The following is a 112,290-nucleotide window of genomic DNA, read 5'->3' on the forward strand; positions in this document are numbered from 1 at the left end:
TCGCCAAGGACAAGGACGTCAAAGCCAAGATCCGTCCCTTTCGCGGCATCGACCTCGAACTCACCTCTCCGAAGGAAGAACCGGAACCGGACAAGCAGGCGTGAGTGTCACCCACCGTGGGGACTTGACGTGCATCCGGCAAAGTCGGGAAGTATCGTCCCCGCTCATGGGGAAGCACAGCAGGCGCAAGCCGAGCTACCTGCCCAAGGTCGCGGCCGGTGCCGCGCCACTGGCGTTGCTGTTCGCCGGTCCGGCCACCTCACTCGCCGCCCAGACCGACCCTGCGATCCCACTCCCGCTCGACCACAAGCGCGAAGGCTCCCTCGACCGCGGAGTCGGCGTCACCGGCGAAGGGGACACCACCGTCCTTCGCGGCTTCCTGAACAGCACCGAACGGAACGTCTACAGCAAGGACGTCGGCGGCTCGAAGGTCGTCGCGGACGTCCGCCGGTCGGCGAGCGAGACCGTCGAGACCCGCGACGGCATCACGGTCCGCAGGGACAAAGTCGGCGCGCTCGCCGCGTCGAAGACCACCGAAGCCCTCACGCAAGGCCAGCGGAACACGGTGCGGCTCGACCCCTACGGCAGTGCCGTGGCCGGGAACGAGACCAAACTCGAGCGGAGTGGAGCGCGGCTGACCGAGGCCGCCCTCGACCCGCGCACCGGCACGCCCACCCTCGTCACCGAGGACGGGCGCGGGATCGGCGCGGCCGAGGGGACCTATCACGCCATCCGCCCGCTACCCGGGGTCGGCGTGATCAACGAGACCGACCAGCACGCCGGCGGCGAACTAGGCCGGGCACTCCGGCTCGACGGCGGCTTTTCCGGTGACCTCGGCGGGGTGCTGCAGGCAGGCCGGTCTTCCGGGCACGCCCTCGATCTCGGCGACTTCGCCGCCGTCGGGACGACGTCCGCGCAGCACGGCGACGGCCGCTTCAGGGGTGTCCTGCCCTTGGACGTCGGTTCCGGTACCGGTTTCGACCAGGAACACGTCCTCGGCGGCACCGTCGGTCCGGCGACCGGACTTGTGGCCACCGAGCAGGACGCGCGTCTGGCTCAGCACGGCGCCGCGCTCACCGGGTCCGGCGCGAACACGATCAGCGGCAACTTCGGCGTCGGAGACGTGGCGTCCGCTCACGGCACCACGACGACGTCACTGCGCGGGGTCCTGCCCACCGGCAACCCCGCACAAGCCGGGCATCTCACGCAATCCGGGACACTCGATCTGACGGTGCTCGGTCAGCCGACGCACACCGGCGTCATCGCCGGCGCGCTCCCGCTGGAACTCAAACAATCCTAAGCCTGGGGTTCGACTTCGTCGGCGTCCTCGGCCTGCCAGTGACGACCGGGGGTCGGCGCGTTGTTGTACTCCTCGTCGAACGGGTCCACGATGTCGGCGATCTCGCCGAGGTCGCGCAGCAGCCGCTCGAGCCGCGACGGCCCGGCGTTCGGGGCGACGCTCGCGAGCACCCACTCGTTCTCCAGCCACGCCACGCCGACGTCGCCGCCGAGCGAGTCGGCCGCGTCGACGAGTTCCTGCGTGATCACCTTGCGGGCGCCCTCGGAGTCGTCCGCGAAGGCGTAACGCTGGCCGATCGGGCCGAGCATCTCGGGCATGTCCTGGCGCTGGAACGGCACGCTGGACAGCCACATCTCCAGCGGCGTCTCGTGCACGCGGTTGCAGCGCACGGCGACGACGACCGCCGGGATCTGGCCCTCGGTCTCGATGTCGAAGATGAAGACGGGACGCCGCCCGTCGGAGGTGAAGGTGGATCCGGCCACGACGTTGACCGCCACCTGCGCGCCGAAGTACCCGATGGCGCCGCCGGACCACTGCCGCGGCAACCGCTCGTCCTCCTCGGCGAACTGCCAGCCGCGCAACTCGGCCCAGCGCATGCGCTCGCGATTGCGCGAGCCTTCCTTCGCCCGGTCGGCCGCGAGCAGCCCCAGCCCCGCCACCAAGGCGACGGCGGCGATGACGAACCAGATCCACGCCGGAATACCCACGACGGTCAGGGTATCCCCCCGCGCTCACCGGACGTGATCGCCGGGCGCCGTGTCGCGCCCCCTTTCGGTGCCGAACCCCCGCAAGACAAATCAAAACGTCGACAAATCGCTGTATCGCCAAGGTTTCGGTGCCGTTCAAAGAAGGCTGAAGGGGACTTTCCCCGCATCGCATGCGGGGAAAGTCCCCTTCACCGCGTCTTATGCGGCCATGGTCCCCTTCAGCTCCCGTCCACCCGGGTGACCGTCAGGGCCTCCGACGCCTCCTGGGCGGGAATGTCCACCCGCACCGTGTCGCCGTCCCGGATCTCACCGGCCAGCAACTGTTTCGCCAGCTTGTCGCCGATCGCCGACTGCACCAGCCGCCGCAGCGGCCGCGCACCGTAGATCGGGTCGAAGCCGTTCAGCGCGAGCCACTCGCGTGCCCCGGGGGTGACCTCCAGCGTCAGGCGACGCCGCGAGAGCCGCGAGGCGAGCCGCTCGATCTGGATGTCCACAATGGACGTCAGCTCGTCGGTGCCGAGCGCGTGGAAGACCACGATGTCGTCCAGCCGGTTCAGGAACTCCGGTTTGAACTGCCGCTGCACCACCGCCATCACCGCGTCGTTGCGCTGGCGCTCGTCGAGCGCCGGGTCGGCGATGGCCTGCGAGCCGAGGTTCGAGGTCAGCACCAGGATCGTGTTGCGGAAGTCCACCGTGCGGCCCTGGCCGTCGGTGAGCCGTCCGTCGTCGAGCACCTGCAAGAGCACGTCGAACACGTCCGGGTGCGCCTTCTCGACCTCGTCCAGCAGCACCACCGAATACGGCCGCCTGCGCACCGACTCGGTCAGCTGCCCGCCCTGGTCGTAGCCGACATATCCCGGCGGCGCCCCGACCAGGCGCGCCACCGAATGCTTCTCGGCGTACTCGCTCATGTCGATCCGCAGCATCGCGCGCTCGTCGTCGAACAGGAACTCGGCCAGCGCCTTCGCCAGCTCGGTCTTGCCGACGCCGGTCGGGCCGAGGAACAGGAACGAACCGGTCGGCCGGTCGGGGTCCGCGACGCCGGCCCGGGTGCGGCGCACCGCGTCCGAGACGACCTGCACGGCCTCCTTCTGCCCGACGACCCGCTTGCCGAGCTCGTCCTCCATCCGGAGGAGCTTGCCCGTCTCGCCCTCCAGCAGCCGCCCCGCCGGGATGCCGGTCCACGCGCTGACCACGTCGGCGACGTCGTCCGCGCTGACCTCTTCCTTCAGCATGACGTTCTGCTGGCTGACCTCGCTCTCCGCGGTCGCGGCCTCGAACTCCTTCTCCAGCGCGGGAATCCGGCCGTAGCGGAGTTCGGCGGCCTTGCCGAGGTCGCCGTCGCGTTCGGCGCGTTCGGACTCGCCGCGCAGCTGCTCCAGCTGCCCCTTGAGGTCGCGGACGCGTTCGATCGAGCCTTTCTCGTTCTGCCAGCGCGCGGTCAGCGCCGTCAGCGTCTCCCGCTTCTCGGCCAGCTCGGAGCGCAGCACGGCGAGCCGGTCCTTCGAGGGCGCATCGTCCTCTTTGGACAATGCCATCTCCTCGATCTCCATCCGCCGCACGGCGCGCTCGACCTCGTCGATCTCGACCGGCCGCGAGTCGATCTCCATGCGGAGCTTCGACGCGGCCTCGTCGACCAGGTCGATCGCCTTGTCCGGCAGGAACCGGGCGGTGATGTAGCGGTCGGACAACGTCGCGGCGGCGACCAGCGCGGCATCGGTGATGCGCACACCGTGGTGCACCTCGTACCGCTCCTTGAGCCCGCGCAGGATGCCGATCGTGTCCTCTGTGGACGGTTCGCCGACCAGTACCTGCTGGAAGCGCCGCTCCAGCGCGGCGTCCTTCTCGATGTGCTGGCGGTACTCGTCGAGCGTGGTCGCGCCGACCATCCGCAACTCGCCGCGGGCGAGCATCGGCTTGATCATGTTGCCCGCGTCCATCGCGCCCTCGCCGGTCGCGCCGGCGCCGACGATGGTGTGCAGCTCGTCGATGAAAGTGACGACCTCGCCCGCGGAGTCGGTGATCTCCTTGAGCACGGCCTTGAGCCGCTCTTCGAATTCGCCGCGGAACTTGGCGCCCGCGACCATCGAACCGAGGTCCAGCGCCACGACGCGCTTGCCGCGCAGCGACTCCGGCACGTCACCGGCGATGATGCGCTGGGCGAGTCCCTCGACGATGGCGGTCTTGCCGACGCCGGGTTCGCCGATCAGCACGGGGTTGTTCTTGGTACGCCGAGACAGCACCTGCACCACCCGGCGGATCTCGGTGTCACGGCCGATCACCGGGTCCAGCTCACCGGCACGGGCGCGCTCGGTCAGGTCGACGCCGTACTTCTCCAGCGCCTTGAACGTGCTCTCCGGATCCGCGCTGGTGATCCGCGCGGAGCCGCGCACCTTGGCGAACGCGTCGCGCAGCGCGTCCGGGGTGGCGCCGTGCCGCTTGAGCAGGTCGGCCACCGGGCCGCCTTCGGTGGCGAGGCCGACGAGAAGGTGCTCCGTCGAGACGTACTCGTCGCCGAGTTCGGTCGCGAGCTTCTGCGCGTGCGTCAGCGCCTTGACCGCGTGCGTGTCGAACTGCGGGCTCGACACGGTGGCGCCGGTCGCCGACGGCAGCGCCGCGATCAGCGGCTCCAGCTCCTTGTGCACCTGCGCTGGGTCGGCCCCGACCGCGGTCAGCAGCGGTGCGGTGAGCCCCTCACCCTGCGCCAGCAGGGCGCCGAGCAGATGCGCGGCCGCCACGTGCGGATTGCCGGCCATCGTGGCCGCCTGCGCCGCCGAAGAAATCGCCTGCTGGGTCTTCGTGGTCGGGTTGAAAGCGTCCATCCCTCACCTCGTACTAGGTCCTACGATGCTCTTCTCGACTGGTACAACGTCAGGAAAGTTGAGTCTGTTCCGCTCAACTCTGAATTCCTCCGCCACCACCCGGCGAGACCGCCTCCGCGGGCAGGCGCGGGCCCACCCGGCCGAGGCCGACGACGGCGGCGCAGGCGCACGCGGCCACGAGCACCCACGGGATCCAGACTGCCACGGAGAACAGCGCGACGACGGCCGGAGCGATCATCGCGGCGAGGGTGAACGCGTACTGGAAGGCCGCCAGATACCGGCCGCGCGCCTCCGGCGGTGCCGCCGCTTCGGCCAGCGCCCCGGACCGCGGGCCGAACGCGAGATCGCCCGCGGCCAGCACGAGGGTCGCTCCGAGCAGGTAGATCGGCTGAAGGACCTTCGGGATGAACACCACCGCGAGGCACGCCAGGCACCACACCGCGAACAACGCCGAGCCCGCGCGCATCGCGGCGATCCGGGTCAGCTTCCGGGTGAGCCGCAACCCGACGACACCACCCAGACTGGTGACGACGGTGAGCAGCGCGATGATCGCGCCAGGAAGCCAGCGAGGACCCTGCAGCGTGTTGAAGACGTACACCGGCATCCCGATGAGGAAGAAGTCCATCGTGAGCGCGAAGAGCCCGCTGAACACGATCAGCGCGAGGTACGGGCGGTTTCGCCAGACCCGCGCGGGCCCCGAGAGCCGTCGCACGTGCCGCGGAAGCGGCGGCATCAGCGTCGCGAGGATGGCCGCGGCGACGACGAACGTGAAGACGTCGATGATGACGGCGACGTAGAGGCCCTCCCGTCCGATCCACACCAGCAGCCCGCCCGCCGCCAGCGCGCCGAGACCGAAGCCCGCGGAGCGGACCATCGCGGCCTCGGCGAACGGCCGGTCCTTCGGACCTTCGCCCGCGACGTCGGCGATGAGCGAGAACTGCGAGCTGTAGAACAGCTGTTGCCCGGCCGCGAGCATGACCGACGCGCCGGCGACGCCGGTGAAACCGCCTGCCAGCAGGAACGCGCCCACCCCGGTGGCCTGGAGGAGGTGGGAGCAGATCATCACCGTCCGCGGGCCGAACAGATCGACGAGGCGCCCGGCGAACGCGGGGACGAGCAGACCGGCGAACGCACCGAGAGTGACCGCAAGCCCCGCCTGGGCGAGGGGAAGTCCCACCACACGGATGACGAAGACCAGGCCCAGCGGGAGGAAGAGTCCCGAGCCGAAGTTGTCGATACCCAAGGCGACCAGCAACGCGACCCGGCTCCGCACAACTTCGACGCTACCGGCGTGACAGCGCTACGAAAGGTCCGTTCAGTCAAGACCGGCGGGTAGAAACGGCTGACGTCAAACGTCGCACGTCCGCACCGACAGAACCGCGCGAACATGGTCGTTCATCTCGGCAAGGCGCGTGGTCAACTCGAGGACCTTCTCCTCGTCCCAGTCACCGAGCGCACGCTCCATGAACGCCAGATAACCGGCCCGTCGGCGGCTCAGTTCCGCGTGCCCCTGTTCCGAGATGCTGATGATCGACGCACGGCCGTCCTCGGGTGCGGGGCGGCGGTCGACCATCCCCGCGGCGGACAGCTGGGAGATTTGACGGCTCACGACCGAAAGGTCCACAAAGCGTCGTTTGGCCAGTTCCGAGGGGCGCGCTTCGCCGTGCTTCGCCAGGTCGGACAGCAGCATCGCGGCGGCCGGATGCAGACCGGGGTCGTCCTGCCAGGCCTGCATGATCCACGCGTGCTGCAACTGGGAAGCGGCCTTCAACTCACGCATCAGTTCGACCCTGGCGTCGTCGGCGGAGCTCATCGTTGCCTCCCAGCTACTTGTACAATACAACTTTATTCGGGGACACTTGCGTAAGGCAACTATTTACCTCGTGAGATCGCCCACTGCCACCCGGCTTCGAGTACACCCGTCCGGAGCAACGATGCAGGCAAAAGGCCTCTCGGCAGCTAGTCTCGCGGACGAGCCGGAACCAGCCGACCGGCGGACAGCCACTGACCGGAGAGGTGAATGATCCGTGAATTCTTCTCCAGTGGTCCCTCGTCCGTGAACCGCCGGAATCCCCTTCCGGTATGCACTTCCCGATCAGCGAATCCGAGCCCGTGACAGCCGACGCGGTCAGCCCCGTCCCGCGGTCCTCCGCGCCACGGGAAGCCCCGCCCGCGGTCACCGCGATGGTGCGGCTCATCCGCGACACCTGGGCGAAGTCGGAACCCTTCATCCCGGAGATCTCCCAGTTCTTCTACGGGATGCTGTTCACCCTCGCGCCCGCCACCCGGGACTTCTTCCCGATCAACATGGAAGTCCAGCGCGGCAGGCTGGTGCGCGCACTGGTCCACATCGTGCAGATGGTCGACCGGCCGGATGACCTCGTGCCCTTCCTGACCCAGCTCGGCCGCGACCACCGCAAGTTCGGCGTCATCCCCCGGCATTACGAGGCCGTCGGCACGGCGCTGCTCGCCTCGCTCAAGAACCACCTCGGTCCGGACTGGACACCGGAGGTCGAACGGGCATGGGCGGAGGCGTTCACCATCGTCGCCCGCGCGATGCAGGAGGCCGCCGCGGCCGACGTCAACCCGGCGTCGTGGTCGGCGACCGTCCTCGAGCACCGGCGGCTCACCTGGGATCTCGCCCTTGTCCGTGTCCAGCCCGAATACCCGGTGCCGTACCAGCCAGGTCAGTACATGAGCGTCGAGGTTCCGCAGCGGCCGAGGCTCTGGCGCTACCTGTCCCCGGCGAACGCCCCGCGCGAGGACGGCGGCATCGAGTTCCACGTGCGCGCCGTCGACGGCGGCTGGGTGTCCCGGGCCATCGTGAGCCACACGCAGGCGGGCGACGTCTGGCGGCTGGGGCCGCCGCTCGGCAGGCTTTCGGTCGATCGGGCCGACGCCCGCCCCGTCGTGATGATCGCCGGCGGAACCGGCATCGCGCCGTTGCGCGCCATTTTGGACGACCTCGCGCAGTGGGGCGAGAATCCCAAGGTCCAGCTGTTCTACGGTGGACCGTCGCGTGAGGACCTGTACGACCTCGACGAGTTGCGCGCCCTCGCGGCCACGAACCCCTGGCTCACCGTGACCCCGGTGGTCGAGCGCGGCGAAGAGGCCCCCGGTTGCGTACAGGGCACGCTCGCGGAAGCCGTTACCCAGCAAGGGTCCTGGCCGGGGCACCGCATCCTCGTGTCCGGTTCGCCCACGATGATCCGGGCGACGGTGTCCCGGATGCTGGTCGCGGGCAGCGCACTCGACCAGATCGCGTACGACCCCTTCACCATCGACTAGTCGTCGGTGAATGCGACTCCACAATGGAGATCAGCACAACGCCGCATACCGTTACGTAACCGGCTAATCGCGGAAAGAACGCCACCCGATCGGCGGATCATGTTTCACCGAGAACTGGCGAAAAACCACTGGTGGACAACGGAAAACACGCTCGCATGATCACCTTTACCTAGCGCCAGATGGGGTTGACGGCGCGTATATCGTTTGGTCCGTTCGAGCGGGAAACACCCATTCACGGATCCTTTTCCGACGTTCGGGCATACAGTCGAGAACCTTCGGGGGAACAAGAGCACCATCACTACATCGGGTCTGGAGAATATGCCCGATCAAACAGGAGAACATCGTTCACCCATGGCAGCCGAAACAGTGAAATACGAACATCCACCGAGTTCGTCGAGATCTTCACCGGTTCCCGTCCCGCCCCTGGTCGAAGCGCCCGCCGCGGACAAGACCGTCCAGATGGCGAAACTCATCCGGAAGAGTTTCGCCGCCGTCGAAACGAAGGCCGAGGAGCTGTCCCAGTACTTCTACGGGGTACTCTTCTCCGTTTCGCCGGACGCCAGGGCATTGTTCCCGATCAACATGGCAACCCAGCGAAATCGTTTGCTGCGCGCACTCGTCTATGTCGTGCAGATGGTGGACAGGCCCGACGAACTGACCACCTTCCTCGGCCAGCTCGGCCGGGATCACCGGAAGTTCGACGTCCTCGGCCGCCATTACGACGCGGTCGGTGTCGCGCTGATCGCCGCACTGAAACGTTTCTCGAAGGACGACTGGACGCCCGAGGTGGAAGACGCCTGGGTCACCGCGTACGGCGTCATTTCGAAGTGCATGCGCGAGGCCGCGGGCAAGGAGACCGGGCCCGCGTGGTGGAAGGCGACCGTGGTCGAACACCGTCGCGTGTCCCGGGACGTCGCCGTCATCAAGGTGCGCACCGACCAGCCGCTCCCGTACCGGGCAGGCGGCTACGTCAGCGTCGAAGTCCCGCAACGGCCCCGGATGTGGCGGTACTTCTCGCCGGCGACCGCGCCACACGACGACGGGACGATGGAGTTCCACGTGCACGCCGTGCGCGGCGGCTGGGTCTCGCGCGCGATCGTCCACCACACCCGGGTCGGCGACGTCTGGCGCCTCGGCCCCTCGCTCGGCGCGCTTTCGGTGCACCACACGGAAAGCCGTCCGCTGCTGATGATCGGCGGGGGCACCGGGATCGCGCCGCTGCTCGCCCTGCTCGACGACATGTCGCGCTGGAAGCACAACCCGCCGGTGCACCTGTTCTTCGGCGGCCGCAAACCGGAAGACCTCTACGCCCTCGACGACCTGCGCGGGCTGACCGTCACCTGCCCTTGGCTGACGGTGACCCCGGTGACCGAGGAAGGCACCATCACCGGCGGCGACCGCGGCACGCTGGCCATGGCGGTCACGCAGCGCGGCGAGTGGAAGGACCGCGACGTGTACGTCGCCGGGTCTCCGGCGATGATCCGCGCGACGATCGCGAAACTGCTCGCCGCGGGCACGGACCTGGCGAGGATCAAGTACGACCCCTTCACCCTGGATTGACCGGGTGATTCGTTCGTATTAGGCCATTCGGCTGTTCTACCTGGGCCCTATGCAGCAGTAGGTCTGTGAATCATTGACCGCGGTCACCGTCGGATTTATGGTCTAGACCACATTGCTCCCCTCACGGGAACACCGTCGTTCCACCCCAGGAGCCGGCATGACCGTCAAACGCAAACTCGTGGCAGCCGCCGCCGGTGCGATCCTCGCCCCGATCGCCATCGTGGCCATCCCGCAGGTGGCCAGCGCGCACGGCTACGTGCTGACCCCGCCCAGCCGCCAGGCGAACTGCGCCCAGGGCAAGGTTTCCGGCTGCGGCAGCATCGTCTACGAACCGCAGAGTGTCGAGGGCCCCAAGGGGCTCCGCAGCTGCAACGGCGGCCTCCCGGGGTTCGCGCAGCTCAACGACGAATCGAAGCCGTGGCCAGCCGCCTCGGTCGGCAACAGCGTGACCTTCAACTGGAAGTTCACCGCCTACCACCGGACCAAGAACTACGAGTACTACATCGGCGGCACCAAGATCGCCGACATCAGCGGGAACAACTCCGCGCCGAAGGATCCGACGTCCCACACGGTGAGCTTGAACGGCTTCAGCGGCCGCCAGAAGGTGCTCGCCATCTGGAACATCGCGGACACGCCGATGGCCTTCTACAGCTGCGTCGACCTGCAGATCGGCGGCGGCAACCCGCCCACCAGCACCAGCAACCCGCCGACCACCAGCAATCCGCCGACGACGTCGAACCCGCCGAGTAGCACCACCAACCCGCCCACCGGCGGCACCTGGGCGGCCGGGACGGCGTACACGGTCGGCAGCACGGTCACCTACGGCGGTGCGAGCTACCGGTGCCAGCTGGCGCATACGGCGATCCAGGGCTGGGAACCGCCGAACACACCTGCTCTCTGGACTCGCCAGTGAAGCTCGGCCTGATACTCGTCGCCGGTCTCGTGGCCCTCGCGGGCTGCGGGGCCGGTGATGGCTCACCCACCACCGCCGGCGCCCCGATCTCCCCGGTCCCCCAGTCGGCGACGGGCGCCCCGGCGTCCGCGGAGTACAACGACGCCGACGTGATGTTCCTGCAGATGATGATCGCCCACAACAGCCAGGGCCTGGAGATCGTCAAGCTGGTGCACGCCAAACAGGCGCAGAAGCAGGAGCTCAAGGATCTCGCGGCCGCCATCGAGGCGACACAGCAGACCGAGAGCTCCGACATGCGGAACTGGCTGAAGTCCTGGGGTAAACCCGAGACGGGTTCGATGGATCCGAACGCGCACCATCATCACGGTGGCGACGGGCTCACGGACAAGGGCCTGCTCGAAGCGCTGTCCAAAAAGGACGGTAAGGAGTTCACCCTCGACTTCGCCGACATCTTCGTCGCGCACCAGCACAACGGGGTCGCGCTGGCCAGGACCGAGCTGAAGGACGGCAAGAACCCGGAGGCGAAGGCGTTGGCCCAGCGGGTCATGGACTCGCGCACCGGCGAGGTCCAGCAGATCCGGACCCTGGTCCCCGCCTGACGACCGCAATTAGTCACCTACTTGCGCCGGAACACCTTCCGGCGCTAGACCCCGGTCAGGGCAAGTAGGTGACTAATTGCGATCTTTCGCAACTAGAGGTCTAAACGATGCCGCCTGCTGGCGTTGTGGGCTCGCTGTCCACCGGCGATCTCGCGTGATTGGACAGCGATCTCGCGTGATTGCGCGGAGATCACGCGTGACTGGACGGAGATCTCGCAAGTAGGTGACTAATTGCGTTTTTTGGGCTTCCAGACGACCAAGGCGGTCTGCTGCCGCAAGGGCACGAGGTCCTTGCGGTAGGAGGCGTGCACGGCCGCGGCCGTCTGTTCGGCGGAGACGTACGCGGCCGTGAGTTCCTCGGTCAGTTCGGCGATCCGCGCGCGGAGAGCGTCGACCTGGTTCTCCAGCTCGATGATCCGCTTGATGCCCGCGAGGTTGACACCGTCCTCTTGGGACAGTCGCTGCACTTCGCGCAGCAACGCGATGTCCCGCATGGAGTAACGGCGTCCACCACCGGAGGTCCGGCCCGGCGACACGAGACCCTGGCGGTCGTAGGACCGCAGGGTCTGCGCGTGCAGGCCGGAGAGCTGCGCCGCCACCGAAATGACGAACACCGGGGTGTCCTCGTCCGCACCGTCGTGCGGCAGCCCGCCGAACATCGTGCTCACCTGCCTTCGAGAAGTTCGGTGATCTCCGGTCGCGGGTCGTGCTCGGACATGGCCTCCGCGTAGGCCTCCAAGGCCTCACGGGCCTTGTCGTCCAATTTGGACGGGATAGCCGCTTGCAGGGTGACCAGCAGATCGCCCTGTGCGCCGTCCCGTTTGGCGATTCCCTTGCCGCGCACGCGAAGCACGCGACCACTGGCCGTACCCTGCGGCACCTTCAGCGAGACCTTGCCCTCGAGTGTCGGCACGGTGATCGTGCCGCCGAGGGCCAGTTCCGCGAAGGAAACCGGCACGGTGATCGTCAGGTCGAGGTTCTGCCGCCCGAACACCGGATGCGGCGCGACGTGCACGCGGACGTACAGATCGCCCGGCTGCGCGCCGCCTCGGCCCGGTTCACCCTGGCCGGCCAACCGGATCCGCTGGTCGTCGGCGACGCCCGGCGGGATCCGCACGGTCAGCGTGCGGGTGCGGGTGCTGACGCCCTCGCCCGCGCATTCCGGGCAGGGGTCGTCGATGATCGTGCCGCGGCCGCGGCAATCGCGGCACGGCTCGGAGAACGCGAACGCGCCCTGGCTCCGGCTGACCAGCCCGCTGCCCTGGCAGGTCGAACACGTCCTCGGGGAAGTCCCCGGCTTCGCGCCGTTCCCGCCGCAGGTGGAACAGGTCGCCGGGCTCGACAGCCGCAGCGGCAGGGTCGCGCCCTTGACCGCCTCGGTGAAGTCGATCCGGACGTCGGTCTCCACGTCCGCGCCGCGCTGCGGCCGGTTCGCGGTGGCACCGGCGGCGCCACGACGGCCGAAGAGACCGCCGAGGATGTCGCCGAGCCCGCCGAAACCGGCCTGCTGCTGACCACCCGACTGGCCGAAGATGTCGCCGACGTCGAACCCGCCGCCACCGGCGCCACCGCCCGGGAAGCCGAAGCCACTGGGACCGCCGGAGCCGAAGAGGCGCCGGGCCTCGTCGTACTCCTTGCGCTTGGACGTGTCGGAAAGGACGCCGTAGGCCTCGGAGACCGCTTTGAACTTCTTCTCCGCCTCCGCGTTGCCCGCGTTGGCGTCGGGGTGGTTCTCCTTGGCCAGCTTGCGATAGGCCTTTTTGATCTCGTCCGCGGTGGCGTCGGAGGAGACGCCCAGCTCACGGTAGAAGTCCTTACCGATCCATTCCCGTGCACTCACCGAACGTCTCCTCCTTTCACGCCGTATCGCCGATCAGCGGTTGTTCTCATCGAAGAGCTCGCCGTCGAGCGGCAGCTCGCCACCGACGGGCGGGTCGACCGGGGTGGCCTGCGCCTCCGGTGCGGGGGCCGCGCCGGGTTCGTGGTCGGTGACCCCGACCAGCGCCGCGCGAAGCACGCGCTCGCCGAAGCGGTAACCACGGCGCATGACCGTGGTTACCGTCGGGCCCGCGACGTCCGGAGAGGTGCTGTGCTGGACGGCCTCGTGCACGCTCGGGTCGAAGGCTTCGCCCTCGGCACCGAACGGTTCGAGACCCGACCGCTGCAAGCTCCCGACCAGCTTCTCGCCGACCGCCTTGAAGGCACCGGTCAGATCGCCGTGCTGCTCCGCGCGCTCGAGGTCGTCGAGCAGCGGGAGCAGGTCACCGACGACCGACGCCTTCGCGCCGGCGACGACCTGTTCGCGGTCGCGGTCCACGCGCTTGCGGTAGTTGGCGTACTCCGCCTGGAGACGCTGGAGGTCGGCGGTGCGTTCCGCCAGCTCCTTCTCCAGGCCGGTGGCCACCGACACCGAATCGTCCACAATGGACTCCCCGAGGCTGGGGCCCGCGTGTGTCGCGGGCTCCGGCGCTTCGGCCACTACGGGCTCTTCGACAGGGGCAGCGTGCTTCGGGCCGTCTTGGGGTTCGGCTGCCGGGGCGGCCGGACGGACCTCACCGGTCAGCGGGTCGATCCGCCGCCGATCCCGCACGACCACCGGTTCCTCCGGGCCCCGGCCCTCGGTTTCGTCGTAGCGTCCCGTCACTTCTTGTCCTTCTTGTCCTGCTCGTCCTCTTCGACGATCTCGGCGTCGACGACGTCGTCGGCCTTGGCCTGCGAACCGGTGCCCGCGCCGGCGGAACCGGTCGCGCCTTCACCGGCGGTGGCGTCATCGGCGGCGTTGCCCGCCGCGTTGGCGTAGAGCGCGGTGCCGAGCTCCTGCGAAGCGGTGTTCAGCTTCTCGATGGACTCGCGGATCTTCGCCGAGTCGGTGCCCTTGAGCGCCTCGTTGGCCTCGTCGATCGCGGACTTCACCTTGCCCTTGAGTTCCTCGGGCAGCTTGTCCTCGTTGTCCTTGACGAACTTCTCCGTCTGGTAGACGAGGGTCTCCGCCTGGTTGCGGGTCTCCGCCTCCTCGCGGCGCTGCTTGTCCTCTTCGGCGTGCGCCTCGGCGTCCTTGACCATGCGCTCGATGTCGTCCTTCGGCAGCGCGGAGCCACCGGTGATCGTCATCGACTGCTCCTTGTTCGTGCCGAGGTCCTTCGCGAGGACGTGCACGATGCCGTTGGCGTCGATGTCGAAGGTGACCTCGATCTGCGGCACGCCACGCGGCGCGGGCGGGAGACCGGTCAGCTCGAACATGCCGAGCTTCTTGTTGTGCGCGGCGATCTCGCGCTCACCCTGAAACACCTGGATCTGCACCGACGGCTGGTTGTCGTCCGCGGTGGAGAAGATCTCCGAACGCTTGGTCGGGATCGTGGTGTTGCGCTCGATGAGCTTGGTGAACACGCCGCCCTTGGTCTCGATGCCCAGCGAAAGCGGGGTCACGTCGAGCAGCAGGACGTCCTTGACCTCACCCTTGAGCACACCGGCCTGGAGCGCGGCGCCGACGGCGACGACCTCGTCCGGGTTCACGCCCTTGTTCGGCTCGCGGCCGCCGGTCAGCTCCTTGACCAGGTCCGACACGGCCGGCATGCGGGTGGAACCACCCACGAGCACGACGTGGTCGATGTCGCCGACGGCGACACCCGCGTCACGGATGACGTTGTTGAACGGCTTGCGGGTGCGCTCGAGCAGGTCCGAGGTGATCTTCTGGAACTCGGCGCGGGAAAGCTGCTCGTCGAGGAACAGCGGGTTCTTGTCCGAGTCCACGGTGATGTACGGCAGGTTGATGCCCGCGGAGTTCGAACTGGACAGCTCGATCTTCGCCTTCTCGGCAGCCTCACGGATGCGCTGGAGCGCCATCTTGTCCTTGGTGAGGTCGATGCCGTTGGAGGCCTTGAACTTGTCGACCAGCCAGGTGACGATGCGCTCGTCCCAGTCGTCACCGCCGAGGTGGTTGTCACCGGAGGTCGCGCGGACCTCGACGACGCCCTCACCGATCTCCAGGAGCGAGACGTCGAACGTGCCGCCACCGAGGTCGAAGACCAGGATGGTCTGTTCCTTCTCGCCCTTGTCGAGGCCGTACGCCAGCGCCGCCGCGGTGGGCTCGTTGACGATGCGGAGCACGTTCAGGCCGGCGATCTGCCCGGCTTCCTTGGTGGCCTGCCGCTGCGCGTCCTCGAAGTAGGCGGGGACGGTGATGACCGCGTCGGTGATGGTCTCGCCCAGGTACGCCTCCGCGTCGCGCTTGAGTTTCATCAGCACCCGGGCGCTGATCTCCTGCGAGGTGTAGGCCTTGCCGTCGATCTCGGTCTTCCAGTCGGTGCCGACGTGCCGCTTGACCGACCTGATGGTCCGGTCGACGTTCGTCACGGCCTGGTTCTTGGCAGGCTGACCGGTCAGCACTTCGCCGTTCTTGGCGAAGGCGACGATGGACGGGGTGGTGCGTGAACCTTCAGAGTTGGCGATGACCGTCGGCTCGCCGCCCTCAAGGACAGCGACGACCGAGTTGGTCGTGCCGAGGTCGATGCCGACCGCTCGCGCCATGGTGTGTTCCTCCTGCTAGTTCGTGACCTGCGGGTTCACTCCCACCTTGAGTGGGTGTCACGCAAGTTCTATCGGGATGATGCGGCTTCCGTCAAGCCGGACTTGAGTCGCCTGCACTCAACCTTGTATCCGGGTCAACGAGCGACCTGGGCGTCTTGTTCCCGGCCTAGTGGCAGATCTTGTCCGGAGCGGGTGTGACCCCGCTCACCAGGTACTTCACCTCTTCGGTACGCACGCAGGCCGAGTTGAGCAGCCCCGTGTGCCCGTACCCGGCGTTGACCAGCAACGTCGAGTTCTCGATGTTCCGCGCGAGCCCCTTCGCCCACACCAGCGGTGTCGCCGGATCGTGTTCACCGCCGACCACGAGGATCGGCGCCGCACCCCGCACCTTCTGCGGCCGCGGCGGGTACGCGGGGGTGACGGGCCAGCCCGCGCATCCGCTCGCGAGGTCCCAGAACTCCGAGTACCGCCAGCTGTGCGGGGCCACGGTCTTGATCAGCCCCTGCATCACCCTCGCCTCGGCGTAGGAGGTGAAGGCCGGTCCGAAGTCGTGGCAGCCGATCGCGCGGTATGCGCCGTAGGACGGGTCCAGCTGTGAGTAGGGCAGTAGCCCGGACGCGTCCGGCTTCTCCGCCGTCGCCTTGCTCAAGTCCGGCCAGAACGCCGGCAGGATGATCCAGCCGTAGACACCGGTCGCCAGTTCCTCGGCTGTCACGTTCCGTCCGAGTTCGGAGGACGGGACACCGCCCGGCGTCGCCATGAGCGCGTCGTAGGTGGCGAGGACGTCTTTGCCGCGAAGCGCGCACTCGTCCGACGTCGTGCACCACTGGGCGAAGTCCTTGAGCGCGCCTTCGGTCGCGATGGCCTCGTCGAGGATCGCCTGCCGCGTCGGCAGCGAATGGTTGATGGCGCCGTCGAGCACCATCGTGCGGATGCGCTTCGGATACTTCTCCGCGTACGCCGCGCCGAGTTCGGAACCGTAGGAGACACCGAGCCAGTTGACCTTCGGCTCACCAAGGGCGACCCGGATCGACTCGATGTCGTCCGCCGCGTTCCAAGTGTCCACTTTGGACAGCGCCGGACCGGTCCGGTCGAGACAGTCCTGACCCGAAGCGCGGTTGTGCTCGATGAACCGGTCGTATTCCGTGCGGTTCCGGGGGAAGCGGCCGATCGACGGGTCGTGCAGCGTCGGCCCGCAGGTCACCGCGGGCGTACTGGCCCCGACGCCGCGCGGGTCGAAGCCGATGACGTCGAACCGTTGCCGCGCTTCGGCCATTTCCGGCTTGTCCAGCGCGAAACCGCGGCCGCCGTACTTGAGCACGGTGACACCGGAGCCGCCCGGCCCGCCCGGATTCGTCAGCAGCGAACCGACGCGGCGCGCGGGATCGGTCGCGGGCAGTTTCGCCAGCGCGATCGTGAAGGGACCGCTCACCCGGAGGCTCGCGCACTCCAGGGTCGGCGCGTACTCGGTCGCGCACGGTTTCCAGTCGATCCGGGGCGCGGCGGAGGCCGGTAGCGCGGAAAGCGGGAGGAGGGCCAGTGCGGTGACGGCGGCGAGTGCCTTCGTCTTCATGCGGCCTTCACCGTGACCTTGCCGGTGCCCGCCCTGAGGTCCAGGACGTTCGGCGAAGCCTGGTCCTGCCGTACGCCACCGGTTTCGACGCCGCCGACCTCCGATTTCGCATGGACCTGGTACGCGCCGTCCGGGACGGTGACGGTGACCTTGCCGACGTCGGCGTTCACGGTGACCGCGCCGGGTTTGGCGAGCCCGACCTCGACGTCGCCGGTACCCGTGATCAACCGCACCGGGCCCGATGAACTCTGGACCTTGATGTCGCCGACTTCCCCGCGCAGGTCGACCGAGGCCGCGCGGGCGAGCGTGATCTTGCCGGTGCCGATCGCGCCGGAGATCGCCAGCTCACGCGGGACCACGACGTCGTAGTCCACACCGCACTGGCTGCAACCGCCGAGGACGAGCGTGCCGTTCTCGACGCTGTGCGTCTTGCCGGGATTCCGGCCGGTGTAAGTGACTTCGCGGCGCAGCGAGACCGGTGCGCCGTCCTCGACCCGGAGCGTGACGCCGCCGACCGGGACGTCGACCCGGACCGCGGTGATCTGCTCGGTGACGGGCGTGCCGTCGTTCAGCGTCTGGCGGCTTTCGGTAGTGCAGCCGACGATCCCGAAGGCCGTCAGCGCGCCGAGCGCGAGCGCGCCGAGGACGCGCCGCTCTTTAGTGAACAGAGCCTTGTTCCCCATGAGAAAGTGTTTCCCCCGATAAAATCCGTCAGGCCGCGTTGACCTTGACGCTTCCGCTGTCGGTGTTGAGATCGAGCTTGTACTGGGCCGAACCGGACTGGTTCACGTCGATTTCGCGGCTGCCGCTGTCGGTGGTGCCGCTGACGTCGTAGTCGCCGGAGGGCACGGTGACCTCGATCGAACCGCTGTCGCTCTTGGCCGTGATGTTCGCGGCCTTGACCAGCTCGAGTTCGATACGGCCGCTGTCGGCCTGCGCCTTCACGTTCCCGCCGAGCCGCTCGCCCTTGATCGCGCCGGAACTCGCGTTGACGTCGACGTCCTGCCCGATGTTCTTCAGCTCGACGCGACCGGAGTCTGCCCTGACCTTCACGGTGCCCGGCACGTCGCGCACCTCGACCCGGCCGGAGTCGACCGAGATGTCCACAGTGGACACACCGGCGATGTCCACCGCGCCGGAGTCGACCCGTCCGGTGACGGGGACCCCCGACGGGACCGTGACGTCGTAGTCGACCTCGCAGTTGTCGCCGCAGCCGGCGAGGACCAGGGTGTCGCCGTCCACCCGGTAGGCATCACCCGGCTTGTTCCAGCGGTACGAGAACTCCTGGTGGACCTTCGCCGGGCCGCCGCCCGTGCGGATCTTGACCGTGCCCTCGTCGTTTTCGACGCGGACGCTCTTGATCGACTGGGTCAGCTCGGAGGTCGCCTCCGCGTCGGACGGCCACCACCAGCCGAGGCCGGTGAGGACACCGACGCCGATCAAGGCGATGCCTCCGATTGCGAGGAGTGGGCGCGCCATGGTGTTGAGTCCCTCCAGAGCAGGTTTTCGTGTGTCTCGACGCTAAAGGCACCGCGCCGGGATGGACATAGGGGTAACCCCCGGATTCGTCCCTGATCCCGCGCCGGGGTTCTCGGGGTCCTAACCTGGCTTCGTCATCGGTTCCACGATCAGGAGGACGCATGCCGCAGGCACCCGATCCGTACGACTTCCTGCCCGATCTGCCTGCCTTCACCTTGAGCAGCACCGACATCGAGGAAGGCGGCTTCCTGCCGACGCCCCAGCTGTCCGGGATCTTCGGCGCGGGCGGCGAGGATCGTTCCCCGCAGCTGTCCTGGGACGGCTTCCCCGCCGAGACCAAGAGCTTCGCCGTGACCTGCTATGACCCGGACGCCCCCACCGCGAGCGGGTTCTGGCACTGGGCGGTGTTCGACATCCCCGCTTCCGTGAACGCGCTCGCGGCGAACGCGGGCGACGAGGCCGGGTCCGGTCTGCCGGAGGGCGCTGTCACCCTGAAGGGGGACGGCGGCGTGAAGCAGTTCCTCGGGGCCGCCCCGCCGCCCGGGCACGGGCCGCACCGGTACATCTTCACGGTGCACGCAGTCGACGTCGAAAAGCTGGAGGTCGGCGAAGACGCTACGCCGGCTCTGCTCGGCTTCAACCTCTTCAGCCACGCGATCGCGCGGGCTTCTCTTACCGCCCTGCACGAAAACAAGGGCTGAGGCGGCTTTCTCTCAAGTACATGATGGCCCCCTTCCTTGCGCTAGACGCAAGGAAGGGGGCCATCATGTACTTGGCTAGCTCTGCCCGTTGGCCCGCGACCGCTCCATGTACTGCCCCTCCGGCGGATCCCCGAAGCCGAACGGCCGGTACAGCTCGTGCGCGTCGGCGGTGTGCAGCATCCACCGGAACTCCGCGCCCGGCCCGTTGTCGATCATCTCCCGGACCAGTTCCTTGCCGAGTCCCGCGCCGCGCGCGTCCTCGAGGACGAAGACGTCCGCCAGGTAGGCGCTGCCGACGGTGTCCGAAAACGCCCGCGCGAAGCCGACCAAGCGGCCCGTCGTGGCCTCGTACGCACCGACGATGCGCCACGCGTTCTTGAAGACCTTCTCGATCATCTCGCGGTCTCGCCACTTACCCCAGTAGACGTCGGTGGACAGGCATTTCCACACCACGTCGAGGTCCACCCGAGCCGGGTCGTCATCCAGTTCGTAAGCGCCGACAGTCCGCATGATCCGAAGCTACCCGGCAGGTCAACGAGGTTTCAGCAGGTAGTCCACCACCGGCCGCAGCTCCTCCGCGGACGGCGGCTCGTCGTCGATGAGGCCCTGGATCAGCAGGCCGTCGATGCCGGCGAGGAACACCCGGAAGGCGACCTCGTCGTCGTGCCGGACCATCGAGGTCAACACGTCCAGCCAGCGCCGCGCGGCGGGCCGCAGTTCGGGTTTCCGCGCGGCCAGCAGGTACAGCTCGTATTCCGCCATCGTCCGGCCGCGCCGCGGTCCCAGCGCCTCGGCGAGCAGTCCGGCGACCTCTTCCGCGCCGCGGCTGCCGCGCGAACGGGCCCTGTCGATCATCCAGTAGACCTCGGTCGCCATATCCCTCGCGCATGAGATGAGGGTCGCGATCAGCAGGTCGTCGAGGCTGGAGAAGTGATACGTCGTCGACGCGGTGGGCACGCCGGCCTCGGCGGCGACCGTCCGATGGGTGACACCGGCGACGCCGTCCCGCTCGATCACCCGCAGCGCGGCCGCGATGATCTCCTCGCGCCGCTTCTCGCCCCTGGCTTTCCGGCCGTCGATCTGGATCTTCACTTAGTGCGCGCTCCCTGCCTCGATCAACACGACACCGCCGATCACCAGTACCAGCCCGGCGATCACGGAGAAGTTGACCGGCTCCTTGAAGAACACGATGCCGACGGCCGCCACCAGCGCGACACCCGCCGCGGCCCAGATCGCGTAGGCGACGCTCACCGGCACGCCCGCCTTCAGAACGTACGCGAGCGCGACGAACGCGACGGCGTAGCCGAGGACCACGACGATCGACGGGCCCACCTTGCTGAAGCCCTCGGAAAGTTTCAACGAGACCGTCGCGGATACCTCGGCGGCGATGGCCAAAGCGAGAAGAAGATATGCACCCATGTCACAAAAACTACCTGGACGATCGTCTTAAAACAAAGAGAGGTGTACACCACATCGGTGGGACTTGGGCGCGGCCAGTGGGTTACCCATCAGTAAGAAGCATTAGTCTGCCCGAACCACCACAGCTTCACTCGGACGAAAGGCACCCGACGATGGGCGCTGTACAGCTGACGCTCGGCGGGATCGCAGTCCTGCTCGGCGTCGTCGCCTGGGGAATGTTCTTCGCGACCATCGCCCGCTTCGTGCGGGTGATCCGCCTCGGTCAGCCGGACTCGACCCGCAACGGCCCATTCATGCCGCGGCTGAAGACCTTGATCAAGGAATTCGCCGCGCACACCCGCATGAACAAGGTCAAGAGCGTCGGTCCGGCGCACTGGCTGGTCATGTGGGGCTTCCTGATCGGGTCACTCGCCCTGTTCGAGGCGTACGGCGAGGTCTTCGTCCCGACCTGGGGCTGGCCCATCCTCGACGACTGGTCGCTGTTCCAGCTGCTCATGGAGCTGCTCGGCGTCGGCACCATCGTCGGCATCCTGGCGCTGATCTGGGTCCGCCAGAAGAACCACCCGCGCCGCGCCGACCGGCAGTCCCGCTTCCAGGGCTCCAACTTCAAGTGGGCGTACTTCATCGAAGCCGTCGTGCTCATCGAGGGCATCGGCATCATCGGCGTCCGCGCCGCGAAGTCCGCGCTGGACGTCCACGAGACCCCGGTCTGGGCCGCGTTCGTCTCCCACCCGATCGGTGAACTGCTGCCCGCCAGCCCGAACCTGGTCTCGGTGTTCGCCTTCGTCAAGCTGATGAGCGCCACGATCTGGCTGATCGTCATCGCGCGCACGATGACGATGGGCATCGCCTGGCACCGGTTCAGCGCCTTCTTCAACATCTACTTCAAGCGCGAGGCCGACGGCGGCGTCGCGCTCGGCGCGCTCAAGCCGATGATGAGCAACGGCAAGGTGCTCGACCTCGAAGAGGCGGACCCGGACGAGGACACGTTCGGCGTCGGCAAGGTCGAGGACTTCAGCTGGAAGGGCTGGCTGGACTTCTCCACCTGCACCGAATGCGGCCGCTGCCAGTCGCAGTGCCCCGCGTGGAACACCGGCAAGCCGCTTTCGCCGAAGCTGCTCATCACGCAGCTTCGCGACCACGCCTACGCGAAGGCGCCGTACCTGCTCGCGGGCGGCAAGCGCGACATGGCGGGCGATGAGGTCGGTCTCTCCGGTGACGACATGTACGCGGGCATCGACGTCCTCGCGATCGCGGAGTCCCAGAAGGCGCTCATCGGCGACGACGGCGGCGTGATCGACCCCGAGGTGCTGTGGTCCTGCACCTCCTGCGGCGCTTGCGTCGAGCAGTGCCCGGTGGACATCGAGCACGTCGACCACATCGTCGACATGCGCCGCTACCAGGTGATGATCGAGTCCTCGTTCCCCAGCGAGCTCAACGGGATGTTCAAGAACCTGGAGAACAAGGGCAACCCGTGGGGCCAGAACGCCAAGGACAGGCTCGCCTGGACGGAGGACCTGGAGTTCGAGGTGCCGGTGTTCGACGGCGACCTCGGCGACACCGAGTACCTCTTCTGGGTCGGCTGTGCCGGCGCGTTCGAGGACCGCGCGAAGAAGACCACGCGGGCCGTCGCGGAGCTGCTGCACATCGCGGGCGTGAAGTACACGGTGCTCGGCTCGGAGGAGTCCTGCACCGGTGACCCGGCCCGCCGCGCGGGCAACGAGTTCCTGTTCCAGATGCTGGCGCAGCAGAACGTCGAGATCCTGAACTCGGTGTTCGAGGGCCGCGAACGCAAGGCGCGCAAGGTGGTCGTCACCTGTGCCCACTGCTTCAACACCCTCGCGAACGAGTACCCGGAACTCGGTGGCCAGTTCGACGTCGTGCACCACACGCAGCTGCTCAACCGCCTGGTGCGGGAGAAGCACCTGACCCCGGTGGCCGCGGTCGCCGAGGACGTCACCTATCACGACCCGTGCTACCTGGGCCGCCACAACAAGGTCTACGACGCTCCGCGCGAGCTCGTCACCGCTTCGGGCGCGCAGCTGCGGGAGATGCCGCGGCACGGCGACCGGTCGATGTGCTGTGGCGCCGGCGGCGCGCGCATGTGGATGGAAGAGAAGATCGGCAAGCGGATCAACGTCGAACGCGTGGACGAGGCGCTCGGCACCGCGCCGTCGAAGATCGCGACCGGCTGCCCGTTCTGCAAGGTGATGCTCAACGACGGCCTCACCGCGCGCCAGAGCGACGGACAGGCGAGCGAGAAGGTCGAGATCGTCGACGTTGCACAGCTCCTGCTGACCGCCGTCAAGCGCAAGCCGGAGCCGCAACTGGTCCCGGCCGGCGCGCCGTCCTTGGACGCCGTCTCAGATGCTGAACTCGACGAGAAGGCGGACGAGCCCGCCAACGAAACTCCACTTTCGGAGGAAGACAAGTAGAACCTCAAGGTCGGAGGGGACATTCTCTCGCACATAATGCGAGAGAATGTTCCCTCGTGTTTTATCCGGTCCAGACCATTCCCTTCCCTTACCCGTTCGGCGGTACACGGCGACGATAAGCTGGCGTTTCCTCGTTGCCGTTGTCGTTCACGAGGTTGCTTTAGGCGGCACAGGCAGTAGGTCTGAAAAAGGGGCGAGGAAAATCAATGGGCAACCGTCACGAACTTCGTCCGGGCAAGGAACACCGCCTCGCGATGCCGGGATCGTCGACAGGTCGCCCGATGGCCCGCCTGCCGTCGGCCGCGGCGCTCGCCCGGATGGCTCAGGAAGCGACCATCCCCAGCATCCCGGCCGCCCGGCGGCCGCCGCGGCAGGAACGGCAGCGCACGCGCGTCCGCCCGTACGTCCGCACGGGCGGACGCACACAGTCCAAGCGGAACTTCGCCATCGAAGCGATGATTTCCGTCCGGAACGACGCGCCTTGGAGCGCGCCGGGATTCAGCGTGGAATTCCATTCGGTCCGATCACTGTGCCGACGTCCGACTTCCGTCGCCGAAGTCGCCGCTTCATTAAGCGTTCCACTCGGCGTTGCAAAGGTCCTTTTGGGTGACATGGCCGAACTCGGCCTGGTTACCGTTCATGAAACGCAGGCTGAATTCGACGGTCATCCGGCACTCGCCTTGATGGAACGCGTCCTCCAGGGTTTGCGTCGTCTGTGAGATCGGCGCACTCGCACTACGCTGCGCGAGGTGAGTGAAGAACCCGGTGGCGAAAGCACCCTGACCGTAGTGCTGGCTGGCGGGGTCAACCTCGCCATCGCGGTGCTGAAGCTGATCGCCGGGATCATCACCGGCTCCGGTGCGATGCTCTCGGAAGCCGCGCACTCGGTGGCCGACACGATCACCGAAGTCCTCCTGCTGACCGCGCTGAAACGCTCGGACCGGCCCGCCGACCGCGTCCACCCGTTCGGCTACGGCAAGGAGCGGTACTTCTGGTCGCTGCTCGCGGCGGTGTCGATCTTCGCCTCCGGCGCGATGTTCGCGCTGTACGAAGGCTTCTCGACGGTGTTCGGCGAGGCGACCGACCAGACCGATCCGATCGTCGGCTACGTCGTGCTCGCGATCGCCTTCGTCCTCGAGTCCGTCTCGTGGTTCCAGGCCGTGCGGCAGGTGCGGCGCGACGCCGCCGAAGCGGGCAAGAAGGTGTCGGTCTACCTGCGGACGATCGACGACCCGGCGCCGAAGACCGTCCTGTTCGAGGATTCGGCGGCGCTGATCGGCCTGCTGCTCGCGTTCGCCGGGATCGGGCTGCACCAGCTCACCGGCTCGCACGTCTGGGACGGTGCGGCGTCGATCGCGATCGGGGTGCTGCTGGCGCTCGTCGCCTACGTGCTCGGGCGCACCAACCGCGGTCTGCTGATCGGTAGGCAGGCGGATCCGAAGCTGGTGCGCGGGATCCGGGACCACCTGGTGGGCGCGGCCGAGATCGAGGCCGTCGTCGATCTCCAGACCATGCTGATGGGCACCGACCAGGTGCTCGTCTGCGCGCGTGTCGACTTCGACGACGCACTGGGCGCGGCGGACGTCGAACGCGCCTGTGTCCGGCTGGCGACCGAACTGACAGGGTCGTTCGGGGATGTCACCGAGGTGTTCATCGAACCGGTCCCGCGTACGGATCCCGAGCTGCGCGCGGCGGTACTGGCCCGCTACGGCGACATCGCCGAACGCTGGGACAAGGGTCAGTAGCCGAAGTTCTGCGTCCAGTACATGCCCTTGGTGTTGACGCCGACGCCGATCTTCTTCAGCTTGCAGTTGAGGATGTTCGCGCGGTGGCCCTCGGAGTTCATCCAGGCGTCCATCACCTTGGCGGCGTTCGACTGCCCCTTGGCGATGTTCTCGGCGCCGGGCTTGTCGTAGCCCGCGGCCCGGATGCGCTGGTCGAACGTGGTGCCTTCCGGCGTGGTGTGGGAGAAGTAGTTCCGGGCGGACATGTCGTCGCTGTGGCCCTGCGCCGCGGCGGCGAGGTGCGACTCGTTGCTCACCGGCGAGCAGCCCGCGTCGGCGCGCTCGGAGTTGACGAGGTCGATGACCTGACCGGCGAGTGAGCTGTCCTGCGAGCGAGGCGGGTCCGCGGCCTTGCTGGGGGTGGGCTTCGGGGCCTCGGAAGGCTGGGCGGGCGGCTCGGCCGCGGCAGAGGACGAGCTGGGCGGGGCGGAGGAGGACGTGGGGGCCGCCGAAGACGACGTCGGAGCAGGCGAGCCGGACGCGGGGTCGCCCGCCGCGGGAGCGGACGTCTGGCCGAAGAAGGCGGGCGGCTTCGCGAGTGCGTCGCCGGGCCTGCCCTTGGTGTCGGGGACGCTCAACGACAGATTGCTCAGCGCCGTCCCCTGGAACCGGTCGGTCACCATCAGGTAGCTCGCGCTGGCGATCACCCCACCCAGCAGAAAGCTGAGCGTGACAAGAAGTAACCGGTTTCTTGCTCTTTTGGGGGACACGAGGCCGAAAACTATCACGAACTGGTTACGGCAATACCCCCGAAAGTAGTAATACCGGTCAGCGGTCTGTGATGCGACCTGTGGAGTCGTGCGTAATCGCGGTGGCGTCGCCCAGGAAGCGGATCACCGTCTCAAGCTCACCGTCCGTGTACTTCTCGCAGGCCTCGCGGACCGACTTCACCAGGTGATCCCACAGTGGCGCGGCATTGGCCTTCATCCCCGCGTCGATCTCGATGAGCACCTTCCGCCGGTCTTCGGGATGCGGCTTCCGCACCACGATCCCCTTGCCCTCAAGCCTGTCGATGAGGGCCGTGATCGATGCCGGCGCGAGCCCGGACAGCTGCGAGAGCGCCTTCGGCGTCTGCGGGCCGAGGCGGGCGAGGTAGTCGGTCACCTTGCTTTCGACGGCCGAGAGGCCTCTCTGCTCGGCGATCGCCGTATGGAACATGACCGTCTCCGTCGACAGCGACCGCGACCCGTTGAGGATCCGCTCGACCAGTTCCGCCCGCTCACTTGACACGTCGGCCAGCCTAGCGGAGTCTTTAGTTCGACAGAACGAATTAGTTTCTAAGAGATTCGATGGGGTGAACGACATGGCGAAGGTACTGGTCGCCGGCGGGGGTATCGCGGGCACGATCACGGCGATCGCACTGCACGAAACGGGGCACGAGCCGGTGATCCACGAGGCGTACGACCGGACCGCCGAGGGTGTCGGCGCGTTCCTGACGCTCGCGGTGAACGGCCTCGACGCGCTGGCGCCGCTGGGCCTGAAAGACCTGGTCAAGGACCTGGGGTTCGACACGCCGAGGATCAAGATGAGCCTGGGGAACGGGCGTGAAGTGGGGGACTTCCCGCTGGGCGGCGCGCTGCCGGACGGGACGCTGAGCCAGACCGTGCTGCGCTCCGACCTGTACGTCGCGCTGCGCGACGAAGCGGTGAGACGCGGCATCGAAGTCCGCTATGGCAAACGTTTGGCTGACGCGCGGGAGACCTCCGACGGCGTGCTCGCGACGTTCGAGGACGGCTCGTCGTCCGAAGGCGACCTGCTGGTCGGCGCGGACGGCCTGCGGTCGCGGGTGCGGGAGATCATCGACCCGCGGGCGCCGTCACCGCGCTATGTCCCGCTGCTGAACACCGGCGGGCTGGCCGCGGGCCTGCGCCTGGGTGACGAACCCGGCGTCATGCACATGACCTTCGGCAAGCGGCTGTTCTTCGCGCACGTCGTCCATCCGGATGGCGGCGTCTGGTGGTTCGCGAACGTCCCCCGGAAGCATGAGCCGACTCCGGCCGACCTCGCCATGACGACCACCTGGCGCGAGGACCTGATCCGGCAACTCTCGGTGGACCGCACTCGCGCCGTCGAGATCGTGCGCGCGACGCGGGAGATCTACCGGCCGTGGGCGACGTACGACTTCCCGAGCGTGCCGACCTGGCGGACGGACCGGATGGTCATCATCGGTGACGCCGCCCACGCGACGTCACCGGCGGCGGGCCAAGGCGCCGCGATGGCCATCGAGGACGCCGTCACGCTGGCGCGATGTCTGCGCGACGTGTCCTCGATCCCGAAGGCGCTCGCCACCTACGAAGGGCTGCGACGCGAGCGTGTCGAGGCCGTCGTCGAGCGCGGTAAGCGCAACGGCGACGCGAAGGCGGTCGGAGCCGTCGGAAGGGTGATCCGGGACTTCTTCATCACACGGGCGTTCAAGAACCCGCCGAAGGAGGATCCGAACGCCTTCATGTGGCAGCACCGGATCGACTGGGAGGCGCCCGTGGGCTAGCGCGCTACCTCCAGGTGTCGACGCGGTGGAAGTTCTTGTACGCGCGGCTCGGCGTCGGTCCGCGCTGCCCCTGGTAGCGCGAGCCCGCCTCGTTCGAGCCGTACGGGAACTCCGCGGCGCTGGACAGGCGGAAGATGCAGAGCTGGCCGATCTTCATGCCCGGCCAGAGCGTGATCGGCAGGTTCGCGACATTCGACAGTTCGAGGGTGATGTGGCCGGAGAAGCCGGGGTCGATGAAGCCCGCGGTGGAGTGCGTGAGCAGACCGAGGCGGCCGAGGGAGGACTTGCCCTCCAGGCGGCCGGCGAGGTCGTCGGCGAGCGTGACGGTCTCGTAGGTGGAGCCGAGCACGAACTCGCCGGGGTGGAGGACGAAGGGGTCTTCGCCCTCCTTCTCGACCAGCGACGTCAGCTCGTCCTGCTGGAGCTGCGGGTCGATATGCGTGTACTTGCTGTTGTCGAACACGCGGAAGAAGCGGTCGAGGCGCACGTCGATGCTCGACGGCTGGACCATCGTCGGGTCGAACGGGTTAAGGCCAAGGCCACCGGATTCGAGCTCTTTACGGAGGTCACGGTCACTGAGGAGCACGCGGCCACTGTAGTCAAGCAGCTTTCATGTGCCTAGCGTAGGTGGGGTCGAGCCGGAAGACCTTGGTGACCTGCCGGAGATAATGGCGTCGCCCGGCGGCCCCGATCCGCTCCTGGAGCGCCGTCGCCCCCGGCACCAGCCGCCGGACCGTCTCGGCGGCGAAGTTGACGCCCGCCACCGCGACCACGGCCGCCTGCGCGATCGGATCGTCGGGCAGATCCAGGAAGTCGGCGTTGGTCTTGCCCAGCAGAAGCCTGCTGATCGCCCCGTGCCCCGCTACCGACACGTGCGCGAGGACCTTGCCGAGCGCGCCCCGGCCCTCGCCGATCCCGGCGTGGGACTTCATGAGCGCCGCGGCGAGCCGCTTGGAATCGTCGTCGGGAATGAACTCGGTGGTGGCGAGCAGCCACAGCAACCGCCAGGCGTCGTCCTCACCGGCGGGCAAGAGTTCCTCGTCGACACCCATCAGCCAGCCGACGTACCGCCAGAGGTGCAAGATGTCGGCGCGCTCGCGGGTGCTGTAGCGGAGCCCGAGCAGCTGCGTGCCGAAAACGTAGACGAGGGAGAAGAGCAGGAGCGTGCCCGCGGTCTGGACCTGGTTGACCGGCCGGTCCCAGGCGGCGTAATCCCAGTCCTTGCGGCGATTCATGGCCGCGCGGACATGCGCGTGCACCACCCGCACCCGCAACGCGGACTCGTACCCGCGCCCGCCGAGCACCAGCGCACCCGGCGTCGTCACGTGGATCCACCACGTCGCCGTCTCGACAAGGCGCCGCGCCGCCTTGTACTCGATCTCGCCAGTACCGACGAGCGACTTCGTAGCGCGCGACGCGAGATAGCCGCCCATCAACGAGACGTCACCAAGCGGAAAGAGGCCAAGCAACCCGGCACGCGTGATCGCCCGCGCTCCACGGTCGAGGCGATCCGGATCGACCCAGTACGGCGTCGCCTCGACGTTGCGGAAGAAGGCTTCGAGCTCCTCCGGCGGCCCCTCGACGCTGTCGATGCCTTGCCGCAGCGCCTGTTCGAACGTCTTGTGACCGCCGCTTCGGAGGTACGGCACCAACACGTCCGCGGCCGGGTCCTCCCGCTGCGCGAACTTCCGCAGCCGGGCCACCTGGCGCTCGTCGCCCCTGATGTCGCCCTCGATGAACAGCCTCGACGCGACCCGGAACCCGCCTTGGCGGAACAGCTCGGGGTCGGGCAGCCTCTCGTCCATCCGGCTCACCTCCGATGTAGACAACAAGTGTTGTCACTTTCGGCGGCGACGTCAAGGCGGGGTGGGTCTTGGCAAGGGGAGATCCGGACCATGTATGCTGGCCGAGCACTGCGGATGTAGTTCAATGGTAGAACATCAGCTTCCCAAGCTGAATACGCGGGTTCGATTCCCGTCATCCGCTCTCACACGAAAGCCCCAGGTCAGTGGATGTCCACTTAGGACCTGGGGCTTTTGCTTTGTCCGGCCGATGGTGCTCGCGTGCCATTAACGTGCCATTAGCCGACCGGGACCGGTTGGCCGTCCTGATCTTCGTCGTCGTCCGGAGTCGTGCCCTTGCGGTGGCGGTCGACGAGCTTGGACAGCCGGTCCGCGATCTGCGCGTCGGCCTCACTCGTCGCCCGCTGATAGATGAGGGCCGCCCGCATGTCGTCACGCCCCATCCGTGCCATGAGGTCCTTGGTCGACGTGCCCGCCTTCGACGCCCAGATGTTCCCGGCGTGCCACAGGTCGTGGAAGTGCAGCCCCTTGAGGCCCATCTTCTCCACGACCTCGACCCACTTCGTCCGCTGACTGAAATTCGGCCGACGTACGGCGTTCCCACCTCGCTCACCGGTGAAGAGGAGCGCGTCTTGCTCGGGCTTGACCCAGGTCTCCAAGTGCCGCAGGAGGTCACGCCGGACCGCCGCCGGAATGATCAGCGTCCGGACACCCGCCCTCGACTTCGGCGGCCCGACGATGAGCCCACGACCAGGAACCTCAACCAGCGCCCGCGACACCCGTACCCAGCCCGCATCCTCAGCGACGTCACATCGGCGCAACGCGGTCACCTCACCCCACCGCAGCGACCCGAACGCGGCGAGGAGCACCAGGGCGCGGAAACGCTCCGGCATCCGGCTAGCGAGGTCGAACACTTGGGCCACGGTGATCACCGGGCGTTCGTCCGGATTCTCGCGATCGGCCCCACGGACCCGACATGGGTTGCGAGGCAGGATCTTGTCCTCCTCCACTGCCGTATTGAGGATCGCCCGCAGCAGCCGATAGGACTTGGGCGTCACGGACTCCGAGACACCAACCGCCAGCCGGTCAGCACGCCACTGCCGAATGATCGCCGTCGACAGCTTGCCCAACTCGACCCTGCCGAGGTCCGGCGAAATGTGCTTACGCAGTAACCATTTGTACAGCTCGACCGTACGCGGACGAAGCCCCGGCCGTTGGGTGATCCACTGGTCCGCGTAGTCGCCGAGCTTGCGCTTTGCCCGCTCCGGGTCGATCCACTCGCCTTGCGTGACCTGTGTTTCCGTCAGAGACAACCAACGTTCGGCGGCCCGCTTCGTATCGAAGGTGTCCGGAGCTGGTCGCATGATTCCGTACAGGACAGGAAGAACGCTTGAGGACGTGTTTGTACGTCGCACGTCCCTGTGTGCGTTTTTTGCTCTGTTGTTCAGTTTCTAGCTGGCTTGAGACTTCTCCTTCTGGATCTGCGCGGCCACCTCGTTGGCTTTCCGTTCCTCGTAGCTGACCCAGTAGCGGAGTTCGTGGTGGTGCGCGCGGTCCACATCGGACACGGCTTGATACATGCGCGCGTTCTCCTTGTGGAACTTCAGCCACGTCGACCGGTTTGAACCGGGCTTCGGCCGACGAGCGGATGCGACCAGGTGCGCGTCCTTGAGGGTCTGCGGCTCATTCCGGCCCGGCGTCGTCATTGCGCACCGCCGCGTGCTTGCCGAGAAACACGGCCAGTTCGTCCGCGCTGTCGCGGATTTGGCGAAGGAGCCGGATGAACTCCGGCCACTCGACCGGATCGGACGGAGGAAGGATCGCCAGACTGTCCGGGTCGAGATAGATCACCAAGGCCGGGTTCGCCGAACCATTGCCCTGCATCCCCGCGACCGCCTGCCGCCCCGGCTTCCACATCGCGTTGAACGCCACGGCCCTGCTCCTCCTCGCTGTAAGCACGGATCTCCCACGACCGCGCGTTCTCCTCAAACCCCTCAGCTGCCGCCGTCACCGCCGCCAACACCCACCAGGGCAACTGGCCCTGAGTCGCCAGACCCCGCCACGCCGACGCCACCGCGAAGGAAGCGACAGCCACCTCGTGCGCCGCCAAGGGGTCGACAACCTGCGTGGTCTGCGCCCTCAGAGCGCTGTAGTGGCGGTACGCCGCCTCCCAGGTCTGGACCAGGTGCAGTGGAACCACGGCCACGCCCTGACTGCCAGGCACCCGGCCCGTCATCACGCCGCCTTGGGCGTTGACTCGGCAGCGTTGGAAGCACGGCCCGGCTTCGACGCGCCACCCGATGCAGCGGCCTTGAAGCCGGTCGCGCGGAACACGTAGGACTGGTACTTGAACTCGCCTTGACCAGCCACCTTCGGCTCGGCCGTCAAGCCCTCCAGTTCGATCGGCCGCATCCCCGGCAACACCTCCGACGTCGTCGGCACCGGCTGCACATCGGCCAGGAACGTGACGTCATAGGACGCACGCTTGGAGTTGGTCTCGCTCGGGTCGGTGACAGTGGCCTTCCACTGACGTTTGCCCGTCACTTCGTCGACCCGCTGACGAACAGGTCGGCCCGCAGACCGGTCTTCTCGCAACTGGTATTCGTTGTCCGGCGAGACCTCCCCGACCATCACCAGCCCCAGCGGGAACGCGGCATCAAAGTCGATCTCGAAACGGTGTCCCTTGGCGATCGCCATGTCGTCTGTCTCCTGTCGTCTCTGGAGCCCTACCGGGCTTGCACCTGTTAGAGGTAGTTCTATTAAGCGCTTCGCTGCGCCGGTTGTCAATAGAACTATCTCTATTGAGCTCCGTAGACCATGATGGGGCGATACCGCTAGCGTTATCGACCAACGAAGGAGGACCAGGTGGGCACTGGGTACCGCGAGCTGGCCGCGATCCTGCGAGACGCGATCCAGCGGGGTGACTATGCCCCGGACACCACGCTGCCCAAGCAAGACGAGCTTGCCGACGAGTACGACGTCAACGTCAACACCGTCCGCAAAGCCGTTGGAGTCCTCGAAGCCGAAGGGCTGGTCACGCCGATCAGGAGACGCGGGACCGTCGTTCGAGCCCGGCCACCCATGAAGCGCTTGGGCAAAGACCGGTACGCGAAGAGCAAGTGGAAGTACGGCGATACCGTCGCCTTCGTCGCAGACCGCGAAGCTTCCGGCCGCGAATGGAAGCCGACCGACCAGACGCAGACCGTCGCCAAGGTCGAAGCTGACCGAGAAGTCGCGGACGCTCTCGGTGTCATGGTCGGATCATCGGTCTACGAGCGGGCGCGACTGGTCAAGGACGCTGGCCAGCCCACTCACGTACTCACCAGCTACTACCGGCCTGCCGACGTCGAAGGCACCCCCATCGTCGACCCAACCCCCGGCCCCGCCGGACGAGGCGGCGGATTCCTGGTCCTCACCTTGCAAGATCTTGAGCCGGACACCATGACCGAGACCTTCTACGCCAGGATGCCGACGCCCGACGAGGCCGAGCAGCTCGAACTCCCCGCAGGCGAACCCGTCATGGTGCTGCAACGACGCACCTACACCGGTGACGGCCGCGTGGTCGAGTTCGCGCGTGGCGTGCACGCCGCAAGCCGGTTCTCCTGGACCTACACTTTCAAGATCCCCGACTGACCCCGGAGACCCAGATGCCCGAGCGCTCGACCACCCTGCCGGATGACCTCCGCGCCGACGTCCAGACGCTCTGGGACTACCACAACATGCACCACGAACTCCGGCCCGCCGACGTCGGCATCGGACTTGGCAGCCACGATCTCGGGGTCGCCACCTTCACCGCGGAACTGTTCCACGCCGGAATGTGCCCGCTCATCGTCTTCACCGGGGCGAACGCCCCGACCACCATCGAACGCTTCCCGCGCGGCGAGGCCGTCCACTACCGCGAACATGCGCTTGAACTGGGCGTACCCGATAACGCCATCCTGGTCGAACCCGAGGCACGGAACACCGGGGACAACATCACGCTCACTCGCGCACTGCTGGAGTCTCGCGAGATCAAGGTGAGGTCTGTCGTCCTCGTCTCTCGGCCCTACCAGCAGCGACGCGCGTACGCGACCTGCAAGAAGCTCTGGCCCGAGGTCGACGTCATCTGCGCTTCGCGGCCACTGCCGTTGGACGAGTACATCGAGAGCATTGGCGACGTGGACCGCGTCATCAACATGCTGGCCGGCGACACCCAGCGCATCACCGTCTACGCCGAACGCGGTTTCGCGATCCCACAGGCAGTACCGAATGACATAGCCAACGCCTATTCCAACTTGACCAAGGCAGGGTTTACAGAACGTCTTATCTGACAGAGTTCCTACGTGCCCAGGCGCACCTACGCGAGCGGGTTCAAGAGAGGCAGCGCCGCAGGGACGTGCCAGCAAGTGCGAAGCCGTGCCCTAGACATGTCGCACCCCTGACTCGCCGGGGGGATCGGCAGCTCATCTGAAATCACCGAACTACGTGCCTGACCTGCTGTTATACCCGTGAGGTCGCAACGTTTAGTACACTTACGACATGAGTCGACGCGAAGCGAAGCCGGGGGCCGCTCAAGGTCGCACCCCCGATAAGGCCATCCTGCGCGGACTCGCAAAGGGTGTCCGGAAGCGCAACGTAGGAATCAGTAAGCCCGCACCGACGTCTGGCCAGTACAAAGTCCCAAACAGCAAGTCAAACGTCGTAGTCAGCAAAGGGCGTCCCCTTCCACCTGCCCGCAAGGACAACCCTGCCACCCAAAAGCAAGAGAACGTTGAACGCCGATTCGACACACCAGGCATAATTGGTTTGCTAGCAAGCGGCAGAAGTGACATTTCGGAACTAACAGCAAAAACCCGTCGAGGAACCCCTAGAAAAAAGGATTCCTGAGGCGGTGCCCCCTCCGGTAATTGTTGATACCGGCGTTCTCTATGCCGCCCTGGATCGCGACGATAAACACCATAAGATTTGCGCCGACTGGATGCTGTCTCAGCGAACTAAGGCATTCATTGTCCCATCTCTGGTCATAGCTGAAGTCTGCTATTGGCTCCACGAGAGCGAGCTCAGCGACAAAGGGGAGTCAACCTTTCTCGCTCAGCTAAGCCGCGAGGAACAGTTTCAGGTATACACGCCGACCCGAACAGAACTTCTCCGAATGAGCCAGCTTGTTTTGAAGTACCACGGCCTAGGCGGGACGGACGCATCCGTAGTGGCGGCAGCCGAGAAGTTTAAAACAGCTGACATTGCAACGATTGACAGAAGGCATTTTGCGCAAATCGTGCCAGATCATACCGGCTGGTTTAATTTGCACCCCGACAGCCTAGTTCCTTGAATAAGTAGAGCTCGTGGAGTGCAACTGAAATTGTTGCACCCCACGAGCCTCTAATCAGTCACCCTTGTGCTTGGTCTTGTCAACCTGCACATAGCCCTGCCCAGGCTTCGGCGTGGGCGGCAGAGGCTTGCCTTCGATAGCAGTGATCTCCGTCTTGCTACCCGGCACCTTGTACTGTCCAGATGAAGGCGCAGGGGTACCCGGCGTGTACTTCTTAGCCATATTCGTTCATCCATGCCTGCGAACCCGAACACCTTCACAGCGGACAGCCTTGTCGCCAACCGCTGCGTCCTAGTACGGTCGCAGAGCACGCCAATGCACTGGACCCCGGCCGAGGTGTTGACCCCGGTCGGGGTCTTTCCTGTTCGCGTCAATCAAAGTGTAGCGGACGTCACCGACATTTCCGGACACCTGACACCACATATAGTCCCCCCGAGCCACGTCAACCCCTAAGTGTAGTGGCGACGTAGCTCTGAGCGAGCGCTCCTGACAAGTTTGCCCATCCAGCCAACTCAGCGCACTGAGGCAGACTCGATCCGTAGCCGGATGCAGGCCGCGCAGCCCTGCCGATCGACTGTTAGCTAATTGATCTCGCTTCCAACTGGTGCTACCTGCCGAACTTGGCTCTATGAGATCAAGGCGCCGCCGCTGGCGGCGCGCGGGTCACCACCCGTCCGGCGGGCTACGCCCAAGAGGCGACGCCGGCCTCCCGCTCCGCTCCGGCAGGCGCCGCCGGGCGAGCTCGCCGCAGGGCAGCACCCGCAGCGCGCCGCCAACGACGACGGGGACCCAGGAGCAACACGGCCAGATCACCCGACCCACCCAACCGACGCGGAGTGGTCACCAGGGGATCCCTCGCTGCTCAGCGTCTAACACCGGCCCGCCCGCATCAAGGCGGGAAAGCGTGCCTTGACACGACCGAACCGGCGCTAGAAGCAGCAGGGACGAGGGAAACGGGGATGAACAGGCACACGGGCGCAGATAGAGCGGGGGCCATGCCATTAGCGTGCCATTAAGGCCGGTCAACCAAGGTCAACGGCGGACACCGCGAGACAGGCGCATCCCCAGGTCAGGACCACTTTCCAGCATGATCACCCTGGTTCCCAAGCTGAATACGCGGGTTCGATTCCCGTCATCCGCTCAGATGCGAAATCCCCAGGTCAGTGGATGTCCACTTAGGACCTGGGGCTTTTGCTTTGACTTCAGAGTCACCAGATGACTGAGACCTTGCCGGATGATCTCCGCGCCGACGTCCAGACGCTCTGGGACTACCACGACATGCACCACGAACTCCGGCCCGCGGAACTGTTCCACGCTGGCATGTTCCCGCTCATCGTCTTCACCGGAGCCAACGCGCCGACGACCATCGAACGTTCCCGCGCGGCGAAGCCGTCCACTACCGCGAGCACGCGCTTGAGCTGGGCGTGCCGGATGACGCGATCCTGGTCGAGCCCGAGGCGCGGAACACCGGGGACAATGTTTCGTTCACACGGAGACTGCTGAAATCTCACGGCCGTATCAGCAGCCACGCGCGTATGCGACCTGCATGAAGCTCTGGCCGGAGGTCGACGCCGTCTGTGCATCGCGACCGCTTTCGCTGGACGAGTACATCGAGAGCATCGGCGATGTGGACAGGGTCATCAACATGCCTGTCGGGGATACTCAACGCATTACTGTCTATGCCGAACGCGGCTTTGCCATTCAACAAGATATCCCTGGCGATGTTACAAACTCCTATGAGAGCTTGATCCGAGCAGGCTTTATACAACGCCTACTCTGAATCACCGCACAGCTTTGCGTCAGGTTGGCAATACGCCGGAAATTCCCACGCTCTAATCATTGCCCTCCGAAATAAGATCTGGAAACGTCAAGCCCAGATCAAGGGCAACGAGTTCACGACGGGCCAACTCCTTCGAACTCCGACCGAGATCCCGCTCGCCGTCGAACACACCTACTGTACGAAAGCGACGACGCGGCGACCCGGTGTCCGGCTGGCCCTCCGGGCTTTCACAAGTCGCCATACCTTCATTCTAACCGCCAGCGCGCGCCACCTGTGCTCACAGCTCCACCGAGTGTCAGGTGGCTCCAGCGGGAGTCCCGAGCCGATCGACTTCGGGACCCCTCCCCTCAACCCGCCGTTACCGTCCGCGGCGTGCGAAGAATGTCGAGTGACAGCACCGCGGTCGCCTTGCTGACCGTTCTGGCGGGGTCGGTGATACTCCCGCTGTTGATGGTCGGCGCGATCTTCCTCATCATCGGCCTGAACACGGGCAGCGCGCCGGGGCCGTACACCGTCATTTTCGCCAAGCCGGGCAACGAATGCGGGGCGACCGGGCAATACCTCGACGCCTCCACCGGCGAGCCGCTGAGATGTATGGGGCCTGGACTGCTCCGGATGTCCTCGATCGAATTTCCCGGTTTCTCCCCTGGACAGAACAATGAGGTGCGCCGCTGGCTGACCACGTTGTTGGAGGACGGCGAGCTGAGCGTTTTCGACCATCGTGCGGTTCAGGGCAGGATCGACGGGATCGCGGCCGAATTGCCGCCGGGAACGCGCGTCGAGGGGGAGTCCGGCACGACGGAGATCTGGATCGGCGCGGGCCTGACGGGTGCCGGGCTGCTCCTGGTTTCCGGCTTCGCCTGGCGTTGGTTCCAGAACCGCCAGAGCGGTTTCTAACCGCAGATCGGCAAAGGTGTCCTTTTCACAGGTGCGCGGCAACCTTCGGGGTTGGACTCCTATTGTATGGATTTTGGGTCATCTAACGTCCCAAAATCCACGCAGCCCCGCTCCGGCCATCCGAACTCCTCGGTCGCGAAAGTTCATTGCGCTCCGAGGTCGGGCCTGGTGACGCGGTTGTTACGGTGCCGATCATGGAGATCCGGCAGATCACCGAAGACGACTGGCCGCAGGTGTGGCCGATCGTGCGCGAGGTCGTGCGGGCGGCGGACACGTATACCTACGATCCCGGCCTGAGCGAGGACGACGCACGCGAGACGTGGATCGCGAGGCCGCCGGGCCTGACGGTGGTCGCGGTCGAGGACGGCCGGGTGCTCGGCACGGCCAAGACGGGCCCGAACCGCGACGGGCCAGGGTCGCATGTGTCGACGGCCAGTTTCATGGTGGACAAGTATCTTCGCGGCAAGGGCGTCGGCAGTGCGTTGTGCGCGTATGTCCTGGATTGGGCCAGGAAACAGGATTTCGCGGGTATGCAGTTCAACGCGGTCGCCGAGTCGAACGTGGCCGGGATCCGGGTCTACGAACGGCTCGGGTTCGAGATCGTCGGGACGGTGCCGGGCGCGTTCGAGCATCCGACGCTGGGGCGCATCGGGCTGCACGTCATGTACTGCGACTTCGGCTGAGGGTCAGCCTTCGACGAGTTCCCACGGGGCGTCGGCGCTGGGGCGGTCGTACACCTGGCCGGGCGCGGCGCTCAGTACCAGCGCGACGTCCGGATACAGCGTGACGGCGTGCTCCATCTCGAGGGCTTCGACCTCGAAGTCCTCGTTCTCCGGTACCTGGAAGCCGACGAGCAGCCAGGTGCCGTCCGCCTCGCGGACGACCTGGCGCACGGCGCGGGCCGGGGCGGTGGGGTCGGTGGGGATTTCGGCGAGTTCGGTGCTCACCTGGACCTCTTCCAACGGCGAGCCGGGGTGCGTCCACGCCGCGAGGCGGGCGGCGCGCACCAGGAGGTCCTCGTCGTCGTCATCCGAATCGGCGACCGAGCTCAGCAGCCACGTGCGGCGCTCCGGGTCCCAGTCTGCGGCCATGCCGGTGGGGAGGCCGGCGAGCGCGGCGATTTCGGGGATGAGGTCCACCGCGTCCCGCAGGGGCAGCGCGCCGAACGCGTCGCGGTTGAGTTCCATGTCCTCGGAGAACTCGTTGCCGTCGCTGATGAACCAGTCACCGTCGTCGTCCAGCACGACGAACGCGAGGTTCGACGGGTCCTCCACGAGCGACCGGGAAATGATGACCGGCGACTCCGGGTCCTGGCGCAGCGGCCAGTTCTCGCTCGACATGCTGGGCTCCCAACGGGGTTGTCCGGCTGTGGGGCACCATCCCACCATCTCCGGCGTTCCCGCCGCGCACCGGCTCAGCCGAAGGTCATTCGCTGAGGTCGTACTCGTCGACGTCCAGCGCGGCGGCGGCTTCGGTGAGGAACGCGATCACGGCCGGCGAGAGATGCCAGCCGAATTCCTCGCCGCCGTCCCGGTGATGGAAGTAGCGCACCACCTGAAGCACCGCGCTCACCCCCTCGTCCGCCAGCGTCCGGATTCCCGGGCGGACCGGGGCGAGCCTGCCGATCACGCTCTCGATCTGGTCGTCGACCGGTTCCGACCCCCGATGTGTCACCTTCCAGGCGTGCATCCGCGGCAACCGGTGTTCGGCGGACCGCGAACCCAGTACCAGGACCTCGTCGGGCTGCATGCCGAGCCGCGCGGTGATCTCCGCGGCGGACACGGTTTCGCTCTTCAAAGCGAAGTAGCAGTACTGGTGGACCTTCATAGGCCCGGGACCCTAGCTTTCGGGCAAGCTGACCAGGTGAAACGTGATCAATCGCTTATCGAACGTCTCACGCGAGAGCGCAACGCCTGGTTGTGCACACTTCGCGCGGACGGTTCGCCGCACGTCACGCCGGTGTGGTTCGTGTACCTCGACGACGTCTTCTGGATCAGCAGCGGCGACCGGAACGTGAAGGTGCGCAACGTCGGCGAAGATCCGCGCGTCAGCCTCGCGCTCGAAGACGGCGACGCCCCCGTGGTCGCCGAAGGCCTTGCCCGAGTCCATCGCGAAGCTCTGCGCGAAGACGTTCTCATGGTGCTGGCGGCGAAGTACGACGGCTGGGCGGCCGGTGAGGAGGTTGAGCCGTTCGGTGCCAGAGTGCTGCTGGAAATCCCCGTAAAGCGGTGGCTGCTCCCGGGTGTCGCCCAATAGTCTGGAAAGTCCGATACCGATCTTGGGATGGACGATGCTGACCGGTGAACTGATCCGCTTACGGCCGCTGGAGCCCGAGGACGCCGACACGCTGTGGCGCTGGCACAACGACCCGGAGGTCGTACGCTGGTTGACGGCGGATCACCCGGAATCGCTCGCCCAGATCCGCGAGCGCTTCGCCAGACGGGAGCCCAACAGCTACGCGCGGGCGAGCTTCGCGATCGAGAGCCTCGCCGTCGGCACGTTGATCGGCACCTGCACCCTGCGCGACGCCACGCCGGAACAGGGACGCGCGGAACTCGACATCTACCTCGGCGAGAGGGATCACTGGGGCGGCGGCTACGGCACCGACGCCATGCGGACGCTTTGCCGCTACGGCTTCGAAATGATGCGGCTGCACATGATCGCGCTGTGGGTCGTGGTCGACAACGAGGCCGCGATCCACATCTACAAGAAGCTCGGGTTCCAGGTGGACGGCAGGCACCGGCAGTCGTTCCGCGGCCAGAACGGCGAGTGGCACGACGAGTACCTGATGAGCCTGCTCGAAGGGGAACTCCGCTAGTCGTCCAGACCTTTCGTGAGCCTGGCGGGTGCCTTCAACCGCCAGGCCTCCTCGATGAGCTCGCGCAGCTGCGCCTTCTCGACCTTTTCCAGGTCGACGAGGATCGCGCCGTAGCCGTCGTAATGCGGCGTGGTGAAGTACGCGGGGTCGCCGGAGGCCAGCAGGGCCTCCTTCTCCGCGTGCTCGCACAGCAGCATCAGCCCGCCCTCGGCCTCGGTGCGCAGCCGGGCGAAGTTCTTGCCCGCGACCTTGAGCGACGGTGTGCGGTACGAAGTGGACTCCTCGACCTCCGGCAGCCTGCCCGCCAGGTCCACGACTTCTTCCCAGGTCGTCATGGCGGACATTGTGCCCTGGGTCACTGACAAAACCAGCCCGGAGACGCCATGAACGGCCCGTTACTTGCAAATTTTGCAAGTAACGGGCCGTTCATGGCACGCGCGGGAGGGGGTTACGGGAGGACTGTGATGCGATCCGCGGCGGGCGGGGCGATGCCCGGGTCCGGCGGTCGATCTTCAGGTCGACGACCGACAGCAGACAACCGAACGAAGCACCCTGGATCACCGGGCGGGGGCTTGCCCTCGGGGTCGTTGATCACGCAGTTGTACTGCCGGTGGCTGTGCCCGGTGAAGATCGCGTCCACTTTGGACGTCACCTTCCGCGCGATCGCGGTCGCGGCACCCGGCTTGACCTTGCATTCGTGCCGAACAGGTCGAGCAGCTTCGCGGTGCGGTCGATCGCCTGGACCTCTTCGCCGAACTTCAGGCCCTTGATCGCCTCCGGGGTGACGACCTGCGGCAGATCCTTCAGCGTCGCGCCGATGACGCCGAATCGGGACACCGCCGGAGAACTCGATGCTGAACGGCAGTAACGCCGGGAGGCCGTTCTCGTAGTACACATTGGACCCCAGGAACGGGAAGTTCGGTTACCCACCACGGAAGCCTCGACACCGAGCAGGTTCAGCGGTTCGAGGTTGCCGTGCAGGTCGTTGAACGTGATGATCCGGACGACTGTAATCACATTGCGCATCAGCTATCTCATCGACAGGGTGCGTCTGTTACGTCGGCCTGGAGGGCGCCCTGCCGCTGAGATAGCTAGGCGTTCGGCTATGGCGCAACTTCAAAAGATCAAAAGACCTTGGTCGCCCTGGCCGGAGTCACCTTAACCACACGTACTGCCGTTCAGCAGCACTCTGGTCACCAGCTCGGGTTCGTCGTTCATCGGCACGTGCCCGCAGCCGGGAAGGACCAGGAGTTCCGCCTTCGGTGCGATCCGCCGCAGCTCGGCGGCCTTCGGGCGGGCGAGGATGCGGTCGTGCCGCGCCCACGCGATGGTCACCGGGATGTCCTCGACGACGCCCGCGAACCGGAAGCCGCCGCGGGCCTGCTCCAGCGTCGGCCGGAAGCCGGGGCAGCCGGCGAGCGCGCGGATGTCCTCCATGACGATCTGGGTGGTGAGGCGGTCCGGGCGGCCGACGATCATCCCGGTCAGCATCGACCGGCCCGCCGGTGTCGCGGCGAGGCGCCGCGCGGTGCGTTCGGGGATCCGTTCGGCGAGCAGGCGGTGGGTGCGCAGCATGCTCAGCGCGTACCGCTGCTGCCGCGGCGTCCACAGTCCGGCGGGGGACAACGCCGTCACGCTGCGGACGAGACCCGCTTCGCCGAGCGCGAGCGAGAGCAGGCCGCCGAGCGAGTTGCCTGCGACGTGCGGTTTGCCAAGGCCGAGCTCGCGGAAGAACCTCCCGAACATCTCGACAGCGGCCTCGACGCCGTACCCGCCGGAGTGCGGTGCGGACTCGCCGAAGCCGGGCAGGTCGACGGTGATGACGTCCCGGTGCGGCGTGAGCAGCGGGACCACGGGTGACCAGGCCTGACGCCGGTGGCCGACCCCGTGGATCAGCACCAGCGGCTCGCCCTTGCCCGCGCGGTCGAAGACGACGTTGTCCATACCGCGAGGCTAGGCTATTTACTGCTACCGGCGGTAACAGGTAAGTAAAGACGTTCGCGCCGCCGGGTGACGTCGTTCGGCATCGGCTCCAGGTCACCCGTCGCGATGAACCCCAGCCGCAGATACAGCCGCCGCGCCCGGTCGTTGTCCTCCGCGACGTGCAGCCACACCTCGCGCGCGCCGTCGGCCTCGGCGGCCGACCGCACCTCACCCATCAGCTTCGTGCCGAGCCCTCGGCCGCGGGCCTCGGGCGCGACCCACATCGAGTAGAGGATCCAGCCGTCGTCGCGCGCCCGTCCGGCGACGAGGCCGACCGGACGGCCGTCGTCGAACGCGGCGAACCAGGCGTCCCCGGCCAGCCGCGCGAGCCACTCTTCATCGGACTGTGCCCGTTCCGACGCGGCGATCGAGCCGTAGTTCTCGGGGGTGTCCATCAGGGCACGCAGGCGGATCTCACGGAAGACGTCGAGGTCTCCGGCGGCCAGCCGTCGCACGAGCAGCATCCGGGCAGAATCCCACGGCCGGCGGCATGGCGGGGAGCGAATATCGCCGATCGGCCAAGATCGGGGTCGGCCAGTCGGCCGATCCGGCCCCGTCCGCCGCGGCCCTTCGACCGAAGTGGCGGGCCCCCTTGATCCATAACGTCGGTGTCATGACGAACGCACAGGTCACCGCTTTGCAGTACGGCTTGATCGGCTTCTTCGCGCTTTGGGCGACGGTGCTGATCCCGCAGCTGATCCTCCTGCACGCGCGGCACGGCCAGGTGCGCCTTCGTCCCGTCCTGACCATGGCCGCCGTACTGCTCTACGGCACCATGACGCTCGCGGTGACCTTCCTGCCGCTGCCCGGCCCCGGCGTCAACCGGCTGAGCCAGACCGTGCAGCTGAACCCGTTCCAGTGGATCACCGACATCCACACCGAACTGTTCAAGCACGGACTCCCGATGGCCGACTGGTTCACCACCCAGACCTTCCAGCAGGCCACCATGAACGTGCTGCTGTTCGTCCCGCTCGGTTTCTTCGCCAGGACGCTCTGGAAGCGCGGCCTCATCGGCACGACGCTGATCGGTCTCGCCGCTTCGCTGCTGATCGAGTTCACGCAGCTGACCGCGAACTTCGGCACCGCGCCCTACGTCTACCGGATCTTCGACGTCGACGACCTGCTCAACAACACCGGTGGCGCGATGCTCGGCTGGATCGCCGGAGCCCTGCTGCTCAGCCTCGTGCGGAAGCCCGTTCCGTCAATGGTCGAGATGCAGCCTGTGCGCCGCGAGCGGATCGACCTCGCCCAGGCTCGCTAGTCTCGCCTGCCGTCGCTGGGCCGCGCGCCGCGCGGCCCTTCGGTCTTCCGCGACCACCAGCACGGTGGCCACCACGAAGATCAACGCGACGAGGCCGAGGATGAGCGAGAGCTGCAAAACGCCTCCTCGAATACGGCCTTGTGTGCGAGATCACAAACAGTACGCATGTCGTGGTGAGTTGGCCACCCCTTGCGACGACTGATCGTGTTCCGGGTCACGCGGGGGCGACAGGGAGACTGGCCGGGTGAGGACACGACCGACCAAGGACGAGCTGGCCGCCGCGTACGGCAAGACCATCGACGACGTCATCGCGCCGGATCTCGACGTGCTGTTCTGCGGGATCAACCCCGGCCTCTACTCCGGTGCCCTCGGCCTGCACTTCGCCAGGCCCGGGAACCGGTTCTGGCCTGCCCTGCATCGCGGCGGCTTCACCCCGCGTCTGCTCGATCCCAGCGAGCAGGACGAACTCCTCGGCTACGGGCTCGGCATCACGAACGTCGTCGCGCGGACGACGGCGCGGGCCGACGAACTGACGAAGGACGAATTCCTCGAAGGCGGGCGTCTTCTCACGGCGAGGGTCGCCGAATACCGGCCACGCTGGCTCGCCGTGGTCGGGATCACGGCCTTCCGGACCGCGTTCGGCCTGCCGAAGGCGAAGGTCGGCCCGCAGGACGGCGAGATCGGCGGCGCGCGGGTCTGGGTACTGCCGAATCCGAGTGGGTTGAACGCGCATTGGACGCCCTCGGCGCTCGGGGACGAGTTCGGCCGCCTCCGGACCGAAATCCACTCTGAGTAGTGAACGTGTCAAGAACTCCCCTCGACGCGCTCATTCGAGCAAAGGATCCACCACCAGGGGATACGCAGAGTTTGCCGCGACGACGCGATACATCTATGAGGGGGATACCGCGTCACGTCCTCCGACCTACTGACTCGTAATAGTTACGAGGTGTTATTTCCGTCCGGTCCCGCAGGGGGGACCGGTTGACGAGGGTGACCACGCCGGGGGGCGGTGGCCACCGAATGGACTTCAGGTCCTCTCGTCCGGGAATGACGGCAGGAAAACGGAGGGGTCCGTGATGCGAAGCATCGAACCGAACCGAGCGCAGGCCGGGAGGCCTGGCGGACTGTCACCAGGCGGCCGGGGCCTCGGCGTGGCCGCCGTCGATCCGATCCCGATCTTCTGCGAGGGCCTGAGTTCGCTGGTCCACCGCACGCCGGGGTTGCACTGGCTCGGGCACGCGGGCAGCCATCACGCCGCGCTCCAGCTGTGCGAGCAGCTCAAACCGGACGTCATCGTGCTGGATTCGGCGCTCGATCCGAACTGTCACCTGTCCAGGCTGCTCAGCGGCGGCGACCCGGCGCTGGTCATCATCACGCTGGTCAGGGACACCAACCGCACGCAGCAGTACCTCGCCGCGGCGATCGCGGCCGGCGTGCACGCGATCGTGCCGCGGGCGACCGACGGGCGGCATCTGACCGAGGCGATCCGGCGCGCGCACAGCGACCGCCGCTACATCGACCCGACGCTGGCGGCGCTGACGGCGCGGCCGAAGCGCCAGCCCGTGCTCCCGAAGGCGGGCGAACCGCCCAAGCCCGCGACCGCGCGCGGCCTGATGCCGCTGTCCCGGCGGGAGTACCAGGTTCTGCAACTGGTCGCCGAGGGACTGGAGAACTCCGGGATCGCGAAGATCCTGTTCCTGTCCGTGGAAACCGTGCGGACCCACGTCAAGAGCATCCTGCGCAAGCTTTCCGCCCGCGACCGGACACACGCGGTCACCATCGCGTTCCGGTCGGGCATCCTGGTGACGAACCCCGACGACGCGCACAGCCCGCCGGACGCCGCTCCGGCGCCTTCGATCGCGCCGTCACCCCGCTGAGCCCCCCGTATTGCTGATTTACACATCACAACAGTGGCCATTCACTTGCCGCCGGTTACCCACAGGTAATATCCTGAAGTTACCGGCGAGTAGGGGACGTGTGCCCGGCCGGGGAGCCGAACACATTGGAGTGACGAAATGGGCCACTACAAGAGCAACGTCCGAGACCTGGAGTTCAACCTCTTCGAGGTCCTCGGCGTGCAGGACCGCCTCGGCAAGGGCGTCCTCGCGGAATCCGACGAGGAGACCGCCCGCGGCGTGCTGACCGAGCTGAACAAGCTCGCTTCCGGTCCCCTCGCCGATTCGTACGCCGACGCGGACCGCAACCCGCCGGTGTACGACCCGAAGACCTTCTCGGTGAAGATCCCCGAGTCGTTCAAGAAGAGCTACCAGGCGCTGATGGACGGCGAATGGTGGCGGCTGGGCCTGCCGAACGAACTGGGCGGCTTCGGCCTGCCCCCGACCGTGCAGTGGGCCGCCGCCGAGCTGATCCTCGGCGCCAACGCGCCGCTGTTCATGTACATGGCGGGCCCGAGCTTCGCCGGGATCGTCGACAAGAACGGCACCGAAGAGCAGAAGCGCTGGGCGCAGGTCATGATCGACCGCGGCTGGGGCGCGACGATGGTGCTCACCGAGCCCGACGCCGGTTCCGACGTCGGCGCGGGCCGCGCCAAGGCCGTCAAGCAGGAGGACGGCTCCTGGCACATCGACGGCGTGAAGCGGTTCATCACCTCGGCCGAGAACGACATGGTCGAGAACATCATGCACCTGGTACTGGCCCGTCCCGAGGGTCCCGGCATCGAGACCAGGGCCGGCACCAAGGGCCTGTCGCTGTTCCTCGTGCCGAAGTTCCACTTCGACGGCGAGACCGGTGAGCTGGGCGAGCGCAACGGCGCCTTCGTCACAGGAGTCGAGCACAAGATGGGCATCAAGGCCTCCACCACCTGCGAGCTGACCTTCGGCCAGCACGGCACCCCTGCCAAGGGCTGGCTGCTGGGCGAGGTGCACGACGGCATCGCGCAGATGTTCCAGGTCATCGAATACGCCCGCATGATGGTCGGCACCAAGGCCATCGCGACGCTGTCGACCGGTTACCTCAACGCGCTCGAGTACGCCAAGGAGCGCGTCCAGGGCGCCGACCTGCCGAACATGCTGAACAAGGCGGCACCGCGCGTCACGATCACCCACCACCCGGACGTCCGCCGCTCGCTGATGCTGCAGAAGGCGTACGCCGAGGGCCTGCGCGCGGTGTACCTCTACACGGCGTCGTTCCAGGACCAGGTGTGGACCGGCGAGGGCGACGAGGCGTCGCAGAAGGTGGCGCACGGCGTCAACGACCTGCTGCTGCCGATCGTCAAGGGCGTCGGTTCGGAGCGTGCGACCGAGCAGCTCGTGCAGTCGCTGCAAACCCTCGGTGGTTCGGGCTTCCTTCAGGACTACCCGATCGAGCAGTACATCCGTGACGCGAAGATCGACTCGCTGTACGAAGGCACCACGGCCATCCAGTCGCTGGACTTCTTCTTCCGCAAGATCGTCCGCGACAAGGGCGCTTCGCTGGCCCACCTCGCCGGGGAGATCACGAAGACCATCGAGTCGGAGATCGGCAACGGGCGCCTCAAGAACGAGCGCGGTCTGCTCAAGCAGGCGCTCGAAGACACCCAGGGCATGCTCGGCTCGCTGATCGGCTACCTGACCTCGTCACAGGAAGACCCGCAGAACATCAACAAGGTCGGCCAGCACACGGTCCGCCTGCTGATGTCGGTCGGCGACCTGCTCATCGGCTGGCAGCTCATCAAGCACGCCGAGGTCGCCATCGGCAAGCTCGACGCGGGCGCGTCGGCGAAGGACACCCCGTTCTACGAGGGCAAGATCGCCGTGGCGTCGTTCTTCGCGAAGAGCGTGCTGCCGGAGCTGACGTCGCGCCGGGCGATCGTCGAGGCCGCGGACAACGCCCTCATGGAGATCTCCGAAGCCGCGTTCTAGGCCATTCGGAACACCGGAAAGCCCCCTCCCGAGCGGAGGGGGCTTTTCTGGTTTCGAGGGGGTTTCCCGGGGGAATTTCCGTGCTGAGTCCGCCCCTCGGCGGAGACCTCGGCAAAGGAGTCTTTTCATGCCTGTCACCGGCATCATCACCGCGATCGTGGTCGGCCTCGTCCTCGGGCTGCTCGGCAGGTTCTTCGCCCCCGGCAAGCAGTCCATCCCGATCTGGCTGACGATCCTCGTCGGTATCGCCGCCGCCTTCATCGGCACCTGGATCGCCCGCGGCCTCGGCTACGCCGACACGGACGGCTTCGACTGGCTCGAAATCATCACCCAGATCGTGGTCGCCGGCCTCGGAGTCGCGCTGGCCGCGAACCTCTACGGACGGCGGGGTGTCACCCGGTAAGGGGTCTTGAGGCGCGACGAGGCGCTTTTGGTGTCACGGTGGGCCCAACTCGATTCTCCAGCGAAGGAGGAACCATGTTGGGTGGCCTTTGGGGCATCATCACCACGATCGTGGTCGGCCTGATCCTCGGCGTCATCGGCCGGATGCTGGCGTCCGGCGATCAGAAGATCCCGATGTGGCTGACGATCGTGGTCGGCATCATCGCCGCTTTCATCGGCAACTGGCTGGCAGGCGTGTTCGGCGTCCGCGACACCGCGGGCATCGACTGGATCCGGCACGCCTTCCAGGTCGGCGCGGCCGTCATCGGCGTCATCGCCGCGGCCGCCATCTACGCGAAGGTCAAGGGCGGCGGGCACCGCGCCGTGACCTGACCGGGGCTACGGTCGGCCCCTGTGACCACTCGACTCGAACTCAGTGGCCAGGGGCTGACTTCCCTGACCGACGTCCCCCTCCCTGCCTCGCTCGAGTACCTGGACCTGTACGACAACCGGCTGACCTCGGTTCCCGAGGAGCTGTGGTCGCTTTCCGGGCTGCGGGTGCTGAATCTGGCCACCAACCGGCTGACCTCCGTCTCGCCGTCGATCGGCGCCCTGCGAAACCTGCACACCCTCGACCTGGGGCACAACGAGCTTTCGGCACTGCCGGACGAGATCGGCGAGCTCGCCGGGCTGACGGAGTACCTCTATCTGAGCGACAACCGGCTGACCGAGTTCCCCGCCGCGCTGTGCTCGCTCGGACGGCTGAAATACCTGGGGTGTACGGACAATCGCATCTCCACCTTGCCGGATGACCTCTCCGGGCTGACCTCCCTGCGCGAACTTCGCTTGTACGGCAACGGGTTGACCGCGCTGCCGGAGTCACTGGGGACACTTTCCCCGTTGCGCGAACTACATCTGCGAAGGAATCGGCTGACGTCGTTGCCGGATTCCGTCGGTGAGCTGAGCGAGCTGCGCCAGCTGGACCTGCGCGAGAACCGGCTCACCACGCTGCCGGCTTCCGTCGCCCGGTTGTCCAAATTGGACAAACTGGATCTGCGGTGGAACAAGGAATTCCGCGAGCCGTCGTGGCTCACGGACTTCGAGGCGCGCGGCTGCATGGTGCTGCGGTGAACCCTATTCGGCCCTGGCGGGCCCGTTCGGGCCGGCGATCGCGCCGAGCTGGGTGAGCCCGTCCAAGATGTCGGTGCAGGTCCAGTACTCGACGAATTTCCCGCCGGCGGCACGCAGGATGTCGTGGCCACTGAACGCGATCTCGGTGCCCACCGGCGCGGTGGCGCCGGGGAGGCCGCCCGCGTACGTGGCACGCATGGTCCACCTCGCGGAGACCAGGTCGCCGTCGACGAGGGGACCGAGATCCACGCTGACGTCGATGTCGTCGAACGCCGCCCTGGTCTGCTCGATTTCGGGAAGCAGTCGTGCGGGGCCGGTCGTCGCCTCCGAATCGGTGCCGTCGGGACGCGCCTGATGCACGACGAAGCCGGGGTCGAGGACGTCCTCGGCGTGCCGGAAATCGCCGCGCCACAGCTCGGACCAGCGGGCATACAGCTCGCGAAGGTCGACGTCGGGCAAAGTGTTCATGAATGAACTCCTGAAGAGAGAGGTATCTGCGCGACGCAGTCTCTGCGTCACGCAGATACTTTAGGAATGGATGTCTGCCCGTGTCAAACGAGAAGCACGCGGAACTGCTGACGGCCGTCACCGTGGCCGCGCGGCGGCATTACGTCGCCTACACCCTGTTCAACCAGGCTCTCGCCAACCGGCTCGGTCTGCATCCGACCGATCTGCAATGCCTCGGCCTGCTCGAACTCGAGGCGGAGCCGCTTTCCACCGGCGAGATCGCGAAGTTGATCGGACTCTCCTCCGGATCCGCGACCCGTCTCGTGGACCGGCTGGAGAAGGCGGGGTTCATCACCCGGACGCCGGATCCGCTGGATCGTCGGAAGGCCCTCGTCTCACTGGCGACCCGGCGCGGAGCCGAGACCGACGAGGCGTGGGAGGAGCCCGGCAACGCGTTCTCGGATGTTCTCGCGGACTTCAGCGTCGACGAACTCACGGTGATCGAGCGGTACCTGCGGCGGACCACCGAAGTCGGTACCGAGCAGGCCGCGCGGCTGACGGAACAGTGACGCTCAGGCGCAGATGATCGTGGTCCGCGGCGAATAGGTCGCGTTGCGGGTTTCCCGGCGGACCTCCGTGCCGGTGACGACGTCGACGAGCACGCGGGTGTCCGAGGTGCTGAACCCGGCGGCACCGGGATCCGTCACGCAGCCAGGGCCCGAGCCGACCTGCACCGGCTGGGCGACGTAGGAGTGCCGTTCGCCGCCGACGCTCTGGACCGAAAAGCGTTTCGTGCCCCAGATCCGCACGGTCACCGAACCGCCGGCGGGGATGACCTGGATCGCGATACCGGTCGGGGCGTCGTTGACGATCTGCATCTCGACCGGCGAACCGTCGTTGTTGATCGCCTTCACGTCCCGCGCGACCGGGTAGCGGTCGAGATAGTGGTCGTGCTCCAGATGCCCGCCGTCGGCCAGTCCCGCCAGGTACGCGGCGTTGTAGAGCGTCGTCGCGAGCTGCGAGACGCCGCCGCCGACCACGACCGGGCCGGTGCCGTCCTCGCTCACCGGTGCGGGCACGTAGCCCGCGTCCGCCGTCCGCGCTCCCGACCGGGCGCCGAGGCTGAAGGTCTCGTTCGGCTTCACGATGGTGCCGGAAACGCGGGTGGCCAGCGCCTGCACGTTGGTCATCGCGGGCCCATTCAAACCCGACGTGGTGAACTCGCCGATGACCTCTTTGATGCCGAGGACGTTCGCCGCGTCGGTGCTGACGGCCGGACTGCTGGCGTCGTAGACCGCTTTCAGCTCCCGGTCTTCGCTCTTCGCGAGCACCGAGGTCAGCGCGGAGAACGTGAGGTCCCAGTTGACCTTCCGCGCGTCCTTCGACGGCTGGACCGCCGGCCGGTCGCCGACGAAGACGATCTGCGCGTCCGCCCCGTCGGTCTCGGTCGGCTTGAGCTGTGGCTGCGCGGCCGCCCGCAGTTTGCCCTGGTCGATGCGGACTTCGAGGTTGCCGTCGTCGCGCGCGGCGAACTGGAAGGAGCCCGCGATCGCGTCCGGTTTCAGCGTCGCGTCCTTGCCCTCGCCGCGGATCAGGAGCGGCTTCGCCACCGCCGGCATGACGATCTTGCCCAGCGCCGCGTGCACCCCCGGCGAAGTCGCCTTCACCGGTGCGACGTTCACCTTCAGCTCGACACCGCCGTCGCTCAGCCAGCCATCGGTGACCGCGGTGACCGACTCCTTGACGTCGGTGAGCGTCTGACCGGCGCGCGGCTCCACCGCGACCGGGAGGACCCCGCCGTCACTGCCCGCGACGGGCTTGAAGGTGATGTCGCCTTCGACCGGCGGGCGGTTCAGCTTCGCGGCTGCGAGGTCGGAGACGGCCTTTTCGAGCTTCGGCGCGTCGGTCCAGGTGACGACACCGACCTCACGGCTACTGAAGAACGACATGACCCGCGTGTACGGGCTCAGCGGCTGGTGACCGGCGCGGCCCAGCGTCTGCGGCCAGTCCAGGCCGAGACCGGACGACGTGGGGTACAGCACCGTGCGGACGTCGCCGGCGCGGACCCGCACCGGCTCGATCAGCCTCGGCTCCAGCTCGCGGCGAAGCTTCGACTCGGCTTCCTTGTGCGTGAGGCCGCCGACGTCGATCCCCGCGACGGTGACGCCGCGCGGGACGTCCCCGGCGCTGACGATCAGGTCCACCGCGTACGCGAGCACGAACAGGCCTATGAGCACGCCGGCGAGCATCAAGGTCTTGCCGAGGCCCTTGCGGAACTTCGACGCGGGCGTCGGCGGCGGATGCACCACCCGGTCGCCCTCGAACAGCTCGTCCACAAGGTCGTCGTCGGTCGCTGCGGGAAGGAGATCGTCGGTGAACAGGCCGGTGCCCGGTTCGTCGTGCTCATCGCGCGCCAACTCTCACCACCCCTCCCGCGACCGGAGTTACAGGTACAACCCCGTGCCGTGTTCGGACCGTTCGGTCGCCACGGCGTGGATGTCCCGCTCCCGCATCACCAGGTGCCCCTCGCCCTGGATCTCGACCTCGTTCTGGTCGTCCGGGTTGAACAGCACGCGGTCGCCGGTCTTGACGTTCCGCACACTGTTGCCCACGCCCAGTACATCACCCCACGCGAGCCGCCGCGCGACCTGCGCGGTGGCGGGAATGACGATGCCGCCGGAACTCCGGCGCTCACCCTCCTCGGGGGACAGCTTCACGAGCACCCTGTCCTGCAACATCTGAATCTCGAGTTTCGGCCCGTCTGACACGAGTACGACTCTACTTACCCGGATCCCCGGCCATGACCAGGCTCAGCGTGCTTTCTCCACCGTTTTCGAACCGGACGGGCACCCCCCAGTCCTGCCGGGTGATACGGCAAGCGGGGTGCTCGCCACCGTCGTCACAGCTCGCAGCCTGCGCGACGACCTGCAAGACGCCTTCGGTGACTCCCTCGGCGAAGCGGAGCTTGCGGAACAGGTCCGTGCCCACTCCCGCGCCGTCGGCAAGCAGTTCCGGCGGCGACGCGCTGATCTCCAGTCGCGTCGAGGGGCCGTAGCGATCGTCGAGCTTCTCGCCGGGCGGCGGGGCGAAGACGACGGAGAACTCCAGCTCACCCGGCGCCAGCACGGTCGGCGGGCGGCGGACCGCGTGCGCGTCCCCGGCCACGGCCGTCTCGCCGAGCGGCACCGGCCCGATCCGGTTCCCCGCCGACTCGACGACGAGCAGTTCGCCGTCGTGCACCAGCAGCCCGGACGGCTCCGCGAGACCGGTCGCGAGCGTGGTCACCCGGCGGGTGAGCGGGTCGTAGCGGCGGATGGCGCCGTTGTAGGTGTCGGCGATCGCGATGGTGTCGCCGGGCAGCACGGCGAGGCCGAGCGGATGCTGGAGAAGCGCCTGATCCGCGGGCCCGTCGACGTGGCCGAAGGAGAACAGGTCGACGCCGACCGCGGTGTGCACGGTGAACGTCTCGCCCTCGGGCTGGATCCAGCGCAACGCCGACGTCTCGGGGTCCGCGAGCCACAGCCTCTGCCCGTCGGGCGTGAGACCGGACGTCTGCGCGAAGAACGCTTCGTGGACGTCGCCGTCTCGCAGGCCCTCGACGGTTGTACCGGCGAAGCGGCGGATGCTGCCCGAGACCGGCTCGAACACGCTCAACGTGTGGTTGCCCGCCATGGCGACCACGACCCCGCCCGCGGGGCCCCACCAGGCGACGTCCCAGGGACTGGTGAGGTCGACGTCGAGCGCCTTGCCGGTGTCGACGCCGTCGCGCCATTGGCGGCCGGTGCCGGCGACCGTGCTGACCTCGCCGGTGATCAGGTCGATCCCGCGCAACCGGTGACCGGCCGTGTCGGCGACGACGGCGTGATAGCCGGCGCGCTCCGCGACCTCGTACGGCAACAGTGTGATCCCGGACGGTTCGGTGAAGGTCGCCAGGTCGAACGGCCCGTCCTGCGCGCCGCGGGCGCCGCTGCCGAAGCGGCGGATGATCGTCTCGCCGTCGGACGCGAACTCGACGATGGAGTGGTTGCCGGTGTCCGCGACCAGGATCCGGCCCTCGGCCGTGGTGACGGCCTTGCTCGGGAAGCGCAGCTCGGCGCGCTCCTCCTCGGCCGGGACGTACGGGCTGCCGCCGCGGCGCAGCGTGCCCTTGGCCTCGTGGGTCGCGACGAGGTCGGCGATCACCCGGCGCAGCGCCTCGGCGTGCCCTTCACCGGCGGCGACGTGCACGACGTAGCCCTCGGGGTCGACGACGACCAGCGTCGGCCACGCCTTGACCGCGTACTGCGACCAGGTGGTCATCCGCGGGTCGTTGAGCACCGGATGGTGCACCTCGTAGCGCCGGACCGCCGCCTCGATCGCGGCCGCCTCACCCTCGTGCAGGAACTTGGGCGAATGCACGCCGATGGTCACCAGGACGTCGGCGAACTCGGCCTCCAGCGGGCGCAGCTCGTCCAGCACGTGCAGGCAGTTGACGCAGCCGCTGGTCCAGAAGTCCAGCAGGACGACACGGCCGCGCAGCCCGGCGAGGGTGATCCGCTCGCCGCCGGTGTTGAGCCAGACGTCGCCTGCCAGCTCGGGCGCCCGCACACGGGACTGCGTTCGTGGGGAAGTCACGCCATGAGTGAACTACACGCGGAGCCGCTCTGTTCCGAGCTCCAGGCGTTGAGAGGCCGAGCTCACCCCAGGGGAGGAGCCTCATGTGGGTGATGAGGGGTGGCGTCGAGGCCGCGTTAAAAGAGAAGGCGTCTCCGCGTCGCGCGATTTAGGCTCGAACACATGTCCACAGTTGAGCCCGCCTTCACCCTAGAGGAGGCACATGACCTCCAGGCGAGCTTGGCCGAACCCGTGCGTCCCGGGTTGAGCGAGGCCGAGCTCGACGACGTCGAAGCACGCTTCGGCTTCCGGTTCGCCGCCGATCACCGGACCTTCCTCTCCGCCGGGGTGCCGATCGGCGACCGCTGGCCGGACTGGCGCTGCGGCAACCCCGAACAGTTGCGCAAACGGCTGGACTGGCCGGTCGACGGGGTGCTCTACGACATCGAGCACACCGGTTTCTGGCTGCCGGACTGGGGAATGCGCCCGATCGACCTCGCCGACGCCCTTTCGCGGGCGCGCTCGCGGCTGGCGAATGTTCCGCAGCTCGTCCCTGTCTGCGGGCATCGGTATCTGCCGGGGATAGCCGGGAGCACGGGGTATCCGGTGTTGTCGGTGTACCAGACCGACATCGTTTACTACGGCTATGACCTGCGGGGATATCTGCAACACGACTTCTGCGACCAGCCGCTGGGCCCGCCGCCGCCGGGCGGGCCTCGGCACGTCGAGTTCTGGTCGCGGTTCGTGGACTAGCGTGGCGTGAAGCCCTCGGGCGGCGCGCCCTCGACGAACAACATCCGCAGTTGGGCTTTGCCCTCCCGTATCCGCCGGGCGCGCCGGTACTCGGGGGAGTCGTACCACTGCCGGACCCGATCCATGTCGGGGAACTCGATGACCACGAGGCGCTGCGAGTCCCAAGTGCCTTCCACCGGTTCAGGCGTGGGGCCCGCGACCAGGTAGCGGCCTCCGTGATCGAGGATCGACCGCTGGGCAACGGGGGCATAAGCCCAGCCCGCCTCCTCTTCGACCACTCCGACATCGACGACGACGTATGCGGGCATGCGACCTCCGGACACAGTGTGTAGTAATGACACACTGTGTCCTGTGGACGTGAGCGAGAGGGACGACGTGACCCCGCGCCGCCGGGACCGGCAGCGCGCGGAGACCAGCCGCGAGATCATGGCGATCGCGCGACGGCAGATGGCCGACGCGGGACCAGGAGCGATCACGCTGCGCGGCATCGCCCGTGAGATGGGGATGACCGCTCGCGCCATCTACAGCTACTTCCCCACCAAGGACGACTTGATCACGGCACTGATCAGCGGAATCGGCACGTCGCTCGCCGAGGCGCTGGAAGCAGCCACCGACGCCGTACCCGAGACCGACCCCGGCGGCAGGCTGGCGGCCTGGGGCCAGGGCCTGCGGGAATGGGCACTGGCTCACCCCGAGGACTTCCGGCTGTTCTACGGGCGCCCCATCCCCGGCTACCGGCCGCCCGAGGCAGGCCCGGTGGACCGGACCGACCATCGTGTGTGCCACCGGCTGACCTCACTGGTGGCCGCCGTATGGCGCGACGACCAGCCCGAGGAGGGCACCTGGTCGGACCTGAATCCGGAGTACGTCGCGAAGATCCAGGAAGACCTTCCTGACGTGTCTCCGGCCGCGGCCGCGCTCGCGCTGCGCGTGTGGGGCCGGATGCACGGCTTGGTGACGCTGGAGATCGACGGCCATGTCCAGTCCGTCGCGCGCGACCCGGCCGCGTTGCATCACGCCGAAATGCTCGACCTGGTCAGGTCGCTTCGGCGTTAAGGCTTCTCGGCAGCGGCCTTCAGCCGGGCCAGTGTCGCGGCGATGTTCGCCCGGTTGGCGTCGTCCCGCTTCCAGACACCGGTGAACAGCGACGTCGGACCGCGGAGCCAGCCCGGCCGCCGGTCCCACGTGCTCTCGACGGCGACGCAACCGTCGCCCGCGGACTCGATGTCGTACTGCCAGCGCGCCACGGGAAGCCCGGCGAAGGTGGTCACCTCGAACGCGAACCGCTTGCCCTCGTCGGCGTCGGTGATCGTCGACAGGGTGCTCCAGCGGCGGACCCCGCGACGGTTGCGGCCGCGGAACTTCGCGCCGACGGCGACAGCCTTCGCGTCGCCGACCCAGCGGTGTCCCTCGTACTCCTCGGCCATCCCCGCGAGCGCGCCCGGGTCGCTGACCAGGGCGTACACCTTCTCGGACGGGGCGGCGATCGCGATCTTGCCGGTGGCGCTGGGCTCAGTCATGACTTACCTCCGTACTGAGGGTATGTGAAATACCCTCAGTTGTCCCGGCGGAGCATCCGGCTGATACCGGCCGCGACCGTCGTCGCCAGCACCCAGCCCGACGCGGTGAACCCGGCCGCGACCCAGTTGTCCATACCGTGCATGTACCAGCGCGACTTGTTGCCGAAGTCGACGATCGGGACCAGGAGGTCGATCGTGTACAGCACCGGGTTCCATTGCAGCCCGGTGTCGTCCTGGTTGACGAGGCACCGCGGCCCGCTCACCGTCAGGTTGGGGTTGGTGATGCAGTCGTCGACGCCGAGCCCGAAATACAGGCTGCCCAGCACGAGCAACGTCAGCAACCAGCCGAGCGCGCGCACCGGGCGGAAGCCGTAGCCGACCATCGATCGCTGCAACCAGCTCCACACGTGCACGCCGGGCCCGAAGAACTTGAAGCCCTTCGCGAGCGCCACATACCGGAACTGTTGTTTCTTCAGCAGCACCGTGGAGGCGTGCTCTTCATTACCGGACGCGCGCAGCGTCGCCGCCAGCTGGTCGTAGGGCCCCGGCCGGTAGCCGTCCATCGCCTTGCGCAGCAACACGATCCGATGGTCGATCGCCCGGTCGTCGTCGAGGGCGATGTCCTCCTGCAGTGCGTCGTAACGGAAATCCTCCAGCTCGATCCCCGCCGCCGACGCCCAGAACGACTCGTTGTCGCCGAGGGTCCCGCAATGCGCGCGCCGCAGCACGATCCGGCCGTCCGGCGGCGACGCGGGCGTGAGCAGGAACTCGTCGGCGGAGACATCGCTGCCGTCGAGCGCGATCCCGTGCTGTGGCAGGGAACCGAGCCGCGCGCCGCGGAAATCGACGCGCCGCGCGACCTGAGCGCCGTCGAGGTTCACCCCGCCCTGCGCGACGAACGGGCGTTCCTTGTTCTCGGTGAGGACGAGGTCGCGGCCGATCCGCGCGGTGCGGACGTCCAGCGAGTAACTGGTGTTCGTCCGCGCGCCGGGCTCGGTCAGGCTGGTACCGAAGAGGTTCACGCTGCCGCCGACCTCGGCACCCTGGAGTCGCAGCGTTCCCTGGACGGTCGCATCGGTGAGCTGGAAGTTGCCCGCGATCTTCGCGCGCCGCGCGGAAAAGACGTCGCGGCGGGGATGCAGGAACATCGAGTTCCAGGCGAGCACGTTCCCGCCGACGGTGATGTCGGCCATGCGCAACTGCCCCGACGGCACCCGCAGGCTCGTCGCCTCGATGTCGCCGCCGATCGTCGTCCCGTCGAGATGGATCGCGCGGTCGTAGTAGGGAATGCTCTGCCCGCGCACGACCTGGATCTCGGCGCCCGCCAGCCGGAGCGAACCGCCGATCCGCGCGTTGACCATCCGCAGCGTCCCGGTGGCCTGCAAACCGTCGCTCAACTCGAGGTTCCCGTTGACCGTCAACCGATCCGCGACCAGCGCCGGACGCGGATCGATGTACGGATCGTTCGACTTCCAGGCGTCCACCACGATCGGCCCTGACTGGTTCACCGAGAGCCTGGCCTCACGCATGATGATGTCACTGTCCACAGTGGCGCTCGGCAGGAACATGATCCCACTGGCGGAGAAGCGTTTCCGCTGCGCGGCGGGCCCGTAGTTGTCCACCTCGCACAGCAGACTGCCGCCGATGTGGATCCCGTTCCCGTTGAGCGCGAAGCCGTCCCGGTTGTTCAGCGTGGCACCGGAGAAGTTGACGTTACCGCCGGCCCGCATACCCGGGATGCGGACTTCTCCGTTGGCCACCAGCCGATACGCGAGCAGCGCGCCGACGATGTTGACCCGGTCGGCCTGGATCGCCTTGCCCCGCGGATGGGAGATCACCGTGCGGGTCAGCACGACCGAGCCCTCGATGACCGCGTCGGTGAGGTTGACCGCCGCGTTCGGCATCCCGCGCTCGCGATCGTCGCCGCGCTGGACCGTGGTCTCCTCGATCTCGTGCTCGCCGTCGACCTGGACGACACTGCGGATCAGGCGGACGTCGTTGCGGGTCCGGAGATTCCGCGCCTTGAGCCCGGGCAGCCAGCACTTCCGGAACACGAGCCCGAGCAGATGCGCCTCGCGGACGTCCGGCGGATGCTCGAAACGGCACCGTTCGAACCGGAACAGATACTTGATGTCGGCGGCGCGCAGATCGAGCGTCCCGGTGATGTAAGCGTCCTCGACCTGCACGATCGGCGCGTTCGTCGCCTGACGGCGCCACCGGAGCAGACCGGTCGACCCCGGCTTCATCAACTCGGACGCCGGAACCTCGTACCGCTTGTCGGGATTCGGGTCGAACGGGTCGAGCGGCGGAAGGGCCGGATCGCCGTTCGCCTCCCCTTCCCCCGGATCGCGCGGCCCGTTGTTGCGCCGAAAGCCCGGCATCGTCTCGCTTCCCTCCCCATCGTTCCCCGGCCACCAGCGAAGCCGATCACACAGGGGATTCGCAAGTGGCCCCTGGCAGTAGACCGGAACCTGTCACGGAATTGCGACGGCAGAACGGCCACCGGGGTTCCGGGACCAGGCCGTTCGCGTCCGTCGTCGGTGATCTTCGCCGGATTTGCAGTCGAGGTAACGGCTCGCTGCTACGGTCACTCACCGGAGTCAGAGGTGACTACGGGTAGGTCGCGCCCTTCGCGGCCCGTGCGGGGGGCAGCGACTCTGTTGTCGATCATCATCATCACCGCCGCAGCCGTGCTGAGCGGCTGCGGCAGTGAATCACCAGGCCAGGCCGCGCCACCGACACTTACGACGCCGTCAGCGCGCCTGCCCTCAAGCGGCGCACCCGTCGTGTCGAAGCCAATCGAAAGAACGGCAGCGGTCGAGAAAGATCCGTGCAGCGCTGTCCCGATAGCGGCAATCTAAGAGATCGGCGGCAAGGTCGAGCGCTCACGTATTGTTGATCTATCAGGGGTTGAGCTGCAGTTGGCTGTTTCTCGAAGCCCCCAGCACAGTCAGCGCAGGACTGGTCGTCGGCAACAAGGATGGCCTAAGTGCCTTATACGCGCAGAAAGCGACCGGCGGCCTCACCACGTTCCGACCTGTGGATCCTGGCAGCGGACACCCTGCAGTCATCTACGCCAACGGCAGCGAGGGCAAGGGAACCTGCACCCTCGCCGTCGGTATCCGGGATGACCTCGTCTACACCGTCATACCCGCACCTGCCGTCCGGAAATCCCATGGTCTCCGATCCGTGTGGGATGGCGGCCAAGGTCGCGGCGGCGGCGATCAAGAACTTCAAGAGGTCGTGATCAGGCGAAACCGTCGATCAGGACAAAGTAGGCCGGTCCGACAACTTTCGGCGGTGATCTTCCGCGAAGGGGCTGATCGGCGGTTTACCTGCTGCTATCGTCACCGGTTGGAGTCAGAAGTGAACTACGGGTAGGTCGCGCCCCATCGCGGCCCGTGCGGGGAGGCACGTCATGACAGGACCGGGACAGCAGGCATCTCCGGACTACCGCAAACTGGGTACGGGACAGGCGAAGGCCGACTTCGCCGCCGCCTCGGCGAACGGCGGCTGGGAATTCGACGCCGAAGCCATGGACAAGGTCATCAAATCCCTTGAGGATTGCCTTCAAGGAGATTTCACGACGGCCCAGAACGAGGCGACGTGGCTGACTCAGATCAAGCCGCCGGGCGCCGAGGTCGGCAGTGAGGGCTACGCGGCAGCCGCTGTCAACTCCGGTCGGTCCTACCAGGATTTTCTCCGGGGAGCCCGTGCCTACACGGATGCCTACGTGAGCACTCTGCACGAGATCAAAACGGCCTATCAGAATCAAGACCAAGCGGCGATCGACGCACTTTGCCAGATCGGAAAAGTCGACTGATGCGACCTCAAGCCACCTTCCTGATCGCCGCGGCAGTCGTCGCGGTGGCCCTGTGCGGCGGTTGCAACAGCAAGAACCCGGGGAACGCCGAAACTCCGGCGCCCACCGCGCCGTCCTCCTCGACTCTGCCTTCCGACGGCGCACCGAACGTGGCCGATCCGATCACCAACACTTCCGCTGTCGAAACAGATCCTTGCCAAGCCATCCCGACAGCTCAGGTGGAAGAGGTCGGCGGCAAGGTCGAGAGGTCCCGACTGGACAAGATGGCCCTGGGAAACGGGTGCACCTGGCTGTTTTCCGGAAGCCCCAGCAACGTCAACGCCGGACTCGTGACCGGTAACAAGGACGGTCTCAGCTCTCTCTACGCGCAGCACAAGACCGGTGGCCTCACCACCTTCAAGCCGGTCGACCCCATTGAGGGCTATCCGGCGGTCGTCTACGCCAACGGCGGCGAAGACGAGGGCACCTGCACGCTGGCGGTCGGTCTCCGGAACGACCTCGTGTACACCGTGATTCCGCGCCTGTCCACGCGGCATCCCGGCTTTTCCGATGCGTGCGGGATGGCGACGAAAGTCGCCGCTGCCGCGATCAAGAACTTCAAGGGGGCGTAGGACGTGACCTACAGCGGTTGGGAGATCTTCACCAAGCTCAACACCTACCCCGAAACCACGGCGACGCTGGATAGGGCGCAGGTTGCCTCCCACACGCTGATGGACATCCATGGGCGCATCAGCACGGCGATGGAGTCCAGTCAGACGGCGCTGAGTTCCTTCTGGAAGGGCAAGGCCGCCGACAGCGGCGCGGCAGGCCTAGCCCCGCTCATCGCGACCTCCAAGATCGCGGGCGAGAACATGGATCGCGCCCGCCAGTCGATGTACGACCAGAACGCCTCCTTCCATTACACGCGCGGCAATGTCCGCCCGGTCGAGAAGGAACGCGCCGGGGACAGCGGGCCCGAAGACGTCCTGTCCATCGGCGCCAGTGACGACGAAATCGCCGCCGCGAAATTCGACGCGGACACCAAGCACAACGTCGAGATCTACGAGCCGTACTACCAGAGCACCCAGCCGCGGCAGTTGACGCTCGCGCCTGCCTATCCGGCCGCGCACGATCCGAACGTCTCCGCCGGGCCGATCACGCCGGATCCCGTCGATCCTGGGCAGACCAAGGTCAGCGGGTTCAGTGGAGGGCATGGCGAGTCCGGAAGGCAGGGTGGCCCCGGCGGGTACACCGGCGGACCGAGTTCGTACAGCGCGCCGCCGGGGGCCGAGGGCTACCAGGCGCCGAGGCCGCCGCAGATCTCGCAGCCGCCGAGAATGCCGCAGATGCCGCAACCTCCGAGGTCGATGCCGTCTCCGCGACCGAACGACCAGACCGACCTGTCCAGGACGGACCGCGGGCTGGAAGTGCGTCCAGGCGACCACCGCCCGCCCAGCTTCGGACCCGGCGGCGGTGGCCCCGGCGGCCCAGGCGGTGGCGGCGGCGGATTCGGCCCAGGTTCAGGTGGGTTCAGCGGCGGGTTCGGGCCGGGTGGCTCGACGCCGGGGAACATGGGGCCCGGTCGCGGAGTCGGGGCCGGAATGCCCGGCGAAGGCGCGATGCGCGGTCCGGCCGGAACGCCCGCGGGTGGTCCGGCGGCGGGCAGGCCCGGCTCTCCCGGAATGGGCGGTATGGGCGCCGGCGCCGGTAAAGGTGGCAAGGGCGGCGAGGACGAGGAGCACCAGCGCAAGATCATGCTGCAGGAAGAGGACGGCGACTCCATCTTCGGCGGCTACGACGGCGACAAGCCGGTTCCGCCGGTGATCGGCGCATAACCGTGCTCCGGAAACCCGTCGAACTGACGCTCCAGACCTACGAAACCCTGCTGGACCAACATAATCTCGGCGACATCCACCCGACGCTCGTCCGCGGCGCGCAGTGGTACCTGCCCGAGGAACGCCGTGAGCTGGCCGCCACCGCACAGTCCGAATTGGACAGACAGGGTCTGCTGCGGCGCGGCCGGATCGACGACGAGTTCCTCGACACGCTGCGTTTTCTGCAGCGGCCGGCGGTCGAGTACTACTCGTGGGTGAAGTCGGAGGGGCGTGAACGGACCGTTCGCGCCGCGGGTAGCGGCCGGGAAGCGGTCACCGTCGTCCTGGTCGACAAGGTCGTCTACCTGACGCCGACCCGGCCCGACACACTCGCGCAGGACTTCACCGGGCTGCTCCCCGAGGCCCCACCCGCTCGCACACCGTCCTTGAACTGCGCGGAAGCCGATCTGCAGGTCCTGATGAAGGGCGAAATGCTGACCGGCACCGGCCCGAGCATCCGTGACGCGAAGAAGATCCTCCAGTGGATCCGGTCGCCGCACACCTTCTTCGGAAGGCTGTACGTCGCCATCCGTGACGGCGGCGGCAACCGGAAACGCGTGGAAAAGCCACCGGGCTGGATGGACACCGAACAAGGCCGCGTCGTGTTCGGCCCGGACACCAAGGGCTGGGTGAGCCTCATGGGCGCCGGGCCGCACGAAATCGCCGCCAAAGTGGTCCAGCTGGAGTCGCAGCTCCGGGGGCGCTAGGCCGTGTCCGGCAAGTCTGGTCGCGGTCTTCGCGCCCAGACTTGCCGGACGCGGCCTAGGCCTGGTGGTTCGGGTTCAGGACCCGCGAAAGGAACGTCTTCGTGCGTTCCTCTTGCGGGTCGCCGATCACCTGGTCCGGCGCGCCCTGTTCGACGATGACGCCGCCGTCCATGAACAGCACCATGTCGGCCACCTCACGGGCGAACTGCATCTCGTGCGTGACGACGAGCATCGTCATGCCCTCCTGCGCGAGCTGCCGCATGACCGCGAGGACGTCACCGACCAGTTCGGGGTCGAGTGCCGACGTCGGTTCATCGAACAGCATGACGTCGGGGTCCATCGACAGCGCCCTGGCGATCGCGACGCGCTGCTGCTGCCCGCCGGAAAGCTGCGTCGGCAGCGAAGACTCCTTCTCCGCCAACCCGACCTTCGCGAGGTTGTCCCGCGCGATGCGCTCCGCCTCTTCCTTGCCGCGCTTCAACACCTTGCGCTGCGCGACCGTGAGGTTTTCGAGCACGCTCAGGTGCGAGAAGAGGTTGAACGACTGGAAGACCATGCCGATCTTCGTGCGGGCGCCGTCGATGTCGACGTCCGGGTCGGTGATCTCGCTGCCGTTCACCACGATCTTGCCCTGCTGCGGCTCCTCGAGGAGGTTGACACAGCGCAACAGCGTCGACTTGCCCGAACCCGACGGGCCGATGATGCAGACGACCTGGCCTCGTTCGACGCGCAGGTCGATGCCCTTGAGCACCTCGAGTTCGCCGAAAGCCTTGTGTAGTCCCGAAACCTCGACGATCGTCTGGGCGCTCATACCGTTCCTCCGCCGGGCACTCCGGCCCCGTATTTCTTTTCGAGCCGCTGCTGCAGGATCGACAGCGGGATCGTGATGACGAGATAACACAGACCGGCGACGACGACCGGCGTCAGTCCCCTGGCTTCGATCAGCGCCTGACGGCTGAACTGCGCCAGTTCCTGTTGCAACGGCGTGGTGCCGAGCAGGAACGCCAGCGAAGAGTCCTTCGTCAGCATGATCAGTTCGTTGGCCAGCGGCGGCAGGATGATCCGGAACGCCTGCGGGATCACGACGGTGATCATCGTGCGGGCGGGTGACATGCCGAGCGAACGCGCGGCCTCGACCTGTCCGCGCGGCACCGCCTGGATCCCGGCGCGGATGGTCTCCGCCATGTAGGCCGAGGACACGATGCCCAGCGCCAGCATGATCGCGATGTTGCGCGGCAAGTTCGTGTTGAAGGCCGTCGGCACGCCGATGCCGACGGCGATGAAGATCAGCAGCGCTGGCAGGCCGCGGAAGAACTCGATGTAGCCACGTGCCACCCAGCGGTACGGGGCGACCGAGGAAAGTCTCATGAGGGCGAGCAGAAGGCCCAGCCCGAGACCGAGCACGAAGCCCAGCGAGGTGAAGACGATGGTGTTCTTCAGCGCGACGGTGATGACGGCCGGGAACTGGTTGGCGGCGACCTCGAGATCGAAGAACGCCTTGCCGATCCTGCCCCAGTCGGCGAGCAAGGCGAGCACGATGACGATCACCAGCAGCAGGACGTACTGCCCGTTCCGGAACGCCGAACGTCGCTGGCGGCGGCTCAAAGCCATTTTTCTCCTCAAAAAGTGGCGACAAACCGGTGGCCGGTGCACTCGGCACCGGCCACCGGGGACGGATTATCAGCTGGCGGTCGGGCCGCCGGGCTGCCAAGTCGGCGCCTTGCCGAACCACTTCTGGTAGATCTGCGTGTACGAGCCGTCCGCCGCGGACGCCTTGAGCACCTCGTTGATCTGGCCGAGCAGGGCGGTGTTGCCCTTCTTCACGCCGATTCCGTAGAACTCGTTCGTCTTGAACTCCGTGACGACCGTGGTGTCCGGGTTCGTCTTCGCGAAGTCGTAGAGCACGCCGTTGTCGTTGACACCCGCGTCGATCGTGCCGTTCTTGACGGCCTGCTCCAGCAGCGCGAGGTCGTCGAACGTGACGATCTCCGCGCCCTTGGCTTCCTTCTCCGCGTACTTGGCGCCGGTGGTCGCCGACTGGACACCGATCTTCTTGCCCGTGACGTTCGAAAGGTCCTTGATCGGCGAACCGACCTTGACCAGCAGCGCCTGGGTCGCCTCGAAGTACGGGTCGGAGAAGTCGAACTTCTGCTTGCGCTCGTCGGTGATCGTCATCCCCGCGGCGGCGAGATCGCACTGCCCGCTGTTCATCGATTCGCCGGACTCGATGTTCTCGAAGGCGATGTCGACGATGCTCTGCTCGACACCCAGCTTCTTGCCGACCAGGTCGACCAGGTCGACGTCGAAGCCCACGATCTTGTCGCCTTGCTTGACCTGGAACGGCTGGTAGGGCAGGTGCGTGCAGGTGGTGACCTTGCCGGAAGCGACGAGCTGGACGCCTCCTGCCGCGGTACCGCCTTCCTCACCGCAAGCAGTCAGCACTCCCGCGGCTAGGGCGAGCGCCGGGATCAGGGCGAGCGCTTTCAATCGGGCCACGTCGTCACTCCTTGTAGTTCCCATGTGTCGAGAGCACGCATATTGCCACTCATCCGGCGGCAATCACAGCACTACGACGTTACAGCGCCGTTTCGGCCGTCACTGTCCTTACGCGGGGTATCGCGCCGACATGGCAGGGTGAGCGAGTATGGCGACCATGAACAACAACTCGGCGCCGCGCCTCCCACCGGCGGGCCGCCGTCCCCGTGCGACGACTTCGGCGAGGCGGGCGGCCAAGCCTGGAGCGCAGTTCGACGGCTATCTCTCGCCGTCACGGCCGCACGCGGACGCGTACGACGAGATGTTCACCGCCGACGGCACGGTCCGCCAGCCGTATCGGGCGCTGTACGAATCGATCTCCGCGCTGACCTCGACGGATCTTTCGTCCCGCTCAGCGGCGATCGACCGGGCCATGGTGGATCAGGGCATCACGTTCTCGCTGTCCGGGCAGGAACGGCCGTTCCCGCTCGACCTGGTGCCGCGCGTGATCACTTCCGCCGAATGGAGCAAACTCGAACGCGGTGTGGCGCAACGGGTCCGCGCGCTCGAAGCCTTTCTCGCCGACATCTACGGCGACCGGCAGATCCTGCGGGAAGGTGTTCTGCCGCGACGGCTGATCACCTCGTGTGAGCATTTCCAGCGTGAGGCGTTCGGGATCAACCCGCCCAACGGCGTCCGCATCCACGTGTCCGGTGTGGACCTGGTGCGCGACGAGGAGGGCACGTTCCGGGTGCTGGAGGACAACCTCCGGAACCCGTCCGGCGTGTCGTACGTGATGGAGAACCGCCGCACGATGGCGCGCGTGTTCCCGGACCTGTTCGCCCAGCACCGGGTCCGCCCGGTCGGCGATTACGCCTCGCATCTGCTGCGCGCGCTGCGGGCGGCGGCCGCGGCGAACGTCGCCGATCCGATGGTCGTCGTGCTCACGCCGGGCGTGCACAACTCCGCGTACTTCGAGCATTCGCTGCTGGCCCGGCTGATGGGTGTCGAGCTGGTCGAAGGCCGCGACATGTTCTGCCGCGACAACGTCGTGTACCTGCGCACCACCGAGGGCGAACAGCAGGTCGACGTCATCTACCGGAGGATCGACGACGAATTCCTCGATCCGGTGCACTACCGGCCGGATTCCGTACTCGGCGTCGCCGGGATCCTCAACGCGGCCCGTGCGGGCAACGTCGTGGTCGCTAACGCGGTCGGCAACGGCGTCGGTGACGACAAGCTCGTCTACACCTACGTGCCCGAGATGGTGAAGTACTACCTCAACGAGAAGCCGCTGCTGCCCAATGTGGACACCTTCCGCTGCTGGCTGCCGGACGAGTTCGACTACGTCATGCAACATATGGAAGAGCTGGTCGTCAAACCGGTCGAAGGCTCCGGTGGGTACGGCATCGTCTTCGGGCCGGAGGCGACACCGGCCGAGCTGGCCGCGCTGAAGCGGAAGGTCCGGGCGCACAAACGCGGCTGGATCGCCCAGCCCGTCGTCCAGCTGTCCACCGTTCCGTCCAAAGTGGACGAACGACTGGCACCGCGGCACGTCGATCTCCGGCCGTTCGCGGTCAACGACGGCAAGGAGATCTTCGTCCTGCCCGGCGGGCTGACCAGGGTCGCGCTCCCGGAAGGCAGCCTGGTGGTCAACTCGTCGCAGGGCGGCGGATCCAAGGACACCTGGGTACTGGCGCCGCGCTCCTCCACGGCGGAGCGGGAACTGGAACGGCCCGCACTCGGCGAGCTGTCCCATGTGGACGGTCTGATCGCCGAACAGGGCCCCGAGCTGACCACGAGCCAGCAACAGCAGCAGCAACAGGCACAGGGAGGTTGATGTGCTCGCCCGTAACGCGGAATCGCTGTACTGGATCGGCCGGTACGTCGAACGCGCCGACGACACCTCCCGGATCCTCAATGTCGCGGTGCATCAACTACTCGAAGACGCGAGCGTCGACTCGGATCACGCGAGCCGCCAGCTGCTCGCCGTCCTCGGCATCTCGCCGGAGGGCATGGACTCGCTCGACGTGTGGAAACTGACCGAGCTGGTCGCCTACGCCAAGGACAATCCGGCGTCGATCGTCGGTTCGATCAACTCGGCCCGCGAGAACACGCGCGGCGCCCGTGAGGTCGTCTCGACCGAGCTGTGGGAATGCCTGAACGCGACGTGGAACGCGGTGCCGGACAGGCAGCGGTACGCACGCCGCGCGGGGCCGCACGCTTTCCTTTCCTTCGTGGAGGAGCGCGCGGCGATGTTCGCCGGGCTCGCGGATTCCACGATGAGCCGGGACGACGGCTGGCTGTTCATGGTGCTCGGCCGCTCGGTCGAACGCGCGGACATGGTGGTGCGACTGCTGCTTTCGCGGGTTCAGGACAGCGCGTCCTCGCCTGGCTGGATCACCGTGCTCCGCTCGGCGGGCGCGCAGGACACCTACCTGCGGACCTATCGCGGCGCGCTCGACGCCGCCCGGGTCGTGCAGTTCCTGATGCGGGACACGCTGTTCCCGCGGTCGGTGTTCCACGCGCTGCGCCAGGCCGAGGAATGCCTGGAGCGGCTGGACCCCGGCGTCAACTCGCGGGCCAACGAGAAGTCCGAGGCGCTGCGACAGCTCGGCCGCGCCCGCAGTGAGCTGGAGTTCCTGCGGCAGTCCGATCTGCTGGACGACCTGCCGAAACGGCTCGGCGCCCTGCAGACGGCGATCAAGGACATCGGCGACGCGGTTTCGGTGCAGTACTTCCATTCGTCGCCGTGGGTGGCCTGGAGCGGTGCGGAGGTTTCGCTGTGACCTGGCAGCTTCGGGTGGCTCACCGGACGGGATACCGGTACGCGACGCCGGCCACGCAGTCGTACAACGAGGCGCGGCTGACCCCGCGATCCGACCGGCGGCAGACCACGGTCGTGAACCGGGTCGAGACGACGCCGGCGACCCGTGCCTATCGGTACACGGATTACTGGGGCACCGTCGTGACCTCGTTCGACCTGCACGCGCCGCACACCGAGTTCACCGTGCTCGCGACGTCGGTGGTCGAGACCGCCGACGAAGGTGAGCCGATCCGTTCGGCGTCGTGGAAGGACCTGCGCGGCGACACCGTGGTCGATCACCGCACCGAGTACCTGACGCCGACGCCGTACACGCCGCGCGATCCGGAGCTGACGAAGGTCGCGCGCGAACTGCGGAAGGGGCTCGATCCGGCGGAGGCCGTGCTCGCGGTCTGTGAATGGGTCAACAAGCAGCTCAAGTACCAGCCGGGGACGACCGGCGTGCACAGCACGGCGACCGACGCCTGGCGTGCGCGCGAAGGCGTTTGCCAGGACTTCGCCCACGTGACGCTGGTGATGCTGCGCGCGATCGGTGTCCCGGCGCGGTACGTCTCCGGGTACCTGCACACGAAACCGGAAGCGAAGCTCGGCGAGACGGTCGAAGGCGAAAGCCACGCCTGGGTCGACGTCTGGACCGGTGGCTGGTGGGCCTACGACCCGACGAACGCGATCCCGGTCGGGACGCGGCACGTCTGGGTCGCCTACGGGCGGGACTACGCCGACGTCGCGCCGCTCAAGGGCATCTTCACCGGCGGCGGTCAGTCCACTTTGGACGTCTCGGTGCAGCTGACCCGGCTGACGTGAGCTGAAGGGGACTTTCCCCGCATAGGACGCGGTGAAGGGCGCTTTCACCACGTCTTGTGCGGGTATAGCGTCCTTCAGCTCCGACTAGGCCAGGAACTCCCGTAGCGCCGCGGCGAGGTCGGCCGGGTTCTCCTCGGCCATGTGGTGCCCGGACTCGATGGCGAAGCCGCGGACGTCCTCCGCCCATTCGCGCCAGACGGCGATCGGATCGCCGTACAGGTCGGCCATGTCGTCGCGGCTGGACCACAGCATGAGCAGGGGACAGGCGAGCTTCCGCCCGGCTGCCTTGTCGGCGTCGTCGGCATCGCGGTCGGGCCCCAAGCCCGCGCGGTAGTCCTCGAGCATCGCGTGGACGGTCTCGGGATCGTGGATCGCGCGCAGGAAGTCGGCGTGGTTCTCGGCGCCCATCGCTTCGGGATCGCCGCCGTACCAGGCGTCCGGATCCGCGTTGATGACGCGCTCAGCGGGTTTCGCGAGCTGGCCGAAGAAGAACCAGTGCCACCATTTACGCGCGAAGTTCGCGTCGGCGCGGGCGAGCGCTTCGCCGATCGGGACGCCATCCAGGATGACCAGCTTCGTGACGTTCTCGGGGTGATCCATCGCCAGCCGGTGCGCGACGTAACTGCCGCGATCATGACCGGCGACGGCGAACCGTTCGTGGCCGAGATGGCTCATGAGCGCGACGATGGCGTTCGCCATGGCGCGCTTCGAATGCGCGGAGTGGTCTTCGGTGGTCTCGGGTTTCGAGGACTGGCCATAGCCGGGGAGATCCGGGCAGACGACGGTGAAGGCGTCCGAGAGCCGAGGCGCCACGTCGTACCAGGTGGTGTGGGTGCGCGGATGGCCGTGCAGGAGGACGAGAGGCGGTCCTGACCCACCGTGGCGGACCCTGAGGGTCGCTTCGCCGACGTCGACGTTTTCGAGCTTGAAGCCCTCGAACATGATCCTCCCGTGTTATGAACGGTCCGTTCATAACAGATTTTGTTATGAACGGACCGTTCATAACAATGGCTAGCTCCGGGCGTGCGCGTCCAGGATGTGCGCGACCGCTTCGGTGACCCGCTGCGCGAAGTCGATGTTCAGCCACTCGTCCGGCACGTGGATGTTCGAGTCCGGCCCGCAGGCGCCGGTGACCACGAACTGCGCCTCCGGGTACTTCTCGCCGAGCAGCCCCATGAACGGGATCGACCCGCCCATGCCGTAGCTCTTGTGCGGCGCGCCGAAGACTTCGCCGCTCACGCGGTGCAGGGCTTCGTCGAGCCACGGCGCGGTGGCGGGCGCGTTCCAGCCGTTCTCGGCTTGGAATTCACTCAGCTCGACCGAAGCGTCGTAAGGAACGTCGGTGGTGAGCACGCGCCGGACGGCCTCCATCGCGGCCTGCGCGTCGGCGGTCGGCGGCAGCCGGAAGCTCAGCGTGAGCGTGGTGCTGTCGCGCAGCACGTTGCCCGCGTCGGCCGGGAGCGGGAAGCCCTCCGCGCCGATCACCGAAAGCGTCGGCCGCCACGAGTTGTTGAGCAGCAGTTCGAGGTCGTCGTCGGACACCGGGCGACCGACCACCGGGAACAGCGTCTTCGCCGCGCCGGGCGCGATCTCGACGACACCGCGAGCCTCGTCGACGCGGTTCTCCGGGATCTCGACGCTCAGTTCGGCGAGCTTGATCTCGCCGGTCTCGACGTTCTCGATCCGGTCGATCAGGGCCCGCAGCACGCGGAACGAGCTCGCCACGATGCCGCTGGCCATGCCGGAGTGCTGCGCCGATTCGAGCACGCGGACGGTGACGTTGACGTGCAGCATCCCGCGCAGGCTGGTGGTCAGCCACAGTCGCTCGTAGTCCATGCCGCCCGCGTCGAGGCAGACGACCACCGACACCGTGCCGAGCCGCTCCTTCAGGTGCTCGAGATAGGCCGGGAGGTCCGGGCTGCCGGACTCCTCACCGGTCTCGAGCAGCACGACGGCGCGGGAGTGCTCACCTCCGGCGGCACGTACGGCCTCGATCGCCGTCGTCGCCGCGTAGCCGGAGTAGCCGTCGTCGACCGCGCCGCGACCGTACAGCCGCCCGTCGCGGATCACCGGCGTCCACGGGTCGAGCCCCTCGGACCAGCCGCCGACCGGGGGCTGCTTGTCGAGGTGCCCGTACATCAGCACGGTGCCCTTGTCAGCCGCTTCGGACGTCGCCGGGATGTCGACGACCAGCAGCGGGCTGCGGCCTTCGAGTTCCACGACCTCGAGCGTCGCGCCGGGGATCTCCCGGGCGGCGATCCAGGATCGGACATGCTCGACGGCGGCGGCGAGATGCCCGCTCTTCGCCCACTCGGAGTCGAAGGCCGGTGACAACGCCGGGATCGCCACCAGGCCGGACAAGCTGGGAAGGACGTCGTGCGCCCAGTTCGAAACCACGGTTTCGCGTACGGATTTCTGCTCCACGTCCGCCATCCTGCCACGGGTTCGCGAGGGTGTTGTGGGTCACAGCGGCGGGCACGGATCGTCATCGCTCAAGGCGGACGATACCCCCATCCGGGCTCATCGCCGCCTGGTCAGCGCGCGGGTGAAACCCCTACTTTCGGCGGCCCCACACTCGGGCGTCCTAGCATTTTCCCTGATCAGGCACCCTTTCTCAGCAACAAATCAGCATCCGCCACTGACCAAAACGGCTTCCGGCATGCCAGGATGTGCGCACGAACCGTCAACGCCGATGGTGACCCAGCGCTTCAGATCCGATGTGCTGGTCCCCGCCGGCGCAGTCACTGTGGCCGCCACAAGTGGCCGCCAGAGGCGCCGACACCAAGGAGAGCAGCTCATGCCGTCCGAACACTGGACGCACCCGGAACCTGGAGATGGTCCCGCCGCCGTATCGGCGCAACCTTCCCCCGAACAGGTGATCGCCGGTTTGCGAGCAACGAGTGAAGGTGGCGCTGAGCTGACTCAGCTGCTCACCCCCGAAGGCGAACGGGTCCCCTCGCCGCGATTCGACCGCTACGTCGACGACATCGACACCGAAGCCCTCAAGGGCCTGTACCGCGACATGGTCCTGGTCCGCCGCGCGGACCGCGAGGCCAACGCGATGCAGCGCCAGGGCCAGCTCGGTATCTGGGTCCCGCTGCTCGGGCAGGAGGCCGCGCAGATCGGCTCCGGCCGCGCGCTGCGGAAGGGGGACATGGCGTTCCCCAGCTACCGCGAGCACGGTGTCGCGTACACCCGCGGCGTCGACCTCAAAGAGGTGCTCGGCATCTTCCGCTGCACCGACCACAGCGGCTGGGACTACCAGGGCCACGGCTTCCACCCGTACACCATCGTGATCGGTAACCAGGTGCTCAACGCCGCCGGTTACGCGATGGGCCAGAAGTTCGAAGGCAAGGTCGGCGACGACGACGGCGAAGCCACCATCTGTTACTTCGGTGACGGAGCGACTTCGCAGGGCGACGTGCACGAAGGCTTCGTCTGGGCCGCCGTCTACGACGCGCCGCTCGTGTTCTTCTGCCAGAACAACCAGTGGGCGATCTCGGAGCCCACCGAACGCCAGTCGCGCCTGCCGCTGTACCAGCGCGCCCGCGGTTACGGCTTCCCCGGCATCCGCGTGGACGGCAACGACGTCCTCGCCTGCCTCGCGGTTTCCCGCTGGGCGTTGGAGGAGTGCCGTCACGGCAACGGCCCGGTGCTGATCGAGGCGTTCACCTACCGGATGGACGCGCACACCACCACCGACGACCCCACCCGCTACCGGCTCTCCGACGAGCTGGAGGAGTGGAAGCTGAAGGACCCGATCGAGCGCGTCCGGGCGTACCTCGCCCGCGGTGGCGGCGCCGACCAGGCGTTTTTCGACCAGGTGCAGGCCGATTCGGACGCCTTCGCGGCCGAGCTGCGCGACTACTGCTTCAACATGCCCGAACCGCCTCCCGAGCGGATCTTCTCCAACGTCTACGCGGAGTCCACGCCACTGCTGGACGCGCAGCGCGAAGAGTTCCTGTCCTACCTGGACGGTTTCGTCGAGGCGGGTGAGCACTGAAATGAGCGACCTCCAGAAACTCACCATCGGCAAGGCGATCAACCTCGGCCTCCGGCGTGCCATGGAAGAGGACCCGAAGGTCCTGATCATGGGTGAGGACGTCGGCAAGCTCGGCGGCGTCTTCCGCATCACCGACGGCCTCCAGAAGGACTTCGGCGAGCAGCGCGTGCTGGACACGCCGCTGGCCGAATCGGGCATTATCGGCACCGCGGTCGGCCTGGCCGTCCGCGGTTTCCGCCCGGTGTGCGAGATCCAGTTCGAAGGCTTCATCTTCCCCGGCTTCGACCAGATCTCCAGCCAGGTCGCGAAGCTGCACTACCGGACACAGGGCAAGATCAAGATGCCCATCGTGATCCGGGTGCCGTTCGGCGGCGGTATCGGCGCGGTCGAGCACCACTCGGAGTCGCCGGAATCGCTGTTCGCGCACATCCCCGGCCTCAAGGTCGTGTCGGTTTCGAACGCCGTCGACGCCTACTGGGGCATCCAGCAGGCGATCAAGTCCGACGACCCGATCCTGTTCTTCGAACCGAAGAAGCTGTACCACTCGGGCGCGATGAAGTCCGAAGTCGACGTCGAGGCCACACCGGACCAGCTGTTCAAGTCCCGTGTCGTCCGTGAAGGCACCCAGGTGACGGTCGTCGCGTACGGCCCGTCGGTGAAGGTCGCGCTCGACGCGGCCACCGCCGCCGCGGACGAGGGCAAGTCCCTGGAGGTCATCGACCTGCGGACGCTGTCCCCGCTCGACCTGGAGCCGGTGTTCGAGTCGGTGCGCAAGACCGGACGGCTCATCGCACTGAGCGAGGCGCCGTCGGAATCGTCGCTGACCTCGGAAATCGCCGCGCGCGTGCAGCAGGAATGCTTCTACTCGCTCGAGGCCCCCGTGCTGCGGGTGACCGGATTCGACACGCCGTACCCGCCCGCCAAACTCGAGGAGCACTACCTCCCCGATCTGGACCGGGTCCTGCACACCGTCGACCGCTCACTCGCCTGGTAAGGGGGAAGTTCCTGAAATGCCCGAGTACAAACACTTTCCTCTCGCCGACACGGCCGAGGGGCTGACCGAGGCCGACATCATCGCCTGGCAGGTCAAGCCGGGTGACACCGTGACGGTGAACCAGATCGTGGTCGAGGTCGAGACCGCGAAGGCCGCCGTCGAACTGCCCATCCCGTGGGCGGGCGTGGTCACCGAACTGCTCGTCGAGCCGGGTCAGACGGTGGAGGTCGGCGCGCCGATCCTCACCATCGACGTCGACCCCGGCGGCAAGGCGGCCCCTTCCGCCCCGGCACCCGCTGCCGCGAAGGAAGAGGAACCCGCCGAGGAGGAGATGAAGCCGCTGGTCGGCTACGGCTCCAAGGCCGTCGTCACACAGCGCCGGGCACGGAAGGGCGCGGCACCCGCCGCGCCTGCCCCTGCTCCCGCCGCTGTGGCCGTCGCCCCGATGCCCGCCCCTTCGAAGCCGAAGGGCGGGTACGTGCCGCTGGCGAAGCCGCCGGTGCGCAAGCTCGCCAAGGACCTCGGCGTCGACCTGCACGCGCTCACCGGCACCGCCGACGGCGGTGTCATCACCCGTGACGACGTGCACGCCGCCGCCAACGGTTCCGCCGCACCGGCCGCCGTGGCATCCACTGTGGACAGTGGCTACGACCCGGCGACCCGCGAACGCCGGGTGCCGATCAAGGGTGTCCGCAAGGCCACCGCGGCCGCGATGGTGCAGAGCGCCTTCACCGCCCCGCACGTCACGGAGTTCCTCACCATCGACGTCACGCCGATGATGGAATTCCGGGAGAAGCTCAAGAAGTCGCGTGAGTTCGCCGGGGTCAAGGTCACCCCGCTGACCTTCGCGGCGAAGGCCGTCTGCCTGGCGGCCAAGCGCACTCCGGACGTCAACGCGGTGTGGGACGAAGCGGCACAGGAGATCGTCTACAAGGACTACGTGCACCTCGGGATCGCCGCGGCCACCCCGCGCGGGCTCGTCGTGCCCAAGGTCCGCGACGCGGATTCCCTCTCACTGAAGGACCTCGCGGCCGCGATCTCCGAGCTGACCGATGTCGCCCGTCAGGGCAAGACCACCCCGGCGGCGATGCTCCACGGCACCTTCACGATCAGCAACATCGGCGTCTTCGGCATCGACACCGGTACCCCGATCATCAACCCCGGCGAGTCCGCCATCCTCGCGCTCGGCGCGATCAAGGACACCCCGTGGGTGGTCGACGGTGAGCTCAAGGTACGCAAGGTCATGCAGCTTTCGCTGAGCTTCGATCACCGTGTGGTCGACGGGCAGCAGGGCTCGGAGTTCCTGGCTGACGTCGGCGCGCTGCTGGCCGACCCCGCGGTCGCGATCACCTACTGACGTTTCGCGCGTGAAGGCCCCCTTCCCTCGGCTGAGCCGAGGGAAGGGGGCCTTCACGCGCTTGAGCCTTAATCGCTTGACGGAGTGAGCGCTCACTCCGCACACTGGAAGCATGACAGAAACCACCTCACGGCGGAGAGCGCCGGGGATGAGCGCTGACGAGAGGCGCCGGATGATCGTCCAGTCCGTGCTGCCCCTGCTGGTGGAGCACGGCGCCGGCGTCACGTCGGCCCAGATCGCCCGCGCCGCCGGTATCGGCGAGGGCACCGTCTTCCGCGTGTTCAAGGACAAGGACGAACTTTTCGCCACCTGCTTCGCCGAAGCACTGAAGCCCGACCAGGTACTCGACGCGATCGCGGTCATCGACCTCGAACAACCCCTCGACGAGAGGCTCATCGAAGCGGCCGACGCGCTCAGCGCGCACCTCCAGCGGATGGGCGCGTTGATGGCCGCCATGCACGGCGCCGGCAGGCGACCCGAGCACCGCCACGGCTCCGACGGGCGAGGGGACCGCCGGAAGGAGTCGATGAACGCGATGCGCGACGGACTGGTCGAGCTGTTCGAACCGGAGAAGGACCGGCTCCGCCTGCCCGCGGCACAATCCGCGGCCCTCTTCCTGTCGCTGCTGTTCAGCGGCCGGATCCGGTTCAGCGAGACCGGCGACGAACCCACCACGATGGAACTGGTCGACGTGTTCCTCAACGGCGCCTTGGGGGCCGAGTGATCGGCCCGCCCGGTGGGGGACTGGAACTGTTCATGGCGCGCGGCGGCAGGCGCCGTCGCCCGCCGTCGACGGTGCCCGACAGCGGGCTGACCGGTCCGGTCGAAATCCCGGAGCCCGAACCCGAAACCGGCCCGAAAGACCTGAAGTCCCGGCTCGACCGCATGTGGGTCAACGTCTCGGGCACGGTCCGCGGCCTGCCGAAGGTCGCGAAACTGACCTGGCAGGCGAGCCCGTTCCTGACCATCACGATCACCGCGGTGACGCTGCTTTCCGGGCTGCTGCCCACGGCGACCGCGTACATCGCGAAGCTGTTGATCGATTCGGTGGTCGCGGCGATCCAGGGGCACGGGACCAAGAGCGCGATCGTCGGCGTCGCGCTGTTCCAGTTCGGTGTCCTCGTGCTCACCGCGCTCTCGCAGGCACTGACCACCTATGGCCAGACCCTGCTGCAGGAACGGATGACGCTGACCATCCGCCACCAGGTGATGGACCACGCGAGCAAGCTGCATCTGTCGTACTTCGAGGGTTCCGCGTCCTACGACATGCTGCGCCAGGCCGCGCAGGAGGCGCCGACCCGGCCGTTGTCGATGATGAACTCGGCACTGGGCCTGATCCGGACGACGATCACCTTCGGCAGCATGATCGCGCTGCTCGTCTCGATCAGCCCACTGCTGGCGCTCGTCGCGCTCGTGGCGCCGATCCCCGCGTTCATCTCGCAGTCGAAGTACGGCGCCCGCGCGTTCTGGCTGACGCTGATGATGTCCCCGCTGAAACGGCGCATGGACTATCTGTCCTCTTTGGTCACCACGGACACGTATGCCAAGGAGACCAAGCTCTTCGGTCTCGGCCCGTACTTCGTCGACCGGTTCCAGCGGCTCGGCCAGGTCTCCTACGACCGCCAGCGGACACTGACCCGCAAGCGCAGTGTCAGTTCGACGTCATGGGGCCTGCTGAGCACCGCCGCCGGATCCGCGATCGCGCTGTACATCGCGCTGGAGGCCGTCGGCGGCAGGCTCACCCTCGGCGATCTCGCGCTGTACACGGCCGCCGCGGCGTCGGTGCAGACGTCGGTCCAAGGCCTGTTCACCGCGTTTTCCGGGATGTACGAGAACAATCTCTACCTCGACACGCTGTACCGGTTCCTCGGCACCGAACCGGAGATCCTCGCGCCGCCGGAGCCGCGACCCCTCCCGCCCACCGTGGATGGACACATCGAGTTCGACGAAGTGTCCTTCAGCTATCCCGGGGCGCCCGAACCGGCGCTCGACGGCGTGAGCTTCGAGATCCGGCCGGGAGAAACGGTCGCCGTCGTCGGCCGCAACGGCGCCGGGAAGTCGACGCTGTTCAAGCTGCTGTGCCGGCTGTACGACCCGACGAGCGGCCGGATCCTGCTCGACGGTGTCGACATCCGCGAGTACGACCCGGTGGAGCTGCGGAAGCGGATCAGCGCGATGTTCCAGGACTACGTGACCTACCAGGGCACCGCGTCCGAGAACATCGGGCTCGGCGATCTGACGCACCTCGTCGACCGCGAGCGCATCGAGGAGTCGGCCAAACGGGCCGGGGCCGATGAGCGGATCGAGCGCCTGCCCAGCGGGTACGACAGCCCGCTCGGCCGCTGGTTCGACCAGGGCATCAGCCTTTCCGGCGGCGAATGGCAGAAGATCGCGCTGGCCAGGGCGTTCCTGCGGGAGGCGCCGATCCTGATCCTCGACGAACCGACGTCCGCGCTGGACGCCCAGGCGGAACACGACCTCTTCTCGCGCCTGAGGGAGCTTTCGGAGGGACGTACGACGCTGTACATCTCGCACCGGTTCTCCACGGTCCGGCAGGCGGAGCGGATTCTGTTGCTGGAGCGCGGAAAGGTCGCCGAATACGGCACGCACGACGAGCTGATGGCGGCGAAGGCCGGCTATGCCGACCTGTTCACCTTGCAGGCCGCCGCCTATCTCGACGAGGCCGTCAGCTGACGGTGTCGGCCGACCAGACGCGCGTGTAGAGGTCGGGGAGCGAGGTGTTCGCGACTTCGACCTCGGTCAGGCCGACCACCTTCATCTGACCTTCGATCGGATCGGGGTCGAGGGCGAAAGTCACGCCCTCGACCTTGCTCCGGCGCAGCGAGAGCACCAGCCCGTACTCGCCTCTGCCTCGCAAATCGATCGCACCGCCGGAGATCCGGGAGTCGGCGACCACGAACTCCCGCCCCGGCTCGAGCGGCCTGTCCAAGACGCCGAAGTCGAAGGTGCAGTCGACGAAATCGCAGTTGTCGAACCGGATCCGGTCGTGCAGGCTCCACCCCACGATCGCGAACTCGACGGCGACGAACCGGCATTTCAAGAAGGTGAAGCCGCCTCGCCAATCGGTGAACTCACCGAACAAGAGGCGGCCGGAGAATTCCGAACCGACGAACGTCGCCGAACTTTCGAACCGGGTCACCGGACCGCGGAATTCGGCTCCCTCGTAGCTCACCGAGTCCGCCATCCTCGGGCCCAGCGCGAATTCGGCCTCCGCGAAGATCGCACGATCGAATCTGATCGACCCGGACGCGGCCAGTTCCATCACCGCGGGATCGGTGAAGCGGACCCCGGTCAGGTCGAGATCGAGGCCGGAACCCCGCCAGCCGGCGTCCAGCCGTTCGACGAGCACCCGGAGCAGTGACTCCCGCACCTTTCGCTCGGACTCGTCGTCTTGCTGCGGCAGCCGGAGGTAGCCGCAGAGCACGTCGACACAGATCTGGCGATTCTCGACCCAGTCGTCCGCCAGCCCCGCCATCGCGTAGAGACCGGCCAAGCGGACCGTCGCGTTCTCGTGCGCGAGCTGCTCGGCCGCGGTGCCGAACCGCTCGTTGAAGCTTTGCGCCTGTTCGCGCTCGTCCTTCGCCTGCGCCAGCAGGTGCTCGGACTCGGTGACCCGTTGTTTGCGCAGGTTCACCGCCAGCAACACGACGCCGCCCAGCCCGGCGACGACGGTGAGCGCGATCTTCAGCAAGTCGAGCACCTGCGTGGCGTTGAAGGCCCCGGCGCCGGGCATGCTCGGGAAACCGAACAGCCAGAGCAGCCCGGCCGCCGTCCCGGCCGCGACGAGCGCGGCCACCGCGACCCACCGGAGCACCGCTCCGACGATCGGCTGCCGCTGCCACCAGTCAGCGTCGGCTCGCCGTCGCCACGAAATACTCGTGCCGTAACGCCGGATCCGGCCGAGGACGACCAGCACCAGCAAGGCCGACGCGGTCATCCCGGCGAGTATCCGAGGGTCACCCTGACCCAACCAGGTCCACACGATCGACCACCGTATCGGGGGTTGGGAGCAAAACGGGCAAGCCGTACGTTGTCCAAGTATGGCTGTCGCGTTCCTGCTCTATGTCGTCGCCGAGATCGCCGCCGTGTGGGCGGTGGGCTCGGCCGTTGGCGTGCTCGGCACGATCGCCCTGCTCTTCGCCGGTGCGTTCATCGGATCCTGGCTCGCGCGCCGCGAAGGCGGGCGCGCCTTCCGGGCGTTCGCCGAGTCCGCGCGCCTCGGCCGACCGGCCGACGCGGAGAAGGAACTCACCGACGGGATGCTGATCGCCCTCGGCGGTCTGCTGATCCTGCTGCCCGGTTTCGTCAGCGACGTCATCGGCCTGCTGTTCATCCTGCCGCCGACGCGGAGTGTCGCGCGCAAGGTCTGGCAGAAGCGGATGCAGCGCCGGGCGGTCAAGTACGCCAACCACGCCCGCGGGCCGGTGATGGTGGTGGACAGCGAGGTCGTGATGGACACGCCGCCCGCCGAGGCCGCCAAGAAGCAGCCGCCGGTGATCGAGGGCCGCGTCGTCGAAGGCTAGGTGCCACCCAGCTTCGCCACTAGCTTCGCCACTACACTGCTAGTGGCGAAGCTAGTGGCGAAGCTAGGACGGCGGCATGCTCCACGACGAACTCATCGAACTCATCTCGAACCTCCGTGCACTCGGCGGTGATCATGCGTTCGTCGAGGCCAAGCGCGCGGAGACGAAGCTGCCCAAGAGTGTCCGAGAGACGCTTTCGGCCTTTGCCAACACCAGCGGGGGCATCCTGATCTTCGGCCTCGACGAGACCCACGGCTTCGAGGCGACCGGCGTTCAAGATCCGGCGAAGCTGGAGGCCGACCTGGCCGCGATGTGTTCCGAGAACCTGGAGCCACCCCTCCGGCCGCTGATCGGAACGCACCGGTTCGAGGATGCGGACCTGGTCGTCGCCGAGATCCCTGAACTGCCGCCCGGCAGCAAGCCCGCATACAACCGCGGGACAGGCATGACGCAGGGAAGCTACATCCGGGTCGCCGATGGTGACCGAAAGCTGAGCCCCTATGAAGTCCAGCTGTTGGTGGCGAACCGCGGCCAGCCGCGAGACGACGAACAACCGGTTCCCGGAACCTCGGTCGCGAACCTCGATGACTCGCTCACCGAAACCTTCCTGAATCGCCTTCGCCGCCATCGCGGGAGAGCGTTCGCGAACCTGGACACCACCGCAGCACTGCGCAGGGCGAAGGTGCTCATCGGCGAAGAACTGTCCTTGGCCGGTCTTTTGGCTTTGGGCGAGTACCCGCAGGAGTTCTTTCCGCAGGTCATGTTGACGATCGTCCACTATCCGACCAAATCGGGACCTGACCCGCGAAGCGGTACGAGGTTCATCGACAATGTCGCGGCCGAGGGGCCTATTCCCGCGATCGTCGACGAAGCTCTCACCGCTCTCCGACGCAACATGAAGCGCCGATCAACGATTCGCGGCGCAGGACGGGCCGAAAGCTGGGAGTACCCCGAAACGGCCTTGCGCGAAGCAGTGGTCAACGCGCTGGTGCATCGCGACTACTCGGGTCCTTCGCAGGGGACTCAAGTGCAGATCGAGATGTATCCCGACCGGCTGGTCATCCGCAATCCCGGCGGCCTCTACGGATCGGTTCGCGAAGAGAACCTCGGCGTGGAAGGCACTTCTTCAGCTCGCAACGCGACCTTGTTGAAGATCTTGGAAGATACGCCGCTACCGGGATCGGATCGCCCGATCTGTGAAAACCGCGGGTCCGGAATCCCCGCCATGCTCGCGGCGATGCGGGACGCCAAGCTGAGTCCACCGCGATTCTCCGACGACATCTCCACCTTCAAGGCGACCTTCCCCAATCACACGCTGATGGGAGACGGTGCGGTCCAGTGGATCGCGTCCCTTCGCGAGCATGGACTGACCGACAGCCAGTGCCACGGCCTCGCGATGTTGTTCCACGGCGAGACTCTCAACAATCAGGCTTACCGCAACGCGAACGATCTCGACTCGCGCATCGCGACCGAAGAGCTCGGCGACCTGGTCGCCCGTGGGCTGCTGGTTCCGGCGGGCGAGCGGCGGTACGCGCAGTACACCCTCGCCGACGACGTTGTTCCTGTACCCGCTGATGGCGCGGTGCAGGAACGGCGCCGCGCCGATCGCCGCGAAGAGATCCTTCTCGCGCTTGGCGAAAGAAAGGCGACCCGGGCCGACTTGGTCGAGGAGACCGGACTGCCCGACCGGACGGTGTCCCGATGGCTCAGCGTCCTGCTCCGGCAGGGACTGATCGAGTCGACGGAGAAGAACCTTCGCAGTCCCAATGTCCGCTACCGCCGCACACCTCAGCGAACTCTCGACGAGAGCTAGGTGCCGCTCGGCTTCGGAATGTCGAAATAGCCGCTGAACCGGACGGCCGGCGCGTATTCGCCCTTCACCTTCACCTTGCCGGTCACGAACATCGCCGCCACGGCCGCGTTGCCGGTGGCCATCCGGATGAAGTCGTCCACGGACAGCGTGATGGTGGTGTCCGGAGTGCGTGCGAGATCGGTGCTGGAAACGCAGACACCGTCTTCGATGACCGTTTGAAAACGATCGAAACCGTCTTCTCCGTCACCGTCGGTAAAACGCCATGCGACGACGAACTCGACATGTCGTGCGCGTTCGGGGGCGAAATGGTCCGACATTCTGCGGAAAATCTCGTCGAGGAACGCCGAACGCAGTTCCGGGTGATCGGAGATCGCCTTGAGCTGCTCCCGTGACGCCCGCTGCACGATGTCGACGAGCACCTCGGTCTCCAGGGAGCTCAACTCGATGCCCGCACCGGTTTCGCCCAGCATGTGCAGGGTTTCCAGCACCTGAACGAACTGCTCGGGGCTCAGTTTGGCGAGCTCGAGCTTCTCCGCGAAGGCGTTGACGACGTGCTCGCCGCCGGTGCGCGTCTTGTGCAGCCGTAACGGGCGGGAAAGGCGCACCTTGTCCCGCCAGCGCCGGTTCGGAGAATTTCGGGGCACGGCACGGAAGTGTATCTGCTCGGCCGGGTTCAGGACGGTTTCGGAAGGTCGAAGAAACCGATCAGGCCCGCCGCGAAGGCCAGGTCACCTTTTACTTTGATCTTTCCCGTGACGAATAGCACAGCGGGGGTCGCCTGATGGGTGATGAGCCGGAAGAAATCGACGGGCGCGATCGTGATCGTCACCCTCGGCTTCTCCTTCATGTTCCGGCTCACCGTGCACTCACCGTGCGAGATCACCGTCTCGTAGCGGTCGTACCCGCCGTCGCCGACGCCGCCGGAAAGCCGCCAGTGGACGACGGCGTGCAGGGTCTTCGCCCGGTCCTGCCGGATGTGTGCACCCATACGATCGAAGATCTCCCGCAGCACACGTTCGCGGAGCGACCGCTCGGCGACGACGCTCTCCAGTTGCGTGCGCGAGGCGCGGGCGACGAGGTTCGCGAACCGGGCAGGGTCGACCTTGCGGAGGTCGAACGCGGGGGCGGACTCCGCGAGCCGCCCGAGCGCGGCCAGCAGCCGCCGGACATCGTCCTTGCCGAGGTCCTTCGGGTCGATGGCGCCCGCGACCTCGTTGACGTCGAGAGAGTGCGCCTCGGCCGAATCCGGCTCGATCCGGTCCAGCGCGTCGACCAGCGCGCGGCCGGTCAGCCCCACGATCTCGGTCATCTTCCCTCCAGCTCCGCCTACCAAGACGTAAGGCTACCCGCCAGTAGGTAGCCGGGCAAGCGTGCCGAAATCACCCTTGCCGGAGGTGGCCCGGTAGCGTCTTACGCGAACTAAGGGGAGGTCCTGAGTGTCCGAGGAAGTACCGCGTCCCGCCGAACGCGCCAAAAGGCTGCCGAGAGCGGTGCGGGAACGCCAGATCCTGGACGCAGCGGTCTCGGTGTTCTCGCGCTACGGCTATCACTCCGCGTCGATGGACGAGATCTCCGAGGTCGCCGGCGTTTCCAAGCCGATGATCTACACCTACCTCGGGTCCAAGGAAGACCTTTTCGGCGCGTGCATCCGCCGCGAGGCCACGCGTCTGCTCGAGGCGGTGCAGGACGGGATCAAGCCCGATCTGCCGCCCGACATGCAGCTTTGGCATGGGCTTCGCGCGTTTTACCGGTTCGTCGCCGACTACCGCGAGTCCTGGACGGTGCTGCACCGCCAGGCCATGACGGTCGGCGGCGCCTTCGCCGCGGAGATCACCGACATGCGCACCCGCGCGATCGAACTGGTCGCCGCGCTGGTCGTCTCCGCCGGCACCCGCAAGGGTCTCGGCGAGCAGGCCGAGTTCTCCGGCGCAGGGCTGTCCGCCGCGCTGGTCGGGGCGGCCGAGTCGCTGGCCGACTGGGCGCTCGACCACCCCGATGTGTCCGACGGCGTGCTCGCCTCGTGGCTGATGAACCTCGTCTGGCTCGGGTTCAACGACCTCGTCGAGGGCGATGTCTGGAAGCCGTCAGAGAGCCACGACTGAGCCCTCCAGGTGCGGCTTCGGCTTGCGCGCGTTCCAGAGTTCGAAGGCCCAGCCGTCGCCTTCATTCCACGTGGTGAAAGCCGCCTTGGCGGGCAAGAGCACCGGCTGCTTGAACTTGACGTCGACGGTGAACGCCTCCGGAAGCCTGCCTTCGAACGCCGCCAGCGCGTGCGCCTTCGTCCACATGCCGTGCGCGATCGCGGCCGGGAACCCGAACGCCTTCGCGGTGATCGGGTGCAGGTGGATCGGGTTGCGGTCGCCGGAGACCTCGGCGTAGCGGCGGCCGATGTCGCCGGGCACGTGCCAGATCGCGTTGGGTGACGGCTGCGAGAGCTGGCCGCGCGTGGTCTTCTCGCCGCTGCCGCCGCCACGGCGCAGGTACGTGCTGACGTCCGTCCACACAGGACTGTCACCGACGAGCAGTTCGCTGATCACGTCGAACTGCTTGCCCTTCTCGTGCGGGCGCAGATCTTCGGCGCGCACGCGCAGGGTGAACGACTCGTCGAGCCGCAGTGGGCGGTGCTGGGTGATCCGGTTGCCGACGTGCACCATGCCCAGCAGCGGGAACGGGAAGTCGGGTTCGGTCATCAGCGCCATCTGCAACGGGAACGCCAGGATGTGCGGATACGTCGCCGGCAGGACGTCACTCAGTCGGAAGCCGCACACCTGGTTGTACGCGGCGAGATGCGCCGGATCGACGACGACACCCTCGCGGGCGAACTCGGTCCCCGGCAGCGTGTTCCCGCCGCTCTTGCGCAGCGAACCGAGCAACGCCTTGGGGTACAACGAAGACAGGCTCGGCGACTCGCGAAGTTCCTTGACCGCCATGATCACGCCCCCAGCAGTGCCTGGCCGCAGACGCGGACCACGTTGCCGTTGACCGCGGCCGAAGCCGGGTTCGCGTACCAGGCGATCGTCTCGGCGACGTCGACCGGGAGCCCGCCCTGGCCGAGGCTGGACAGCCGCCGCCCGGCCTCGCGGATGAACAACGGCACCGCGGCGGTCATCTTGGTCTCGATGAAGCCCGGCGCGACGGCGTTGATCGTGCCGCCGTACTCCGCGAGCTTCGGCGCGCCGACGTTCACCATGCCGATGACGCCCGCCTTGCTGGTGGCGTAGTTGGTCTGGCCGACGTTACCCGCGATCCCGGCGATCGAGGAGACGCCGACGATGCGCCCGTTCTCGTGCAGCACCTTGCCGGACAGCAGCTTCTCGTTCACCGCGAGCTGCGACGCGAGGTTGACCGCGATGACCGAGTCCCAGCCGCCTTCGGTCATGTTGCCGAGCGTCTTGTCGCGCGTGATGCCGGCGTTGTGCACGACGATGTCGACGCCGCCGTGCCGGCTGGTCAGGTACTCGGCCAGCTTCTCCGGCGCGTCGGCGGCGGTGATGTCCAGCTGCAGCGACGAACCGCCGACCTTGTTGGCCACCTTGGACAGGTCCGCGCCCTGCGCGGGGATGTCGAGCGCGACGACGTGGGCGCCGTCGCGGCCCAGCACCTCCGCGATGGCGGCGCCGATGCCGCGGGAAGCACCGGTGACCAGGGCGACCTTGCCGTCCAGGGGCTTCGCCCAGTCTGCCGGGGCCGATGCGGTCTTGGTCTCGGTGCCGACGCGGATGACCTGGGCGTCGACGAAGGCGGACTTCGACGACAGCAGGAATCGGAGCGTCGACTCGGTGGCCTCTTCGGCCCCTTCGGCGACGTACACGAGCTGAGCGGTCGCGCCGCGCTTCAGTTCCTTACCGACGGAGCGCACGAAGCCTTCGAGCGCGCGCTGGGCGATCCGTTCGTGGCCTTCGGCCAGCTCCGGCGGCGTTCCGAGGACGACGACGCGGCCCGACGAACCGACGCTGCGGATCACGGGGTGGAAGAAGGAGTAGACCTCGCGAAGCTGCTTCGGGTCCTTCACGCCTGTCGCGTCGAAGACGAGCGCGGCGTGCTTGTCGGCCGCCGTCGAGATGACGTCGATGCCCGCGCGGTGCAGCTGCGCCTCGATCACCTTTTCGAGGCGACCGCCCGGCGCGGCGCCGAGAAGTGCGGGACCCTCGAGGGCGGGTTGGCCGGGCTTGTACCGGCGAAGCGTCGCGGGGTTCGGCAGGCCGAGCTTCGGCACCACGAACTTCCCCACCGGGGATTTCGTGAACTGCTGGTACCTGTCAGCCATTACGTGCCTCCCGTGCCGTTTGCATCACGTCGCATTCTAACCTACTCGCTAGTAGGTTACAGTGTGAGAGAGCCTACGGAGGAGTGGAAAAAATGGCCACGAAAAGGACGGCACCCGTGCGCAAGGTCGCGATCATCGGCGGCAACCGGATCCCCTTCGCCCGCTCGAACGGTCCGTACTCGAAAGCGTCGAACCAGGACATGTTCACGGCTGCCCTCGACGGCCTGGTCAGCCGCTTCTCCCTGCAGGACGAGGTGATCGGCGAGGTCGCCGCCGGCGCGGTGCTCAAGCACGCCCGCGATTTCAACCTCGCCCGCGAGAGCGTCCTCGGCAGCAAGCTGAACCCCGCCACCCCGGCGTCCGACGTGCAGATGGCCTGCGGCACCGGCCTCCAGGCGATCGTCAACGTCGCCAACAAGATCGCCCTCGGCCAGATCGACTCGGCCATCGCGGGCGGCGTCGACACCACGTCCGACGCGCCGCTGGCGGTCAACGACGACCTGCGCCAGATCCTCGTGCAGCTCAACGCCGCGAAGACGCTTCCCGAACGGCTCAAGCTCGCCGCGAAACTGCGTCCCGGCCACATCGTCCCCGAGATCCCGCGCAACTCCGAGCCGCGCACGGGCCTGTCCATGGGCGAGCACGCCGCGCTGACCGCGAAGGTCTGGGAGATCACGCGTGAGGCGCAGGACGAACTCGCCGCCACCAGCCACCAGCGTCTCGGCGCCGCCTACGACAAGGGCTTCTTCGACGACCTGGTGACGCCGTTCCTCAAGCTCGCCCGTGACCAGAACCTGCGCCCGGACTCCAGCGTCGAGAAGCTCGCGAAACTGAAGCCCGCGTTCGGCGGCTCCGACGGCACGATGACCGCGGGCAACTCGACGCCGCTGTCCGACGGCGCGTCGACGGTCCTGCTCGCGACCGAGCAGTGGGCGAAGGCCAGGAAGCTGCCGGTGCTGGCGTACCTGACGTTCTCGCAGACAGCCGCCGTCGACTACGTCCACGGTGACGAAGGCCTGCTGATGGCGCCCGCGTACGCCGTCCCGAGGATGCTCGAGCGCGCCGGAGTCACCTTGCAGGACTTCGACTTCTACGAGATCCACGAGGCCTTCGCCTCGCAGGTGCTCGCCACCCTCAAGGCGTGGGAGGACCCGGCGTTCGCCAAGGAGAAGCTGGGCCTCGACGAGCCGCTCGGCTCCATCGATCGGGCGAAGCTGAACGTCAACGGCTCGTCGCTGGCGGCCGGGCACCCGTTCGCCGCGACCGGCGGCCGTATCGTCGCCACCCTCGCGAAACTGTTGAACGAGAAGGGATCCGGCCGCGGGCTCATCTCGATCTGCGCGGCGGGCGGCCAGGGCGTCACCGCGATCCTCGAGAAGTAATCCGTTCGCCTGGAGCGGATCCGGGAAAACCCCGGTGCCTTTGTCGGTGCCGGGGTCTAGTTTGTCCGCATGTTCGCAGTTCAGGCGAAAGCGCTGGTCAAAACCTACGGGTCCACCAAGGCACTCGACGGGGTCGATCTGTCGATCCCGACGGGCAAGGTGCTGGGCCTGCTGGGGCCGAACGGCGCCGGAAAGACGACGACGGTCCGCATCCTGACCACGCTGCTTCGCCCGGATTCGGGCGAAGCGGAGGTGGCCGGGCATGACGTGCTGGCCCAGCCCGACGCCGTCCGGCGGTCGATCGGGTTGTCCGGGCAGTACGCCGCCGTGGACGAGAACCTCACCGGGTTCGAGAACCTGTACATGGTCGGCAGGCTGTACGGGAGCAAGAAGGCCGCGGCGAAGTCCAGGGCGCGTGAGCTGCTGGCGCGGTTCCGGCTGGAGGACGCGGCGGACCGCCCCGCCAAGACGTACTCCGGCGGGATGCGGCGACGGCTCGACCTCGCGGGGGCGCTGGTCGCCGAGCCGACCGTGGTGATCCTCGACGAACCGACCACCGGGCTCGACCCGCGCGGCCGGATCGACACCTGGGAGGTCATCAAGGAACTGGTCGCCGACGGCACCACGGTCCTGCTGACCACGCAGTACCTGGAGGAGGCCGACCAGCTCGCCGACTCGATCGTGGTGATCGACAAGGGGAAGGTCATCGCGCGCGGCACGGCCGACGAACTCAAACAGGAGATCGGCGGCGAACGGCTGGAACTGGTCGTCGCGAACACGAGCGACCTCGCCATGACCACACAGGTGCTGACCGAGGTCGGCTCGGGGACCCCGTCGGTCGACGAGCACACCCGGAAGGTCGACGTCCTGGTCGAGGGCGGGCCGAAGGCGCTGATCGAGGCGCTGCGGCGGCTGGACGGCCACGGCGTCGCCATCCAGGACGTCGCGCTGCACCGGCCGACGCTCGACGACGTGTTCCTCTCGCTGACAGGGCACGCCACGGACGAGGGGGACAAGAAGTGAGCACGGTCGCGAAGGCCTTTTCCGACGGTGGTGTGATCACCTGGCGGAACCTGAAGAACGTCCAGCGCAACCCGGACTGGCTGATGGCGGCGACGCTGCAGCCGATCATGTTCGTGCTGCTGTTCGCGTACGTCTTCGGTGACGCGATCGGCGGGGAGGCGGGCGGGCTCGCCTACCGCGAGTTCCTGATCGCCGGCATCTTCGCGCAGACGGTCGCGTTCAACTCGGCGTTCACCGTGATCGGGTTCGCGAACGACCTGCAGAAGGGCATCATCGACAGGTTCCGTTCGCTGCCGATCTCCCGGCTCGCGGTGATCTTCGGCCGGACGACGTCGGACCTGGTGATCAGTGTGGTCGCGCTGATCGTCATGTCACTGTGCGGGCTGCTGGTCGGCTGGCGGATCCGCGGCAGCTTCCTCGACGCGGTGCTCGGTTACCTGGTGATGCTGATGTTCGCCTGGGCGCTGTCCTGGGTCGGCGCGTGGATCGGGCTCGTCGCGCGCAGCGTCGAGGTCGCGCAGAGCGCCGGGCTGATGTGGATGTTCCCGCTGAGCTTCATCTCGACGGCGTTCGTCCCGGCGGACAAGCTGCCGGGGGTGCTGAAGGCGATCGCCGACTGGAACCCGTTCACCGCGGTGATCAACTCGGCGCGTGACCTGTTCGGAAACCGCTTCGGCGTGGCACCGACGGGCTGGCCCGCCGAGAACGCGTCGCTGTACGCGATCCTGTGCTGCATCGCCATCATCGCGATCTTCGCGCCGCTGGCGACGGCCCAGTACAAGAAGGTCGCGAGCCGCTGAGAATTTTTCTGTGCAAAATGTCGAACCGCCGTCGAGCCGCTCGACGCGCTGGTGAAGGCGGGGTACAACAAGCCCCGCCAAGACACGGAGGAGCAGCGATGCGGTTTCTGATGATGCACCGGCTGGACGAGAGCGCCCCGGAAGCCTGGAACCCCAGCAAGGAGTTCGTCGAGCAGATGGGCGCCTTCATCGAGGACTCGTTCAAGAAGGGCATCCTGATCACGGCGGAAGGCGTGCACCCGTCCGAGCGGGGCGCGAAGGTCCGCAAGGTGCGCGGCGGCAAGATCACCGCGACCGACGGCCCGTTCACCGAGGCCAAGGAGGTCATCGGCGGCTTCGCGCTGATCAACGCCGCGGACCTGGCCGAGGCTGTCGCGTTCGCGGAGACCTACGCGGCCCTGTTCGACGAGATCGAGGTCGAGGTCCGGACGGTCGTCGAGGAAGAGGACATCGCCGCCTTCACCTCATGACCCTGCCGAGTGTTATGAAAGGTCCGTTCATAACAAATCCTGTTATGAACGGACCTTTCATAACGTCCGCGGCTACTTGGTGATGGCCTTCTCGGCGCGCTTAGCCAGCTTCTCGGCGCGCTTCTCCGTCTTGGACGCGGCCCGGCGGGCACGCCAGCCGAGCGACGGCTTACCGGCGGTGTCGGCGGCGGCCAGCAGGAGACCACCGGCGAGGCCGGCGTTCTTGATGAACTGGATCTGCTGCTGCTGACGCTCGGCCGGTTCCTTGACCTCCCAGAACCGGTGCGCGGCCAGCGTGGTCGGGACCAGGCTGCCGAGTAGCAGCAGCGAGGCCAGCCGGGGCGCCTTGCCCGCGGCGAGCGCGACACCGGCGCCGACCTTCACCGCCGCGTCGATGCGGACCAGGGTGGCGGGGTCGCGCGGCACCGCTTCCGGCACCAGGCCCGCCAGCTTGTCGAAAGACCCGGTGAGGAACGGCTCCGCGGCCTTCGCGTGGCCCTGGGTGTCCCTCAGCGCGCCGATCCCGCCGGAGATGAAGATCGCGGCGAGGAGCGGACGTGCGACGCGGCGGAGAATCACGGTCGTTGCCTTTCTTGATCCGAACCCTGGGAGAGCAAATCTATCCCCAGACTTCCCGTCCTCCGGGGCGCCGAACCGCGCTAACGGAGTATCTTCAAATATTTCTCTGACACTAGAAAGCCATAGATTCCGTTAGCGGGCCGGATACGCCCGCGGCAACTTGAAGCCGCGGTCCGCCGCGACCTGCCGCAGCCGGTCCGGGTAGTCGGTGATGATGCCGTCGACGCCGTCGTCGATGAGTTTGTGCATGGTGGCCGGATCGTCGATCGTCCACGGCACGACCTTGATCCCGGCGCGATGCGCCTCGCTGACCAGGGCCTTGTTCGTGAACGGCCGGTAGCCGGGGTCGCCGACCTTGCCGCCCTGCGGGTTGCCGTGCACCGGTGAGAGCGCGCTCGCGCCGAACGACTTCACCGCGCGGACGGGGCTGCCGCCGAAGTCGTCGATGTCGAGCCCGCCGAGCCACGGCGACTTGCCCGGCTGCCCGACCTGGAGGAACTCCGGCTGGGTCAGTGCGACCGTGGGGATCCACGGCGCGACCTTACGCAGCAGCATCAGCGTGCCCCAGTCGAAGCTCTGGACGGTGACGTTGTGCGCGAACCCGGAGAACAGGATCTCGCGCACCGCCCGGTGGACGAACTGCTCACGCGGCGCCGTCTCCTGCGGGGCGGCGGCCTCGACCTTGGTCTCGATGTTGAACTTGATACCCCAGGCGCGGTGGTCGCGCGCGAGCTGGAACAACTCGGCGAGCGTCGGCATCTTGGCGCCGGGGGACAAGGTCTGGCCAGGGTGTGCGGGCTGGCGGATCGAGCCGCAGTCCAGCGTGCGGACCTGCGCGAACGTCAGATCCTTCACGTATTTCCCGACGTACGGGTACGCCGGGTCGCCAGGCGTCGCGGGTGCGGTGTCGCGGCACTTCGAGGGGGTCGTCTTGCGGTCGTGGGTGATCACCTCGCGACCGTCCTTGGTGATCTGGATGTCGAGTTCGAGCGTGGTCACCCCTAGCTCCATCGCCTTGCCGAACGACGCGAGCGTGCTCTCGACGGTGAGGCCGAGCCCGCCGCGATGGGCCTGGACGTCGAAGGCGCGACGCGGATGCGCGTCGGCGACTCCGGCCGTCCCCAGGGTCAGCGCAGCGGCCATGACCAGCGCGAATGTCTTCATACGGGAACCATCCCACGGGCGGGTGAACTTCGATTGACTTTGACGCAACGTCAACCTCTACCTTCGTGGACATGCCGAACGAGAAGGAGTGGTCGATCCAGGACATCGCCCGCTCGGCCGGGACCACGAGCCGCACGCTGCGCCACTACGGCGACGTCGGGCTGCTCGAACCGAGCCGGGTGGGGAGCAACGGATACCGCTACTACGACCAGGGCGCGCTGGTGCGGCTGCAACGGATCCTGCTGCTTCGCGAACTCGGGCTGAGCCTGCCCGCGATCGGCGAAGTGCTCGAAGGGGAACAGGACACGACGGCGGCGCTGCGCACGCACCTGAAGTGGCTGGAGCAGGAGCGACAGCGGCTCGGACGGCAGATCGAATCGGTCAGGACGACCTTGAAGAAGACAGAGAGAGGTGAACAACTGATGGCAACGGAAGTGTTCGACGGCTTCGACCACACGAAGTACGAGAAGGAGGTCACCGAACGCTGGGGCGCCGACGCCTACAAGCAGGGTGACCGCTGGTGGAAGTCGCTGAGCGCCGAGGACAAGAAGGCGCACCAGCAGGAACAGAAGGACATCGCGGCCGCCTTCGGCGAGGCCCACGCCAAGGGCCTGCCCGTCGACGGCGACGAGGCTCAGGCGATCACGCAGCGGCTGTACGAATGGCTTCGACCGGCCGTGCGGGCCGTCTCGAAGGGCTACTTCGCCGGTCTCGGGCAGCTTTACGTCGACGACCCGCGCTACGGGCAGTACGACGAGAAGCACGGTCCGGGCACCGCGGAGTACATCCGTGACGCGATGGCGGTCTACGCCGAGCGCAACCTGAGTGAGTAAGAACGAGGGACGGGGCTGCAGACCCGTCCACTCGGAGTAACCCGCCGCGACACGCCTATCCCTCTATGGCGGAATATCGGGTCAAGGCTAGAAACGCCGATAGCGTGCGAGAGTGGATCCCATCCGCAACCCCTTCGCGCCGGGCGCCGGTCAACGGCCGCCCGAGCTGGCCGGTCGTATGCGTGAGCTCCAGGCCTTCGAGGTCGTCCTCGAACGGGTCGCGCGCGGAAGACCGGAGCGCAGCCTGATGCTGACCGGCCTGCGTGGCGTGGGGAAGACCGTGCTGCTGGGCGAGTTGCGGTCCAAGGCCATCAAGCACGGCTGGGGCGCGGGCAAGATCGAAGCCCGCCCCGACACCGAACTCCGGCGGCCGCTTTCGGCCGCGTTGCATCGCGCGATCCGCGACCTCGCCGTACGCCACCGCGCGCCGGACCGGGTCGAGCAGGTGCTCGGCGTGCTCAAGGCGTTCGCGCTGCGCGCCAACAAACCGGACGCCAAGCTCCGCGATCGCTGGCAGCCGGGTATCGATGTGCCCGCCGCGCAGGGCCGGGCCGATTCCGGCGACATCGAGATCGACCTGGTCGAACTGTTCACCGAGGTCGCCGAACTGGCCGCGGACGTCGGCACCGGCGTCGCGCTGCTGATCGACGAGATCCAGGACCTGCTGCCCGAAGACGTCTCCGCGCTCTGCGCCGCCTGTCACGAACTCTCGCAGTCCGGGGCACCGCTGGTCGTGGTCGGCGCCGGTCTCCCACACGTGCCTGCCGTGCTTTCGGCGTCGAAGTCGTACTCGGAGCGCCTCTTCCGCTACGCGCGCATCGACAGGCTGGAGCGCGAAGACGCCGATCTCGCGGTGATGGCCCCCATCGAACGAGAGGACGCGGGGATCGAACCGGAGGCGTTGGACGCGCTGTTCGACGCGTCGGGCGGCTACCCGTACTTCATCCAGGCGTACGGCAAGGCCGCCTGGGACGCCGCCCCGGCCGATCCGATCACCGTGAAGGACGTCCAGGTCGCGGCCCCGGAGGCCGAATCGGAACTGGCGGTCGGCTTCTTCGGCTCGCGCTACGAGCGCGCGACACCTGCCGAACGCGAGTACCTGATCGCGATGGCCGAGCTGACGCAGGGCCGCGACGAGGCGGCGGGGACCGCCGATGTGGCCGTTTACCTGGGGCGGAAGCCTTCGTCGCTGTCGCCGGCGCGGGACAGCCTGATGAAGAAGGGCCTCGTGTATTCGGCCGAGCGCGGGCACATCGCGTTCACCGTCCCGCACTTCGGCCACTACCTGCTCGGCCGGGACTAAGCCTCTCTGGCGCTTTATAGCGTGATTACTAGAAGGCGGTAGAGACCTCTACCGTCGACTTCATCGCGCCCTCTTCCGCAGTATCCCGTGAAGGCTAGAGACTCCTAGCGTTACCAAGAAGTGACCGGCGCCACCAAATCCCTCCGGATTTTCCTGCTCGTTGCCGACGATTCATCGGCAGGTGTGCCAAGTCACCGGATAATCGTTGGATTCCTTGTGAAAAAGAGTGCATACTAGAGACACAGCCACCAAGACTCAAGACCCTCAAGGGGATGACTTAAACCGATGAACAACATCGCCGCCAAGCTCCGTGCCCGTCGCGCCGAGGCTCGCACTCGCCGGGCCCTGAACCGGGCGATCGACACCGCGGCCACCGCGACCGTTCGTCAGGAACTCATCGCTATCTCCCAGGCGCGTCACACGCACATGCGCTGACCTGACAACAACCGTTGTAGATGTCGCCCATTCGAGTGACCTACGACACATAGTGCGTGAGGTGTAACGCCGCGGAACGCCGCGTCGATACCCATTACGACCCCGTGATGCTGGCGGACCCCCGACCTGGCAGCATCACGGGGTTTCCATATGTCCGGGTCCGGAAAAGTTCCCGCCCGCTTCGCGGCGTAATGCTTGACTTCGTCAACAAATCTGTTGAGATGGTCAAATGAACGATCCAGCGGACCGAGTGGCGACCGTCCGGGCCTTCAACCGCCTGTACACCGGCGTGATCGGCGTCCTCGACGAAGGACCGGCCGACGCCGAGTACTCCCTGAGCGAAGCCAGGGTCATCTTCGAACTCGCGCAACGAGACCCGACCCAGGTCACCGACCTGCGCAAACGTCTCGACCTCGACGCCGGATACGCGAGCAGGCTGCTCGGCAGGCTCGAAAGCCGCGGCCTCCTCACCCGCGAGCGCAGCGACGAAGACGCCCGCCGCCAGGTCATCCGGCTCACCGAGACCGGCCGGAACGCGTTCGCCGTCCTCGACGCGCGATCGGTGGACCGCATCGGTTCGCTGCTCGGCCGGTTCGCCGACGACGAGCAGCACCGCCTGCTCGGCGCGATGGGCACGATCACGTCGCTGGTCGGCGAGCGCGCTTCGGACCCCACGCTGGTCCTCCGCCCACCACGACCGGGTGACTTCGGCTGGGTGGTCCATCGGCACGGCGTCCTCTACTCCCGCGAGTACGGCTGGGACGAACGCTTCGAGGCCCTCGTCGCCCGCGTCGTCGCGGACTACGTCGACAAGCGCGGCGAGCCCCGCCAGGCCGGCTGGATCGCCGAACTCGACGGGGAGCGCGTCGGCAGCGTCTTCTGCATGCCCGCCGAAGACGGCACCACCGCGAAGCTGCGGATGCTGCTCCTCGAACCGGCCGCACGGGGACGCGGGGTCGGGAAACGGCTGGTCACCGAGTGCGTCGAGTTCGCCAGGGCGTCGGGCTATCAGGCGATGGAGCTCTGGACGGTCTCACTGCTGGACGCGGCGAGGGCGATCTATCAGAAGGCCGGCTTCGAGCTGGCGAGCGAAGAGACGATCGCCGGCTTCGGCTACGAACTGACCGGGCAGACCTGGCGATTGGAGCTGTGAGCCGCGGTGGACGGCGCCTGGCCGCCTGCGACACCCGAAGTTCACGCGGGCAGGGTTATCTGGAGTGGTGAACTGGATCGCGTACGTCGACGGCTATTGCGAACGCCTCGCCCCAGGCCTTGGGGGCGAACCGCTCAACAGCCTCAGCAACCTCGCGTTCCTGGTCGCCGCGATCGCCGTCTGGCGGCAACCGAAGGGACGCGTGTTCGGGGTCCTCATCGGACTGGTGTTCCTCGGCAGCACGGCCTTCCATCTGCTCGCCACCCGCTGGTCCGCGGCCGCCGACACCGGCTTCATCCTGGTGTTCGTCCTGTACTACGCCGCGATGTTCCCGCACCTGTTCTTCGGCGCGAGCCGCAAGGTCTCCTGGCTCGGCATCCCGGTGTTCCTCGCGTTCACCGCGATCGTCGCCTCGCTGGGCGGCGGGCTGTACCTCTCCGCGCTGATCGGGCTCGTGGTGTTCGCGATCATTCTCAAGGGTGAACATCGCCGCAGGTTCGCCGTCGCCGCGGCCGTTTTCGGGGTGTCCCTCTCGTTCCGGACGGCCGACCACACCGTCTGCGGGAACTTCCCCGCCGGGACGCATTTCGTCTGGCACCTGCTGAACGGTCTCGTCCTCTACCTGGTGGCGACCGCGGCGACGAGAAGGGCCGCGTCCCGGCAGGACGCGGCTCCTTCGCTCACCTGAGGCCTAGATGAGTGGTTCCGTGAAGCTCGCGTGAAGTGCAACCCCGCGAAGGAATCCTTCCCTTGACAGTCCATAAAGGACACTAGCCGAGTCCGAATTATCCGATTGATCACTGATTGCCCGTATTACCGGGTCTGCGAGGACCCCTCAAGGACTCGACATGCCCGGGCGACCGTGGCCGTCTCGGTCGCGGACGCCCCTTCGGCGCGAACCAAAGGTCGTGAAGGCCTCCTTGCCTACCTTGAGGGTAAGCAAGGAGGCCTTCACGACCTTGACGATACGGACATACGGCATCTAATCGGACGTTGTGACTCGAAAAGCGTCCTCTATAGACAGTCACAGCGCCCCACTGAGCTTCACATGATCTTCACGGAATCAACCGTCTAGTGGACGCCGATTTCGCGGAGATCCTTGTCGTGTTCGTCGGCGTGGTAGTCCTCGGGCGCGGTGTCGTCCGTGCCGTTGAACTTCTTCATCCGCCGTGCGATCACCGTGACGATCACCGCGATCAGCAGGTTCGCCGCCAGCGCCACGAACCCGACGTAGATCTGCAGCTGCGAGCCGCTGAACGGGTGCCAGCCGAGGATCGACAGATCACCGAGCTTCAGCGCCGAGCCGCCGAAGTGCGACTTGCCGGTCGCCGCGTTCGGGATGTTGTAGAGCATGATCAGGCCCCAGCCGATGCCGACGATCCAGCCCGCGATCAGGCCCCAGCGGTGGAACCAGCGCGTGTAGAGCGAGATCGCCACCGCCGGCAGCGTCTGCAGGATCAGCACCCCGCCGATGAGCTGCAGGTCGATCGAGAACTGCGGGTCGATGAACAGGATGAACGCCACCGCGCCGAACTTCACGATCAGCGAAGCGAGCTTGGCCTGCTTCGCCTCTTGACCCGGCGTCGCGTTCTTCTTGATGTACTCCTTGTAGATGTTGCGGGTCCACAGGTTCGCCGCCGCGATCGACATGATCGCCGCGGGCACCAGCGCGCCGATACCGATCGCGGCGAACGCGATGCCCGCGAACCACGACGAGAACTGCGAGTCGAACAGCACCGGGACGACGGTGTTCGTGTCCGGTTTGCCGGTGGCGTTGTTGGTGATCGGGGAGACAGAAGCGCTGATCGCGACGTAGCCGAGCAGCGCCAGCAGGCCGAGGACCAGCGAATACGCCGGGAGCGCGACCATGTTCCGCTTGATCACGGTGCGGCCGCGCGAGGCGAGCACGCTGGTGAGCGAGTGCGGGTACAGGAACAGCGCGAGCGCCGAACCGAGCGCCAGCGTGGCGTACTGCAACTGGTTGTTGGCGTTGAGCAGGATGCCGTCCGACGGCGACGGCGTCTTGTCGAACTTCGCGTCGGCCGCGTCGAAGATCGCCGACCAGCCGCCGAGCTTCGAGGGCAGGTAGATGATCGCCACGATGATCACGAGGTAGATCAGGATGTCCTTGACGAACGCGATCAGCGCGGGAGCGCGCAGGCCGGACTGGTACGTGTAGACCGCCAGGATGATGAAGGCGACCAGCAGCGGCAGGTGCCCGACGATGCCGGAGCCGTTGATGCCCATGGTCCGCAGCACCGCTTCGAGACCGACGAGCTGCAACGCGATGTACGGCATCGTCGCGATGATCCCGGTGATCGCGATCAGCAGCGCCAGCGTCGGCGAACCGAACCGGCCGCGGACGAAGTCGGCGGGCGTGACGTAACCGCGGACGCGGGAGACCGACCACATGCGCAGCGCGGGCATCAGCACGATCGGGTACACGATGATCGTGTACGGCAGCGCGAACATGCCCATCGCGCCGGCGCTGAACATCAGCGCGGGGACGGCCACGAAGGTGTAGGCCGTGTAGAGGTCGCCGCCGAGCAGGAACCAGGTGATCCACGACCCGAACTTGCGGCCGCCGAGGCCCCATTCGTCCAGATGGTCGAGGGTGTTGCCCGCCTTCCAGCGTGACGCGACGAAACCGAGGACGGTGACCACCGCGAAGAGGATCGTGAAGATGATCAGCTCTGGCCACTGGATGTTGCTCACTTGACGTCCCCCTCGTCGAGTTCGTCCACGGACAGCCGGTCGGGACGGTCACTGGTCGGCTTGTCCCTGGTCATCGCGTAGACGATCCCGGTGCACAGGACGCCGACGGCGACGAACACGAATTGGAACCAGTAGAAGAACGGCATCCCGAACAGCCGAGGGCCGTCCGTATTGAACAAGGACGTGATCAGCACCAGCAACGGGATGATCAGCAGGAGGTTCCAGGGGCTGAACTGAAAACCCCTCACCTTCCCGTCTGCCTTACCTGACGCCATCGGACCTCACCTAACACTCCCGAAACCGGCGGATGGACCCGATGACAGTAGAACCTCTCACCCACCCGGGTCACGCGCGTCCGATATCGATTTGATCAGCGACGCCCCATACGACGAAGGGCGGTTGCCGTCCCGCCCACCGCCGGATATCAATAGCCGCAAGTCGCGAACAGGAACTTCGCACGCAAGATCAAAGGGGCATCGGATGAAGAAACTCCGCTATGCGGTGGTGATCCCGGCAGTCGCCGGCACCATGCTGGCCGGGTTCACTCCTGCGTTCGCAGGACCGGAGGCGGCCAAGCAGCAGCCTCTGAACTCCACCAACATTCCGGCGCAGTACGCGAGCCAGAAGCTGGACTGGCACAAGTGCGCGGCGAACGAACTGCCGTCCGCACCGCCTCCGGGCGCCGAGAACATCGAGTGCGCGACCTACCGCGCACCGCGCAACTGGTACAAGTCGAACGAGAACATCGACCTGACGATCGCCGTCAGCCGCCTCGCCGCCACCAGTGGCAACGCGACGGCCAGCGTCATCACCAACCCGGGTGGCCCCGGCGCTCCGGGCCGCAACTTCCCGGCCCGTCTGCGTAACCAGACGAAGCTGCGCGCGAACCAGGAGATCATCGGTCTCGACCCGCGCGGCACCGGCAAGAGCACCAACATCACCTGCGGCAACGCGATCGGCACCGGCTCCGACCTCGACCCGCGCGACCGCAGCCGGGCGAACCTCAACCTGATCCTGGACGCCACCAAGTACGCGGCGGACTCCTGCCAGGTGAAGTCCGGCGAGCTGGGCCCGCTCATCAACACCGCCCAGACCATCCGCGACATCGACCTGCTGCGCGTCCTCCTGGGCCGCGACAAGATCAACTGGGTCGGCTACTCGGCAGGCACCTGGATGGGCGCGCACTACGCGCAGCAGTTCCCCACCCGGACCGGCAAGTTCCTGCTCGACTCGGCGGCCGAGTTCACCACCACCTGGCAGAACTCGTTCGACGGACAGCCGCTCGGCTTCGAGCGCCGCTGGCGTCAGGACTTCCTGCCGTGGATCGGCAAGTACGACAAGGTCTACGGCTTCGGCAAGACCGGCGAAGCCGCGCGCCAGACCTACGAGAAGGTCCGCTTCGCGCTGACGCAGAACCCCGTCGAGGTGGACGGCGTCCCGGTTTCGGCCAACGCCCTCGACTCGACCATCGCGGGGTACATGTACTCGAAGCGCAACTTCCCGGCGCTGGCCGACTACCTGGTCAACCTGAAGACGCTGACCGAGGGCACCGGCACCCAGCAGCAGAAGGCCTCGGCCGCGCAGAAGGTCAAGGCGGAGACGGTGGACGGTGACGGCGTCATCGGCCCGCAGCCGCTGTTCGTCCCGACCGACGGCGACTCCTACAACGCCAGCTTCTGGACCATCCCCTGCAACGAGGGCAAGTGGACCGGCACCCGGCAGAGCGTCATCCGCCAGTCGCAGAAGCTGATCGACCGTGACCTGCCGCTGCTCGGCGCCGGCTGGCTGATCCAGCCGTGCATCTTCTGGCAGAAGAAGCCGGTCGACCTGCCGAAGCTCGACGGCCGCGGCGTCCCGCCGGTGCTGATCGTCCAGTCGGTGCACGACCCGGCGACCCCGATCGAGGGCGCGACCCGTGCGCACCGCGCGTTCGCCGGTTCGCGGATGATCACCGTGACCGGTGAGGGTGACCACGGCATCTACGCCGGCGGCAACGCGGGTGTGGACAAGGTCGTGGAGGACTTCCTCGTCGACGGCAAGGTGCCGAACGACCAGAGCCTCCCCGGACTCCCACTTCCGGTGCCCGCGGGCGGCTGAAGCCCCTAGGGATTGTGGCCCCGTCGAGTTCCGGCTCGGCGGGGCCCTTTCTTTGGGCGGCCCACAGACCTGTGCACAGAGTTATCCACAGGCTGGGGGTAACTCTGTGGGGTACGACACGGCTGGGGCGGCGTGCGGGGCCGCGGGCATGTCGCGAAAGCCACTTTCGGGACATCAGATGTCCTGAAAGTGGCTTTCGCGACACCCTGCACCGCCCGCGTGCACCTCATACCCAGAAGCGCCTGACCGGTATTAGTATTGGGTTCATGGTGCGAGTGCCGTTGACGAACGAGGAACGCGAACGTGGCGAGCGGCTGGGGCTGGCGCTCCGGGACGCCCGCGCGTCGGCGTCGCGGAGCATGGTCGAGGTCGCCGCGGAGGCCGGGATCTCGGTGGAGACGCTCCGGAAGATCGAGACCGGCCGGATCCCGACGCCCGCCTTCTTCACGGTGGCGGCGATCGCGGACGCCGTCGGGCTGCCGCTGGACGCACTTCGGGCCGCCACCGAGGGCGGCGTCGAAGAGGTCGCCGCGGCGAGTTAGGGCCGCAGGGTGGCCAGGGTGTGCGCCCGGTCGTTCAGGTAGAGGAAGCCGTCGATCGGCAGGTCGAAGCTGTTCAGCAGGCTTTCCAGGGTGGCGAACTCGTCCACGCCGAGCCGCAGGTTCTCGTTCACCGCGTGCGCGATGAGGACGTCGGCCAGTTCCTCCCACTCACCCGACCAGTGCAGGGTGCGGTAGAAGGCGAGGACGTCCGGCGCGAGGCGGTTGGCGATCTGGTCAAGCAGGCTCTCGCCGAAGAAGCTGATGCGGCCCGCGGCGAGGTCAGCGACGGTCGGATTCGCCGGGTCGGCCGCGGTGTCGGGATTACGGACCACGCCGGGGCCAGCCACCGGATAGCCGGTTTTGACGTTGCCGTTGTCCTCGACCAGCACGATCACGTGCACGCCGTACCGCTCGCCCGCGCAGCGCCAGCGGCCGTTGTGCTGTCTGCGGCGAGGTTCGCTCGGATCGTTCGCGACGTCCTTGACGACGGCGATGATCTGCTCGTCGGTCCAGCCCGCGGGGAACTCGCTGGTCGCCCGCCGCCCCTTTCCCGGTGCGTGCCCGCCGCCCACTCGTGCTCCTTTCGTCGCATCGAGGGTAACCCGCGTTCGGCGTATTCGAATGATCCGAACGCGGGAACGGGTGAGGTCAGGCGATCACGGACAGCAGCACGGATCCGACGACCAGCACGTCGACGCCTCGCAGGGCCTGTATCCCCGCGGCGCCGCCGCTGACGTCGTAGTTCATCGGCGGCCGGGTCGCCGTCCGCAGCGCGGCGGCGACGGCGAGCGGGATCGCGAGCCACACAGGCCAGGCCGGGGTCACCCCGAGCGTCAGCGTCACCAGGCCGAGCAGCGCCCCCCACCCGAGGCCGAGCGCGGCGGTCACCAGGCCGTTGACCAGCCGCAACTCCCAGTCGGACGCCCCGAGCCACCGCCTGCGGCCGGGGTTGCGCCACAGTTCGCCGAGCCCGCCGACGAACGGCACGAGCGCCGCGTACGCGCCGAGCGCGAACAGCGGTGCCACCGGGACGGCCGGGAACGCCAGGTGCCCGGCCCCGACCAGGCACGCGATCACCACACTGGCCGCGGCGTAGCGTGACCGGCCGAGGACCCCTGCCCACGCGAGCCGCAGCGTCGTCGGCCTCCGCAGCGACAGCCACGGCACCGGCCTCGATTCCGGGATCAGCAGCATCGGGTCCATGAAGACCGCGGCCATCGCCCGCAGGAGCCGCGCGTTCCAGCCGTCGACGAGTTCCTGGCGCCCGAGACCGGCCACCGGCTCACCGCCGAAGGCCACCGCCACCGCGACGACGAACAGCGCACCGGCCAGCACCTCGACCGCCATCGGGCCCAACCCGGCGGCCGCCACCGCCAGACCGGCCACCGCGAGCACGACCGGCGCCGCCGTCTCACCGCGGATCGCCGTCCGCCTCGCGGTGACGGCGGCCAGGATCGCCCCGGAAGCGGTCAGCGCCGACATCGCGATCCACACGTCCCTCGAACCGCCGCCGATCGCCGTGACCAGCGCCCCGGTGTAGCCGACCACCATGACCAGTCCGAGCCAGAGCGTCCACATCCGCTTCACGACGACGCGGCGCCTGTCGACGCCGGCGAAGTCCATCCACGTCAGCGCCGCCGGTTCGGCCCAGACGAAGCCGCGTCGCAGCAGGCTGCGCCAGAAGATCGCGCACAGCACGATCAACAGACCGAACACCGCCGGAAAGTCCACTTCGGACTGTCCAAAAAGGAAATGGCGGAGCTTCGGCAGATTCTCGAACGCGGTGAACAGCGCGCCGAAACCGAACAGTGCCAGGAAAGTCTGGTAGTCCCCGTTGAGCAACCCGCCGAATCTCTGCCGTCCCGGGATGTGCGTGGGGGCTTTCGTGCTCACCACAGCTCTAGGGTCGAGTCGGCCGCTTCGAGCAGCGGAGGATGGTGCGTGGCCACGACGACCGCGGCCCCGGCCTTGGTCGAACGCGCGATCAACGACGTCAGCCATTCCTTCCCGGCGACGTCGAGCGCCCGTTCGGGCTCGTCGAGCAGCAGGACGTCGTGCGGCCGCGCCGTCGCGCCGAGGAGCAGCAGGCGACGGCGCTGCCCGGCGGAGAACTTGCCCGCGGTGACCTTTGCCCGCTCGGAAAGACCCGCGTCCGCCAGCAGAGCGGCGAAATCGCCGAGGTCGGCTCCGAACGAACCCTCCAGCAGTTCGAGATGCTGGAGGGGAGTCAGTTCGGCGAAGAAATCGGAATCGTCGAACAGGACGGAGACCTTGCGGCGGAAGGAAAGGTCGCGTTCGTCGGGTTTCACACCGGCGACGACGACCCGGCCCCGCTGCGGCGTCTGCGTTCCGTAAAGGCACCTCAGCAGGGTCGATTTCCCGACCCCGTTCGGGCCGACGATGACCGCGCATTCACCCGCTTCGACCTCGAAATCGAGGCCGTCGAACAGACTGTGTTCCCCGGCCTGGACGCCGAGCCCGCGTACGTCGATCATCGGCCGCGCAACAACTCGATCACCGGTGCGAGCGCGTCCATGTTGTGCTCCAGCACGGTGAAATAGGTGAAGCCGAACCGTTCGCGATGCGCCAGGATCTGTTCGGCGATCTGTTCGTGGGTGCCGACCAGAGCCGTCGGCAGTTCGGCGAGCTGGTCGACGGTGAGTACGCCATCCAGCAGTTCGCGTAGGTCTTCCAGCCCTGTCCGCCGGTCTTCGACCACGGAGACGAAATGCGGGAGGATATTGAATTCGACTTCGCGGCCGTTCAGTTTCCCGCGGACGAAGTTCACCCGTTCTTCGATTCCGGTGGCGTCGTCGGGAACGAGTGCGCCGCCGTCGGGAACGGCGGCCGTGCCGGTGAACCCGATGATGTCGGCGTGTTCGGCGGCGAGGGTGAGCAGCCGGTCGCCGCGGCCGGCGATCATCAGTGGCGGGCCCGGTTTCTGCACGGTCTCCGGTTTGTGGTTTTCGTCCGCATACAGCCGTTTGAGCTCTTTGATGGTGTGTTCGAGGTGATCCACGCGCTTTCCGGCGCGGGGGAACTCCATCCCCGCCGCTTCGAATTCGGCTTTCACATAGCCGGCCCCCAGGCCGAGTTCCAGCCTGCCCTCGGTGAACCGGTCCGTGCCGGTCACGTCACGGGCGAGCAGCACCGGGTTGTAGAAAGCGGTGTTGATGACGAAGGTGTTGAGCCGCACGCGACTCGTCACCTCGGCGGCGAGCACCAAGGCGGGGAACGGCGGCGCCAGGCCGAGGTGATCGGCCGCACCGATGACATCGAAACCGAGTTCTTCGGCCTTCCGGCACTTCTCGACCCATGCCGCTCGGGTCTCCGGGACGACCATGTTGACGCCGAATTTGACCATGCGGCCACGTTACCCAAACGGGAAAGTCGAAGACCTCATCCTCAGGAATGACTCCAAGGATGAGGCCCAAACCAAACCCGAACCCGAGCGGTGCCACCGGCACCCATCGGTCTCCCCAAGGGCGCCCCGCGCCCGACGGAGACTTCACCGCCGAGCGCCCTCTTTTGGGCCGAAGGCCCCCGGAAACTCGATGAAGGGGCGCCTCCCCACGCCACGTGAGTGACATGCGGAACGGCGCCCCTTCGGCGAGTTTTCGTCAGCGCGAGGCAACTAACACAGTCAGCGCTCGAGCCGAGACTTCAGCGCGTCCAGTTCGTCACGCAGCGACGACGGGACCTTGTCGCCGATCTTCTCGAACCACTCCTCGATCAGGGGCAGTTCCTGGCGCCACTCGTCGGCCGAGACGTCCAGCGCGGCCTGGATGTCGGCCAGCGGCTCCTTGAGTCCGTCGGTGTCGAGGTCCTCGGCGTTCGGCACGAAGCCGACCGGGGTCTCGTTCGCGTTGCCCTTGCCCTCGACGCGGTCGATGACCCACTTCAGGATCCGCGAGTTCTCGCCGAATCCCGGCCACAGGAAGCGGCCGTCGTCGCCGCGGCGGAACCAGTTGACGTAGAAGATCTTCGGCAGCTTGTCGGCGTCGGCGTTCTTGCCGAGGTCCAGCCAGTGCTTGAAGTAGTCACCGGCGTGGTAGCCGAGGAACGGCAGCATCGCCATCGGGTCGCGGCGCACGTTGCCGACCGCGCCGGCGGCGGCCGCGGTGGTCTCCGACGACATGGTGGCGCCCATGAACACGCCGTGCTGCCAGTCGCGGGCCTCGTTCACCAGCGGGACCGTGGTCTTGCGGCGGCCACCGAACAGGATCGCCGAGATCGGCACACCCTGGGGGTCGTCCCACTCGGGCGCGAGGATCGGGCACTGCGACATCGGCGTGCAGTAGCGCGAGTTCGGGTGCGCGGCCTTCTCTTCCGATTCCGGCGTCCAGTCCTGCTTCTTCCAGGAGGTGGCGTGCGCGGGCTTCTCGCCCATGCCCTCCCACCAGACGTCACCGTCGTCGGTGAGCGCGACGTTCGTGTAGACCGTGTTGCCCTTTTCGATGGTGCGCATCGCGTTGGGGTTGGTGTGCCAGTCGGTGCCCGGCGCGACGCCGAAGAAGCCGAACTCGGGGTTCACCGCGTACAGGCGGCCGTCCTCGCCGAACCGCATCCACGCGATGTCGTCGCCGAGGGTCTCGGCACGCCAGCCGGGGATGGTCGGCTGGAGCATGGCGAGGTTGGTCTTGCCGCAGGCGCTCGGGAACGCCGCCGCGACGTAGTGGACCTTGTTCTCCGGCGAGATCAGCTTGAGGATCAGCATGTGCTCGGCCAGCCAGCCCTCGTCACGGGCGATGACCGAGCCGATGCGCAGCGAGTAGCACTTCTTGCCGAGCAGCGAGTTGCCGCCGTAGCCGGAGCCGTAGCTCCAGATCTCGCGGCTCTCGGGGAAGTGCGAGATGTACTTGGTGGTGTTGCACGGCCAGGAGACGTCCTTCTGGCCGGGCTCCAGCGGGGCGCCGACGGAGTGCAAGGCAGGCACAAAGGACCTTTCAACTCCGTCCTCGGTGACGAACTTTTCCAGCGCGGCCGTGCCGGCGCGGGTCATCACGCGCATGGAGGCGACGACGTAGGCGAAGTCGGTGATCTCGATGCCGAGCTTGGGGTCCTCGGCTCCGAGGGGGCCCATGCAGAACGGGATCACGTACATCGTCCGACCGCGCATGCACCCGCGGTACAGCTCGGTCATCGTGGCCTTCATCTCGGCCGGGTCCATCCAGTTGTTGGTGGGACCGGCGTCTTCTTCGTTGTCCGAACAGATGAAGGTGCGCTCTTCGACGCGGGCGACGTCATTCGGGTCGGAGGCGGCCCAGTACGAGTTGGGTTTCGCGTCGAGCTGCACGAACGTGCCGGCGGAGACCAGTTCGGCGTTGATCCGAGCGGCCTCTTCGTCGGACCCGTCGACCCACACCACGCGGTCCGGAGTGGTCAGTTCGGCGACCTCCCGGACCCAGGACAGCACGCCGCTGTGCGTCGTCGGCGCTTTTTCCAGTCCGGGGATGGCGACTGCGGTCATCTCTACTCCTGACTTCCGACGGCAGAAGCCCACATCGGGAACGACGCTGTTCCGATGCGGGCTCCAGTGCCGGCGACCGAATGGCTTCGCACACCGGCGGGAAGACCGGTGTGCAGGTTTTGGGATTCCCCGAGAGTAGCCGGATGACCGGCAGGTAACCGAGAGCTGACCTGTCGGTTCTCTCACAAGAACGATAAGGGAATCGATTCAGTATCACCGGAATGGGCCATACGCAGAAATTCTTCCGGTGATCGACGGCACAGCGACAGGGCGAACCGGACACGAGAAAGCCCGGTACGAGGTCTTGTACCGGGCTGTTCTGTGACCAGAATTACATCAATTCGCCTGAAAGAATGGACTGGACCACTCTTCTATTGGTTTAGTCCATTCTTGGATTTAGTTGGGGCTGATCCACTGGCCGGTGGCGGAATCGATCTTCGCCACTCCTTCGAGTGTTTCCGTGCCCGCGCCACCCCAGGCCGCGTCGCCCGCGGGGTCGCCGTCGGTGGCGGCCGGAGTGCTCACGAAGGCCGAGCCGATGTCGTCGTTGACCACGCCGCTGGCGGTTTCGGTCCACTGTCCGGGGCCGGTGTGCTCGTAGGTCTTCGAGTTGCCCGAAGCGTCCGTCTCGACCGCGATGTCCGCGTTGCCGTCGCCATCCTTGTCGGTGAAGGCGATCGTGCGGCCGTCCTCGGTCTGGACGACGACGGTGTCCGGAGTCCCGTCACCGTTGGTGTCGATCGTCGGCGGGCCGACCTCGACGTCGCCGCTGGGCATGTCGGCGCGCATGCTGCCGCTGGTGCCCGCGTCGCTGCCGCTGTCGTCGTTGTCGCCCGGTTCGACCCACGCGCCGGAAGCTTCGTCGTAGACGGCCTCCTGCACGACCTTGCCGTTCTCGTCGAGGACCGCGTACTGGTCGGCGTCGCCGTCGCCGTCGGTGTCCACGAACGCCTGGCCGGTGCCGTCGTCGTGCTGGATGACGGCGGCGTCGTTCACGCCGTCCTTGTCGAGGTCGTAGTTGAGCTCGGCCTGGTACTCCTCGCCGTCAACGTGGACCGTGACCGCCTCCGTGGAGCCCGCCTCGGTGTCCGTGCCGCCGCTCTCGTCGACCCACATGGGATAACCCCCTCGTTGACCTGCTGGTGTGTCGAAGCTTAAGACTCACCGTAGGCCCGTTCGGTTCCGGTCCACAACAGGACCACCCTGGTCAGGCGTCGCGCAGTGACCGGATGCGAGCGAGAAGGGCCTCCGCGCGGTCGCGGCCGTCGGTGACGTCCTTCAAGCGCTTCGCGACGACCGAGATCTTCTTCGCCCGTTCCTGGGCGCCCATCTTGATCGTCTTGTCGACTTCCTTCAGCTCCGCCTCGATCGCGTCGATGCGGCGGCCGAGTGCTTCGTCGAGCGCCATCGACAGCTGCTGTTCGGCCTCGATCAGCTGCTCCGCGACGAGCTGGTCCATCGTGGACCGCGCGTCGGCGATCGCCTCGACCAGCCATTGCTTCATATGCTGCTTGTCCGACGCGTGCTTGCGGGTCCGCGCCATCCACCAGCCGGCGCCGAGGCCGATGATGATCGTGGCCGGCAGGATCACCGGGTTCAGGATCGCGACGCCCGCCAGGGGCAGCGCGGCGACCTTCCCAGCGCCGAGACCGCCGGAAACGCCCATGAAGATGAGCAGTTTGTCTTCGGCTGTCGGCGGTTTCTTGTCCGGCGGGCGCAGCACGACCGGCGGACCGCCCGCCCTGGCGAACTGGCTGCGGATGATGTCGAGCTCTTCGGCAGAGAACAGCTCCGAAAGCGCGACATTGGTGACCTGGTTGAGCCGCTGGGAGAGCAGCATCGAGATCCGCTGCGACGTCGTCTGCAACGCGATGTCGACCTGCTGGGGCAGCGCGGCGAGAGCGTCCCGTTTCGCGCTGTCGATCCGCTGCCGGAAATGCGTCGACGCGTCGCGCATCTGCCTGCTGGTCTCGTGCCCGACCTCGACGCGGGTCCGCTGGATCTCCGCGCGCAGCTTCAGCTGCCAGCCCCGCGTCGAAGACCGGCGTTCGGTGGTCAGGTCGTCGCGGCGCTGGCGCAGCTGTTCCGCCTCGACCTCGCCGGCGGACAGCGCGCGGCTTTCCGCCTGCGCCTTCGCCTTGAGTTCCCCGAGCGCGCTCGACAGCGCGCGCAGGGTGTTGGCCTCGCCCAGCATCGCGGAGCGGCCGACCAGCATCTCCTGCAACGCGCCCTGGAGCGCGGCGATACCGGCCTTCTCGCGCAGCATCATGGCCATCTGCTCGTTCGGCGCCTTGGCCGCCGTCTCGAACATGCGCGCGGACACCGGATGGAACACCGCGTCGGCGAACCGGGGAGCGTGCTCGGCGAGCAGCCGCCGGTCGGCTTCGAGAACCTCGCGCCAGCCGCGGAACTGGTCGGTCTTCGTGAGCGCGAACAGCACGGTCTCGACACGCTCGCCCATGTCCTGCAAGAAGTGCAGTTCCTGCGCGGTGAACGGTGAGGAAGCATCGACGACGAACAGCAGCGCGGTGGCGCCCGCGGCCGCCTCCTTCGCCAGTTCGCCGTGCATCGAGTCGAGTCCGCCGACCCCCGGCGTGTCCACAATGGACACGCGGTCGAGCAGCGGGACCGGACCGGAGACCTCGACGTACCGCGGCGGGAGCTGGCCTTCCGGCAGTTCGTGCGCGGCCGAGACCCAGTGGATCAGGTCGTTCAGGTTGATCGGCACCGGAGCCAGCTGCCCTGGGTAGCAGGCCTGCGCGAACCACTGCTCGGCGTGTTCGAAGACGAGGTACGTCGCCGTGGCGACGTCGGCGTCCACAGGGGACAGTCCCGGCATGGAGAGGATCGCGTTCACGAGCGAGCTCTTGCCGCGGTTGGTCTCGCCGACCACCACGACCGACGGCTTCTTCGGCCGCGTCTTCCGGATGTCCTCGACCCATTTCGCGGCCTGAGGATCGGCTTCGCGGACGACGGTGAGCAGCTGTTCGCGCGTGCTCTTCACGACCGCGGGCAGACCGGGTGCGGTCACAGGGCCTTCTTCGCGTAGACGATGACGATCGGCGCGCGCAGGACCCGGTCGTGATCGGCGAACCCGACGACCTCGGTTTCCGCCACCAGGCCTTCGAGGGCCGGGTCTTCGGTCGCGATCGCGCCGCCCGCCTCGTGCACGGCGGGGTCGAACCGCTCGCCGTCCGGGCGCAGGGCACGGACGCCGATACCGGCGAGGCCGTGTTCGAGCCGCTCGACGACGCCGCCGCTGCGGGCGCGGTCAAGGGCGTACAGGCAGAGCTGGATCAGCGCCTGCCGGTCGGCGAGAGCCTGTTCGAGGTCGGCCGGACCCGTGGTCGTGGACTCCACATCGGTCTTCGACGCGGGTTCGGCGGCCTCGGTTCCCTCGGACGGCGAAGTCTCGCCGTCCACTTCGGCGATGATCGCCGCGATGTTCACCGCCGCGATCTGACCGGTCGGCACATCGTCCGGATTCGCCTCTTCGATGTCCACGGTCTCGACGGCCTTCTTGCGCAGCCAGGCTCCCACCCGCATCGACCCCCGTTACTGATGTCCCGGGCTTCCCGATCGGCCCGGAGAGATTTCACCAGTGTCGGATACTTCCCCGCCGTCCGGGGGCCGAATCGGCAGAACGGGGCGGAGGAATCTGGTGAGGACCACCTTCATCACCGCGAGTTCCGCAGCCGGATCGAGGTCCGGTTCCAGAATCGCGCGGGACAGCGGTGCGTCGATCAACGCGACGAGCCAGCTGGCCACCGCCTTCGGTTCGATGCCGGGATCGATCCGGCCCGCCTCCACCGCCCTGGTCACGAGACCGACGAGACCGTCGCGCAGGACGCGGTCGTTGCCCTGGACGAGCTCGGCCAATTCGGCGTCACGGGTGCATTGTGCGGCGACCTCGAGGACGAGCTTGGCCGCGAAAGGTTGCAGGAGCTGCTCGGACAGGTACATGAGGATGTGGAGGATGGCCTCCCACGGGTCCTCGATCTCCCCGGCGGCCGCGAGCAGGGCCGCGGTCTCGTCGCCGTCCTGCTCGAAGATGCCAGCGAAGACCGCGCGCTTGTTCGGGAAGTAGTGGAACAGGCTGCCGGTGCTGATCCCCGCCGCGCGGCAGATCTCCGCTGTCGTGGTCTTCTCGAAACCCTTCTCGGCGAAGCACATCGTGGCGGCGTCGAGGATCGCGCGGCGTTTCGCCTCGTACTTGGCCGGGTCGACCGTCCTCATTTCACCGCCGGTGGCTCGGCGTGCCAGGGATAGCCGTGCTCGGTGAAGGCCTTGGCGATGGCTTCGCGGTCGACGTCAGCCTTCTCCCGCGCCAGCTCCCGGCCGTCGGCGGCGAGCAGGACGAGCTCCTTGCCGTCGAGGAAGACGGCCTGGAGCCGCGCTTCGTAGGCGCGGCTGCGGCCCTTCGAGGTCAGCGTGATGCGCGTCGGCGTCACCTTGACGATGAGCCGCTCGTGCGCCCAGACCGCGGCGAACAGCAGGCCGAGGACGAGCCCGGCGCCGATCCCGCCGATCGCGCCCCAGGGCTGGGGGATGTCCGAGACGAGCTGGAAGGGGCCTTTGAAGGGGACCCAGCTCAGGGAGACCACCCAGCCGGAGATCGACTGGAGGAACCAGCCGAGTGCGGCGCCCGCCAGCGGGCAGCCGAGCCAGGAGGCCGTGCGCAGCCACTGGGGCTCGTCGACGATCGTTTCCATGGAGTCCATTATTAGACCGAGCGCTCGGTTTATCAATCCGGGTCGCGTGTTTCGTCCTCTGGTTGCGGTCGTTCGGCGTCGAACTACCGCAAGTAGAGGACGAGTTGCGAGGGGGTCAGGCTTGGGGGTCGCGGATTTGTTGCCAGATGAGGAAGTACGCCCGGTGCACGACGTGCGCGACGCGGCTCTGGGCGGGCGTCGCACCGAAGGAGGCGAAGGAGCGCCACCAGCCGGCGCGTTCCAGCGCGTGCGCGGCGAGGTCGGTGCGGGGAGCGCCCGGCTTGCCGAGCTGGGCGCCGATGTCGGCGTTGCTCCCGACCCGCAGGACCTCTTCGGACAGGTCCTCGGGCATGTCGACCGCGCCGGACGCGACCAGCGTGAGCGCTTCGAGCAGCCGGAGCTGATGTGCTTCGGGCTTGGCGAGCAGGACCTCGATCGCGTCGTGGACGCGTTGCCGTTCGGCCTGGTCGCCCGACGCGTGGGCCAGCGCGGTGACCGAAGCCAGCGCGGCGGCCGCCTTGATGCCGTCGGCGCGGGCGGCGAAGACGATGCTCAGCCGCTGGCGGACGGCTTCGAGCCCGGAGGCGTCGAGCAGCTTCCGTCGCAGCGAACCCGCGGTGATCTCCGGCTCCGCGCGGATCGCCTCGACGGCGTACCGGACGCCGAACAGGTCCAGTTTCTCCAGCAGCCGCAGCCTGGTCCCGGCCGCGACGTCGCAGTCCCAGCTGGTGAAGATGTCCGCCGAGATCAGCATGGTCTCGAGGATGTCGTCGTCCATCTCGGCCAGCTGGCGCAGCGCCTCGGCGTCGCCGGAGGTGAACCCGCCGGACTCCGCCGACTCCGCGATCAGCCCGATCACCGGCAGCACGTCCGCGACGCGGGGCTTCAGCGTCGACGCCTGCTTCTCCGACAACAGCGTCGCGGCCTTCCACACGTCGCCGCCCGAGCCTTCGACCGACTCCGGCGCGATGGTGTCGGCCTTGTTGAGCACCGCGATCGCGTTGACCGGACCGGCCTCGCGGCTCGCGGTCGCGGCGGTGAACGCGGCCAGCGCTTGCTGGTCGTCGGCACGCACGCCCTGCGTGACCACGTAGAGCACGGCTTCGGCACCCGCGACGGCGTTGCGCGAGGTGTCGTCCAGCTCGTCGGAGCCCTCTTCGTTCTCTTCTTCGCCGTCTTCGGGCTTGCGGTGCTTCGCCGCGCCCAGCAGCTCCTCGGTCCGCGACACCGACGCGGCGTCGAGCGACCCGAGCCCCGGGGTGTCGATGACGGTCATGCCCTGCAAGACCGCGTTGGTGAGGTATGCCTCGATATGCGAGACCTTGTCGATGTCGATGCCCAGCTCGGCCGGGATCATCCCGTCGGCGGCGAAGGGCAGTACCTGTTTGCGGCCGTCGTTGAAGACGATCTCGACGCGGTCGACCGTGCCGTACTGGAACCGGGTCACCAGCCGGGTGCACTCACCGACGTCGGTCGGCGCGACCCGGCGTCCGATCAGGGCGTTGACCAGCGTGGACTTTCCCGATTTGATGCGGCCTGCGACAGCGACCTGGAGCGGACCGCCCAGTCTGCGCAGCACCTCGGCGAATCCGGCCGCGGTCCGCGCGGACACCTGCGGCTGCAAGCGGTGGCAGAGGTTCGCCACCGACATCGACAGCGGGCCGGCCAGACGACCCTGCTCCGTCGCTGACGTCACGACACCCGCCCCCTCCCCAGTCGCCGAGTTTGCCGACTCGAATCGTGCCATGCCGCTCATCCTCGGGTCGCACCGAAGGTGGTACCGGCGACCGACGCGCGAACCGCCGAGGCCGACATAGTGTTACCAGGTGCGACGGTTAAGCCTCTGGATGCGTGCCCACCCCATGGCCGGGGACAGTTTCATCGCCGTCGTCCTGCTGATGACCGACATGCTGTTCTACGTGGCCGCGGCCGAGACGCCGGAGATCCCGATGAGCCCGTGGTACGTGGTGGTACCGCTGGACATCGCCATGGTCCTCCCACTGGTCTTCCGGCGGAAGG

At 67.3% G+C, this 112,290-nt stretch carries 115 protein-coding genes, 1 tRNA gene and 2 pseudogenes (2 of these 118 only partly in view); 57 read left to right on the plus strand and 61 right to left on the minus strand.

Annotated features, from left to right (window positions below; all coding sequences use genetic code 11):
- Together ACLARN_RS22305 and ACLARN_RS22310 are read left to right on the plus strand one after the other, a co-directional pair.
- Positions 1-104, plus strand: the 3' portion of a protein-coding gene (locus ACLARN_RS22305) for a hypothetical protein (protein WP_409493381.1). Its footprint begins 103 nt before the window's first position; only the last 104 of its 207 coding nucleotides appear in the window; its start codon lies beyond the left edge, outside the window; its stop codon occupies positions 102-104.
- A gap of 62 nt (positions 105-166) precedes the next feature.
- On the plus strand, positions 167-1,300 hold the full coding sequence (locus tag ACLARN_RS22310) for a hypothetical protein (RefSeq protein WP_409493382.1): 1,134 nt from the start codon (positions 167-169) through the stop codon (positions 1,298-1,300).
- Here ACLARN_RS22310 and ACLARN_RS22315 read toward each other — a convergent pair.
- From ACLARN_RS22315 to ACLARN_RS22330, 4 genes are all read right to left on the minus strand, one after another.
- Positions 1,297-2,007 carry a hypothetical protein gene (locus ACLARN_RS22315; protein WP_409493383.1) on the minus strand — a complete coding sequence of 237 codons (711 nt, stop codon included), beginning with the start codon at positions 2,005-2,007 and terminating at the stop codon, positions 1,297-1,299. The genes ACLARN_RS22310 and ACLARN_RS22315 overlap by 4 nt on opposite strands.
- A gap of 218 nt (positions 2,008-2,225) precedes the next feature.
- Complete coding sequence (gene clpB, locus ACLARN_RS22320) at positions 2,226-4,829, minus strand: ATP-dependent chaperone ClpB (protein ID WP_409493384.1); 2,604 nt, start codon at positions 4,827-4,829, stop codon at positions 2,226-2,228.
- A 73-nt stretch (positions 4,830-4,902) separates the two neighbouring features.
- Complete coding sequence (locus ACLARN_RS22325) at positions 4,903-6,102, minus strand: MFS transporter (protein ID WP_409493385.1); 1,200 nt, start codon at positions 6,100-6,102, stop codon at positions 4,903-4,905.
- Between the two features lie 75 nt (positions 6,103-6,177).
- Positions 6,178-6,642: a MarR family winged helix-turn-helix transcriptional regulator gene (locus ACLARN_RS22330; RefSeq protein WP_409493386.1), complete on the minus strand. Its 465-nt coding sequence runs from the start codon at positions 6,640-6,642 to the stop codon at positions 6,178-6,180.
- A 269-nt stretch (positions 6,643-6,911) separates the two neighbouring features.
- On the opposite strand from ACLARN_RS22330, the gene ACLARN_RS22335 reads away from it, so the two are divergent.
- From ACLARN_RS22335 to ACLARN_RS22350, 4 genes are all read left to right on the plus strand, one after another.
- Complete coding sequence (locus tag ACLARN_RS22335) at positions 6,912-8,117, plus strand: globin domain-containing protein (protein WP_409493387.1); 1,206 nt, start codon at positions 6,912-6,914, stop codon at positions 8,115-8,117.
- Positions 8,118-8,576: 459 nt separating this feature from the next.
- On the plus strand, positions 8,577-9,677 hold the full coding sequence (locus tag ACLARN_RS22340) for an FAD-binding oxidoreductase (protein WP_409493495.1): 1,101 nt from the start codon (positions 8,577-8,579) through the stop codon (positions 9,675-9,677).
- A gap of 157 nt (positions 9,678-9,834) precedes the next feature.
- The gene (locus tag ACLARN_RS22345) at positions 9,835-10,590 is read left to right on the plus strand and encodes a lytic polysaccharide monooxygenase (RefSeq protein ID WP_409493388.1); all 756 of its coding nucleotides are present in this window, start codon (positions 9,835-9,837) and stop codon (positions 10,588-10,590) included.
- Positions 10,587-11,189, plus strand: coding sequence for a DUF305 domain-containing protein (locus tag ACLARN_RS22350; RefSeq protein ID WP_409493389.1), 603 nt, complete (start codon positions 10,587-10,589; stop codon positions 11,187-11,189). Before ACLARN_RS22345 ends, ACLARN_RS22350 begins: the two co-directional genes overlap by 4 nt.
- Before the next feature lie 227 nt (positions 11,190-11,416).
- Here ACLARN_RS22350 and ACLARN_RS22355 read toward each other — a convergent pair whose 3' ends face one another.
- The 7 genes from ACLARN_RS22355 to ACLARN_RS22385 form a co-directional block, all read right to left on the minus strand.
- The gene (locus ACLARN_RS22355) at positions 11,417-11,848 is read right to left on the minus strand and encodes a heat shock protein transcriptional repressor HspR (protein WP_409493496.1); all 432 of its coding nucleotides are present in this window, start codon (positions 11,846-11,848) and stop codon (positions 11,417-11,419) included.
- Positions 11,849-11,853: 5 nt separating this feature from the next.
- A complete protein-coding gene (gene dnaJ / locus ACLARN_RS22360) occupies positions 11,854-13,029 on the minus strand; it encodes a molecular chaperone DnaJ (RefSeq protein ID WP_409493390.1) in 1,176 nt (391 codons plus the stop codon).
- Between the two features lie 33 nt (positions 13,030-13,062).
- Positions 13,063-13,833, minus strand: a complete 771-nt coding sequence (grpE, locus tag ACLARN_RS22365; RefSeq protein WP_409493391.1) for a nucleotide exchange factor GrpE — start codon at positions 13,831-13,833, stop codon at positions 13,063-13,065.
- A complete protein-coding gene (gene dnaK, locus ACLARN_RS22370) occupies positions 13,830-15,716 on the minus strand; it encodes a molecular chaperone DnaK (RefSeq protein ID WP_409493392.1) in 1,887 nt (628 codons plus the stop codon). The genes grpE (ACLARN_RS22365) and dnaK overlap by 4 nt, the downstream gene beginning before the upstream one ends.
- A 166-nt stretch (positions 15,717-15,882) precedes the next feature.
- Complete coding sequence (locus ACLARN_RS22375; protein WP_409493393.1) at positions 15,883-17,289, minus strand: alpha/beta hydrolase; 1,407 nt, start codon at positions 17,287-17,289, stop codon at positions 15,883-15,885.
- Positions 17,286-17,972 (minus strand): DUF4097 family beta strand repeat-containing protein, encoded by a 687-nt coding sequence (locus tag ACLARN_RS22380; RefSeq protein WP_409493394.1) that lies wholly within the window; start codon positions 17,970-17,972, stop codon positions 17,286-17,288. The genes ACLARN_RS22375 and ACLARN_RS22380 overlap by 4 nt, the downstream gene beginning before the upstream one ends.
- 28 nt (positions 17,973-18,000) lie before the next feature.
- Positions 18,001-18,768, minus strand: coding sequence for a DUF4097 family beta strand repeat-containing protein (locus ACLARN_RS22385; RefSeq protein ID WP_409493395.1), 768 nt, complete (start codon positions 18,766-18,768; stop codon positions 18,001-18,003).
- A gap of 161 nt (positions 18,769-18,929) precedes the next feature.
- Between ACLARN_RS22385 and ACLARN_RS22390 the strand changes: the two genes are divergently transcribed.
- The gene (locus ACLARN_RS22390; RefSeq protein WP_409493396.1) at positions 18,930-19,469 is read left to right on the plus strand and encodes a YbhB/YbcL family Raf kinase inhibitor-like protein; all 540 of its coding nucleotides are present in this window, start codon (positions 18,930-18,932) and stop codon (positions 19,467-19,469) included.
- Positions 19,470-19,544: 75 nt separating this feature from the next.
- On the opposite strand, the gene ACLARN_RS22395 is transcribed toward ACLARN_RS22390, so the two are convergent.
- From ACLARN_RS22395 to ACLARN_RS22405, 3 genes are read right to left on the minus strand one after another with little or no spacing between them, the layout of a single operon-like run.
- Positions 19,545-19,979 carry a GNAT family N-acetyltransferase gene (locus ACLARN_RS22395; RefSeq protein WP_409493397.1) on the minus strand — a complete coding sequence of 145 codons (435 nt, stop codon included), beginning with the start codon at positions 19,977-19,979 and terminating at the stop codon, positions 19,545-19,547.
- Positions 19,980-20,000: 21 nt separating this feature from the next.
- The gene (locus ACLARN_RS22400) at positions 20,001-20,561 is read right to left on the minus strand and encodes a TetR/AcrR family transcriptional regulator (protein ID WP_409493398.1); all 561 of its coding nucleotides are present in this window, start codon (positions 20,559-20,561) and stop codon (positions 20,001-20,003) included.
- A complete protein-coding gene (locus ACLARN_RS22405; RefSeq protein WP_409493399.1) occupies positions 20,562-20,888 on the minus strand; it encodes a DMT family transporter in 327 nt (108 codons plus the stop codon).
- 152 nt (positions 20,889-21,040) lie between these two features.
- On the opposite strand from ACLARN_RS22405, the gene ACLARN_RS22410 reads away from it, so the two are divergent.
- The 3 genes from ACLARN_RS22410 (at position 21,041) to ACLARN_RS22420 (ending at position 25,068) form a co-directional block, all read left to right on the plus strand.
- Complete coding sequence (locus ACLARN_RS22410; protein WP_409493400.1) at positions 21,041-23,323, plus strand: (Fe-S)-binding protein; 2,283 nt, start codon at positions 21,041-21,043, stop codon at positions 23,321-23,323.
- 206 nt (positions 23,324-23,529) lie between these two features.
- On the plus strand, positions 23,530-24,042 hold the full coding sequence (locus ACLARN_RS22415) for a DUF742 domain-containing protein (protein WP_409493401.1): 513 nt from the start codon (positions 23,530-23,532) through the stop codon (positions 24,040-24,042).
- Positions 24,043-24,072: 30 nt separating this feature from the next.
- Positions 24,073-25,068 (plus strand): cation diffusion facilitator family transporter, encoded by a 996-nt coding sequence (locus ACLARN_RS22420; protein ID WP_409493402.1) that lies wholly within the window; start codon positions 24,073-24,075, stop codon positions 25,066-25,068.
- On the opposite strand, the gene ACLARN_RS22425 is transcribed toward ACLARN_RS22420, so the two are convergent.
- A complete protein-coding gene (locus ACLARN_RS22425) occupies positions 25,062-25,754 on the minus strand; it encodes a CAP domain-containing protein (RefSeq protein WP_409493403.1) in 693 nt (230 codons plus the stop codon). The genes ACLARN_RS22420 and ACLARN_RS22425 overlap by 7 nt on opposite strands.
- 121 nt (positions 25,755-25,875) lie before the next feature.
- On the minus strand, positions 25,876-26,337 hold the full coding sequence (locus ACLARN_RS22430) for a MarR family winged helix-turn-helix transcriptional regulator (protein ID WP_409493404.1): 462 nt from the start codon (positions 26,335-26,337) through the stop codon (positions 25,876-25,878).
- Positions 26,338-26,410: 73 nt separating this feature from the next.
- Here ACLARN_RS22430 and ACLARN_RS22435 point away from each other — a divergent pair, with 73 nt between their 5' ends.
- A complete protein-coding gene (locus ACLARN_RS22435; RefSeq protein ID WP_409493405.1) occupies positions 26,411-27,595 on the plus strand; it encodes an FAD-dependent oxidoreductase in 1,185 nt (394 codons plus the stop codon).
- Positions 27,596-27,599: 4 nt separating this feature from the next.
- Here the strand turns inward: ACLARN_RS22435 and dcd are convergent, their stop codons facing one another.
- Both dcd and ACLARN_RS22445 read right to left on the minus strand, forming a co-directional pair.
- Positions 27,600-28,181, minus strand: a complete 582-nt coding sequence (dcd, locus tag ACLARN_RS22440) for a dCTP deaminase (protein ID WP_409493406.1) — start codon at positions 28,179-28,181, stop codon at positions 27,600-27,602.
- 13 nt (positions 28,182-28,194) lie between these two features.
- Entirely contained in the window at positions 28,195-29,400 is a 1,206-nt protein-coding gene (locus ACLARN_RS22445) for an oxygenase MpaB family protein (RefSeq protein WP_409493407.1), read from the minus strand.
- A gap of 110 nt (positions 29,401-29,510) precedes the next feature.
- Between ACLARN_RS22445 and ACLARN_RS22450 the strand changes: the two genes are divergently transcribed.
- Positions 29,511-29,581: transfer RNA gene (locus tag ACLARN_RS22450), tRNA-Gly, on the plus strand.
- 94 nt (positions 29,582-29,675) lie between these two features.
- Here ACLARN_RS22450 and ACLARN_RS22455 read toward each other — a convergent pair.
- The 4 genes from ACLARN_RS22455 to ACLARN_RS22470 all read right to left on the minus strand — a co-directional run bounded on the left by ACLARN_RS22455 (position 29,676) and on the right by ACLARN_RS22470 (position 32,094).
- Positions 29,676-30,761, minus strand: coding sequence for a tyrosine-type recombinase/integrase (locus tag ACLARN_RS22455; protein WP_409493408.1), 1,086 nt, complete (start codon positions 30,759-30,761; stop codon positions 29,676-29,678).
- An 87-nt stretch (positions 30,762-30,848) separates the two neighbouring features.
- Positions 30,849-31,103, minus strand: a complete 255-nt coding sequence (locus tag ACLARN_RS22460; protein WP_409493409.1) for an AMED_5909 family protein — start codon at positions 31,101-31,103, stop codon at positions 30,849-30,851.
- Positions 31,081-31,329 carry a hypothetical protein gene (locus ACLARN_RS22465; protein ID WP_409493410.1) on the minus strand — a complete coding sequence of 83 codons (249 nt, stop codon included), beginning with the start codon at positions 31,327-31,329 and terminating at the stop codon, positions 31,081-31,083. Before ACLARN_RS22465 ends, ACLARN_RS22460 begins: the two co-directional genes overlap by 23 nt.
- Positions 31,330-31,632: 303 nt before the next feature.
- A complete protein-coding gene (locus tag ACLARN_RS22470) occupies positions 31,633-32,094 on the minus strand; it encodes a hypothetical protein (RefSeq protein WP_409493411.1) in 462 nt (153 codons plus the stop codon).
- Positions 32,095-32,262: 168 nt separating this feature from the next.
- On the opposite strand from ACLARN_RS22470, the gene ACLARN_RS22475 reads away from it, so the two are divergent.
- The 3 genes from ACLARN_RS22475 (at position 32,263) to ACLARN_RS22485 (ending at position 34,705) form a co-directional block, all read left to right on the plus strand.
- The gene (locus tag ACLARN_RS22475; RefSeq protein ID WP_409493412.1) at positions 32,263-33,030 is read left to right on the plus strand and encodes a GntR family transcriptional regulator; all 768 of its coding nucleotides are present in this window, start codon (positions 32,263-32,265) and stop codon (positions 33,028-33,030) included.
- Positions 33,031-33,044: 14 nt separating this feature from the next.
- On the plus strand, positions 33,045-33,707 hold the full coding sequence (locus tag ACLARN_RS22480) for a YdcF family protein (protein WP_409493413.1): 663 nt from the start codon (positions 33,045-33,047) through the stop codon (positions 33,705-33,707).
- Positions 33,708-34,267: 560 nt separating this feature from the next.
- Positions 34,268-34,705, plus strand: a complete 438-nt coding sequence (locus ACLARN_RS22485; protein WP_409493414.1) for a type II toxin-antitoxin system VapC family toxin — start codon at positions 34,268-34,270, stop codon at positions 34,703-34,705.
- Positions 34,706-34,759: 54 nt separating this feature from the next.
- On the opposite strand, the gene ACLARN_RS22490 is transcribed toward ACLARN_RS22485, so the two are convergent.
- Entirely contained in the window at positions 34,760-34,927 is a 168-nt protein-coding gene (locus ACLARN_RS22490; protein WP_409493415.1) for a hypothetical protein, read from the minus strand.
- 993 nt (positions 34,928-35,920) lie between these two features.
- Between ACLARN_RS22490 and ACLARN_RS22495 the strand changes: the two are divergent.
- The 3 genes and pseudogenes from ACLARN_RS22495 to ACLARN_RS22505 all read left to right on the plus strand — a co-directional run bounded on the left by ACLARN_RS22495 (position 35,921) and on the right by ACLARN_RS22505 (position 38,065).
- Positions 35,921-36,485 (plus strand): annotated as a pseudogene (locus tag ACLARN_RS22495) (YdcF family protein).
- Positions 36,486-36,866: 381 nt separating this feature from the next.
- Entirely contained in the window at positions 36,867-37,382 is a 516-nt protein-coding gene (locus tag ACLARN_RS22500) for a hypothetical protein (protein ID WP_409493497.1), read from the plus strand.
- A 194-nt stretch (positions 37,383-37,576) separates the two neighbouring features.
- Entirely contained in the window at positions 37,577-38,065 is a 489-nt protein-coding gene (locus ACLARN_RS22505) for an N-acetyltransferase family protein (protein WP_409493416.1), read from the plus strand.
- Between the two features lie 3 nt (positions 38,066-38,068).
- Here the strand turns inward: ACLARN_RS22505 and ACLARN_RS22510 are convergent, their stop codons facing one another.
- A complete protein-coding gene (locus ACLARN_RS22510; RefSeq protein WP_409493417.1) occupies positions 38,069-38,722 on the minus strand; it encodes a hypothetical protein in 654 nt (217 codons plus the stop codon).
- 85 nt (positions 38,723-38,807) lie between these two features.
- Positions 38,808-39,209, minus strand: coding sequence for a DUF4279 domain-containing protein (locus tag ACLARN_RS22515; RefSeq protein ID WP_076156495.1), 402 nt, complete (start codon positions 39,207-39,209; stop codon positions 38,808-38,810).
- 36 nt (positions 39,210-39,245) lie between these two features.
- Here ACLARN_RS22515 and ACLARN_RS22520 point away from each other — a divergent pair, with 36 nt between their 5' ends.
- Both ACLARN_RS22520 and ACLARN_RS22525 read left to right on the plus strand, forming a co-directional pair.
- A complete protein-coding gene (locus ACLARN_RS22520) occupies positions 39,246-39,638 on the plus strand; it encodes a TIGR03618 family F420-dependent PPOX class oxidoreductase (protein WP_409493418.1) in 393 nt (130 codons plus the stop codon).
- 34 nt (positions 39,639-39,672) lie between these two features.
- Positions 39,673-40,200 (plus strand): GNAT family N-acetyltransferase, encoded by a 528-nt coding sequence (locus ACLARN_RS22525; RefSeq protein WP_409493419.1) that lies wholly within the window; start codon positions 39,673-39,675, stop codon positions 40,198-40,200.
- Here the strand turns inward: ACLARN_RS22525 and ACLARN_RS22530 are convergent.
- The 4 genes and pseudogenes from ACLARN_RS22530 to ACLARN_RS22545 form a co-directional block, all read right to left on the minus strand.
- On the minus strand, positions 40,197-40,535 hold the full coding sequence (locus ACLARN_RS22530; RefSeq protein ID WP_409493420.1) for an MmcQ/YjbR family DNA-binding protein: 339 nt from the start codon (positions 40,533-40,535) through the stop codon (positions 40,197-40,199). The two genes, ACLARN_RS22525 and ACLARN_RS22530, sit on opposite strands and share 4 nt — an antisense overlap.
- Before the next feature lie 157 nt (positions 40,536-40,692).
- Positions 40,693-41,119: pseudogene (locus tag ACLARN_RS22535) on the minus strand (bifunctional metallophosphatase/5'-nucleotidase); the annotation flags it as partial.
- Between the two features lie 239 nt (positions 41,120-41,358).
- A complete protein-coding gene (locus ACLARN_RS22540) occupies positions 41,359-42,144 on the minus strand; it encodes an alpha/beta fold hydrolase (protein WP_409493421.1) in 786 nt (261 codons plus the stop codon).
- 14 nt (positions 42,145-42,158) lie between these two features.
- Entirely contained in the window at positions 42,159-42,647 is a 489-nt protein-coding gene (locus ACLARN_RS22545; protein ID WP_409493422.1) for a GNAT family N-acetyltransferase, read from the minus strand.
- A gap of 149 nt (positions 42,648-42,796) precedes the next feature.
- Here ACLARN_RS22545 and ACLARN_RS22550 point away from each other — a divergent pair, with 149 nt between their 5' ends.
- The 7 genes from ACLARN_RS22550 (at position 42,797) to ACLARN_RS22580 (ending at position 48,816) form a co-directional block, all read left to right on the plus strand.
- Positions 42,797-43,444: a VanZ family protein gene (locus ACLARN_RS22550; protein WP_409493423.1), complete on the plus strand. Its 648-nt coding sequence runs from the start codon at positions 42,797-42,799 to the stop codon at positions 43,442-43,444.
- 244 nt (positions 43,445-43,688) lie between these two features.
- A complete protein-coding gene (gene mug, locus ACLARN_RS22555; RefSeq protein WP_409493424.1) occupies positions 43,689-44,240 on the plus strand; it encodes a G/U mismatch-specific DNA glycosylase in 552 nt (183 codons plus the stop codon).
- A gap of 280 nt (positions 44,241-44,520) precedes the next feature.
- Entirely contained in the window at positions 44,521-45,321 is an 801-nt protein-coding gene (locus ACLARN_RS22560) for a response regulator transcription factor (RefSeq protein WP_409493425.1), read from the plus strand.
- Between the two features lie 138 nt (positions 45,322-45,459).
- Positions 45,460-47,304: an acyl-CoA dehydrogenase gene (locus tag ACLARN_RS22565; RefSeq protein WP_409493426.1), complete on the plus strand. Its 1,845-nt coding sequence runs from the start codon at positions 45,460-45,462 to the stop codon at positions 47,302-47,304.
- Between the two features lie 127 nt (positions 47,305-47,431).
- Positions 47,432-47,707: a GlsB/YeaQ/YmgE family stress response membrane protein gene (locus ACLARN_RS22570; protein WP_409493427.1), complete on the plus strand. Its 276-nt coding sequence runs from the start codon at positions 47,432-47,434 to the stop codon at positions 47,705-47,707.
- A gap of 74 nt (positions 47,708-47,781) precedes the next feature.
- Positions 47,782-48,078: a GlsB/YeaQ/YmgE family stress response membrane protein gene (locus ACLARN_RS22575; protein WP_409493428.1), complete on the plus strand. Its 297-nt coding sequence runs from the start codon at positions 47,782-47,784 to the stop codon at positions 48,076-48,078.
- A gap of 21 nt (positions 48,079-48,099) precedes the next feature.
- The gene (locus ACLARN_RS22580; RefSeq protein WP_409493429.1) at positions 48,100-48,816 is read left to right on the plus strand and encodes a leucine-rich repeat domain-containing protein; all 717 of its coding nucleotides are present in this window, start codon (positions 48,100-48,102) and stop codon (positions 48,814-48,816) included.
- A gap of 3 nt (positions 48,817-48,819) precedes the next feature.
- Here the strand turns inward: ACLARN_RS22580 and ACLARN_RS22585 are convergent, their stop codons facing one another.
- Complete coding sequence (locus tag ACLARN_RS22585; protein ID WP_409493430.1) at positions 48,820-49,284, minus strand: ester cyclase; 465 nt, start codon at positions 49,282-49,284, stop codon at positions 48,820-48,822.
- Positions 49,285-49,364: 80 nt separating this feature from the next.
- Here ACLARN_RS22585 and ACLARN_RS22590 point away from each other — a divergent pair, with 80 nt between their 5' ends.
- The gene (locus tag ACLARN_RS22590) at positions 49,365-49,832 is read left to right on the plus strand and encodes a MarR family winged helix-turn-helix transcriptional regulator (RefSeq protein WP_409493431.1); all 468 of its coding nucleotides are present in this window, start codon (positions 49,365-49,367) and stop codon (positions 49,830-49,832) included.
- A 3-nt stretch (positions 49,833-49,835) separates the two neighbouring features.
- On the opposite strand, the gene ACLARN_RS22595 is transcribed toward ACLARN_RS22590, so the two are convergent.
- The 3 genes from ACLARN_RS22595 to ACLARN_RS22605 are packed head-to-tail and all read right to left on the minus strand — an operon-like array spanning position 49,836 to position 53,850.
- The gene (locus tag ACLARN_RS22595) at positions 49,836-51,680 is read right to left on the minus strand and encodes a VanW family protein (RefSeq protein WP_409493432.1); all 1,845 of its coding nucleotides are present in this window, start codon (positions 51,678-51,680) and stop codon (positions 49,836-49,838) included.
- A gap of 27 nt (positions 51,681-51,707) precedes the next feature.
- Positions 51,708-52,001: a GroES family chaperonin gene (locus ACLARN_RS22600; protein ID WP_409493498.1), complete on the minus strand. Its 294-nt coding sequence runs from the start codon at positions 51,999-52,001 to the stop codon at positions 51,708-51,710.
- Between the two features lie 40 nt (positions 52,002-52,041).
- Positions 52,042-53,850 (minus strand): NHL domain-containing thioredoxin family protein, encoded by a 1,809-nt coding sequence (locus tag ACLARN_RS22605; protein ID WP_409493499.1) that lies wholly within the window; start codon positions 53,848-53,850, stop codon positions 52,042-52,044.
- Positions 53,851-54,039: 189 nt separating this feature from the next.
- Here ACLARN_RS22605 and ACLARN_RS22610 point away from each other — a divergent pair, with 189 nt between their 5' ends.
- The gene (locus ACLARN_RS22610; RefSeq protein WP_409493433.1) at positions 54,040-54,609 is read left to right on the plus strand and encodes a hypothetical protein; all 570 of its coding nucleotides are present in this window, start codon (positions 54,040-54,042) and stop codon (positions 54,607-54,609) included.
- Here ACLARN_RS22610 and ACLARN_RS22615 read toward each other — a convergent pair.
- Positions 54,606-54,917 (minus strand): DUF1330 domain-containing protein, encoded by a 312-nt coding sequence (locus ACLARN_RS22615; RefSeq protein WP_409493434.1) that lies wholly within the window; start codon positions 54,915-54,917, stop codon positions 54,606-54,608. The two genes, ACLARN_RS22610 and ACLARN_RS22615, sit on opposite strands and share 4 nt — an antisense overlap.
- 49 nt (positions 54,918-54,966) lie before the next feature.
- On the opposite strand from ACLARN_RS22615, the gene ACLARN_RS22620 reads away from it, so the two are divergent.
- Positions 54,967-55,665 (plus strand): TetR/AcrR family transcriptional regulator, encoded by a 699-nt coding sequence (locus ACLARN_RS22620; RefSeq protein WP_409493435.1) that lies wholly within the window; start codon positions 54,967-54,969, stop codon positions 55,663-55,665.
- On the opposite strand, the gene ACLARN_RS22625 is transcribed toward ACLARN_RS22620, so the two are convergent.
- Both ACLARN_RS22625 and ACLARN_RS22630 read right to left on the minus strand, forming a co-directional pair.
- Complete coding sequence (locus tag ACLARN_RS22625) at positions 55,662-56,129, minus strand: SRPBCC family protein (protein ID WP_409493436.1); 468 nt, start codon at positions 56,127-56,129, stop codon at positions 55,662-55,664. The two genes, ACLARN_RS22620 and ACLARN_RS22625, sit on opposite strands and share 4 nt — an antisense overlap.
- A gap of 35 nt (positions 56,130-56,164) precedes the next feature.
- Positions 56,165-58,510, minus strand: a complete 2,346-nt coding sequence (locus ACLARN_RS22630) for an oxidoreductase (protein ID WP_409493437.1) — start codon at positions 58,508-58,510, stop codon at positions 56,165-56,167.
- A gap of 1,037 nt (positions 58,511-59,547) precedes the next feature.
- Here ACLARN_RS22630 and ACLARN_RS22635 point away from each other — a divergent pair.
- From ACLARN_RS22635 to ACLARN_RS22650, 4 genes are read left to right on the plus strand one after another with little or no spacing between them, the layout of a single operon-like run.
- Positions 59,548-59,952 (plus strand): PE domain-containing protein, encoded by a 405-nt coding sequence (locus ACLARN_RS22635; protein WP_409493438.1) that lies wholly within the window; start codon positions 59,548-59,550, stop codon positions 59,950-59,952.
- Positions 59,952-60,563 (plus strand): DUF3558 domain-containing protein, encoded by a 612-nt coding sequence (locus ACLARN_RS22640; RefSeq protein WP_409493439.1) that lies wholly within the window; start codon positions 59,952-59,954, stop codon positions 60,561-60,563. Before ACLARN_RS22635 ends, ACLARN_RS22640 begins: the two co-directional genes overlap by 1 nt.
- Positions 60,564-60,566: 3 nt before the next feature.
- Positions 60,567-61,766: a hypothetical protein gene (locus ACLARN_RS22645; RefSeq protein ID WP_409493440.1), complete on the plus strand. Its 1,200-nt coding sequence runs from the start codon at positions 60,567-60,569 to the stop codon at positions 61,764-61,766.
- 2 nt (positions 61,767-61,768) lie between these two features.
- On the plus strand, positions 61,769-62,512 hold the full coding sequence (locus tag ACLARN_RS22650) for an ESX secretion-associated protein EspG (RefSeq protein ID WP_409493441.1): 744 nt from the start codon (positions 61,769-61,771) through the stop codon (positions 62,510-62,512).
- A 55-nt stretch (positions 62,513-62,567) separates the two neighbouring features.
- On the opposite strand, the gene ACLARN_RS22655 is transcribed toward ACLARN_RS22650, so the two are convergent.
- The 3 genes from ACLARN_RS22655 to ACLARN_RS22665 form a co-directional block, all read right to left on the minus strand.
- The gene (locus ACLARN_RS22655) at positions 62,568-63,323 is read right to left on the minus strand and encodes an amino acid ABC transporter ATP-binding protein (protein ID WP_409493442.1); all 756 of its coding nucleotides are present in this window, start codon (positions 63,321-63,323) and stop codon (positions 62,568-62,570) included.
- Entirely contained in the window at positions 63,320-64,123 is an 804-nt protein-coding gene (locus tag ACLARN_RS22660; protein ID WP_409493443.1) for an amino acid ABC transporter permease, read from the minus strand. The genes ACLARN_RS22655 and ACLARN_RS22660 overlap by 4 nt, the downstream gene beginning before the upstream one ends.
- Positions 64,124-64,192: 69 nt before the next feature.
- Positions 64,193-65,008 carry a basic amino acid ABC transporter substrate-binding protein gene (locus ACLARN_RS22665; RefSeq protein WP_409493444.1) on the minus strand — a complete coding sequence of 272 codons (816 nt, stop codon included), beginning with the start codon at positions 65,006-65,008 and terminating at the stop codon, positions 64,193-64,195.
- A 148-nt stretch (positions 65,009-65,156) separates the two neighbouring features.
- Here ACLARN_RS22665 and ACLARN_RS22670 point away from each other — a divergent pair, with 148 nt between their 5' ends.
- The 3 genes from ACLARN_RS22670 to ACLARN_RS22680 are packed head-to-tail and all read left to right on the plus strand — an operon-like array spanning position 65,157 to position 68,615.
- Positions 65,157-66,827 carry a circularly permuted type 2 ATP-grasp protein gene (locus tag ACLARN_RS22670; protein ID WP_409493445.1) on the plus strand — a complete coding sequence of 557 codons (1,671 nt, stop codon included), beginning with the start codon at positions 65,157-65,159 and terminating at the stop codon, positions 66,825-66,827.
- A gap of 1 nt (position 66,828) precedes the next feature.
- Complete coding sequence (locus ACLARN_RS22675; RefSeq protein WP_409493446.1) at positions 66,829-67,776, plus strand: alpha-E domain-containing protein; 948 nt, start codon at positions 66,829-66,831, stop codon at positions 67,774-67,776.
- Entirely contained in the window at positions 67,773-68,615 is an 843-nt protein-coding gene (locus ACLARN_RS22680; protein ID WP_409493447.1) for a transglutaminase domain-containing protein, read from the plus strand. The genes ACLARN_RS22675 and ACLARN_RS22680 overlap by 4 nt, the downstream gene beginning before the upstream one ends.
- A gap of 84 nt (positions 68,616-68,699) precedes the next feature.
- On the opposite strand, the gene ACLARN_RS22685 is transcribed toward ACLARN_RS22680, so the two are convergent.
- Both ACLARN_RS22685 and ACLARN_RS22690 read right to left on the minus strand, forming a co-directional pair.
- Entirely contained in the window at positions 68,700-69,557 is an 858-nt protein-coding gene (locus ACLARN_RS22685) for an alpha/beta fold hydrolase (protein ID WP_409493448.1), read from the minus strand.
- A 69-nt stretch (positions 69,558-69,626) separates the two neighbouring features.
- Positions 69,627-71,039 carry a M20/M25/M40 family metallo-hydrolase gene (locus tag ACLARN_RS22690; protein WP_409493449.1) on the minus strand — a complete coding sequence of 471 codons (1,413 nt, stop codon included), beginning with the start codon at positions 71,037-71,039 and terminating at the stop codon, positions 69,627-69,629.
- 373 nt (positions 71,040-71,412) lie between these two features.
- Between ACLARN_RS22690 and pdhA the strand changes: the two genes are divergently transcribed.
- The 5 genes from pdhA (at position 71,413) to ACLARN_RS22715 (ending at position 77,663) form a co-directional block, all read left to right on the plus strand.
- Positions 71,413-72,618, plus strand: coding sequence for a pyruvate dehydrogenase (acetyl-transferring) E1 component subunit alpha (pdhA, locus tag ACLARN_RS22695; protein ID WP_076156571.1), 1,206 nt, complete (start codon positions 71,413-71,415; stop codon positions 72,616-72,618).
- Position 72,619: 1 nt separating this feature from the next.
- Positions 72,620-73,612 carry an alpha-ketoacid dehydrogenase subunit beta gene (locus tag ACLARN_RS22700; RefSeq protein WP_409493450.1) on the plus strand — a complete coding sequence of 331 codons (993 nt, stop codon included), beginning with the start codon at positions 72,620-72,622 and terminating at the stop codon, positions 73,610-73,612.
- A gap of 16 nt (positions 73,613-73,628) precedes the next feature.
- The gene (locus tag ACLARN_RS22705; protein WP_409493451.1) at positions 73,629-74,969 is read left to right on the plus strand and encodes a dihydrolipoamide acetyltransferase family protein; all 1,341 of its coding nucleotides are present in this window, start codon (positions 73,629-73,631) and stop codon (positions 74,967-74,969) included.
- A gap of 148 nt (positions 74,970-75,117) precedes the next feature.
- On the plus strand, positions 75,118-75,693 hold the full coding sequence (locus tag ACLARN_RS22710; protein ID WP_409493500.1) for a TetR/AcrR family transcriptional regulator: 576 nt from the start codon (positions 75,118-75,120) through the stop codon (positions 75,691-75,693).
- A gap of 20 nt (positions 75,694-75,713) precedes the next feature.
- Positions 75,714-77,663, plus strand: coding sequence for an ABC transporter ATP-binding protein (locus tag ACLARN_RS22715; protein ID WP_409493501.1), 1,950 nt, complete (start codon positions 75,714-75,716; stop codon positions 77,661-77,663).
- On the opposite strand, the gene ACLARN_RS22720 is transcribed toward ACLARN_RS22715, so the two are convergent.
- Positions 77,656-78,927: a hypothetical protein gene (locus tag ACLARN_RS22720; RefSeq protein WP_409493452.1), complete on the minus strand. Its 1,272-nt coding sequence runs from the start codon at positions 78,925-78,927 to the stop codon at positions 77,656-77,658. The two genes, ACLARN_RS22715 and ACLARN_RS22720, sit on opposite strands and share 8 nt — an antisense overlap.
- Positions 78,928-79,030: 103 nt before the next feature.
- Between ACLARN_RS22720 and ACLARN_RS22725 the strand changes: the two genes are divergently transcribed.
- The gene (locus tag ACLARN_RS22725; RefSeq protein ID WP_409493453.1) at positions 79,031-79,513 is read left to right on the plus strand and encodes an FxsA family protein; all 483 of its coding nucleotides are present in this window, start codon (positions 79,031-79,033) and stop codon (positions 79,511-79,513) included.
- Between the two features lie 76 nt (positions 79,514-79,589).
- Entirely contained in the window at positions 79,590-81,326 is a 1,737-nt protein-coding gene (locus tag ACLARN_RS22730) for an ATP-binding protein (RefSeq protein WP_409493454.1), read from the plus strand.
- Here ACLARN_RS22730 and ACLARN_RS22735 read toward each other — a convergent pair.
- On the minus strand, positions 81,323-81,931 hold the full coding sequence (locus ACLARN_RS22735; RefSeq protein WP_409493502.1) for an SCP2 sterol-binding domain-containing protein: 609 nt from the start codon (positions 81,929-81,931) through the stop codon (positions 81,323-81,325). The genes ACLARN_RS22730 and ACLARN_RS22735 overlap by 4 nt on opposite strands.
- A gap of 68 nt (positions 81,932-81,999) precedes the next feature.
- Positions 82,000-82,635, minus strand: coding sequence for an SCP2 sterol-binding domain-containing protein (locus ACLARN_RS22740; RefSeq protein WP_409493455.1), 636 nt, complete (start codon positions 82,633-82,635; stop codon positions 82,000-82,002).
- Positions 82,636-82,762: 127 nt separating this feature from the next.
- On the opposite strand from ACLARN_RS22740, the gene ACLARN_RS22745 reads away from it, so the two are divergent.
- Complete coding sequence (locus tag ACLARN_RS22745; RefSeq protein WP_409493456.1) at positions 82,763-83,428, plus strand: TetR/AcrR family transcriptional regulator; 666 nt, start codon at positions 82,763-82,765, stop codon at positions 83,426-83,428.
- On the opposite strand, the gene ACLARN_RS22750 is transcribed toward ACLARN_RS22745, so the two are convergent.
- Complete coding sequence (locus ACLARN_RS22750) at positions 83,411-84,256, minus strand: MaoC family dehydratase (protein WP_409493457.1); 846 nt, start codon at positions 84,254-84,256, stop codon at positions 83,411-83,413. The two genes, ACLARN_RS22745 and ACLARN_RS22750, sit on opposite strands and share 18 nt — an antisense overlap.
- Positions 84,257-84,258: 2 nt before the next feature.
- Complete coding sequence (locus ACLARN_RS22755) at positions 84,259-85,593, minus strand: 3-oxoacyl-ACP reductase (protein WP_409493458.1); 1,335 nt, start codon at positions 85,591-85,593, stop codon at positions 84,259-84,261.
- Positions 85,594-85,685: 92 nt separating this feature from the next.
- Between ACLARN_RS22755 and ACLARN_RS22760 the strand changes: the two genes are divergently transcribed.
- The 4 genes from ACLARN_RS22760 to ACLARN_RS22775 all read left to right on the plus strand — a co-directional run bounded on the left by ACLARN_RS22760 (position 85,686) and on the right by ACLARN_RS22775 (position 89,268).
- On the plus strand, positions 85,686-86,975 hold the full coding sequence (locus ACLARN_RS22760) for an acetyl-CoA C-acetyltransferase (protein WP_409493459.1): 1,290 nt from the start codon (positions 85,686-85,688) through the stop codon (positions 86,973-86,975).
- Positions 86,976-87,044: 69 nt separating this feature from the next.
- On the plus strand, positions 87,045-87,998 hold the full coding sequence (locus ACLARN_RS22765; RefSeq protein ID WP_409493460.1) for an ATP-binding cassette domain-containing protein: 954 nt from the start codon (positions 87,045-87,047) through the stop codon (positions 87,996-87,998).
- Positions 87,995-88,798 carry an ABC transporter permease gene (locus tag ACLARN_RS22770; RefSeq protein ID WP_409493461.1) on the plus strand — a complete coding sequence of 268 codons (804 nt, stop codon included), beginning with the start codon at positions 87,995-87,997 and terminating at the stop codon, positions 88,796-88,798. The genes ACLARN_RS22765 and ACLARN_RS22770 overlap by 4 nt, the downstream gene beginning before the upstream one ends.
- 98 nt (positions 88,799-88,896) lie before the next feature.
- Positions 88,897-89,268, plus strand: a complete 372-nt coding sequence (locus ACLARN_RS22775) for a YciI family protein (protein WP_409493462.1) — start codon at positions 88,897-88,899, stop codon at positions 89,266-89,268.
- Positions 89,269-89,340: 72 nt separating this feature from the next.
- Here ACLARN_RS22775 and ACLARN_RS22780 read toward each other — a convergent pair whose 3' ends face one another.
- Positions 89,341-89,847, minus strand: a complete 507-nt coding sequence (locus ACLARN_RS22780) for a DoxX family membrane protein (RefSeq protein WP_409493463.1) — start codon at positions 89,845-89,847, stop codon at positions 89,341-89,343.
- Between the two features lie 132 nt (positions 89,848-89,979).
- Entirely contained in the window at positions 89,980-91,011 is a 1,032-nt protein-coding gene (locus ACLARN_RS22785; protein WP_409493464.1) for a glycerophosphodiester phosphodiesterase family protein, read from the minus strand.
- A gap of 71 nt (positions 91,012-91,082) precedes the next feature.
- Between ACLARN_RS22785 and ACLARN_RS22790 the strand changes: the two genes are divergently transcribed.
- The 5 genes from ACLARN_RS22790 to ACLARN_RS22810 all read left to right on the plus strand — a co-directional run bounded on the left by ACLARN_RS22790 (position 91,083) and on the right by ACLARN_RS22810 (position 95,423).
- Positions 91,083-91,844: a MerR family transcriptional regulator gene (locus ACLARN_RS22790; protein ID WP_409493465.1), complete on the plus strand. Its 762-nt coding sequence runs from the start codon at positions 91,083-91,085 to the stop codon at positions 91,842-91,844.
- Positions 91,845-91,956: 112 nt separating this feature from the next.
- On the plus strand, positions 91,957-93,147 hold the full coding sequence (locus tag ACLARN_RS22795) for an ATP-binding protein (protein ID WP_076156613.1): 1,191 nt from the start codon (positions 91,957-91,959) through the stop codon (positions 93,145-93,147).
- Positions 93,148-93,432: 285 nt separating this feature from the next.
- A complete protein-coding gene (locus ACLARN_RS22800) occupies positions 93,433-93,582 on the plus strand; it encodes a hypothetical protein (RefSeq protein ID WP_007032374.1) in 150 nt (49 codons plus the stop codon).
- A 229-nt stretch (positions 93,583-93,811) separates the two neighbouring features.
- On the plus strand, positions 93,812-94,735 hold the full coding sequence (locus ACLARN_RS22805) for a GNAT family N-acetyltransferase (protein WP_409493466.1): 924 nt from the start codon (positions 93,812-93,814) through the stop codon (positions 94,733-94,735).
- A gap of 67 nt (positions 94,736-94,802) precedes the next feature.
- The gene (locus ACLARN_RS22810) at positions 94,803-95,423 is read left to right on the plus strand and encodes a hypothetical protein (RefSeq protein ID WP_409493503.1); all 621 of its coding nucleotides are present in this window, start codon (positions 94,803-94,805) and stop codon (positions 95,421-95,423) included.
- A 383-nt stretch (positions 95,424-95,806) separates the two neighbouring features.
- Here ACLARN_RS22810 and mctP read toward each other — a convergent pair whose 3' ends face one another.
- Positions 95,807-97,450: a monocarboxylate uptake permease MctP gene (gene mctP / locus ACLARN_RS22815; protein ID WP_409493467.1), complete on the minus strand. Its 1,644-nt coding sequence runs from the start codon at positions 97,448-97,450 to the stop codon at positions 95,807-95,809.
- Positions 97,447-97,725 (minus strand): DUF3311 domain-containing protein, encoded by a 279-nt coding sequence (locus tag ACLARN_RS22820; protein ID WP_184897510.1) that lies wholly within the window; start codon positions 97,723-97,725, stop codon positions 97,447-97,449. The genes mctP and ACLARN_RS22820 overlap by 4 nt, the downstream gene beginning before the upstream one ends.
- Positions 97,726-97,930: 205 nt before the next feature.
- On the opposite strand from ACLARN_RS22820, the gene ACLARN_RS22825 reads away from it, so the two are divergent.
- Together ACLARN_RS22825 and ACLARN_RS22830 are read left to right on the plus strand one after the other, a co-directional pair.
- Entirely contained in the window at positions 97,931-99,547 is a 1,617-nt protein-coding gene (locus ACLARN_RS22825) for an alpha/beta hydrolase (protein WP_409493468.1), read from the plus strand.
- A 266-nt stretch (positions 99,548-99,813) separates the two neighbouring features.
- Entirely contained in the window at positions 99,814-100,089 is a 276-nt protein-coding gene (locus tag ACLARN_RS22830; RefSeq protein ID WP_409493469.1) for a helix-turn-helix domain-containing protein, read from the plus strand.
- Here the strand turns inward: ACLARN_RS22830 and ACLARN_RS22835 are convergent.
- From ACLARN_RS22835 to ACLARN_RS22885, 11 genes are all read right to left on the minus strand, one after another.
- Positions 100,086-100,661 carry an EndoU domain-containing protein gene (locus ACLARN_RS22835; protein WP_409493470.1) on the minus strand — a complete coding sequence of 192 codons (576 nt, stop codon included), beginning with the start codon at positions 100,659-100,661 and terminating at the stop codon, positions 100,086-100,088. The two genes, ACLARN_RS22830 and ACLARN_RS22835, sit on opposite strands and share 4 nt — an antisense overlap.
- Positions 100,662-100,737: 76 nt before the next feature.
- Positions 100,738-101,985, minus strand: a complete 1,248-nt coding sequence (locus ACLARN_RS22840; protein ID WP_409493471.1) for a hypothetical protein — start codon at positions 101,983-101,985, stop codon at positions 100,738-100,740.
- Positions 101,979-102,584, minus strand: a complete 606-nt coding sequence (locus tag ACLARN_RS22845; RefSeq protein WP_409493472.1) for an ATP-binding cassette domain-containing protein — start codon at positions 102,582-102,584, stop codon at positions 101,979-101,981. Before ACLARN_RS22845 ends, ACLARN_RS22840 begins: the two co-directional genes overlap by 7 nt.
- Positions 102,581-103,453, minus strand: a complete 873-nt coding sequence (locus ACLARN_RS22850; protein ID WP_409493473.1) for an LLM class F420-dependent oxidoreductase — start codon at positions 103,451-103,453, stop codon at positions 102,581-102,583. Before ACLARN_RS22850 ends, ACLARN_RS22845 begins: the two co-directional genes overlap by 4 nt.
- Before the next feature lie 279 nt (positions 103,454-103,732).
- Complete coding sequence (locus ACLARN_RS22855; RefSeq protein ID WP_409493474.1) at positions 103,733-105,559, minus strand: phosphoenolpyruvate carboxykinase (GTP); 1,827 nt, start codon at positions 105,557-105,559, stop codon at positions 103,733-103,735.
- Between the two features lie 396 nt (positions 105,560-105,955).
- Positions 105,956-106,675: a DUF6802 family protein gene (locus tag ACLARN_RS22860; RefSeq protein ID WP_409493475.1), complete on the minus strand. Its 720-nt coding sequence runs from the start codon at positions 106,673-106,675 to the stop codon at positions 105,956-105,958.
- A 91-nt stretch (positions 106,676-106,766) separates the two neighbouring features.
- On the minus strand, positions 106,767-108,590 hold the full coding sequence (locus ACLARN_RS22865; RefSeq protein ID WP_409493476.1) for a dynamin family protein: 1,824 nt from the start codon (positions 108,588-108,590) through the stop codon (positions 106,767-106,769).
- Positions 108,587-109,099 carry a nucleotide exchange factor GrpE gene (grpE, locus tag ACLARN_RS22870; protein ID WP_409493504.1) on the minus strand — a complete coding sequence of 171 codons (513 nt, stop codon included), beginning with the start codon at positions 109,097-109,099 and terminating at the stop codon, positions 108,587-108,589. Before grpE (ACLARN_RS22870) ends, ACLARN_RS22865 begins: the two co-directional genes overlap by 4 nt.
- 15 nt (positions 109,100-109,114) lie before the next feature.
- On the minus strand, positions 109,115-109,795 hold the full coding sequence (locus ACLARN_RS22875) for a TetR/AcrR family transcriptional regulator (RefSeq protein ID WP_409493477.1): 681 nt from the start codon (positions 109,793-109,795) through the stop codon (positions 109,115-109,117).
- Entirely contained in the window at positions 109,792-110,271 is a 480-nt protein-coding gene (locus ACLARN_RS22880; protein WP_409493478.1) for a hypothetical protein, read from the minus strand. The genes ACLARN_RS22875 and ACLARN_RS22880 overlap by 4 nt, the downstream gene beginning before the upstream one ends.
- Positions 110,272-110,386: 115 nt before the next feature.
- Positions 110,387-112,018 (minus strand): dynamin family protein, encoded by a 1,632-nt coding sequence (locus ACLARN_RS22885; protein ID WP_409493479.1) that lies wholly within the window; start codon positions 112,016-112,018, stop codon positions 110,387-110,389.
- A 115-nt stretch (positions 112,019-112,133) separates the two neighbouring features.
- On the opposite strand from ACLARN_RS22885, the gene ACLARN_RS22890 reads away from it, so the two are divergent.
- Positions 112,134-112,290 carry the beginning of a sensor histidine kinase gene (locus ACLARN_RS22890; protein ID WP_409493505.1) on the plus strand. The gene runs 1,037 nt beyond the window's last position, so only the first 157 of its 1,194 coding nucleotides appear in the window; it begins with the start codon at positions 112,134-112,136; its stop codon lies off the right edge, out of view.

This window comes from Amycolatopsis sp. cmx-11-12 (assembly GCF_046269425.1).
In the GTDB taxonomy this organism is placed as follows: Bacteria; Actinomycetota; Actinomycetes; order Mycobacteriales; family Pseudonocardiaceae; genus Amycolatopsis.

Coding starts and splice junctions, on each gene's coding strand:
- ACLARN_RS22310 (WP_409493382.1), top strand. CDS start 167: ATGGGGAAGCACAGCAGGCGCAAGCCGAGCTACCTGCCCAAGGTCGCG.
- clpB (WP_409493384.1), bottom strand. CDS start 4,829: ATGGACGCTTTCAACCCGACCACGAAGACCCAGCAGGCGATTTCTTCG.
- ACLARN_RS22330 (WP_409493386.1), bottom strand. CDS start 6,642: ATGAGCTCCGCCGACGACGCCAGGGTCGAACTGATGCGTGAGTTGAAG.
- ACLARN_RS22335 (WP_409493387.1), top strand. CDS start 6,912: ATGCACTTCCCGATCAGCGAATCCGAGCCCGTGACAGCCGACGCGGTC.
- ACLARN_RS22340 (WP_409493495.1), top strand. CDS start 8,577: ATGGCGAAACTCATCCGGAAGAGTTTCGCCGCCGTCGAAACGAAGGCC.
- ACLARN_RS22345 (WP_409493388.1), top strand. CDS start 9,835: ATGACCGTCAAACGCAAACTCGTGGCAGCCGCCGCCGGTGCGATCCTC.
- ACLARN_RS22355 (WP_409493496.1), bottom strand. CDS start 11,848: ATGTTCGGCGGGCTGCCGCACGACGGTGCGGACGAGGACACCCCGGTG.
- dnaK (WP_409493392.1), bottom strand. CDS start 15,716: ATGGCGCGAGCGGTCGGCATCGACCTCGGCACGACCAACTCGGTCGTC.
- ACLARN_RS22375 (WP_409493393.1), bottom strand. CDS start 17,289: ATGAAGACGAAGGCACTCGCCGCCGTCACCGCACTGGCCCTCCTCCCG.
- ACLARN_RS22380 (WP_409493394.1), bottom strand. CDS start 17,972: ATGGGGAACAAGGCTCTGTTCACTAAAGAGCGGCGCGTCCTCGGCGCG.
- ACLARN_RS22385 (WP_409493395.1), bottom strand. CDS start 18,768: ATGGCGCGCCCACTCCTCGCAATCGGAGGCATCGCCTTGATCGGCGTC.
- ACLARN_RS22390 (WP_409493396.1), top strand. CDS start 18,930: ATGCCGCAGGCACCCGATCCGTACGACTTCCTGCCCGATCTGCCTGCC.
- ACLARN_RS22395 (WP_409493397.1), bottom strand. CDS start 19,979: ATGCGGACTGTCGGCGCTTACGAACTGGATGACGACCCGGCTCGGGTG.
- ACLARN_RS22405 (WP_409493399.1), bottom strand. CDS start 20,888: ATGGGTGCATATCTTCTTCTCGCTTTGGCCATCGCCGCCGAGGTATCC.
- ACLARN_RS22410 (WP_409493400.1), top strand. CDS start 21,041: ATGGGCGCTGTACAGCTGACGCTCGGCGGGATCGCAGTCCTGCTCGGC.
- ACLARN_RS22415 (WP_409493401.1), top strand. CDS start 23,530: ATGGGCAACCGTCACGAACTTCGTCCGGGCAAGGAACACCGCCTCGCG.
- ACLARN_RS22435 (WP_409493405.1), top strand. CDS start 26,411: ATGGCGAAGGTACTGGTCGCCGGCGGGGGTATCGCGGGCACGATCACG.
- ACLARN_RS22445 (WP_409493407.1), bottom strand. CDS start 29,400: ATGGACGAGAGGCTGCCCGACCCCGAGCTGTTCCGCCAAGGCGGGTTC.
- ACLARN_RS22455 (WP_409493408.1), bottom strand. CDS start 30,761: ATGCGACCAGCTCCGGACACCTTCGATACGAAGCGGGCCGCCGAACGT.
- ACLARN_RS22460 (WP_409493409.1), bottom strand. CDS start 31,103: ATGACGACGCCGGGCCGGAATGAGCCGCAGACCCTCAAGGACGCGCAC.
- ACLARN_RS22470 (WP_409493411.1), bottom strand. CDS start 32,094: ATGGCGATCGCCAAGGGACACCGTTTCGAGATCGACTTTGATGCCGCG.
- ACLARN_RS22480 (WP_409493413.1), top strand. CDS start 33,045: ATGCCCGAGCGCTCGACCACCCTGCCGGATGACCTCCGCGCCGACGTC.
- ACLARN_RS22490 (WP_409493415.1), bottom strand. CDS start 34,927: ATGGCTAAGAAGTACACGCCGGGTACCCCTGCGCCTTCATCTGGACAG.
- ACLARN_RS22500 (WP_409493497.1), top strand. CDS start 36,867: ATGTCGAGTGACAGCACCGCGGTCGCCTTGCTGACCGTTCTGGCGGGG.
- ACLARN_RS22505 (WP_409493416.1), top strand. CDS start 37,577: ATGGAGATCCGGCAGATCACCGAAGACGACTGGCCGCAGGTGTGGCCG.
- ACLARN_RS22510 (WP_409493417.1), bottom strand. CDS start 38,722: ATGTCGAGCGAGAACTGGCCGCTGCGCCAGGACCCGGAGTCGCCGGTC.
- ACLARN_RS22515 (WP_076156495.1), bottom strand. CDS start 39,209: ATGAAGGTCCACCAGTACTGCTACTTCGCTTTGAAGAGCGAAACCGTG.
- ACLARN_RS22525 (WP_409493419.1), top strand. CDS start 39,673: ATGCTGACCGGTGAACTGATCCGCTTACGGCCGCTGGAGCCCGAGGAC.
- ACLARN_RS22530 (WP_409493420.1), bottom strand. CDS start 40,535: ATGACGACCTGGGAAGAAGTCGTGGACCTGGCGGGCAGGCTGCCGGAG.
- ACLARN_RS22540 (WP_409493421.1), bottom strand. CDS start 42,144: ATGGACAACGTCGTCTTCGACCGCGCGGGCAAGGGCGAGCCGCTGGTG.
- ACLARN_RS22545 (WP_409493422.1), bottom strand. CDS start 42,647: ATGCTGCTCGTGCGACGGCTGGCCGCCGGAGACCTCGACGTCTTCCGT.
- ACLARN_RS22550 (WP_409493423.1), top strand. CDS start 42,797: ATGACGAACGCACAGGTCACCGCTTTGCAGTACGGCTTGATCGGCTTC.
- ACLARN_RS22560 (WP_409493425.1), top strand. CDS start 44,521: ATGCGAAGCATCGAACCGAACCGAGCGCAGGCCGGGAGGCCTGGCGGA.
- ACLARN_RS22565 (WP_409493426.1), top strand. CDS start 45,460: ATGGGCCACTACAAGAGCAACGTCCGAGACCTGGAGTTCAACCTCTTC.
- ACLARN_RS22570 (WP_409493427.1), top strand. CDS start 47,432: ATGCCTGTCACCGGCATCATCACCGCGATCGTGGTCGGCCTCGTCCTC.
- ACLARN_RS22575 (WP_409493428.1), top strand. CDS start 47,782: ATGTTGGGTGGCCTTTGGGGCATCATCACCACGATCGTGGTCGGCCTG.
- ACLARN_RS22585 (WP_409493430.1), bottom strand. CDS start 49,284: ATGAACACTTTGCCCGACGTCGACCTTCGCGAGCTGTATGCCCGCTGG.
- ACLARN_RS22600 (WP_409493498.1), bottom strand. CDS start 52,001: ATGTTGCAGGACAGGGTGCTCGTGAAGCTGTCCCCCGAGGAGGGTGAG.
- ACLARN_RS22610 (WP_409493433.1), top strand. CDS start 54,040: ATGTCCACAGTTGAGCCCGCCTTCACCCTAGAGGAGGCACATGACCTC.
- ACLARN_RS22615 (WP_409493434.1), bottom strand. CDS start 54,917: ATGCCCGCATACGTCGTCGTCGATGTCGGAGTGGTCGAAGAGGAGGCG.
- ACLARN_RS22625 (WP_409493436.1), bottom strand. CDS start 56,129: ATGACTGAGCCCAGCGCCACCGGCAAGATCGCGATCGCCGCCCCGTCC.
- ACLARN_RS22630 (WP_409493437.1), bottom strand. CDS start 58,510: ATGCCGGGCTTTCGGCGCAACAACGGGCCGCGCGATCCGGGGGAAGGG.
- ACLARN_RS22635 (WP_409493438.1), top strand. CDS start 59,548: ATGACAGGACCGGGACAGCAGGCATCTCCGGACTACCGCAAACTGGGT.
- ACLARN_RS22640 (WP_409493439.1), top strand. CDS start 59,952: ATGCGACCTCAAGCCACCTTCCTGATCGCCGCGGCAGTCGTCGCGGTG.
- ACLARN_RS22655 (WP_409493442.1), bottom strand. CDS start 63,323: ATGAGCGCCCAGACGATCGTCGAGGTTTCGGGACTACACAAGGCTTTC.
- ACLARN_RS22660 (WP_409493443.1), bottom strand. CDS start 64,123: ATGGCTTTGAGCCGCCGCCAGCGACGTTCGGCGTTCCGGAACGGGCAG.
- ACLARN_RS22670 (WP_409493445.1), top strand. CDS start 65,157: ATGGCGACCATGAACAACAACTCGGCGCCGCGCCTCCCACCGGCGGGC.
- ACLARN_RS22685 (WP_409493448.1), bottom strand. CDS start 69,557: ATGTTCGAGGGCTTCAAGCTCGAAAACGTCGACGTCGGCGAAGCGACC.
- pdhA (WP_076156571.1), top strand. CDS start 71,413: ATGCCGTCCGAACACTGGACGCACCCGGAACCTGGAGATGGTCCCGCC.
- ACLARN_RS22700 (WP_409493450.1), top strand. CDS start 72,620: ATGAGCGACCTCCAGAAACTCACCATCGGCAAGGCGATCAACCTCGGC.
- ACLARN_RS22705 (WP_409493451.1), top strand. CDS start 73,629: ATGCCCGAGTACAAACACTTTCCTCTCGCCGACACGGCCGAGGGGCTG.
- ACLARN_RS22710 (WP_409493500.1), top strand. CDS start 75,118: ATGAGCGCTGACGAGAGGCGCCGGATGATCGTCCAGTCCGTGCTGCCC.
- ACLARN_RS22720 (WP_409493452.1), bottom strand. CDS start 78,927: ATGACCGCGTCGGCCTTGCTGGTGCTGGTCGTCCTCGGCCGGATCCGG.
- ACLARN_RS22725 (WP_409493453.1), top strand. CDS start 79,031: ATGGCTGTCGCGTTCCTGCTCTATGTCGTCGCCGAGATCGCCGCCGTG.
- ACLARN_RS22730 (WP_409493454.1), top strand. CDS start 79,590: ATGCTCCACGACGAACTCATCGAACTCATCTCGAACCTCCGTGCACTC.
- ACLARN_RS22740 (WP_409493455.1), bottom strand. CDS start 82,635: ATGACCGAGATCGTGGGGCTGACCGGCCGCGCGCTGGTCGACGCGCTG.
- ACLARN_RS22750 (WP_409493457.1), bottom strand. CDS start 84,256: ATGGCGGTCAAGGAACTTCGCGAGTCGCCGAGCCTGTCTTCGTTGTAC.
- ACLARN_RS22755 (WP_409493458.1), bottom strand. CDS start 85,593: ATGGCTGACAGGTACCAGCAGTTCACGAAATCCCCGGTGGGGAAGTTC.
- ACLARN_RS22760 (WP_409493459.1), top strand. CDS start 85,686: ATGGCCACGAAAAGGACGGCACCCGTGCGCAAGGTCGCGATCATCGGC.
- ACLARN_RS22765 (WP_409493460.1), top strand. CDS start 87,045: ATGTTCGCAGTTCAGGCGAAAGCGCTGGTCAAAACCTACGGGTCCACC.
- ACLARN_RS22775 (WP_409493462.1), top strand. CDS start 88,897: ATGCGGTTTCTGATGATGCACCGGCTGGACGAGAGCGCCCCGGAAGCC.
- ACLARN_RS22785 (WP_409493464.1), bottom strand. CDS start 91,011: ATGAAGACATTCGCGCTGGTCATGGCCGCTGCGCTGACCCTGGGGACG.
- ACLARN_RS22790 (WP_409493465.1), top strand. CDS start 91,083: ATGCCGAACGAGAAGGAGTGGTCGATCCAGGACATCGCCCGCTCGGCC.
- ACLARN_RS22800 (WP_007032374.1), top strand. CDS start 93,433: ATGAACAACATCGCCGCCAAGCTCCGTGCCCGTCGCGCCGAGGCTCGC.
- ACLARN_RS22805 (WP_409493466.1), top strand. CDS start 93,812: ATGAACGATCCAGCGGACCGAGTGGCGACCGTCCGGGCCTTCAACCGC.
- ACLARN_RS22820 (WP_184897510.1), bottom strand. CDS start 97,725: ATGGCGTCAGGTAAGGCAGACGGGAAGGTGAGGGGTTTTCAGTTCAGC.
- ACLARN_RS22825 (WP_409493468.1), top strand. CDS start 97,931: ATGAAGAAACTCCGCTATGCGGTGGTGATCCCGGCAGTCGCCGGCACC.
- ACLARN_RS22830 (WP_409493469.1), top strand. CDS start 99,814: ATGGTGCGAGTGCCGTTGACGAACGAGGAACGCGAACGTGGCGAGCGG.
- ACLARN_RS22845 (WP_409493472.1), bottom strand. CDS start 102,584: ATGATCGACGTACGCGGGCTCGGCGTCCAGGCCGGGGAACACAGTCTG.
- ACLARN_RS22850 (WP_409493473.1), bottom strand. CDS start 103,453: ATGGTCAAATTCGGCGTCAACATGGTCGTCCCGGAGACCCGAGCGGCA.
- ACLARN_RS22855 (WP_409493474.1), bottom strand. CDS start 105,559: ATGACCGCAGTCGCCATCCCCGGACTGGAAAAAGCGCCGACGACGCAC.
- ACLARN_RS22860 (WP_409493475.1), bottom strand. CDS start 106,675: ATGTGGGTCGACGAGAGCGGCGGCACGGACACCGAGGCGGGCTCCACG.
- ACLARN_RS22875 (WP_409493477.1), bottom strand. CDS start 109,795: ATGAGGACGGTCGACCCGGCCAAGTACGAGGCGAAACGCCGCGCGATC.
- ACLARN_RS22880 (WP_409493478.1), bottom strand. CDS start 110,271: ATGGAAACGATCGTCGACGAGCCCCAGTGGCTGCGCACGGCCTCCTGG.
- ACLARN_RS22885 (WP_409493479.1), bottom strand. CDS start 112,018: ATGGCACGATTCGAGTCGGCAAACTCGGCGACTGGGGAGGGGGCGGGT.